This window comes from Bartonella sp. AP88XZML (assembly GCF_042195565.1).
In the GTDB taxonomy this organism is placed as follows: Bacteria; Pseudomonadota; Alphaproteobacteria; order Rhizobiales; family Rhizobiaceae; genus Bartonella.
The window spans coordinates 346029-461371 of sequence record NZ_JBHIOQ010000040.1; the positions used below are offsets into that span (position 1 = coordinate 346029).

A 115343-nucleotide genomic window follows, 5' to 3' on the forward strand; every position below is an offset into this window, starting at 1 on the left:
TAAAATATGAAAGTTTTGTATTTGGAATTGATAGATGCACCGAAGTTCTTCTCCTTATGATTCATTAGAAGTGCGAAATTCTCAAGGTTCGCGTCTTATTGAGATGTTTTTACGTCAGATAGGGGTATTTATTGGGCTTGGGCTTTTGGGCTTTATTATTTTTTGTGTGTTTGCTTTGGCGACGTGGAATGTTGAGGATCCATCTTTAACCCATGCAAGTACAAATGAGGTTACAAACCTTATGGGGTGGATGGGGGCAATTTTTTCAGATTTTATTATGCAGTTTTTTGGCTTGGCAAGTCTTTCTGTTTTGTTGCCACCGTTATTTTGGTCTTTTCTCTTGTTGGCGCAAAAGAATATCTACAATTTGACTTTGCGCTTTTTTTTATGGGTGCTATCAACGATTTGTTTTTTAATTGCTTTTGCCCTTATGTCACCTGTTGCTTCTTTTACTTATTGGCCATTGCCAATGGGATTAGGAGGGGTTTTAGGAGATAAAGTTTTAAGTGTTGCTTCTTCAGTCTTTCCTCTTTTTCTTTCTCCTCCTTACACGGTGTTTTTCAGTGTTGTTTTTATTCTTTTAGGTTTTTTCACCGCTGCTTTTGCTGGTAATGTGATATGGCGGCGTCGAACAAAGAAAAGAAAAGAAAAAAGCATTCCCAAAGACGAAATCGTTAATCCAGTCTTTGAGTTGGAAGAAGATACGGAATATGCCGCAGAGGAGGATCGTGAAAATCATGGTTTTTTTGCGACAACTTGTGGCGCTCTTTTGCATCTTTTTTATTTTTTTCAAGCGCGTTTTTTTCGTTTATTCTGTTTCAAAAGGCGTTTTCAGAGTAAAGGGCAAGGAAAGCCATTTGATCGGATTGAGCCAACTTTTTTAGGTGAAAAAGTAAAGTGTGAGGAAAATCAAAATAAAGCCTATATTTCTCCTGTTAAAAATCGAAAGTCTTTAACAGCTTCTTCAAAGGGTGGTTTTGTTCTTCCTCTTGTAGATTATCTTTCGGTTCCACCACCGTCTGTTAAGGATGCAAAACTTTCTCCTGCTATTTTAAGAGCAAATTCTCAAGAGCTTGAAGGGGTTTTGTTAGATTTTGGGGTCAAAGGAAAAATTATAGATGCTTGTCCTGGACCGGTGGTAACTTTGTATGAATTTGAACCGGCTGCAGGCATTAAGTCTTCCCGTATCATTGGTTTGGCAGATGATATTGCACGCTCGATGCGTGCGATTTCGGCGCGTGTTGCGGTGGTTCCAGGACGTAATGTTATTGGAATAGAATTGCCTAATGCAAAGCGTGAGATGGTTTATTTACGAGAAATGTTGCAGGCGCAAGAATTTATTGACAGCAAAGCCAAGCTAGGACTTGCTTTGGGTAAGACAATCGGGGGGGAAGCTGTTGTTGCAGATTTAGCAAAAATGCCCCATCTTTTGGTTGCTGGTACAACAGGATCGGGAAAGTCTGTTGCTATCAATACAATGATTTTATCATTGCTTTATCGTATGACACCTGAACAATGTCGTCTCATTATGGTGGACCCGAAAATGCTTGAGCTTTCGGTTTATGATGGCATTCCCCATTTATTAACACCCGTGGTGACAGATCCTAAAAAAGCCGTGATTGCTTTAAAGTGGGCTGTTCGTGAAATGGAAGAACGCTATAGTAAAATGTCAAAACTAGGCGTTCGTAATATTGATGGGTTTAATGCACGTCTTAGGGAAGCTGCAAGTCAGGGAGAGACAATGGTGCGGACAATTCAAGTTGGATTTGATCGCGAGACCGGTGAGCCTCTTTATGAAACGGAAACACTTGATTTTAGTCCTATGCCCTATATTGTTGTCATTATTGATGAAATGGCTGATTTGATGATGGTTGCTGGTAAAGACATTGAAGGCGCGGTTCAACGCTTGGCACAAATGGCACGTGCTGCCGGTATCCACGTGATTATGGCGACACAGCGTCCTTCCGTCGATGTTATTACTGGGACGATCAAAGCCAATTTTCCTACACGTATTTCTTTTTCTGTGAGTTCAAAAATTGATAGCCGAACAATTTTAGGTGAACAGGGGGCCGAGCAATTATTGGGACAAGGAGATATGCTCTTTATGATGGGAGGAGGACGTATTCAACGTGTGCATGGTCCTTTTGTTGCGGATGATGAAGTGGAGCAGGTTGTTGCGCATCTCAAAGCGCAAGCACGACCTGATTATTTGGAAACAATTACGCAAGAAGTTGAAGAGGATGGTGCTGATGTTTCTTTGGCTTCTCCTTCAGAAGATGATCCCTATAGTCAAGCTGTTGCTATTGTGCTTCGTGATCGTAAGGCTTCGACTTCTTATATTCAACGCCGTTTAGGCATTGGTTATAATCGTGCTGCGACACTGATTGAGAGGATGGAAGAAGAAGGTATCATTAGTCCAGCAAATCACGCAGGGAAACGAGAAATTTTAGTGCCTGCTGAAGAAGAGCGCTTTTGAAAAATCTTTATAGTTGTTTTTTATAATATCTTATAAAACAAGTGTTTGTTTACTGTATCGTAGAAAGTCTGCATTTTCATACACCAGTTCTCGATTTGCGATAGCTCCTTGGCACTTGGAACTCTTTATAAGGGGATTCTTTATCTTATATAACTTTTATCCACACACCAACCTTGCTTGTAATGTGCAAGCAAATGATTTGAGTTGATTCAATATGAGAGAGTATGTGATGAAAGAATCTTATTGTATTTGGCGTTATGATTTAAGTTAAAAAGATAAATTATTATAAATCAATATCTTGGTATAAAATAATGTTATTGCGAATGTAGGGGTGTAAAAGCATGTAAGACTTGATATTTAAGTGTCTTTTTAAGTGCGCTCTAAATATTTAGGGCAAGGCTGATCTGTCGAGTCTTAATATAAATGAATTATATGGGGTGGGAAGCTAAGTGAAATTTGCTAAACTCCAAACTGTTTACAGAGCGGTTGTGGTGAAAATTTTTATTCTTTTGGGTGAGAAGGAAGTCAAAAAAGTATTTTTGATACTTAAAAGAGCTTTCAGGTTTGCGAGTAATATGTTTAGTCCTTAATCCATTATGTATTGACTATAATTTATGTTGCTTCATAGATTAGGGGTGGAAAAGAATATATTATGCGTTTAGAAAAGCAGGAAATTTGGATGCTTTCGGAAACTTAAACGCAGACTGATTATTTGGAAACGATACCGCAAAAAATAAAAAAGGATGTTTCTTTAGCTTTTTCTTTAGCAGATGATTCCTATTGTCAAGCTGTTGCTATTATGCTTCGTGATCGTAAGGCTTCAACTTTTTATATTCAATGTCGTTTAGGCATTGGTTATAACCGTGCCGCCACATTGATCGAAAGGATAGAAGAAGAAGGCATCATTAGTCCAGCTAATGATATGGGTAAGCGAAAAGTGTTGGAGATTGTCGAAGAAGAATACTTTTAAAAATCTTTTGATATTTTTTTCAAACAATATCTTTATCTTATAAAGAAGGGTATTTATTCGTCGTTGATCACTTAAGTTATGAATTATAAAGTCAATTAAGTATTGCTTGGGAGCATTTTTTATGAAAACGTCTTTTTTACCGCAAAGAAGAGTCTTTGGGTTGGTGGGAATTATTATCTTTTGGTGTTTAACTGTTCCTGTTTTTTCGCAAGCATCTAATAAAGTGATAAAGGCGCAAAATGTTGTGAATCACTTTGCGGCAATCAAAACAATGACAGGTGATTTTATTCAGTTTAGTCCAAAGGGAAAAATGTCTCAGGGGACATTTTATTTAGAGCGCCCAGGGAAAATTCGTTTCATTTACAAAAAAATGCCTTTACAGATTATTTCAGATGGCCAATTTGTAGGTATTAACAATCGGGCTTTGAATACTTGGAACTTTTCACAACTTTCGCAAACGCCAATGAAATTTTTGTTGGATGATAAAATTGATGTATCTTCTGGGCGCTTGTTCGCATTTCGCGAAGATCCAGGGGCTGTAACGATTGTTCTGCATGATAAAACGATTGGGGCAGGGCAAATAAGGATGGTTTTTGATTCTAAAGGCTCTGCTTTGCGACAGTGGACAATTGTTGACCAACAAAATTTGGAAACTACTGTGCAGATTATGAATGTGCGGACAGACGTCCGGTTCGCTAATGGGATGTTCACACTTCCTTCGAAGAAATGAAGAAAGAGTGTTACGTCATTGGGATTAAAACAAATGTTCTTTCGTATTGCAACTTGGAATATTAATTCTATTCGTTTGCGTCTTGCACAGGTTTTTCAGTATTTGGATCTCTTTTCCGTAGATGTTTTGTGTCTACAGGAAACAAAATGTCCAGATGCTTTATTTCCAGTGGAGGCTTTTGAAGCAGCGGGTTATAAGCATATCGCATTGAGTGGACAAAAATCTTATAACGGGGTGGCTATTGTTTCTCGTTTGCCTTTTAAAAAGGTAGAAAAGCGTTTTTTTTGCCAAAACCAAGATTGTCGCTATATCTCAGTTATTGTGGAAGCCCATGGGAGAAGCTTGCGGATTCATAATTTTTATGTTCCTGCTGGGGGAGATATTCCAGATGCTGATGTGAATGAAAAATTTCGTCATAAGCTTGATTTTTTAGAAGAAATGTCTTCCATACGTGCGGATCAAGGAGATGGTCTTTCTTCTCTTTTGGTGGGCGATTTAAATATTGCTCCTTTGGCAGAGGATGTTTGGTCTCATCAGCAATTGTTGAAGGTTGTAAGCCATACTCCTATTGAAACCAAGCGTTTACAGGATTTGTGTTGTCAAGGTGGATGGGTTGATCTGATGCGGTTGCATATTCCTGCTCCTACCAAGCTTTATACATGGTGGAGTTATCGTGCACGCGATTGGGCATTTACCGATTATGGGCGGCGGCTTGATCATGTTTGGTCTTCTCCTGATTTAGCACCTTTTGTTGTAGATCTTTCGATTTTTCGTGATGCGCGCGGATGGGAACGCCCTTCAGATCATATTCCTGTGCAAACTGTATTTGATTTTTCACGTCAAGTTTGAAATAAGAGGTAAATAAAGTATTAATATTAAATAATGATTCTGAAAGAATGCGGGAGACTAGATGTATATCAGAAATCTCAAAAGGGGCGCTTCTCGTGGATTACTTTCTATTGTCTTGTTGTGGTTGCTTTTGTCAGGATGTATGGTTGGTCCCAATTACCAGAAAACATCTTTTCGTGTTCCAGCAGTTTGGGGAGAAAAATCTGCACAGACTGCTGGACAGCCAGTTGCGCTTGCCGGATGGTGGCGGCGTTTGAATGACCCTGTTCTAGATGCATTAATGGATTATGCGATTTCTGGAAATAATAATGTTGCTGTTGCCAAAGCTCGGGTACGTGAGGCGCGTGCGAGTTTAGGACAGGTTGTGGGAACTCTTTTGCCAAATGTGTCCAATTCAATTTCAGGAACCCGTAGTCATTCTGCACAGTCTGATGCATTGTTAAACCAATACCGTAGTGGTTTTGATGCAAGCTGGGAGCTTGATTTTTTTGGTGGGCATAAACGAGCGGTTGAAGCAGCGCGTTATGGTCTTGATGCGGCTGTGGAAGATATGCGTGCTACCATGGTGACATTGTTAGGAGATGTGGCAACAAATTATGTACAAATGCGTGGTTGGCAACAGAAATTGTTGATTGTGCGTCAAATTGCTGTATCACAACGTAAAACCTATGAATTGATGCGTGCTAGATTAACAGCTGGTGATGTTTCTGAGCTCGATGTTTCAAATGCGCAAGCACAAATGGCAAATACAGAAGCAGATATATCACAGATGGAAGCGAATTTAGCAATGAGCGTTCATCGCCTTTCTGTCTTAATTGGTCGTGTGCCTACGGCATTGAAGGCTCTTTTACAAAAAAATGCTAAGTATGCAAAGATTCCACAACCGCGCTGGCCGATACCAGCAGGAATTCCAGCTGATATTTTGTTAACACGTCCGGATTTACGACGGGCAGAGCGTCAATATGCGCAAGCGACAGCGCGGATTGGTCAACGTGAAGCAGATCGCTATCCATCACTTACTTTAACAGGTAATATTTCGACAGCCGCAACGGCGATAGATCAGTTATGGAAAAATTCAACGATTGGCTGGTCTTTTGGACCTGGTCTGCGTTTTCCTTTTTTTAATGGAGGTCAGGTTGAGGCTTCTATTGCTGTCGCGCGTGCACAGCGTGATCAAGCTTTTATTACTTATCGGGCTGCTGTTTTGGGAGCTTTAGAAGATGTAGAAAATGCGTTGGTAAGATTAACTAAAGAACATCAACGCTTAGAAAAGCTAATCATTGCGAATAAAGCTTCTCTTCATTCCTTAAAACTTTCACGGAGTCTTTTTGAGAATGGAAATACCAGTTTTCTTGAATTGTTAAATGCTGATCGCTCTTATTATTCTGCACAAATGGCACTTAAAGATAGCCGTGTTTCTTTGGTTACACAATATATCACGTTGATGAAAGCATTGGGGGGGGGCTGGGATGGCGTTGTTGATGTATCACGTCCGGAAGTCGTTGATGGTGCACCTCGTTCGCGTGCAAAGGTAGGGAAATGAAAAAAAACTTACTCAAAAATTTCATTACAAAACACAAAAAACTTTCCTTCTTTTTAACTGCTATATTTCTCATTCTCTTGTTTTTATGGTTGCGTTCTGTTTTTTTTGGAACATCTACTCCAACTTATATAACAGCGGTGGTGAAGCGTGGGGATATTGAGGAAAGTGTTTTAGCTTCTGGTCTTGTACGTCCTTACCGGTTGGTGGCAGTTGGTGCGCGAGCAACAGGGCGTGTGGTGTCAATGCATGTTTCCCCTGGGAGTGTTGTGAAAGAAGGCGATCTCTTAGCAGAAATTGATCCTACAGATCAGGAAAATGATTTAAAAAGAAAAAAAGCAGCATTATCGCATTATTATGCGAGTTTGGTAGAACAAGAAGCCTATCTTTCTCTTGCACAGAAAAATTTAGAGCGTCAGAAAAAAATGATTGAAACACGTGCGGTTTCACGTGCGAACCTCGATGAGGCTACGACACAGGTGAAAATACGCGAGGCGCAAATTGAACAACTTCGTCAGCAGATTGTGCAAGCACAAATTGATGTGGAGAGTGCAGAGGTTAATTTAGGTTATACACGCATCACTGCCCCTTCAGCGGGAACGGTTTTGGCAACAGTTGTGGAAGAAGGGCAGAATGTGAATGCGGTTCAGTCGGCGCCAACAATTGTTATTTTGGGTGATTTATCAAAGATGACGATCAAGGCGCAAATCTCAGAAGCAGATGTTCTTAAAGTCCGAGCTGGACAACCACTTTATTTTACAGTTCTAGGTAATTCACAGCGTCGTTATGAAGGCGTTTTAGAAAAAGTAGAGCCGGCTCCTGAAACAATTCGTGCTGATGTGAGTATTAATCCTGGTATGGTGAGTGGTTCTAGTGCTTTAATCTCATCGGCTATTTATTATAACGGAATTCTACATGTTGATAATGCGGACAATTTTTTGCGAACCTATATGACTGCTCAAGTTCATATTATCTTAGGGCGCGCACAGAATGTCTTGTTGGTTCCAAGTAATGCTTTACGCGATGAGACAAGAGAGCGTAAAGCATGGGTTTCTGTTTTGGTGGGGGAAAATAAGTTGGTTACTAAACAGGTGAGCGTTGGGTTGAATAATAAGGTTATGGCAGAGATTATTTCAGGACTTAACGAGGGTGATGTCGTCGTCACCAGTTCGTCTGATGGAGTGATGCCCGAGTCTTCTAACATGCATAGCGAAGACGAGAGTTAAAGCATGAGCACAAATCAAGCAGATGCTGTCTTCGTCTTGGAAAATATTGTGCGTAAATTTCCTGCGGGCGAAGCGTTTGTTACCGTTTTGAAAAACATCAATCTTACCATTAAACGTGGTGAAATGGTGGCAATTGTAGGTGCTTCCGGTTCAGGTAAATCTACCTTGATGAATATTTTAGGCTGTCTTGACCGTCCAACTTCTGGCCGTTATTGGATCTCTGGTAAAGAAATAGCTTCCCTTTCTGCGGATGAATTGTCGGCTTTGCGACGTAATCATTTTGGTTTTATTTTTCAGCGTTACCATTTGTTGAATGAATTGACAGCTCTTGGTAATGTTGAAATTCCGGCTATTTATGCGGGAAGTGCCGTGGAAGCAAGGAAAAAGCGGGCACAGGATCTTTTAACACGTTTGGGCATGGGTGATCGGATAAATCATCGTCCAAATCAGCTGTCCGGTGGTCAGCAACAACGTGTTTCTATTGCTCGGGCGCTCATGAATAATGCGGAGGTCATTCTTGCAGATGAACCAACTGGTGCATTGGACAAAAAGAGTGGGCAAGAAGTATTGCATATTTTGGATGAACTTCATCAAGAGGGACGTACTATTATCATTGTAACCCATGATATGCAGGTGGCTGAAAGAGCAGAGCGTATTATCGAAATCAGTGATGGGGAAATTATTGCTGATAAGCGGTCAAGGGTTGCAAAAACAAAAGTTGGTGGAAAATCTCTTCAGGAACAACAAAATCTAAAAGGCCAACAAAAACTGGGCTTTTTTCGTTCTTTTGTTGAGCGATTCCGTGAGGCGTTTGTGATGGCTCTGTTGGCAATGAATGCACATCGCATGCGGACTTTTCTAACAATGCTTGGGGTGATTATCGGTATTGGGGCGATTATTGCTATGGTGGCTTTAGGGAATGGTACACGAGAGAAAATTCTGGAAAATTTTAAAAGTTTGGGTGCTAATACATTAACCATTTTTCCTGGCAAAAGTTTTTCTGATCCACAAGCAGAAAAAATAACCAGTTTGGTTGAAGCTGATGCAGAAGCCTTGTCTGGGTTACCTTATGTTTCTGGTGTAACACCTCAGATTTCAACAAGCTCAAAAGTGCGTTTTGGTGCAGTTGAAGTCAATGCTGTCATTGTGGGGGTGGGAGAACAATTCTTTCAGACACAGGGGCTTAAAGTTTTCAAAGGACAGTTTTTTGATCAAAAAAGTGTGCATGATCGGGCGGTTGATCTCGTGATTGAAAAAGAAGCATTGTCTGTTCTTTTTCCCCATAGCCATGAAAGCCCTCTTGGCAAAGTGGTGCATGTGGGTAATGTTCCAGCGCGTATTATTGGTGTTGTTGATTCGCAAAATCACGCAAATGGAAACACATCAAATACATTACAGCTTTATTTGCCCTATACAACAGTGCAAACGCGTTTTCTTGGTACAACAGAAGTTCGTGCAATTACTGTTAGGATTGCTGATGATGTCGATTCACATTTAGCGGAAAACATGGTGAAACGTTTTCTCATTATGCGGCATGGTGGAGAAGATTTTTTCATTAGAAATTCAGAATTCTTTCGTGAACGTATCATGGAGAGTACACATATCTTAACACTTTTAATTTCTTCAATTGCAGCGATTTCCCTGATTGTAGGTGGTATTGGGGTGATGAATATTATGCTGGTCACCGTTTCTGAGCGGATCAATGAAATTGGTGTGCGTATGGCAGTTGGTGCACGCCAAAGTGATATTTTGCAGCAGTTTCTCATTGAAGCGGTGTTGGTTTGTGTCATTGGTGGTGGTTTGGGGATCTTGCTTGGGCTTTCTATCGGTGGCTTGTTCCTTCTGTTTAAGGCACCTATCCATCTTATCTATACCATTGAATCGATCATTATGTCTCTTACTTTTTCAACCCTCATAGGAATATGTTTTGGCTTTTCTCCAGCGCGGCAAGCTTCACGGCTTGACCCTGTTGTCGCTCTTTCACGCGATTAGACTTTATCAATTTGGGCATGTTTGTTCGTGATGCTTTCCACTTGGATGAAGCGTTTATGAAGCAAAACATGAATGGGAAAAGTTTAGCATTATTTGCTGCTCTATTTTAGAAAACGCTTTGTTCGTTAAGTGGAGCGTACCACTAGAGGTGAACGTTTCTTATAGCGCACCACATCATGTGAGATGTGGTAGGCATATAAGCCTTCTTGAGGCATTAAATGTTTTGAGAATGCATGATGAATATTTTTAAATCTTTCTTGTCAAGTCTTATGGAAGTAAATCCTATTAAGGAGAAGTTAAATGGAACCCGTTAGAATGAGATTGCTTGCAGACTGAATTTTGTTAAAAATCTTTGTCTTCTGAGATATGAAGAGGAGGACAAATGAAATATATTGCGCGACGATTCTTAAGATTTAATTTAAAAAGAGGCGGGGTAGTGAATAGTATATCTGCTAACAAACAAAAGAACAAAAAAGAAGGTTGATGCCAAAAACAGCTTAAACCTCCGTTCTTCCAAAAAAATGAACTGGTATCGAGATAGCTGAGCAGTTTAAGAGGTTTCGTTTAGTCTTTTTAAGATTTTCGGAAAAGAGGTTATGAGGATTTCTCACTTTTAGTTTTGCAGAGGGTGGTGCAAATTATAGGTGTTTAGGTTTATGCAAATAAATTATGATCGTGCTCAAGTTTTAAAATGTGACCTAAGACACAGCCATTTTCTGTTCCTTTATGCGAGTAACTTAGCTTTCTTTAGAATATTTTGTTTAAGGCATCGCTTTTTTCTGCCTTATTTCATGAGTTTGGTGAGGACGACAAAAAGTTTGAGAGGCGGATCGCTTCTTATTTTGAATGATGTATGAATGAAAAGGGTTTTCATTCATTGAAAAAGAATAAGCTCATATTCAGCAGGTATGAGATGAAGTAAGAGAACATCGTAATACCAAGCTGCAGTTATGCTGCTAAAGAACATAATGGCGCTAGTGATGAGCAATGGTATGTCTAGTTGGTATGGTATTCTCCCTCCTGCTACAAGTCCGATACAGATAAAAAAGAATTCTAAAGCCACCCGCTATAAAGTATAAGAAGCGAATAATTAGTCTACGAAAGAACAAAAGATAAAGAAATATTTCAAAAATCAATATTTTGAATATCACGACTAATATTTTGCGTATTATAGTGAAATTATATGCATGATCGTTCGTAAAATGCGCTGTTTTGTGTGTGGAGTTTCTTCCTTGGTGTCTTGTGTGTTCGCAGGTGTCGTATCCATTTCCCCCTCTCATTCCTAAGCTAAATCCTAAAATTATTGCGCACTTTATTTTGTATTCTTAACAAAAGGCAAAAAATATTTTCAAAATCATCACGCCTTACCGTTTATTTCCATAGGGATATAGACATCAATAAATGCATCATATGATTTGGGGGATACTCAAAAGGATCAAAAGATTCTCTATTGTTGATTTAATTAAGCATAGAAGAAATGTCTTAAAATCAAGCAATTTTAAGCTTTTTTAAGTTTTTTGGGTAGAACAAGAGGCATTGACGAATTGGTTTAGATTCGATAATTGAAGGTATTTTTCATTGGGGGGAAGCATGACGACGCTGCAATCGCTTTTACAGACATATCGTGATGAAGCGCGTACCGAACGAGATAAAGGTACATATTTTGAGCGTTTTGCTCTTGCTTATCTAATATATGATCCTCTTCAGTTTGGGTGTTATGAAAAGGTTCAAACCTTTAAAGATTGGGCTCATGAAAATGGTTGGGATGGTCGGGATACCGGTATTGATCTTGTGGCAAAGCTTCGTGATGAAGAGGGGTTTGCAGCAATCCAATGTAAATTTTATGATGCAGCCTATCGAATTAAAAAAGCAGATATTGATAGTTTTATTTCGGCATCAGGGAAAGCTCCATTCAAGCGGCGTGTTATTATAGATAGTACTGAAAGTGCTTGGAGTGATAACGCTGAAACAATGATACGGGGGCAGGATATTCCTGTTATACGAATTAATCTTTCCGATATGCAACAAAGTCCGGTCTGTTGGGAAATTTTTGCAGCCCAGGGCAAAGTTGTTTTGGAGGATAAAAAGAAGTTGCGTCCACATCAATTGGAAGCATTGCTTGATGTGCGTGCTGGGCTTGCTCAAGCAGATCGGGGGAAGCTTATTATGGCTTGTGGGACTGGTAAGACATTTACCAGTCTTAAAATTGCTGAGGATTTGGCGGGTGAAGGCAAGTTTGTTTTGTTTCTTGTTCCTTCCTTGGCACTGATGTCACAGACGGTCCGTGAATGGACAACGGATGCAGAAATCGGATTGAGATCCTTTGCTGTTTGTTCAGATACACAAGTGGGAAAGCGTCGTAAAAATAGTGATGATGTTGCTGAAATTGATGTGTTTGATCTTGCTTTTCCGGCGACAACCGATGCTGCTAAACTTGCAGAACAGGTGGCGAAGAGTGTTGCAGATAAGATGACCGTGGTGTTTGCAACCTATCAATCTATTCAGGTGATTGCTGATGCTCAGAAAAACTATGGTTTGCCAACATTTGATCTTATCATTTGTGATGAAGCGCACCGTACAACAGGGGCAACGCTGGTGGGCGAGGGTGAATCCAATTTTGTTAAGGTGCATTCTAATGATGTTATTTGCGCCAAGAAACGCCTTTATATGACAGCGACACCACGCATTTTTGGTGATAACGCAAAAAGTCGCGCGAATGAAGTTAATGCTGTTCTTGCTTCTATGGATGATGAAAAGCTTTTTGGTAAAACACTTTTTTATCGGGGTTTTTCATGGGCAGTACAAAATGATCTTTTAACAGATTATAAGGTTATTGTCTTAGCAATGGACGAAAAATTGGTCAGTTCCGCTGTTCAGAAGCGCCTTAGTGATAGCGATTCTGAGCTTATTCTTGATGATGCAACAAAGATTATTGGCTGTTATAAGGCTTTGACAAAACAAAATATGAAGGCTGATGTTGGTACGGATTCATATCCTATGCATCGTGCTTTAGCATTTTGTAAAACTATTAAAAGTTCTGAACTTGTGCGTGATGAGTTTTCTACGGTTGTTAGAGAATATCTTGATTATACGAAAGAGGATACAGAAAATGAGCATTTTCTGAAGTGTGAAATTGAGCATGTTGATGGCACTTTCAATGCAAAGGATCGTGGTGCATTACTTGATTGGCTGAAAGCTGATAGTGGGGATGATATTTGTCGTATTTTAACCAATGCAAGGTGTTTGTCTGAGGGGGTGGATGTTCCGGCTCTTGATGCGATCATGTTTTTAAATCCACGCAAGAGCCAGATTGATGTTGTGCAAGCGGTTGGGCGGGTGATGCGTCGCTCTGAGGGTAAAAAGATGGGATATGTCATTTTGCCAATTGGTATTCCTCCTGATACTCCAGCGGAACAGGCTTTGAACAACAATGATAAATATCGGGTTATCTGGCAAATTTTAAATGCTTTGCGTGCGCATGATGATCGTTTTGATGCGACGATTAATAAGGCATCCCTCGGGCAAGATATCAGCAATGTGATTGAGATTATTGGTGTCACGCAGAGCACTGAGTTAGAGGCTGTTACGGCTGTTGTAGACAATCTTCCACTACGCGCACAACCAGCACGATTGGGCATTGGTACAGCGGAGCGTGATGTCCTTTTTACAGATGGACAAGGGGAGCTTGCTTTCCCTGTGGATGAGATTTCGCGTGCCATCATGGCAAAGATTGTCAAAAAGTGTGGGACACGAGATTATTGGGAGGATTGGGCGAGCAATATTGCGGAAATTGCTAAGAATCATATTGCACGCTTAACAGGTATTCTGGCAAAGCCAGATACTAAGGCGCGTCAAGCCTTTGACAGGTTTGTGGCAGAACTGCGTGATGATTTAAATGATGCTGTTACAGAAGCTGATGCGATTGAGATGTTGGCACAGCATATTATCACGCGTCCTGTCTTTCAGGTGTTGTTTGAAGGCTATCAGTTCACACGTGAGAACCCTGTCTCGTGTGCTATGCAACGTATGCTTGATGTGCTTGATGAGGCAAATCTTGATAAGGAATCCAAAGATCTGGAAAAATTTTACGCAAGTGTAAAATTACGCGCCAGTGGCATTACGGATCCAAAAGCCAAGCAGAGATTAATTGTAGATCTTTACGATAAATTTTTCCGTTATGCTTTTCCACGTACGGTCGAAAAATTAGGGATTGTTTATACGCCCGTTGAGGTGGTGGATTTTATTCTGAACTCTGTCAATGATGTCTTGCAAAATGAATTTGGGCAAACGCTTGGCTCATCGGGTATTCACATTATTGATCCCTTTACTGGAACGGGGACTTTTATCACGCGGCTTTTACAATCGGGTTTGATAAAACCAGAGGAGATGAAACACAAATTTTGTCATGAAATCCATGCCAATGAGATCATGCTTTTAGCCTATTATATTGCAGCTATTAATATTGAGACAACCTATCATGGTCTGATGGGGGGAGGTTATGTTCCGTTTGAGGGAATTTGTTTAACCGATACATTCCAGCTTTATGAGCAAGAAAAAGACCTGATCAGTGATTTGTTGGTGGATAACAGCACTCGTCGCTCACGCCAGAAGGAACTGGATATTCGTGTTATTGTTGGCAATCCCCCTTATTCTTCTGGACAAAAAAATGAAAACGATAATGCGCAGAATATAAGCTATCCTAAATTGGATCGTCGCATCCGTGAAACTTATGCTGCTCAGTCCAAAGCGAGCAATGTTAATGGACTTTATGACAGTTATATTCGTGCCATTCGTTGGGCAAGTGATCGCATAAAAGACTGTGGTGTTATTGGTTTTGTGACAAATGCGGGTTTTATCAGTGGATATTCTATGAATGGCTTACGAAAAGAATTGAATGAAGAATTTTCAAGTATTTATGTTTTCAATTTACGGGGTGATATTCGTAAAAATATGATGAGTAAAGGACGTGCTCAAGAAGGGCAAAATATTTTTGGAAGTGGAAGTATGACAGGAATTGCTGTGACACTGTTTGTTAAAAATCCAAATGTTTCTGAGCCTTGTAAAATTTACTATCATGATATTGGGGATAATCTCACGACAAAAGAGAAACTCTCTGAACTTAAGCGATTAGACAGTGTTGACGGTATCAAGCGTGAACACGGTTGGCAGATGATTGCACCAGATGAGCATGGCGATTGGTTAGATCAACGTAATGGTGATTTTGAAAAATTTCTAGCCTTAGGTGATAAGAAGGGCAGTGATAAAAAGCTCTTTGAAACGTTTTCTCGTGGCATACAAACTGGTCGTGATGCATGGGCATATAACTCAAGCCGTGAAGTTTTAGCTAACAATATGAGCAATATGATTGCTTTTTATAACGGTGAAGTAGAGCGTTTTAATAATTCTTATTCACATGCTGATCGTAAGGTGCTTGCAAATGCTGTAAACGATTTTGTCAATACAGATGCTAAAAAGATTAGTTGGAGCAGTAGCCTTAAAGAAGAATTAATAAGGGGAAAGGCTTTTAAATTTAAAGATACGTATATTACTCAGAGCCTTTATCGTCCTTTTACACAACAGTGGCTTTATTATAATCGTGTTTTTAATGAGAGAGTATACCAAATGCCACGTATCTTTCCTTTAGAAAAGGCGGCTGAAAATAAGGTGATACAAGTTACGGGAGTTGGAGCAAGCAGTGGATTTTCTGTTCTGATGAGTAGGGGCTTGCCTAGCTTGGATGCAATGGAGAAAGGCCAATGTTTTCCACGGTATGTTTATGAAGATGCTGTGTCCTTGGGAGCTAAAAAAGGGAATCAGGTTCATTTGTTTGCAAATTTTGCAGAGGAAAGCAAAGAAACTGGTTTAGAGCGGCGTGATGCTCTCACGGATGAAGGATTGGCTTATTTTAAGGCAGCATATCCTAGCGAAATGATAACAAAGGATGATTTGTTTTATTATGTTTATGGGATTTTGCATTCTGAAGATTATCGCGCTCGTTATGCGCATAATCTGTCTAAACAATTGCCGCGTATTCCAACAGTTAAAAAGGTAGAGGATTTTTGGGCTTTTGTTACAGCGGGGCGCAAGCTTGGTGATTTGCATATGAATTATGAAGAGGTTGAACCCTATCCCGTTACCTATAAACAGGGTGATCCAAGAACTTGGGTGATTTCTGATGAGAAGAGTTTCTACCGTGTTGAAGCGATGAAATTTGCTGGTAAGCGCGGTGCTATTAATAAGAGCACAGTGATTTATAATGCGCATATCACGATGCAGAATATTCCTCTTGAAGCTTATGAGTATGTGGTGAGTGGCAGGAGTGCTCTTGAATGGGTTATGGAGCGGCAGGTTGTCAAAACGGATAAAGCGAGCGGACTTGTTAATGATGCCAATCGCTATGCTGTTGAAACGGTGGGTAATCCAGCTTACCCTCTGGAATTGTTTCAACGGGTTATTACTGTAAGCTTGGAAACAATGAAAATTGTGCGCAACCTGCCAAAATTGGAAGTGAGAGAAATTGAAAAGGTTAAATTATCCATTGTGCGGTAAAATAGCGCTGTGTCGTAACAAACTGGCACTATCACACACCTTGCCAGCTCGTGGGTATTGCGACAGCCCTTGGCACTTGAGACAAGTCCATAAGAGGCATGTCTTTCTTGTACAGTTTTACGCTGCGCAGGCTCTCTTCCTTTGTGATGTGCAAGTCCTATGTGATGTGCAAGAAAATGGTTTTGATTGATTCAATAGAGAGCAGATTTGAAATGAGAGAATCTGATGATATTGAGAGCTCTCATTCAAGTTGAAGCGTAATAAATTTTCATTATAAATCAATATATTGTATGTGATAAAGCACCTTAGGCAGTGAGGTCGCTAAAATTATGACGCATGAGCTTTAGCGGCAGTGATGAATATTCTCAGGCAGGGTTTTCTTGTCGAGCTTTATGTGAGTAAACCATATAAATGGGGAAGCTGAGAGGAACTTGTCCAGAGAAAGTGGATTGTTTACAAATCGTTGCTGATAGGAATCATCGTCCTTTGAGATGTTGAGAGGAAATCACAATTCTCATGAAATCTGTCCTTTGAGGTGTTCTGATATTGAAGTGAGCAGGGAGAACGCGTTAGACAAGAAGCTGAGTTATTATTGTTTACAGATCAATAGAGTTTAAAAATTTTCGTTCTTTTTTGAGGAGGAAACCAGACAAAAAGTGATCTTAGAGAGCGAAATGATTTCAAAAAAGATTGCGATAAAAAATGTAGGGTATTTGTCGCGGTGTGCGTTTTGAGCTTATTCCTATCTGTGATCTAAAATGCTCTTATGAAGATGCTTTGTAGAATGAAGAAGTAGTTACTAATATATTGATTTATAATGATAGTTTAATGTTCTCTCTGTTAAATGAGAAATCTAAGTATTATAAATTTTCTTATTTTAAATCTATTAAAATTACTTCTTTGCATGTCATATGAGGTTGGTATGTGCGTGTTTAAGAAAGGCGTAAAGCATTTCTCTTACCAATCATCCCAAGTGGCGTAAGAGCTATCGTAATACTTGGGGGTGGCAAAATATAGGGGGGGGCGGTTTGCATTTTTTATGAAGGGTAAGACAGTGGTGTAAATAGATTTTTATGACAAGTTTGATCTTATAGCTATCTGGGAAGATTTATTTACAAGAGCTGTCTTCTATATTGGGGATGGCATTAGATAGATCACGTGTTGTGAGATATGTTTGGGATGTAAGAGATGTTTTTTGGTTAATGTGCAAGACAGTGACACGTGTATCGGGGCGTTGTGCTTTGTATGGGGGGAAGTTCTGGCGGGCTTTTATGGCGGTAATTCGTGTGGAAAGGTATGGAGAGAAGGGTAAAGCAGTCAGAGGGTAGCAAGGTTTAAAGTCACAAGAATAAAGATCAGGGAGAAAGGTCAGAAGGCGGTTCTGATATAGACTTGCAGTGTTTTAATATATTGGAATATGAGAATACGGGCTTGCTTGATCTGTTGTATTGTGCTTTCAGCTTTGCTCTTCTTCACAGGATAAGCAATGAAATGGATATCAGGCATGAGATATTTAAGTTCACGCATCGAGCGCCATATGTGGTAATCATGGGTGACGATATAAAGGGTTTTATAGTGATGCTTTTCGATCCAAGCAGCGCTTTCTTCGGCGTTTCCTCTGGTGTTAATCGCTTGATGCCCAATGTCAATACAACAGGAGATAAGCTGTGGGTTAATATGCATGTTATGCATGAAACTCTTCAGGTTTGTTGAGGTATTTACGCCACTGATGAGGAGTCGTGAACCAAGCCCCTTTTGTAAGAGATGAAGTCCTGTCTCTATTCGGTGTTCTCCACCTGTAAGCACAATGATAGCATCGGCTTTGGGAAGAGGTGTTGGGGGGACAAGTCGTTCGGTTTTTTCAGAAAAAATAATAAAACCGCCCCAGAAAATTAAAACAATGATTGAAAGAGTAAGGGTTGTCGGTGGAAAATAGCGAAATAAAAAGCAGGGAGACCAACTATTATAGTGGGGCCGTTTTGGAAGAGGACGTTCTAAATTGTTTTGCGTCAATGAGTTGAAAGTGTTGTGAGTCATAAAATTAAAATAAACCGTTTTCACATTGATCAATTTTTTTCAGTTGCGCTAAAATAGTCATGCGGTTTGTAAGGGTGGTAAGAAAAGAAACGAAAATAATAAGAAAAATGATTTTTCCGTAGGGGATGGAACTTATGGAAAGATGTCCAAACAAAGCTGTTACTTGGCTAGCTTCTACTCTTCCCAAGTTATAATTCGTCCAGAGACAAAAGGCTGAAAATAGAAATATGCTTGTGAGACCACCATATAAAGCACCACGCAGCGCAGTTTTAAAAAAATGCCAGTCAAATTGGCGAGCAATGAAAAGAGTTTCAGTACCAAGGAAATATAAGACATTGATAATATGTGTATTTTCTGCCAATGCATTGCGGGTGGCAAAAATGATGGTGAGGATAAGAGAGCCTAAAACCAATGCTAAAATTGAAAAACCAATGAAAACAGTGGTGTGTGCCATGGTCGCAAAACGATGAACCCAAACACGGTGATCATCAAATTGACCTCCTGGAATTTGGGTTTTAATGGCGTGATTAATGGCTGCAAAATTGATTTTTTCATCTCTCTTCAGGGTCACAATGATGAGGCGGGGAAGGGGTAGTTCATTGACATTGAAGCCTGTTCCAAGCCATGGCTCCAGTAACTTTTCTGTAGCTTTTTGGTCAACAATTTTTGCATCTTGTACACCAGAAAATGTTTTAACCAATTGTACGGCATCACGGAGTGCTTTGTTGATATCAACATTGTCAATGGGGCGTATCTGTATTGTTGCTTCATAGCTAATCTGATTACTCCAATTTTCGGCGGCACGTTGGACCAAATCAACTCCGATTAAGGTGAGGCTTGAAAGAAATGTCATAATAGCAATCACGGCAACCAATGCTTTTCCAGAAATATTACCACTGGGAATAATCGCTGTTGTATTTTTTTTATTGCTGGTAAAAACGGAGAAAAATTTATTCATGAATCGTCATCCGTCCGTTATGGAGAAGCATACGCCGTGCTGCAACTTGTTCCATTAAGGCAATATCATGGGTGGCAATGATAACAGCCGTTCCAAAACGGTTTAATTCAATAAACAAACGCAGGAGGCGTTTTGCCAAGGGCGGATCGACATTTCCGGTGGGTTCATCGGCAAGTAGAATTTCAGGTTGATCAATGAGTGCGCGTGCAATGGCTACCCTTTGTTTTTCCCCACCGGAAAGAACCGGTGGTAAAACATGAATATGATCTCCAAGACCTACCCAACAGAGAAGATCTTCCACTTCACTGCGATAGGTTGCTTCTTCTTGTCCTTTAATGCGTAAAGGTAAGGAAACATTTTCATAAGTGGTCATGTGGTCGAGTAAACGAAAATCTTGAAAAACCACCCCGATACGTTGTCGCAGCGCAGGGAGCTCTTGTCGTTTGAGTAATGCTGTGTCTGTTCCAAAGAGATCAATATGACCGCGGGTGGGTTTGAGTGCTAAAAACATAAGACGCATCAGCGACGTTTTCCCTGCTCCAGAGGCACCTGTGAGAAATTGAAATGATCCAGGAGGAATATGAAAGCTAATATCACGAAGGACCTCAGGGCCCATTCCATAGCGTAGGCCGACATTTTCAAAATGAATCACTTTTTATTATTACTCCTGATTTTATATTGCATCATTTATTCTAATAACTCTTACTTTCATTGCTTTAGATTTTTGTTGTAAGCTTGTTTATTTTAGATTTCATGGTTTTCAATATTTTTTATACACCCTCGTTATAGATAAATATTTTTGCTCAAGAATATTATCACTTATACTTTCTTTTTTTAGCCTTATTTATGATTTTAGCAGGAATTTCAAAGGGATTCTAGCATAAACATCAGAACTATTTTTCCTTCTTACTCAGAGGCTTTTTTTGCATTGAGTGGACATTAGGTGATTTTAAAAAGCTATGTTGCTCTTTTTATCTTACTTTCTTATTCTTGTTCGTATCCCAATCCTGAGGTTTTTGCTTAAATTATTTCTTACCTCTCATGAAGAAAAGCGTTTGTTGTTAGAATGATTGAGCTTTTCATGAATTGTTTTGTTTTTTATTCTCCTCGGTGGTTTTCGTAATAATGCTGAGATAATTTTAGCAAAAAAAAACAAAAACCACCGTATGTTATATTTCTTCGTGGGTTCTTTAATTTTGTCGGTTAGCAATCAGATCTTCAACAACTTGTGGTTCGGCAAGAGTTGAGATATCTCCGAGAGTATCAAAATCGTTTTCGGCGATTTTTCGTAAAATACGTCTCATAATTTTTCCTGATCGCGTTTTGGGAAGCTGTGGGGAAAATTGAATTTTATCCAATATGGCAATAGAACCTATTTCTTGTCTTACATGTTTAATAAGCTCTTTTTGTAACTCTTCACTCGGCGCTGTCCCTTCCATTAAGGTGATAAAACTATAAATTCCTTGTCCTTTAATGGGATGCGGGTAACCCACAATAGCTGCTTCTGATACAGCGGGATGAGAAACAAGGGCTGATTCAATTTCAGCAGTTCCTAACCTGTGTCCCGAGACATTGAGAATGTCATCAACCCGCCCTGTAATCCAGTAATAGCCGTCACTATCGCGCCTACAACCATCGCCTGTAAAATATCTTCCTTTATAGGAGGAAAAATAAGTTTGAATAAAGCGCTCATGATCTTTATAAAGCGTGCGCATTTGTCCTGGCCATGAATCACTGATACAAAGATTGCCTTCTGCTTCACCTTCTAAAATATTGCCTTGGGCATCAACAATTTGGGGTTGAACACCAAAAAAAGGACGTGTGGCTGATCCTGCTTTGAGGGGGGTTGCACCAGGTAAGGGCGTGATCATATGCCCTCCTGTTTCCGTTTGCCACCATGTATCGAGAATCGGACAACGGTCATTTCCAATTATATGATAAAACCATTCCCATGCTTCTGGGTTAATCGGTTCGCCTACCGTGCCTAAAAGACGCAACGACGTTCTGTCTGAGTGTTCAACAAACGAATTTCCTGCTCCCATTAAGGCGCGGATAGCTGTTGGTGCGGTATAGAGTGTATTGACTTGATGCTTGTCGACAATTTGCCAAAATCTTCCTTTGTCAGGAAAGGTTGGTGTGCCTTCAAACATTAAAGTGGTCGCACCATTGCATAAAGGTCCATAAACCAAGTAAGAATGACCGGTAATCCAACCAATATCAGCTGTACACCAGTAAACTTCATCGGGGTGGTAATCAAAAACGTATTGATGTGTCATCGCGGCAAAAACAAGATAGCCTGCTGTGGTATGCAAAACACCTTTGGGTTTGCCGGTTGAGCCTGAAGTATAAAGAATAAAAAGCGGATCTTCAGCGTTCATTGGTTCTGGTGGACAAGCTGTTTTGGCATGAGCTATCTCTTCGTGGTACCAAAAATCACGTCCCTCTATCCATTGAATGGGTCCACAAGTCCGCCGTATAACCATGACTTGGTCCACATGCACGTTTTGGCGCGCTGCTATCTCAATAGCATGGTCAACGTTGTCTTTTAAGTTAATCCGTTTGCCGCCACGCAAGCCGTGATCAGCGGTAATCATAAAGGTTGATTCACAGTCAACAAGGCGTCCTGCTATTGCTTCAGCAGAAAAGCCTGCAAAAATAACCGAATGAATGGCTCCAATGCGAGCACAAGCAAGCATAGCATAGGCTGCTTCGGGAATCATAGGAAGATAAATGGTTACTTTATCGCCTTTCTTAATGCCACGACTTTTCAAAAGATTAGCAAAACGACAAACATGTTCATAAAGCTCGTTATAGGTTATTTTTTTATCATGATAAGGATTATCTCCTTCCCAAATGAGCGCGATTTTGTCTCCATGGGTTTTCAGGTGGCGATCAATGCAATTATAGGTAACATTTGTTATCCCATCTTCGTACCATTGAATGGAGACATCTCCGTTAAAAGAAGTGTTTTTTACTTTTGTAAAAGGTTTAAACCATTCAATGCGTTGACCGTGTTTTGCCCAGAAGCTTTCTGGATCATTGATGCTTTCTCGATACCATTGTTGATAAGTTTCTTCATCAAGTAAAGTATTTTTTTTGATCTCTTCTGATATTGGATAAATTTTTTCAGTCATGTTTCCCTCTTTTTATTTTTTAGAAAAATCAGCCATTGTATTTTTATATTTTGGCAGAGTTATTCCAAAAGCTTTTCATTGTGAGGTTAGACTAAATGACAAAGATTAGAATAGTCAATTTTTAAATCTGATGTGATGATATTAAAGAGGGTATTCTATGTTTTTAGGATACTCAAATATAGCAAAACCTATTGCGGTATAGAGCTCTTTATAAACACACTAAGACATTTAAAAAATGTCTATTATAAAATATTTCTCAAAAGTTGATATAAACCAATATCGTTAAATAAAAGACTAACAAGAAAGAATATTGAGCTTATTAATAATGATTTTTTTAGAGAATCTTTCCAACTATAATAAATAAACTTATAATAAAAAATATATATTAAACCAGAAAAAAACGTTGCTATAAGCGATTCAATAATTTTATGAGTAAAATCTGTCATTGTAAATCATAATCACTCATTAATAGCACCATCGCTACTTTATTCAGTGTACTTGGAACTCATCAAATAAAGATTAATATAAACTAAAATATCTACGCAAAAAATTAGAAATAAAGAACATAATAAATGACGATAATGCCATTATAATAGACAATCTCCAACCTACGCCATTGAATATTTTAAAAGAAATGGCAATTATAGGAGTAATTATAATTAACATGCAAAACATTCTTACAACTTCATAATGAATATCCATTATAACAAAATCCTAGTTATAGTAATGAGATTAATAAATACTTATGAAAAAATTTGTTCAGTATACTCGAAACTCATCCGATAAATAATTAATATAAACCGAAGTATCTACATAAACTATCAGAAATAATGAACAGAATTACTGTATATAATGTTGATTTTATAGATAGTTTCCAACTGTAGCCACCAATTTTTTTTAAACCAATAGTATATATAGGGATGAATACAATGAGAATGCAAAACAGTCTTATGATTTCATAAAGAATATTCATTATAACAAAATCCTGATTATAAGATGTGATTCACAATAGATATCTCCGAAAACTATTTTATCCACAGATGTAGATATTTAATTTTGGTATATTCTTTCGAATATATTTACAGAATTATTTATCTTCAGAGATATCTTTGTAGCTACTTTTTATAAATTAGAACCAACAATTCCAAGCTGACTGTCCAAAGCCATAAATAGCACCTCCAATGAGCCCCCCTCCCAAACCTACAGTTCCACCTGTAAGAGCACCTCCTAGTCCTCCAAACAGAGCTCCCCCTGCTGCTCCTGTTAGCCCTCCCTGAGCTCCTAGTGTAGAGGCGTGTGAAATCATGTTATTAGCAAAACCATTAAAGCTACATGCATTTCCATGAGTATGTTTTGATATTCCATGAAAAGGTCTTGAATTGTGCGAATGACCAAAAGAAGGCTTTGTCGCCATATGACCGAATGTGTTGAATGAACCAAACATATTAATTCTCCTTAATTATCTACATTAAAAGTAGTATCACAATGATACATTTCAAATGGCTATCACGTATTTTTAGAGAAATGTCAAAGATAAACTTTAAAAATAACAATAAAAATACTGTATAAATAATAACTATATTATGTATATAATGAAATATTATTATTTATAATATAACAATATTATTTGCAATATTTTAAAATATAAGAAAAATCACCATATTTTTCCTTAATTAAAGTTTAAATTTAGAAAAATTGCGTATATGAAAAAAATTGGTGTTTTTCTCTTTGTTTATGAGAACGATAAAGAAATATCGTTATTGAAATCGGTTTCATTGCCATTGTTTTGCCTGCATGTATTATGCGCATATGCTTGGGATTAGTTCTTTTATTTTTCAGGCGAATATTGACCGTATTTTATGCTTTGTAGAGCATAGAAAGCCTCTATGCTATCGTTGGACCTTATAGATTGCTATTCATGTTGTTTAGCGCGGTTCTTGGTGCTCTATTGAGCATTTAAGATGTTTATTTTGCTCAAGTGGCTTACATGAAAGAGTTTTGTTACTGTATTATGCAGCCATAAGCCTCTTTTTGCCTGCTTTACGCCATTTGCATGTGGGGAAATTGTTTACGCGTGTTAGAGAAGTTTAAGAGAATTCATGATTTTTAATGGAAATCATTGCGATAATCGTATTGAATATTCTTTTGCAATTATTTATTTCGCGATAGTTTTTTCATTCATGCGCAACGCCTCTCTTATCATTTTGCCTTTATATAAGGATTTATTTTTTACGTTGCTTTTGCTGGAGAGGCGGTCAGAGGGGAGGTGAAGTAGAACCAATGTGCGAGAATATGAGAGCCAAATTGCAATGCTATCTTAAATCTATTGTACGTGTTGTGGATGTGCCGGTGAGAATTTTGAGAAGACCAGCTTTTTTGCTTATTTTGCTAACAGGATGAAAGAGGGACTGAAATCTTTTTTGCTAGAATTGCTCTTTTATTGATATTGAAGGAAATATTTTTTCTCATTTCTGCTGTTTTTGGCTTGTTCGTAGAATCTTCAATGGGAATTTATATGAAGGGGGGAATGAATTTATATGAGGGGAAATTGCTTTACACAGGGCGTTTTCCAAATAAAGCAGAGCCAATGCGAAGGACGTTAGAGCCAAACTGTAGAGCGGTTTTGAAGTCACTGGACATACCCATGGAAAGCTTTGAAAGACCTGCTTGTTTTGCTAATTTTGCTAAGAGCGCGAAATAGGGTCCGGGGTTTTCATCGACAGGGGGGATGCCCATAAGACCGATGATATCAAGTCCATAGTTGTTTTTGCATTGGTTGACAAAAGATGTCGCTTCTTGCGGTGAGATACCACTTTTTTGCGGTTCTAAGCCAATGTTAACCTGAACATAGCAAGGAAGATGCCTTTTTTGTTTTTGCATTTCTTCGGATAAAATTTTGGCTATTTTTTCACGATCAACCGTTTGAATGACATCAAAAATTTTGATAGCTTCGGCGGCTTTATTTGATTGTAGGGGACCGATGAGATGAAGTTTAATATTTTCAAATTGTTGACGTAAAGCAGTCCATTTTTGTGCCGCTTCTTGTACGCGGTTTTCTGCAAACAAAGATTGTCCTGCTTGCAAAAGGGGACGTATATCAGCGGCAGAAACAGTTTTTGAAACAGCGATAAGTTCAATTTCTTCTACAGGGCGTTGTAACTCTTGGCATATTGCTGCAATGTCTTTTTGAAGGTTTTGCCATGCTTCAATGGAAGGGGTATCGAGGGGCGTTTGTGTATTCATGTTTTTGTGCTTTACCGTTTTTGTTCAAGAGTTGGTCGTTTTTTTAAAAGTTTTATAAAATACTTAGGGAAATATTTCACGAAAATGTTGACGATGAGGTTAATCCATGGTCAAGCATAATAAAACAAGTTTTTGGTTCTGTTTTATTAAAAGAGTATAATGGGAATGACGATTGAACATTATAATATAGGCGAACGCTATAATCCACGTGCGAGAGAAAAAAAATGGCAAGAAATTTGGGATGAAAAGAAAATTTTTCAGACTCTTCAAGAAGATGCTCGTGAAAAATATTATGTTTTAGAAATGTTTCCTTATCCTTCTGGCCGTATTCACATGGGGCATGTGCGCAATTATGCCATGGGGGATGTGGTGGCACGCTATAAAAGGGCAAAGGGTTTTAATGTGCTTCATCCTATGGGCTGGGATGCTTTTGGTATGCCGGCTGAAAATGCTGCTCTGCAAAGTAAAGTGCATCCTAAAACTTGGACCTATCAGAATATTGCTGTGATGCGCGGGCAATTAAAGCAATTAGGGCTCTCACTAGATTGGACACGTGAATTTGCGACTTGTGATGTGGAATATTACCATCGTCAACAAATGTTGTTCCTTGATTTCTATCAAAAGGGTTTGGTTGCGCGTAAAGTGGCTAAGGTGAATTGGGATCCTGTTGACCACACCGTTTTGGCAAATGAGCAGGTTGTTGATGGGCGGGGATGGCGTTCTGGTGCGTTGGTGGAACAGCGTGAATTGACGCAGTGGTTTTTCAAAATTAGCGACTTTAGTGAAGAGCTCTTGGCTGGGCTTGAAGAGCTGGAGCAGTGGCCTGAAAAAGTTCGCACTATGCAAAAAAATTGGATTGGAAAATCGCAAGGTTTACTGATTCGTTGGGCTTTAAAGGCAACAAGTGGTGTTGATGATGTTTGTGAGACATTTGATGAGGTTTTTTGTTATTCAACACGTCCTGATACACTTTTTGGCGCTTCTTTTTTAGCTCTGTCTGTTGACCATCCCATTGCACAAGCTTTGGCAAAGAAAGATAAAGCGTTGAGTGCTTTTATCGAAAACTGTCGGTGTGGTGGAACGACAACGGCAGCACTTGAAACAGCTGAAAAACAAGGGTTTCTCACGCCCCTTTTGGCAGTTCATCCTTTTGATTCAACAGTACATATTCCCGTTTATATCGCGAATTTTGTGCTTATGGATTATGGAACAGGGGTTGTTTTTGGTTGTCCGGCTCATGATCAGAGAGATTTCGATTTTGCGCGCAAATATGATCTTCCAATAAAACCAGTGGTTTTGCCAAAAGGAGAGCAAGCAGAAGATTTTGTTATTACTGAAACACCTTATACGGGTGATGGGGTGATGATCAACTCCAGCTTTTTGGATGGTTTAACACCCCAACAAGCTTTTGAAGAAGCTGCTAAAAAGCTTGAAAAACAAATGCTCAATGGGCAACCGCAAGGGAAGAAAACAGTGCAATTTCGTTTGCGTGATTGGGGGATTTCACGTCAACGTTATTGGGGGTGCCCCATTCCGATGATCCATTGTACAACTTGTGGGGTTGTCCCTGTTCCACGTGCTAATTTACCGGTTGTGTTGCCTGATGATGTTACTTTTGATCAACCAGGAAATCCTCTTGCACGGCATGAAACATGGCAAAATGTTACTTGTCCTTCCTGTGGTCAACCGGCCAAACGCGAAACCGATACCATGGACACATTTGTTGACTCTTCTTGGTATTATGCACGCTTTACGGCTCCTTTTGCGCAGGAACCTGTTGATAAACAAGCAACAGCTGAATGGTTGCCTGTGCAACAATATATTGGTGGAATTGAGCACGCGATTTTGCATCTTCTTTATGCGCGCTTTTTTATGCGTGCTATGAAATTGGTCGGTCATGTGACGGTAGATGAGCCTTTTAAGGGGCTTTTTACCCAAGGTATGGTGGTGCATGAAACCTATCGAGATGATCAAGGGTGGGTTTCTCCAGCGGATATTTCCATTGTTGAAAAAGATGGAAAGCGGTGTGCTTATAAATTAACCGATCAAAGTGAAGTGACAATTGGTTCGATTGAGAAAATGTCAAAATCAAAAAAGAATGTCGTTGATCCTGATGATATTATCGCATCCTATGGCGCTGATACTGTGCGCTGGTTTGTGTTGTCAGATTCTCCCCCCGAGCGGGATGTCATTTGGACAGAATCTGGTGTTGAAGGTGCACATCGCTTTGTACAGCGTGTTTGGCGCCATGTAGCTGTGAGTGCTTCTATTTTAAAGGATGTGGCGCCTTGTGCAGGGCATCAGGGAGCAGCTTTGGAACTCTCAAAGGTTGCACATCGCACGCTTTGCGCTGTAGAAGATGATTTGGAAAAATTCGCTTTTAATCGGGCTATTGCACGCCTTTATGAATTCTTGAATATTATGGCGCCGTTGTTAAATAGGATAGAAAGTGTTGACGATGAAATGAAAGCTTCTTTACGTCAAGCCATGGATTTTTTTCTTGCTATGATTGCACCAATGATGCCCCATTTAGCAGAAGAATGTCATGCTGCTTTAGGGGGGGAAAAATTAATATCTGCGCTTGCTTGGCCTGTTTATGATCGTGCGTTAACCGTTGCGGAATGCTATACTTTGCCAGTACAAATTAATGGTAAAAAACGCGGTGAGGTGAGCGTTGCAGCAACTGCTGATGAGGTGATGATTAAAGAAGCGGTTTTGGCTTTAGATTTTGTAAAGGCACAGCTGGTTGAAAAGCCTGTGAAAAAAATCATTATTGTTCCACAAAGGATTGTGAATGTCGTTCTTTAAAAGTTTTCTGCTTGTTGTTTTAGCTTGTGTCTTTACACTGTTGTGTGGATGCAAAGTTGAACCGCTTTACCGTCAAGAGTTGCAGAGTGCAATGACAATGAATTCTGCTTCTGGGCACTCTTCTGGACAATTTTCTTTGGGGTTAGCGCAAAAGCTTGCTTCTATTGTTGTGGAAGAACCTTCGGATCGTTTTGGTCAAATGGTGCGCAATCATCTGCTGTTTCTTTTGTATGGAAATGGTGGTAAACCTTCTCTACCTGCTTATCGATTGGCATTGCAGATATCCGTCTTTACAAGAGAATCGATGCAGATAGAGGTTGATTTCGAGAAAAAGAGAAAGGGACGACCTTCTGTTGGAACTGTTATGAGCAGAGCTTCTTATACTTTGCAGGATATGAAAAATACTCTTGTTGCAAAAGGAACAGCAATGATGAATGCATCTTTTGAGCGACTTCGTCAAGAATATGCAACGCTGCAAGCAGAAGAAGATGCAAAAAAACGTGTTGCGGAAGAGTTGGCTGAACAGATCTTTTTGTTACTTTCAAAAGATCTTTCCAATAAAAATTCTAGATATTAAGCAATATTTTGTCCTGTTTTTTTCCAGTCGTCGAGGAATATTTGCAACCCTTTGTCGGTGAGAGGGTGTTTGACCAGTGCTTTTAAGATTGTTGGTGGAACTGTTGCAACGTCAGCACCTCTGAGTGCTGCTTCTTTGACATGATTAACGGTGCGGATTGAAGCGGCCAAGATTTGTGTTTTAAAGTTATAGTTATCATAAATTGTGCGAATTTCATGAAGCAGTTCACTTCCATCATTTCCACAATCATCAAGTCTACCAATAAAAGGTGAAACGAATGTTGCACCTGCTTTGGCGGCTAATAAGGCTTGATTGGCAGAAAAACAAAGTGTGAGATTTGTTTTTAGTCCTGCTGCTGTGAGGGCTTTACAGGCTTTTAATCCATCGAGTGTTAAAGGAAGCTTGATACAAATATTGTCGGCAACCTTTGCTAAAACAGCTGCTTCTTTCATGATGCTTTCAAATTCCGTTGCTGCAACTTCAGCAGAAACAGGTCCGCTAACGAGAGCACAAATTTCTTTTGTAACATCAAGAATATTGCGTCCTGATTTTAGGATAAGAGAGGGATTGGTGGTAACACCATCAACAAGGCTTAAATTCTGTAACTCTTGAATTTCTTCGATATTGGCGCTATCCACAAAAAACTTCATATCTAACCTCTTCTTTTTAGCTTTTATCTTATTTTTTGTTATGCGCTATTGTTGACTGTAAAAGCAAGAGAAAGAATTAATATCTGTGTAAAGAACAAGAATGCTATGGTGTTAATCATGTACCCGTTTTCGGTAAAGAAATATGATTTATCGTTTCCACACCCATTTCATAGTGTTACTCGTGATAAGGCATAGAATTCATTGCGTATCAACATTTTTGCGTATTGGCATCTTTGCGTAGCGGTGTTTTTATATTTATGGAAATAAGCTAGCATTATCAAACACTTTGCTCATTTCCTATTTGCGATTGCTCTTGATATTTGAGAGAGCATCATAAGATAACTTCCTTTTTCAGGGGGGATGTTTAACTTTGTTTTTGATGAAAGCGAATGGATTTATTCTGTGTTACCCATTCTTCAACAATACGCTTTTGTGCTACTTGTATTGTTGCTTGATTCTCAATCAAGCTGAAAGATGTACGCATGTGTTTCCACGTTTTGGCACAAAGCCAAGGTGAATATTGTAACGGTTCCATTTGCGATATTATTCTCCCTGTAATTAAAATCATGGGAGACTCTCTCATTAATAAGGATTTACAAATGTTCCTCGATGGGGTTGAAATGAGAAAAATTCATCGTATTGAGGGTTTTATTACAATAGGTAAAATGATGATTATATCTTTATAAATCAGTTTGTTGAAGATAAATTGAGATATGAGGCGGTAAAAAAATAAACGTGTGTGTTGGGAAGAAGTTACACTATGGGATAGCTTTGTTGAAGAGCGCACTTACAATATCATGTTGAATGCTTATAGTGATGAGCTTTATTTGCACAGAAGAATGGCGCTGTTTTTTTTGCTATAGAGTTTTTTATTATAGACGATGAGATTGGTTTTTTTATTGGCACTTTGGTGATGAAATGAGTATTAAAAAGAATTTTTGTGAGAAAAATGTTGTGATAGGGGGAGAGATTGAATCCTGCAATGAATTTTATAAGAGTGTTTAAAGATAAGGTGTAGACCTGTTGGTGCTCAAGAGGTCGTAGATTGGTTTAAAAGATGCATTCAAACGTGATAGAGGAAGAGATTGTATCTGTATTGGTTCCTCTTCCTGTTGCTCACGCTTATAGTTATAAAGTTCCCTCTTCTATGGAGGTGAACGTTGGTTCCTTTGTTCGGGTTCCGGTGATGGGGCGTGAGCTTTGCGGTTTTGTTGTGGATGTTGGAGAGAAGACAGCAGATGGGCAAAGGTCTGGTTTGGTGGCGCGTGAAAAATTACGCTCTCTGCTTCATGTTTTTGATTGCCCCCCATTAAAGGCAGAAATGATCACATTTTTGCGTTTTGTTAGTCGCTATACAATGGCGCCTTTTGGTCTTGTTGCACGATTGGTTTTGTCTGTACCGGCTGCTTTAGAGCCGGAAGCGCAGATGCTGGGTTTGCGATATTGTGGTGGAAATGTAGAACGTCTCACACCAGCGCGGTCACGGGTTTTGGAATTGGTGCGCAGTGAGAAGATATGGACACGTTCTGGTCTGGCACATGCGGCTGGAACTTCGGTTTCTGTTGTTGAAGGTTTAAAAGCGCTAGGAATTTTTGAAGATGTTAAGGTTCCTGCTCCTGATCTTGTGGGCATGCCTGATCCTGATTTTTGTTCCCCTCAGTTGCAGGGAGCGCAAAATGAAGCAGCAACAATGTTGCGGGAAGGTGTTTTATCTTCTCAGTTTCAAGTTTTTTTGCTTGATGGTGTTACGGGATCAGGAAAGACAGAGGTTTATTTTGAAGCGGTCGCTCAAGCCTTCAAAGGGGGCAAGCAGGTTTTAATTTTATTGCCGGAAATTGCTTTAACACAGCAGTTTTTAGATCGTTTTTATGCACGCTTTGGAGCTGCGGCAGCGGAATGGCATTCTGATTTGACGCCACGTCGTAGAGAGCGCGTTTGGCGGCAAGTTGCAGAAGGGCGGGTGCGTGTCGTTGCGGGGGCTCGTTCAGCGCTTTTTCTTCCCTTTCATGAGCTTGGCTTGATTGTTGTCGATGAAGAACATGATAGCGCTTATAAACAAGAAGAGCGCATTTTTTACCATGCGCGTGATATGGCTGTTGCACGGGGCTCTTTTGAGCGTTTTCCTGTTATCTTATCTTCAGCAACACCGTCGATTGAAAGCCAAGCCAATGTTTTAAGAGGGCGTTATCAAAAGGTACATTTACCTTCCCGTTTTAAAGAAGTAGCACTTCCACAGTTGCGGGTGGTTGATATGCGCCAAGGAGGGGTGCAAAAGGGGCGCTTTATTTCCTTTGCTCTTGAAAGGGCTTTAAAACAAACGCTTGATAAGGGCGAACAAGTTCTTCTTTTTCTTAATCGTCGTGGTTATGCACCTTTAACTTTATGCCGAATTTGCGGACATCGTTTTCATTGTACTGATTGTTCAAGTTGGTTGGTAGAACATCGTGCGCAAGGGCAACTGAAATGTCATCATTGTGGATATCATGAACCACTTCCTCAAGCCTGTCCTGAATGCGGGACATTAGATCATCTCGTAGCTTGTGGACCGGGTGTGGAAAGAATTGCAGAAGAAACACAAATGCTTTTTCCTCAAGCGCGATCATTGATCCTTTCAACGGATCTCAAAGGAGGGATTGGGCAGTTGCGAAGCGAATTACAAGCCATTGCCAATGGCGATGTGGACATTATTATTGGAACACAGTTGGTTGCTAAAGGACATCATTTTCCCAAGCTCTCTCTGGTTGGTGTTATTGATGCTGATCTTGGTCTTGCCAATGGCGATTTACGCGCAAGTGAACGTACCTATCAGCTGCTTTCTCAAGTTACCGGAAGAGCAGGGCGTGTGGGATTGAAAAGTTTAGGATTATTGCAAACTTATCAACCAGATCATCCGGTCATCAAAGCCTTACTTGCATGCCAGCCAGAAGATTTTTACACACGTGAGATTGCAGCACGTCAGCATTATCATTTGCCCCCCTATGGGCGGCTTGCCTCTTTGATTGTTTCTGCACAACAGCGCCAAGCAGCAGAACATTATGCGCGCGCATTGCGTCAGGCAGCGCCACGGGAAAAAAATATCTCGGTTATGGGACCAGCAGAAGCGCCTTTGGCTTTGGTTCGGGGGCGTTATCGTTTTCGGCTTTTGTTGCAGGGACAGCGTTCTTTTGATATACAAGGGTTTATACATGCAATGCTTAGCGGTACACCCAAAATGCCCAGTTCCGTTCGGGTTCAAATTGATATTGATCCGCAAAGTTTTTTCTAAAACCAGTATCGCATAAAGTAAAGATCTCTTTGCTTAAGGTGCTTTACTTGAACTCTTAGTATTATTCAGAATAAGCATCCAGGCAGCAAAATATGATATATGTACATTGCATTAAGTAGAGCCACGGGAAAAAATATCTTTGTGATAGAACCAGCAGAAGCGCCTCTCTTCTTTGAGGGCGCTATCATTTCGGCTTTTACTCCTTTTTTGTGTTAGGGACAGTATTCTTTTGATAGGCGGATTCTTTTTATAAGGGCTGAAAATGCTTAGCTGTACACCAAAAGTATCCAATTCTATTCGGGTTCAAATTAATATTGATCTATGCTTCTTCTAAAATCAGTGCAATATAGTGCCATATAAAGTGAAGCTACGCGGGCTTAATGAAGGGCGTGATTTTGATAAAAAAATTTGAAAAGAGAGAATTTGTCGATATTTGAAGCTTATCCGGTATGAAAAATGATATATTATCATTATAAATCAATGTGTTGTATATTTAAAGAGTGTGCTTACAAGAAAATATTACTTGGTGAAATTTTTTAAAAGGAGTGGGTATTTGAAGAAAAAAGATCAATGTTTTCTTTAATTTTTAGGAGGATATTCATTGTTTTTTTCTTTCTTATCAGTTTGAAATAATAGACTTTTTCAATCGCAGCTGCATCTCATTAAAGGTCTTGTGGTGATAAAGGGAGTGTTTTTTAGAGAAGAAGTGTTTTATTATGGTGGCAAGGGCATTTGAAGAAAAATCAAAGAGAGTGAAAAAATCGCTCAGAGAATGTCAAAAAGAGGCATAAAAAAACTGTGATGCCATCCTGTATATCTAAAAAAAATGCTTTTCAAAAATATTTTGAATATTTTATTAAAATTTTTAAAAAGCAGCGATTTGTAGTGTTGCGAGTCGGCTATGTCTATGCTAGAAACCAAGTGATTTTTGTTCTAGGTTTTAAGAAAAAGATTCTTAAGATTGAGAATGTCTGTTTCATTTCATCTGATAACTATCAGAGAGTCGCTCAAGGGAAAGAGGCGGTATTTCGTGTCGGATTCATTTTCTCTCATACCGCTGCCGTTGGTAGATCAACGCTATGCGCAAGCGCTTTTTGATTGCGTTCAAGAAGCCGGAAACGTTGAAAAGGTTGAAAAGGCAGTAGAGGATCTTTTGCTTGTTTTGGAGCATAAGGATTTAAAACGCTTTGTGCTTAGTCCATTCTTTTCAGTTAAAGAGCAAATTAAGGTGATGCAATCTGTTTGTGCAAACATCAAATTTGCTGATAAAAATGCAGGGCAGGTCATTGGTAATTTTTTACGCGTTATTGCCACAAACCGTAGGCTTAGTGCTGTATTTGGTATTTTACGTGCTTTCCAGCATTGTGTTGCACGCGCTCGTAGGCAGGTTACTGCGCAAATTGTTTCTGCGCACCCCTTAAGTTCTCAACAAAGACAAGAGTTGTGTGAGGCTTTGGAAGGTGTTGTTGGAGGAAAAGTCTTGCTGCACATCATTGTGGATCCAACAATTCTTGGTGGATTAATCGTTCGTGTGGGGTCGTCTCAAATTGATACGTCTCTTCTCACAAAATTGTCTTCACTTAAGCTTGCATTGAAAAAAGAGGTCAGCTGATGGATATTAGACCATCTGAAATTTCAAAAATTCTAAAAGAGCAAATCAAAAACTTTGACCAAAAGGCTGAGGTTTCAGAAATTGGTTGGGTTCTCTCTGTAGGGGATGGTATTGCTCGCGTTTATGGTTTGGATAATGTCCAAGCAGGGGAAATGGTCGCTTTTCCAAACGGTGTGCGTGGTATGGCACTCAATTTGGAAGTTGATAATGTTGGTGTGGTCATTTTTGGCTCAGATCGTGATATTCGTGAAGGTGATTGTGTAAAGCGGTTAGGCGCTATCGTCGATGTTCCTGTGGGCCCCGCTTTGCTGGGACGTGTGGTTGATGCGTTGGGAAACCCTATCGATGGGAAGGGTCCCATTAAAGCAACGGAGCGTCGTCGTGTTGATGTTAAGGCGCCAGGGATTATTCCGCGTCAGTCAGTGCATGAACCGATGTCGACCGGATTGAAAGCGATTGACGCACTTATTCCTATTGGACGGGGGCAGCGTGAATTGGTGATTGGTGATCGCCAAACAGGAAAAACAGCAATTTTGCTCGATACATTTTTAAATCAAAAACCTTTTCATGAAAAAGGGGCTGGACGGGAGCAAGACAAAGTTTATTGTATTTATGTGGCTATCGGTCAAAAACGTTCGACGGTGGCACAATTCGTTAAAGTTTTAGAAGAACGTGGAGCGCTGGAATATTCTATTATTGTTGCAGCGACCGCTTCTGATCCAGCACCACTGCAATTTATTGCACCTCTTGCTGGGTGTGCTATGGGTGAGTATTTCCGTGATAATGGGCAACATGCTTTGATTGGTTATGATGACTTGTCAAAACAGGCGGTGGCGTATCGTCAAATGTCTCTTTTATTGCGTCGTCCTCCAGGTCGTGAAGCTTATCCGGGAGATGTTTTCTATCTTCATTCGCGTCTTTTAGAGCGGGCTGCGAAGTTGAATGCGGAAAATGGATCTGGGTCATTGACAGCTTTGCCGGTTATTGAAACGCAAGCAAATGATGTTTCTGCCTATATTCCTACAAATGTGATTTCGATTACTGATGGGCAAATTTTTCTAGAGACTAATTTATTTTATCAAGGAATTCGTCCTGCTGTAAATGTTGGTCTTTCTGTGTCGCGTGTTGGTTCTGCCGCACAAATTAAAGCGATGAAGCAAGTTGCTGGCTCGATTAAAGGTGAATTGGCGCAATATCGTGAAATGGCAGCTTTTGCGCAGTTTGGCTCTGATTTGGATGCGTCAACCCAGCGTCTGTTAAATCGGGGTGCGCGCTTGACAGAGCTGTTGAAGCAGCCGCAATTTTCTCCACTCAAAACAGAAGAACAGGTGGTGGTTATTTTCGCGGGTGTGAATGGCTATCTTGATGCTTTGGCGGTTTCTGATGTTGCGCGGTTTGAGCAGGGACTTTTGGTGCTTTTGCGTAGTGATTATCAAGATCTCTCAAAGGCAATTGCTGAGCAAAAGCAAATAACAGATGAGCTGAAAGATAAGTTGATAACTGTTCTTAATACTTATGCGAAAAATTTCTCGTGATGAATTGATGGAATGCTTGAATGGCTTCACTAAAAGATCTTAGAGACCGTATCGCTTCGGTTAAAGCAACACAAAAGATTACCAAAGCTATGCAAATGGTTGCAGCGGCAAGGTTGCATCGTGCTCAAGAGGCAGCGCAGTCTGCACGCCCTTATGCGAAGAGAATGGCTGATATTTTGACCAGTGTTGCTGCTGATGTAGATGGTGTTGATGCGCCTACTCTTATGCGTGGTACGGGGCGCGATGATGTGCATCTTTTGGTGGTGTGTACTGCTGAGCGCGGTTTGTGTGGTGCTTTTAACGTGCAAATTGCTCGTCGTGCACGTGAACAGATTAAGGCATTGTTGGCGGCTGATAAAATAGTAAAAATTATCACTGTGGGTAAAAAAGGCGCGGATATTTTATCGCGTGATTACAAAGGCTTGATAATTGATCATATCGATTTGCATGCTGTAAAGCGAATTGGTTTTGCAGAGGCAGTGATGATTAGTCAACGGATTGTTGATTTATTCAATGAAGGTGCTTTTGATGTTTGTACGCTGTTTTATTCTGAATTTGTTTCCGTAATTAATCAGCGTCCAACAGCTTTGGATTTGATTCCAATGGTTGCTCCAAAAGCAGCTGTTGGGGCAATAGATATTGTGGAGCAAACCGATCATAACAAAGGTTCACAATCGATTGTTTATGAATATGAACCTGATGCTGCGTCTCTTTTAGAGGCTCTTGTACCACGTAATCTTTCGGTGCAAATCTTTCGGGCTTTGCTAGAAAATGTTGCTGGTGAAATGGGCGCCAAGATGACAGCTATGGATAATGCATCGCGCAATGCGGGTGAAATGATTAGTAAATTGACGGTGGCTTATAATCGTCAACGTCAAGCACAGATTACGACAGAATTGATCGAAATTATTGCGGGCGCTGAAGCGCTTTAAATGGAGAAGGTAAGGATTGATGGTAAAAGCAGTAACCTCAAGCAAAGGAACAGAAAAAGGTGAAAAAAAGAAACCAGCTGCTCGTTCCGGCGTGAAAAAAGCCGCTTCGAAATCTCAAGTGGATGTAAAGGCTTCCTCTGTACCTGCGCGTGATGCAGCTAAAGATACACCTGTAAAAAAAGATACATCCGCAAAAAAAGAAGAGCATGCAAAAGGCGCTGTTGGTGAAATCAAGCAGATTATTGGTGCTGTCGTTGATGTGCAATTTGAAGGTGAATTGCCAAATATTCTCAACGCTTTGGAAACAGAGAATTTAGGCAATCGCTTGGTATTAGAAGTTGCGCAGCATTTGGGTGAAAATACCGTGCGTACGATTGCTATGGATACGACTGATGGTTTGATGCGGGGCCAAAAGGTTGTGGATACAGGCACACAAATTAGCGTTCCTGTAGGAGAAGCAACGTTGGGACGTATTATGAATGTGATTGGGGAACCGGTGGATAATGTGGGACCAATCGCTTCAACCAAAACACGTTCTATTCACCAAGAGGCACCTGAATATGTTGAGCAATCGACTGTTTCGGAAATTCTCGTAACCGGTATTAAAGTCGTGGATTTGTTAGCCCCTTATTCTAAAGGGGGTAAAATTGGCTTGTTTGGTGGTGCTGGTGTTGGAAAAACCGTTCTCATTATGGAGCTTATAAACAATATTGCAAAGGCACATGGTGGCTATTCTGTATTTGCTGGTGTGGGAGAACGTACACGTGAAGGAAATGATCTTTATTATGAAATGATCGAAAGCCGCGTGAATGTGAATCCAAAAGAGAATAATGGTTCAACGGAAGGGTCAAAGTGTGCCCTTGTTTACGGGCAAATGAATGAACCACCAGGAGCGCGTGCGCGTGTGGCTCTTTCAGGATTGACAATTGCGGAAAGTTTCCGTGATGAAGGACAAGATGTTCTCTTCTTTGTGGATAATATTTTCCGTTTCACGCAAGCAGGAGCTGAGGTATCTGCTCTTTTAGGGCGTATTCCTTCTGCTGTTGGGTATCAGCCTACCTTGGCAACGGATATGGGGGCGTTGCAAGAACGTATTACCAGTACAAAAACAGGCTCTATTACTTCCGTTCAGGCAATTTATGTTCCGGCAGATGACTTGACGGATCCGGCGCCGGCAGCATCTTTTGCTCATTTGGATGCAACAACTGTTCTTTCGCGCTCTATTGCGGAAAAGGGGATTTATCCAGCGGTTGATCCGCTTGACTCTTTCTCGCGTATGTTGGATCCATTGATTGTGGGGGAAGAGCATTACACTGTTGCTTGTCAAGTGCAAACCATTTTACAACGTTATAGAGCGCTTCAGGATATTATTGCTATTCTTGGAATGGATGAACTTTCTGAAGATGACAAATTGCTGGTGGGGCGGGCGCGTAAAATTGAACGTTTCCTTTCGCAACCTTTCCATGTTGCGGAAGCCTTTACTGGTTCGCCGGGGAAACTCGTTCCTTTGGAAGATACAATCAAAGGCTTTAAGGGGCTTTGTGCTGGCGATTACGATGATTTGCCAGAAGCTGCTTTTTATATGGTTGGTTCGATTGATGAAGCACTTGAAAAAGGAAAGCGTCTCATGGCAGAGGCTTCTTAGTAAGAAGCTTCTTATTCAAGAGAAAACTGTCATGGGTATTTTTCGTTAAAAAGGACGAGTCGTTGGAGAAAACGGAGAGTCCTTATATCGGGTATTGTGGAGACTTTTGTGGAAAACAATAGAGAAGAGCATTTTTTATTTGAGCTTGTATCGCCTGAAAAAATTGTGTTTTCAGAGCAGGTAGTGTCTGTTGTTCTTCCTTCAGCCTCAGGTTATTTGACAGTTATGGCGCATCATGCGCCATTGGTAGCAAGTATTGTGTTGGGCAGTGTTCGTGTTCGCACCTCTTTGGGTGAAAAATTATTTGTTGTATGCGGGGGCGTTGCAAATATTACCTTTTCAGGTTGCTCTTTATTGGTAGAGCACGTTGTGGCTGTAGAGAATCTTTCTTTTGATGTATTAGAACAGCAGATTTTGCAGATTCAAGCGACGTTAGAAGGAGGGACAAGTGATGAGGACAATCATAAAATAGAGGCTTTTTTTCAGCAGTTGTCAGCTGATGGTGTTGTGTTGATAGAAGCGTAGCAGAGTATACAGGAAAAGATGACATGAGCGGAAAAAAGAGTACGGTTGTGTCTGCTAAAAGGAGTGCAAAACCTTTTCCTCATCCTGGTCGTGTCTTTGCGGGACCTTTGCCAAAGTGCTTTGTTTATATTTTTGCTTCTCTTATTTTGCAATGGGCTTATGGTTTAGGGGCTAATATTGTTCAGTCTAACATTGTCCATCTTACGGGTGATTTTCATGCAACTTTGGCCGAGACGACATGGCTGGTAGCGGCTTATATGGCGCCAAATGTGAGTGTAGCGATTATGTTGATCAAAATCCGCTATCAATTTGGGCTGCGCGCTTTTGCTGAACTGTCAATCCTTGGCTTTGTTTTGGTTTGTGTGTTGCAGCTCTTTGTTACGGATTTGCGTTCTGCGCTAATTATTCGCTTTTTTGCTGGGATTGCTGCTGCGCCTTTGGCTTCGCTTGCGCTGCTTTATATGATGGAGGCTTTTGCTCCAGCAAAGAAGTTTACTGTTGCTCTGAGTTTGAATTATATGAATGCAGCTTTAGCAGCACCTTTATCACGTTTGATTTCTCCTGATTTGCTGGAAAATGGTGGTTTTTCCAGCCTTTCCGCTCTGGAAATGGGGTTGGTTCTTATCAGCTTGGTCTGTATCTATACTTTACCTCTTACTCCTGTTGTGCGTAGTAAGGTTATTCAAAAATTAGATTGGATAAGCTATGGTTTGATTGCTCTTGGTCTTGGATTAAATGCTGTGATCATGTCTGTTGGTATATTGTATTGGTGGTATGAAGCGCCATGGATTGGTTGGGGGCTCGCACTTGCTATTTTCTCTTTGGCTGTTGCTATTATTATTGAGCTTAATAGAGAAAAACCGTTGATTGATCTCCGTTGGATTTTCAGTAAAGAAATGATACAATCTGTTTTTATTTTATTGATTTTTCATGTTTTTTTGTTGGAGCGATCCAATTTGCCCGTCGGTTTTTTTAATCTTTTTGGTTTGCTCAATCGTGAAATGGCGCCCATGTATCTTGCGGTGACATTAGGGATTCTGTTAGGGGGGGCTGTTTGTGTCTTTTTTTTACGGGCGGGGCGTGAAGATTATTTTTATTTGTTATCTTTGGGTTGTTTGGCACTTGGCGCTTATTTAGATAGTCGTGTCAATCATTTAACGCGTCCGCAAGATATGATGTTGAGCCAAGGATTGGTGAGTTTTAGTTATGCACTTTTTTTGCCTCCTGCTCTTTTCAAAGGGTTTGTGATTGCTGGTGAGCGAGGGCCGCGTTATGTTTTGAGTTTTATTGCTGTTTTTTTGCTAACGCAAGTGACAGGGGGATTGATGGGATCGGCTTTTTTTGGCACTCTACAGTTTTATTTTGCTCATAAGAACTTTGAGTCTTTAACACAAAATATTGTTGTGACGGATCCGCTTATTTCTGGTGAGATAAATACTTTATTTTCGCCTTCTTATGGTGCTTCTGTTCCCCATGGCTTTGGAAGTGAGCAGGCGACTTCTCTGTTGATAGAGAAATTTAAGTTAACAGCAAATATTTTTGCTTATGATGACGTTTTTCGGCTTTATTTTTATATTTCAATGGCTGTATTCGTTGTTTTTCTTGTTACAATGGTTGTTAAGTCATGCTCTTTGCGTGCGTTAGAAAAGTAGAGTGATGTTATAGAAGAGGGGTGCAAAAAATGATAAAAGCATTACGGTCAAAAGCTACGATTGTTGCATTCCTATCGGGCATTACGGGTGTTTTGCTAATTTTGTGGGCTTGGAGACTTCCTCCTTTTGTAAATAACATTCAAATAACGGATAATGCTTCCATTAAGGGTAATGTTACTCTGGTGAGTTCACAGATCTCTGGGGTGATTGCACGGATTTATGTGCAAGATTATCAACGTGTTGAAAAAGGAATGCTGCTCTTTGAGCTTGATGATTCTCTTTTTCGTCAGCAGTTTGCACGGGCACAGGCTGTTCTCGATTCAAAAAATGCAAAACTGGCAAGTATTGAATTGCAAGCTCAGATTTTACAGGGAGAAGTTAATGCTGCAGAAGCGGAATTAGCGCGTTCACGAGCATTCTCTAATGTTGTTTCTGATAGTAAAAAGTTAGGCTTTGGTGATGCGGCAGTTTCTGTTTCTCGCCCTCTTTCACAACTCTTGGCAGCCCTAGAAACAAAACGACAATTGCAAAAACAATTAAATCTTGAACGGCAAAGTTTACAGTCAGAAGTTTCGGGAGCGAAGGTGAGTGTTGAGTTGGCAAAACTTAATCTCGATCATACAAAGATTTTATCTCCTAGAACAGGCTATGTTGGATTGGTTGGCGCTAGGGTAGGGCAATATGTTATGCCGGGGACACAATTGGTCTCTGTTATTTCTGATGATATTTGGATTATTGCTAATTATAAGGAAACGCAACTTTCTCAGATGCGTGTGGGACAACCGGTTGTTTTTTCTGTTGATGCATTGAACAACAAAAAGTTAACAGGGCGTGTGGTTCGTTTTGCACCTGCTACAGGCTCAGAATTTTCATTGTTAAAAACGGATACGACAATTGGTAATTTTATCAAAATTGCGCAACGTATTTCAGTACGGATTGCTTTAGATCCTGGGCAGGAAGGGATTGAAAAACTCATTCCTGGCATGTCCGTGGTTACCTATGTAGATACTTCGCAGCGAGTCGATTCTGGAGGATGAAATTTTGGGTTTTTTCAGTTTAATTTTTGCGTCATTTACTTATAGCAAGTGGTTGTTTACGTTGGAAGATTTCGTTTGGTTTGCTATACTACATGTTTTAAAGCTCTTAGGCTTCTTATACTTTTATGTCATGATGTAAAATAATGTTCCTTAGAATATTAAAGCGCATGCATCTTTACTCACTTCCATTTCTTTTGAACTAACTCAGTAGGGGGATGGAGTATTGGAAGCTTTGCCTGTGGTTTTGCACAACACTGTCCTTTGAGGTGTGGTATCATCGCATGTTTGGAAGATGGGGGTAGGGGGATGCCAGATAAAAAACTGGATTATAGACTGCTCGGATGGGTGGGAAACTTATCCTGTTGGGAGAGGGCATAAAGTTAGGAGGAAGATGTAAAGTTTATATTTTGTAAACCATAAAAAATGCCCGCTTTGAGTCGGGCATTAAAAGGGAAGGTTATTGGTTGTGTTATTAATTTTTACGGATCAGCAAGAAGCTTACTAAAACGGCTCCTGCTGCTAATGCGAGGGTTTTTTTAGGATTTTCTTTCGCTTTTTTCTTTAATTCTGTAGCATGTTCGTTGAGGTGATAAAGTGCGTGACGGCCTTTTTGTTTCCATGTATTAAACAGCTCAGAAATGTTTTCAAAGCTATCATTTTGAAAACTCCAATGATTTACGGGGACCAGCTCTCTTTTTAATTGTGCTATACGTTTTTTAATTTTAGCATTTTTTCTATGGGGTGAAAATAGACACATTTATTGACTCCTTCATGTGTTAAATTGTTGTGTGACAGTTGGAATTGTGTTTGGGGTTTTGCTATAACGGCTTGAAAATTGAAAGGTTGCATTGATAATGCCGTGCGTGGGTGAGATGAGAGTTAAGAGTTTGGGTTTAATGAGGCATTTCTTAATGTACTCGAGTTCATTTCGTGATGGTGTTTGTTAAGGATGTAAGGTAAAAATTTTTACAAAATGGTGTAAGATTCATTCATAAAAATGGTGGGCGATGTCTTCATTTTTTTGTTTGTTTAAAGTGTTGGGATAGCTTTTGGCACTTGAAATAGTTTATAAGGAGTTTTTATCTACCTATTCTCTTGTGGCTGTAGGGAGTGGTATTGATTGATTCAATTAAGAAGATTTAAAATGAGGAAATCTTATGATATTTGGGTTTTCCATTCAAATTTGTAAAAAATAGATTATTATAAATCAATATATTGGATTAATTTGGCGATGTCTTTCATGCATTTTTAAAAATGGCGCTTTGATGGGTGTTATTTGTTGTGTTGTAAAACACTGTTTTGTGATGACATTGATGTCAGGTATCGGCATGCAACTTAAAAATACAGTATTGTCTCTGTTTTGTTTCAGTTTCTTTTTGAAGCAACCAAGTGTAGAAGTATAAACTTGAACAGAAGTAGTAGAACTTATCCGGTACGTCTATAGAATGAATACACCTATGAGTTGTATTGCATCAGTGTTAGTAGGTCGAACCTTTTGAGAGCAATCTGTTAAGATTGGTGGGCGGTGTAATTTTCGTCCTTTGAAGCGCGGAGGAAATCAATGTAAATAATGATTGATAGCGCAGGTTTTAAAAATTTGAGGACTTGATGAGTACGACCTATTTTTTATCTAAACCACTTGAGCGTCGTCGATCTGTTGGTGTTGCTGTTGGTGATGTGATCATTGGGGGGCAGAGCCCGATAGTTGTACAGTCGATGACCAATACAGATACCGCTGATGTTGATGCAACTGTTTCTCAAGTAGCTGCTCTTTGGCAAGCTGGCTCACAATTGGTTCGAATTACTGTTGATCGCGATGAAGCGGCGGCGGCTGTACCAAAAATACGGGAGCGATTGGAGAGGTTAGGATTTTTTGTACCATTGGTTGGGGATTTTCATTATATTGGTCATAAGCTTTTATCTGAGCATCCTGCGTGTGCTGAAGCGCTTGCAAAATATCGCATCAATCCTGGAAATGTTGGTTTTGGCGCAAAAAAAGATCGTCAATTTGCAGAAATTATTGAGATTGCTTGTCGGTATCATAAACCTATTCGCATTGGCGTGAATTGGGGCTCTCTTGATAATGCGTTGTTAACACGGCTTATGAATGAAAATGCACAGCAAGAAAATCCTTTATCGGTTGCTGAAGTGATGCGGGAAACTGTTGTGCAGTCGGCTTTGCTTTCGGCTACTTTAGCAGAAGAGTTAGGGTTGGGGCGTGATAAAATTATTCTTTCTGCTAAAGTGAGTGATGTCCAAGATCTTATTGCTGTTTATACCACCTTGGCGGCGCGTTGTGATTATGCTCTTCATTTGGGGTTAACGGAAGCTGGGATGGGAACAAAGGGCATTGTTGCTTCTTCGGTGGCTTTGGGTATTTTATTACAGCAAGGGATTGGCGATACGATACGAATTTCCTTAACACCAAAACCTGGTGGTGATCGGACACGAGAAGTAAAGGTGGGGCAAGAACTTTTGCAAGTGATGGGTTTTCGGCAATTTTTGCCTGTTGTTGCGGCTTGTCCTGGTTGTGGGCGCACAACCTCAACGGTCTTTCAACAATTGGCGCAAAAAATTGAAGCAGATTTATACAAAAATATGCCTGTTTGGCGTAAAAAATACCCTGGCGTTGAAAGTTTGAAGGTTGCTGTGATGGGATGTATCGTCAATGGACCGGGGGAATCAAAGCATGCGGATATTGGAATATCTTTGCCTGGAGTGGGGGAAAGTCCTGCGGCACCTGTTTTTATTGAGGGACAAAAGGTAAAAACTTTGCGGGGTGATCACATTGCTGAAGAATTTGAAGCACTTTTGAGTGATTATATTCATACACGCTTTGGGCAAGGTTGAGGTAAAAATCGCATAAGGTTGAAGTAAAAATGGTGTGTCGTTTTTTTTAACAAGCTGTCTTCAATGTGAAGATGGCGCTGTTGTATGCTGCTGCTTTAGCTATGGTCAATACTGTTGTTGGTTGCTTATTATTTTAGGTAAAACCAGATGATATGCCTGTTTTAGAATCAGAAGCTTATGAAAGATATTAATGAGTTTGAGTGTGTTAAGACTATTAAGCAAAACGATATGAATACTTTAATAGATCCGTAAATGTTGTTGTTGGTTTTTTGGCTGCTCTTGAGACAGTAAAATATTTAACGGATTCTTCAAATATCAAATTATAGAAAGAACATTGTTTATTGATTTTTCAGGCATTTTCCCAGCATTTTTTGGGGTATCAAATTGATAGGATTGGAAATCCTTATAGCGATTATAGTCCTATTTGTCGTAAAATGTAAGCTTTTATATTGATATAAAATGATGTATACGGGTGCCTTTTTTGGCGTTATTGGGGGAGTGCATGACAAGTATATTAGCGTTTGGCTTTTTATTTAACGGTATAAGGATTTTAACCGGCGCCTTTATTGTCTTTTATATGCTTGAAAAAGGCTTAACGCTTATTGATATAGGTGTCATTAAGTCGTTTCAGGCTTTTATTATGATGGTTACCGATATTCCTCTGGGATATTTTGCTGATCGAAAAAGTTATAAAATATCGATCGTTTTGGCAGCGGCTTTTGCTGCCACATGGCTCTTTCTCATGGGATTTTCTACAAGCTTTTATGGTTTTCTTTTGGCAGAAACTTTTAATGCCTTATCGCTGACATTAATTGCTGGAGCCTATAATGCTTTACTTGTTCAATATGCAAAAGCAAAATTGACATCTACTAAAAAAGTGCTTGGTTCCAGCTCTCAATATAATTATATCGGCATGTTTATATTCAGTTTAATCGGCGCATATTTTGCTGATTATTCTAGCCAATATATATGGTATATCGCGGCGTTTTTAATGTTTATGACGACACTATTTGGTTTGTTTTTTCTTGATGACTTGAAGGGGGAGAAAAAACCAAATAAAGCGAATTCTCTCATTTGTGAAGCTAAGGAGATATTGTCTATTTTTATTAAAGTTCCTTATATCTCTTTATGCTTTTATTTTTCATTGATCTTTTTCAATATATTCTCGCAGTATTGGCAGTGGATATTTAAAGATTATGATATTAATGTCACTTATTTTGATCTTGGTGTGACATTTTCACTGATATTGTTCTCTCAGCTCTTGGCTAGTTTTCTCTTTACAAAACTAAGTGAAAGAGTGAATTTTATTTTACTACTGTTTCTTTCGGCTTCACTGATTTTTACCGTTGCTTTCTTTGAACCAAGAAAAGAAATGGCTGTCATTTTAGTTTGTATGATTTTTTATCTCATTAAGTATACATATCTTCGTGTAGAAGTTGTTTTGCATGATAGTATTAGTGATCATTTCAGGGCTACATATGAATCTTTCTTGTCAACCGTTGGGAGATTTAGCTTATTGGTATTTTTTTACATGAGTGCGTATATGGTCAATATATTTGGCTTTTTCTCACTCGTTTATATTTTTGCTATTTATTTATTGATTTACTTGTTGGCAGTACTTTTTTTAGAAGGAACTCTCAAAAAAGTTCAGTGAAAATATTAACTTATTACGATACGTGTTTTATAGGGTTTCATAGTGGGGCAAAGCTTTGATTTATTAAGGCGCATCGTTGTTTTTGCATGTTGAATGAGAAAGCTGAATAGTGTCAGTTATTCTTATTTAAAATCTATGTATGTTGAAGCAATCAAAGTCATCTGCTTGTACGTTATAAGTGGGCTTGGCATAATAATCATTAAAATGGCATAACAATCATTACAAAAGAAATAAAAATGCTGCTCATGAATATTACACAAAGGGTTGCTGACAAGATTGGACGCTGATAAAGAACATGATTGTGCCGGATTATATACTTATTAAGGAATGGTGATGGAGCAGTTTTCTCATTTTCATTGGTTCCTTACTGGTAACACTTTATCTCATTAGAGCTAATTTAAGCAGTCGGACAATTTATAGCCTGTTCAAATAGGCTTTCCTCATGACTGATTTTATTGTTGATATATTTAACGCGTTTTATTGCTGTTTTCTTTAAAATATCAATTATCTTGTTGAGATAATTTTTTACGTTGTACATTCTCATTTTTGAGTATTTTCTCTTTGATTGTGGCGTTAGCTCTGTATTTTCTGATGTTAGAAAATTTCTGATCCAGATAATAAACTTATCTATGGAAACTTTGAATGACATCCCCCCTCTTTGAGAGGGAATAAAACCAAGTACAGAAATATTGTTGAGTACAATTTGCTACAAATAAGCCACAAGAAACCAGCACATATTGATATATTTGATAGGAATCTGTTAAGCCGTACAAATTATGGTTATTATAAAGGTAAAGCGATGAAATCGTTATCCATAACGTTTGTTGTAACATTTATAACTCTTTTTTCTGTATTGGTATTGTTGGGATGTACGCGTGTAGATAGTTTAGAGCAGTACAATAAACTTTACGAAGAATATATAAGTGAAAAATACGAGGCTTTTGAACATTTTCAAAAGCAGGAACAAGCAAGAAATTTCGTCTATAGCCGTGGTTATCAAAACATAGCGCCCAAATTTGATATTATATGGCATCGACACATACTTATTGTTTTATGTGGACGCTTTGTTAATTTATTACGCAGTGATTATAATGAGGAGATGTCATGGGCAATGCTACCCAATGTCATAAGCAGTTTGCGTTATGACTATAATTGGAGAGAAAGCGATTTTATCTGGGCTTATAATATGTCTATGAATTCTACCGACCCCATGATTGATTATGCGAAAAAATTTCTTAATTCTTCAAGTGGAAATGGTATTAGCCCAACAACACAAATTATTGACCTTGTGTCTAGTATGAGAGCTGGTCATGATGACAATACTAAACAAATAGCGCGTTTTTGCAGAGAACTCCACACGATATATGATATGATGAAACCAAGAGGAATTTACAAATGATATTGAATGGGTAATGAGAAAAATTCTCTCGAAGGGTATTAAATGGCTATAATACTCTTGATAATTGCGGCATTTTCTTGGCCATGTTGCTTGTTTTTTTATTATGGCTTCAAAAGGTGGCCATATTTTCCAGCGTTGGCAACAGGCATAGGTTCACTTACAATGATGCTTTTCATCTTAATAAGAAAATTGCACTTAAAGGAGGAAATTTGCACTTGGATTGAAAAAACGACTTATCACAAATTAGATTGCGCTATTATATATAATAATAAGGACTTTTTTATCTTTCTGTTGCAAAGATCATTCTCTGTTTAATCTTATCAATTCTCTTTTTGTGTGATGAATTGAATAAACGAGATAAAGAGCGTGATGAATTAAAGTTGTACAGTGATCATGATTATTATTAAATTGAAGTTATTACACACTTTTGTAAATAAAAATGTTTCTGCTTTTGAAGGAGCATGCCGACATAATCATTCACTTTGCTAGCCCCTAATGTTGCGACAGCCCTTGGCTTTTAAGACGGTTCATAAGAGGCATTTTTTTAGTCTTTTCTTTGATGTTTTGCCCTACGCGGCTCTCTCTGTTTTTGAGGTGCAAGCAAGTGATTTTGATTGATTCAATATACACAGATTTGAAATGAGAGAATCTTACGGTATTCAGGGTTCTTATTCAAGTTGAACAACCGCAAATTATCATTATAAATCAATGTGTTATATCTTTCCAGTTTAAGAGAAGAGAGATCGGTAATAATACTGCTTTGGTCTTTCGTTCTATTGAAATTAGTGGTTTTATTTATCCTGTTATGCTATAATATACTGTCATTTGAGGGGTGGTGAAGGTATCCTGTTTGATACATTAAGTATTTTAAGAAGTACATGGTGAATATTCTTAAGTCTTGCTTATCGCGTCTTTAGTTTAAGTGAATCGCATGTGTGGAAAGCGAGAGAAACCTACTCGGTAGGATACTAGACTGTTTACAGAGCAGATTGTATTAAAAGACTTTGTTCTTTGAGGGTGGCATAAAAATCAAAATAGCCATTATGTTCATTTTTTTCTGATATTTTAAATACGAGCTTCAAAAAAATAATGCTTAAACTAAACAACGAGCATTTTTGTAAAAGTGTTTTTAGAGAGCAAGCAATACACGACTGAATTTACAGAATGTAACCATATTTGATCTTTTACAACAAGATAGCGTGGAAAGGCATAAAAATTACGACTCTTTACTGAGGGCAGTGTACTCCTAGGGTTGGCAATAAACAACAGATGACTTTGATAAGGCTACAAAGCCAATCGGCATTTTTATTGTTTTTTGCGGGTTTATAAAATGCCTTGTTTTATTACTTATTCTGTTTATTTTGCCTTATCGTTAGAAGATTAAAGACATAAAAGAGAAAACGAGTTTTTCTCTTTCCGGTTGTTTTTTATTCGGCTTTAAAGCACCCACTACCCACTGTAATATCTTTTAAAACATGGTGATTACGCATTGTTTTACATTTTGTTTCTTTTAGTCTTTAATGAAAGGCATTTTTCATGCAAAATAGGATACCTAGAATGCATTTGTGTTATAAATTTACGCGGCTTGTTTTAATGAAATTCCTCTTAAGATTTGTCGCACCCATTTCATGATAAGGACTATAATGGAGATTAATGGTAATGTTTCTTGGAAAAGTCTATTATGCATTCAATAAATATGACGGTGTACACTATGTACAATAGGTGGATGAAGTTTAATTTTGGCGTATTGCACTAAAGTGTGCTGCTTGTTGGAGGGGGAGTGCTTTAGCGCCAAAAGGATGTAAGAATGCTTCTGCTTTACTGATGAGTGTATCTCGCTTTTTTTGGGTTTCTTTAATGCCGTAGAGATGAACAAAAGTGGCTTTTTGTGCCGTTTCATCTTTCCCAGCCGTTTTTCCTAGGGTTTGCGTGTTGGCGGTGACATCAAGAAGGTCATCGGTTAATTGAAAGGCTAAACCAAGATAGGTACCAAAATCAGTAAGTTTTTCAGTTAATTCTTTAGATGCATTGCCAATGATGGCACCTGCTTGGCAAGCAAAGCTTATCAGGGCTGCTGTTTTCATGTGTTGTAGAGTGATAATGTCAGTACTTTCTTGCGGTCTTTTTTCAGCTTCAAGGTCCAGCATTTGTCCACCTAACATACCGCCAAGCCCTGCCGATTGTGCAAGAGACGTGATCAGCTTGATTCTAATATCTGTAGATAAAATACTAGCTTTATGAGCAATAATTTCAAAGGCAAATGTTAAGAGGGCATTGCCTGCTAGAATTGCTGTTGCTTCATCAAATGCTATATGGACGGTGGGTTTTCCACGCCGGAGTATATCGTTATCCATAGCGGGAAGATCATCATGAATGAGCGAATAACAATGGATACATTCTAAGGCACATGCAACATCAAGAGAATGTTCTACAGGGACGTCAAAAAGTGCAGCACTTTGAATTACAAGAAAAGGACGCAAGCGTTTTCCACCGTTCAGCACACCATAGCGCATGGCTTTGATTAAGTTTTTAGGGCGTGAAATTTCACCATTTTGGATTTGATCACTTAACAGGGTATCAAGCCGTTTTTCAACGGTGTCTCTATGTTTTGCAAGAAGGGTGGTAAATTCGTGCATTCTTGCTTCCTTTGTTTTTACAAAAATGAAATTATGAAGTTTAAAGAGAAAGGTTGTCGCTTTTTCTTGTTTTCATAAATTGGCGTCGTTTTTTATTAAAAATCAACTTCTCTTTTTATCCGTATCTCTACTGTATGCGCAAATCCCTTTTTAAACCAAATAAAAATTGAATGAAGGGCTTATAAAAAAGCTTTCATTGGTGTATAAAATTCTTAAATTTTGCAGTGTTTTTGATATTCATTTGATTATTGTGACACCATTTTTGATAACAGGAAGGTCATTTTTGGTAAGAGGAGGATCATTTTGACATTGCCTCTTCTTTTTTATCAGTGTATAATATCCTCGAATTTTATGGTGTTTTAAATGAAGCATTGTCATTTTTGACATTGCTTTTTCTGTTTTAATGGATTTGGAGTGTCTTTTTATGGCTGTACCTAAACGAAAAACCTCTCCAGCGAAGAGGGGCATGCGCCGTTCGGCTGATGCTCTGAAGGCGCCGACTTATATCGAAGATAAAAATTCTGGTGAATTACGTCGTCCTCATCACATTGATTTGAAAACGGGAATGTATCGTGGGCGTTCCGTTTTAGTGGTTAAAGACTGAGCGTTTTCTTTCTTTTCCAGAGGTGAACTTCTTTTATTGCATCGATCAATACACGCTTGGGGCGTGCATTTTCGCTTTAAGATGAATGTTGAGGTTCCCTTGCATCGTATTCTATCGATGTGAAACAGGGAATGTATCGTGGGCGTTCTGTTTTAGAGGTTAAAACTTTAGCGTTTTCTTTCTTTTCCAGTGGTGAACTTCTTTTATTTCGTCGATCAATGCACGCTTGGGGCGTGCATTTTCGCTTTAAGATGAATGTTGAGGTTCCCTTGCATCGTCTTCTATCGATGTGAAACAGGGAATGTATCGTGGGCGTTCTGTTTTAGAGGTTATAAAACTTTCGCGTTTTCTTTCTTTTCCAGTGGTGAACTTCTTTTATTTCATTAGTGAATGCATTGGGTAAGATACGTTTTTCACTTTTTCTTGAGAACATGTGTGGGATAAAGTTTTGCTGTAGAGAAATGATTCTATTGTGGGAGATGATTTTCTTGTTTTCTTGAGAGGCTATAAAGGGCTACTTGTATCAGTGTCTTTTATGATGTCTTCGTTAAGAGCTTGGGTATTGATATAAGTTAGCTCAGTAATAGAATCATTTTGTATCGCACTTAATCTTTATTGACTGTAGAGAGAATCCTATTAGACCGTAAAATATCATCGTTTAAGGCGGTTGATCTATGTAAGGATTTAAGCATATCGGTGTTTTCCGGTGTTTTTTATGAGAATATTTTAGGCAATGTTTTGTCTATAGGCTTATATTGTGACGTGTGATTCTCCTTAAAAAAATAGAGATCGACATCACATTGATTTATAAAGATCATTTGTTGTTTTGCGCCTTGAATGGAAGGTCTATCGTAGGATTTTCTCATTTCAAATTTTTCCCTATGTTGAATCAATGATAATCACTTGCTTTTCGGTCACAAATGGGAATGGCATGTGGGTAAAAACTCTATAAAAAAGGAAAAAATGTTTATAATGAATATTTTCAAATGTAAGGATTGTTGTAACATTGGGGTTAAATGTATGCTGATGCCAGCGCGCTTTCTTATGAGCAGAAAAGAGAAAACCGTTACAAGACAGAAGGTGTACACATTCAATAATCTTTAGTGCTTTTTATGATAAAGGTGCATGAGACTTTTCTATGAATATCACGCTGTCTTTTTATGTTTTTGAACTAAGAATTGTCTATGTATTTTTCTTATTTTTGTGAATATAAGGGATTTGTTGCGAACAGCTTGTAAAAATAAGTAAACTTAAAACCAAATATGTTATGTGTGGGGGTAAGCAAAGTATTTTATCAAAGCCGGTACGATTCTCCAGTTCATAGCTGGTTTATGAATGATTTTATGGTGTTGCTTACCTAAGTTTATGATTTTTTGTTATCTGTTCATAACTAGACAACATATTGATTTATATATATATAATTCAGTTTTTTCATATTGGATTAGAACCCCGAATAACGTAAGATTCTCTCATTTCAAATCTCTCTATCTAAAATCAATCAAAACCACTCGTTTGCACGTCACAAGTGGGATGAGTGTGTGGATAAAATTTGTATAAGAAAGGACTAGAAATGGTTCTTATGAATCGTCTTAAGAGCCAAGGGCTGTCGTAACACTCACGAGCTGGAAAATATAATGATGGTGCCGGCTTGCTTCTTCACAAACGTAAAGATGGAGGTGCTCAATGGATTTATCGTTATACCATTCATAGTCGGCGATGTGAAATGGGCATGGGGGCATTGAGAGATGTTTCTTTAAAACAAGCCCGTGAATTGGCAATTGGGTGGGGTGCTGTTTTACGTGAGGGGCGTGACTCCATTAAAGAACGCGATGAACAAAAGCGTGAGGCAATGCGTAATCTTCATTATTTAAAAAACATTGCTTTAGATGCATTTGAAAGTCGTAAAGCTGAATTAAAAAGAGATGGTAAAGCTTGTGATTGGTTTTTACCCTTACGCCTTTATATTCTCCCTAAATTAGGCTGTCTGCTTGTTTCAGAGATTACGCAAATTGAGATACGCAATACCCTTGCCTCTATTTGGCATGCAAAAGCTGCAACAGCAGATAAAGCACTGAAGCGTCTTAATATTTGTCTCAAACATGCGGTTGCTTTGGGTTTGGATGTTGATTTACAAGCAACAAAAAAGCACGCGCACTCTTAAGGTAAGCAACGTCATAAAACCACTCATAGACCAGCCATGGATTGGAAAGATGTTCCTGCCTTTATTCAGTTACTCTGTAAAACACAAAACATAACACAACTGGCTTTGCGTTTGCTTATCCTGACAGGCGTTCGTAGCAATCCTTTGCGTCATATTCGTGAAGATCAGATTGAAGATGATAACTGGACAATTCCTGCTGAGAATATCCAATCTTTAGTAGTCTGTTTGAAACAGAGATTAAGACTTTTAAGAGTTCTATGAATCATTCTAGATTTTTTGTGTTCGATTGGAGTAAGAATATTTCGTATATCTCCTCTGAAATAAGAAACCTCATTTGGGAAAAATATGAAATTGGAAGGGCAATGCCAACGTTCATTTTTATTGTGATTTTTTAAGTTAGTTTTACAGCTTTCAAAAGTATTTGGAATGCCTTTTACAGAATGGAGATGATGGTTTTAGTTCATGCTTTTTTTATCGCGTTCTTTAATGGGGAATGCTTCTCATGCAAAATAGAGCGCCCAAGACAAAATATCTTATGTTGTACCGTCACGCATTTTTTTTAAGCAATATTTTTCAATATTTGTGGCATCCATTTTATGACGGTGTTTTTGAATGTTACAATGGTTTTGTAGAAGGGGGTAAATGGTAAAGTTTCGGTGTAGTGTATAAACGGCACTATGATCTTTACGCTTAAATAAAAAAGCAAGCCCCGCCCTTACACATCTTGCCAGATTCCAATGTTGGTATATCCTTTGGTGCTTGAGACAGTGTCTCGCTCTTTTTGTACAGTTTTTACCCACAGATCAGCTCCGCTTGTGGTTGACAAGCAAGTGATTTGATTAATTCAACATGAGAGAAATTTGAAATGAGAAATCTTACCATATTCAAGATTCTAATTTAATATGAATAATGCTAGATTATGATGATTAATCAGTTTGTTATCTATGAAGAAAGAAAATAAGGAGGAGGAATTTGTCGAAAAGTTAGATTGTTTATAGATTGGCGCTGGTTAAGAAACTTTGTCCTTAAGGGCAGAGAGGATGTTAAAAAATAAAACCAGCTTTTCGCTGGTTTTATCGAAATATCATCATTATGATGAAAGAGTGTATTATGCAGCGTAGACAGCTTTACTGTTTTCATCTGTTTCTTCTCTCTCAGTTTTAAACTCGCGTTCCGGCTTGTTGGAGAGATGCATCTCTATGAGATTGATAGCTTCTGTTTCAGAAAGACTATTGATAACCGCAATTTCGCGGGCCATTCTTTCAAGAGCAGCTGTATAAAGTTGGCGCTCAGAGTAAGATTGTTCAGGCTGTAGATTAGAGCGGAAAAGATCACGGACCACTTCGGCGATACAAATAAGATCTCCTGAGTTGATTTTAGCATCATATTCTTGTGCACGACGTGACCACATGGTCCGTTTAACGCGTGCTTTTCCACGTAAAACTTTTAAGGCACGTTCGACAGAATCACTAGCAGATAATTTACGCATTCCAACGGAAAGGGCTTTTGCAATGGGGACTTTGACATCCATCTTATCTTTCGCGAAATGAATGACAAAAAGTTTTAATTTATGTCCTGCAACTTCTTGATCTTCAATCGCTATAATTTGTCCTACTCCATGCGTAGGGTAGACGATATATTCAGAGGTTGCAAATTCTTTGGTCTTGGAAGACGTTCCATGTTGGGATGCCATATTTTAGTTTACTCCCTTATGATCAACAAATGTATCGGAAAACAGGTTATAAACCTGAGGGTTGAGTTTTCTTTAACCAAGTATATTGTACCAATTAAGTGAGCATAAAAGCCGAGTACTTTTAAATCAAAAAAAAATACACCGCTTTACTATAACAAGCAAAGAAAAATACTTAGAAAGATGATCATGTTAAAATAACACTAACATCAAAATTTAAAAGAATCAATCATTTCGCTTAAGGATTTTTTATTTTTACAAGAGAAGTCTTTCAATCGTTGAAGGAGGAGAGTGTACACTTTATCATTACTCTTCGCCACTTCCTGGATTTTCTGAAAAATACTTTTCTAATTTATTTGGAACACCATCCATTTCTTTTGCTTGAGGAAGAGGATCTTTTTTGGTGGTTAGATTAGGCCATTTGTTTGCATAATGAAGATTGAGTTCTAACCACTTTTCTAATCCTGGTTCTGTATCAGGTAAAATCGCTTCTGCTGGGCATTCTGGCACGCAAACACCGCAATCGATGCATTCATCGGGGTGAATAACAAGCATATTTTCCCCTTCATAAAAACAATCAACTGGGCAGACTTCAACGCAATCCGTATATTTGCAGTGAATGCAGTTGTCGGTTACTACGTGGGTCAAGATCGAACTCCATTTGTTACTTTAATTCTCTTTAGAGGAAAGTGTGTGCGTGTTTTTATGATTGGTGAGTTGATCGCGTAGTACAGCTAGTTTCGCAAAAGGTGAATCAGGATTAAGGCGCTTTTCTTTTTGAAAGGGCTTATGATTTGCATGTTTTCCTTGGGATTTGTGGAACTTATGAGAGCGTTTTGCTTGTGATGGTGCTTTTTGAGGGGAATTTTCATTTTTGTATTCCGCTTTTTTTACAGCGTTCTTCGATTTATTTTGCCATTTATTTCCTAATTTATCACGTTTTTTTTGTGCATGGTGGGGAAATTGATGCTTATAATGCCATAATAAAATAACTTTATCTTCTTCTGTAGAGCGAGGGGATTTGGCAAAATTCCCAATAGGTTCAGCTTCTGGTAAACGATTGGTTTTATGGAGATGTTTTTCAATACCAGAGGATGAAATGTTTGGGTATGAGATATTTTTTTCTTCTCGTGTTGTTTCTAAATCGCTTATTGTTTGCCATTGACTTCCAACGCATTCTGCTGCGGGAACATCTTGCATTGTCTCATTGACAGGGGAAGAGGCTTGGTGTGCAAGGAGATTTTGTTCAAAAACAGTATTGCTTATGCTGTACGATTGATAACCAAGTCCTTTGAGGATTTCTTCCATATCATTTCCATTGGCCCCAAGAATGGACATCATGGCTGGTGTAACAAAAAAACTTTTTCCATCATAGGCGCCATCTGGTTTGGGATCACTTCCTTGTTTCCAATGAAGTGCGGGACGGATGAGATTGGCAAGACGTTCTAAAATATCAATCCGTACAGCACGTTGTCCTAAGATTCGGTAGCCGGCTAATTGATAAAATTGGCGGTTATAGGTAGAGTCAACCATCAAAGAGGTTCGACCAGCAGATAATGCTGAAAAAATTTCACCCAAACCAGTTTGATCTTGTCCCGCATTTTGAAGATTCCACAGGAGAGTAATGGCTTGAACCGGAGCAGGTTTAAGCATTCCGGCAACATAGATATGAAAAGCGCCAAAACGCACGCCTAGACGCCGAAGAACGGCACGTGATTCTTGCGCAAGGTTTTTGACGATGTCTAAGACTTCGCGGCGTGGTAAAATCCCTAAAGAGTTAAAAAGTTGTAAAGCAAGACTGTTTGTTGAATCTGTTAAATTATCAGCATTGCGCAAATCAAACAGGGGTTTTAAAGTCGTTTCAAAATGAAAGGTGACAAAGCGTTCTAATCGTTTCACAACGTTATTGCGGGATTCTTCCGTGAGTTGTTCATCTGCTAAAACAATCAGTTTTGGTTTGAAAAAATCTTCTGTTGCTACAAGTTGTCCTACGGGTTGACCAATCCAGCGCACAATTCCATCAGAACTGAGGGTAAAATCTCCATTTGCACAAGCACAAAAACGTGTCGCGCGTTTGGAAAAAGCAAGAATCAAATTCTCATTCTCTGTTGAAATTTGCTTCTCAGCTATTTGATCGGTACTGTTTTTGTTGGCATAAAAACGAAAACCTTCAAATTTACCCCTTCCGTGTTTTTCAATGAGAATATCATCTTGAAGAATCTCATTCTGTTGAACAATCTTGCTATCCATGATCATTTTCTTTCTCAGTGTGACACTGGTCAAAAGCTTTTTGCGACAATTTCATAATGGTGCTCTTTCTTTAACACGTTTGTTGCGTTTGCTTCAATCACTCTTGTCATTTTTTGCTGTTTCTTTGCGCCTTTAAAACTTGAATGATTCTTTTTTCATTCAGTTTTCATTCAGTTTGGATGCTTTATATTTGCAAATTACACTTATTAGTTGTATTGTAAAGCTAAAAGCATAAATAAATTCTTCGATTTAAAAGGAAACGGAACCGATTATCAAAAAACGGCATTTCTTTTGCATGATCACTTTAATTTTTTTGCTGTTTTGTCATGAAAAGTGAAGAGAAAGTTTTTTCAAATATTTCATAGGCTAAAAGGCATATTGTAAAGGCATTTTGCAGGTGAAATTGTGTCTTATGACAAGAAGTTTTACCATGACAGTAAAAAAAACAATTGCGATTATAAAATTACACGTTAAAGTAGTGGTCACAGAAGTTAACAACTTTTGCGTTCTTTTTAAGCGAAGAACAATGATGTCGTTGCCAAATCAATTTTGATAATTTTAATCGCAAGGGGTTATTATGGGTAATCTTTCAAATGCTGTTTATAAAAGCAGCAAAAATTATAGCGATGCAGACAAAAGCTTAGGACGTAATATGATGCGTTCTGCTATGCAAGCACCTTATCTTGAACGACAAAAAGAGCATGATTTGGCTCTGCGGTGGAAAGACAAACGTGATGATGACGCCATGCATCAAATTGCAGCGGCTCATATGCGTTTAGTGATTGCTATTGCTAATCGCTTTAAACGTTTCAAAATGCCATTGGGGGATTTGGTACAAGAAGGGTATGTGGGACTATTGGAAGCAGCTGCACGTTTTGAACCTGATCGGGAAGTGCGTTTTTCAACATATGCAACGTGGTGGATACGCGCTTCTATTCAAGATTATATTTTGCGAAATTGGTCAATCGTTCGAGGGGGAACGAGTTCTTCGCAAAAAGCACTTTTCTTTAATCTTCGGCGTTTGCGTGCAAAACTGATACAAGATGATAGTGCTTTGTCAAAACAGGATATTTTTCGCACAATCGCTGAAAAACTCGGTGTTTCCGTGCGCGATGTTGAAACGATGGATTTTCGTTTTTCCAGTTCTGATAATTCCTTGAGTGTTTCTGTTTCTGAGAACAGTGATAATCCCATTGCTAAGATGGATGTTTTGGTGGATGATAGTCCTCTTCCTGATGCTTTAATTGAGCAAGTCATTGATGGTCAACGGCGTACACAATGGCTTTACGATGCGTTGCAAATTCTCAACGAACGGGAGTTGGAAATTATTCGCTTTCGTCGCTTAAATGAAGAGGGTGCGACTCTCGAAGTTTTGGGTGAAAAGTTAGGAATCTCGAAAGAGCGCGTGCGTCAAATTGAAGCTAGGGCTTTGCAAAAATTGCGTTCTGCTCTCCTTACGATTCATTCAGAAGATGCTTACGATATATAAGCAGTGAAAGGCTTTTTGGGGGGGAGGAAAGAGAATATATTAAGTGGGGGCATATGAGAATATGATAAAGTCAGTTTTAGGGGATGTCCGGATTTGTTTAGAAATATGCATCCTTGGGAGCGCTACTACAGAGGAAGATAGGGGGCTGTTAGTTGGAGGAAATATATATCAAACGGAGACCTATAAAGGTATGATGAAGTTGGATTTTAAAGTGTTCCTCTTTATTTTCGAATATGCTTTAAGGGGAGGGCGTGATACAGACAGAAAAGAATCAAAACTGTAATAGATGAGAAGAAAGGCTTATTCTGTAATAATTTTCACTTTTGTACCTGCGGGTAAAGTTTGCGTTGGTGAGAGGGCGTTGAGGATGCGAAAGAGTTTTTCTTTATATGGTGTGTATTGCATTTTATCTGCAAGATTTGCAACGGTTTCTCCTTGTTTAACACGGACAACACGGATTTTTAAGGGCTGCAATTTTTTTAACTGTGAAGATGAAAGAGAATGAAAGCTTTGTAGCGTTTTTTGGGCAACCTCTGCAAAATTTCGAGAATTATGTGGAGCGGCCGTCAAAAAACGAAAGATGTGGTTGTTGAATGGAATGACAACCACATCAAATTGCCATTGATCATTGGTAGCATGGGCCCTTGCTCCAAGTAAATTTTGGCTTTGGGATTCTTGACGCATAAATTCTTGATTGGGGAGCCCTTGAATTGTGATGGGGCGGATAGATGATTGGTCTAGACCGATAATCCAGCCACTTTTCAAATAATCACTCGCAGATATTTCAGCAGGATGTGGAATAGCGTCAAAACGAATCGCAATTTTATCTGGTCCACTGGCCCAAACAGTATGTGCTGAATGTTCTATTGTAAAATTGTTTGGAACAGAAAAAGCTATGCGCAATTGTGGGTGAATAAATTGGTTGCCTCGTACAAAACCTGTATAAAAGCCTCCTCCAAAAATTATGCCATCAATGCTTTTGAGAAAAGAATCGTGATCGGATATTTTACTATTCCCTTTACTGATTTTACCTGCTTTTTTTATCGCAAGCCGAATGCGTTGAGGGGTAGTTGGGTGAGAGGCTAGAAAATCTAGAGAGGCATTTTGGGAGCCAGAGATATTACGAAAAGCACTATAGGCTTCCATTGTTTGAAGAAAGCGTGGTGAAGCAAAAGGATCATATCCTGATTGTTGGAGCATTTCGAGCGCAATGGAATCAGCTTCCAGCTCTTGATTGCGGGAAAATTGCGCGAGTTGTTGCTTGTTTTGCATAGGGTTATGAAGTTTTTTGCCAATAGAAGAAAGAAGACGTGAAGACATGTGATTTGTCATCTTTAATTGGGCTTCTTTTTGCAGGCGTAAAATGCCATGATTGGCTCTGATATGTGCTATCTCATGGGCTAAAATGGCTGCAACTTCTGAAGAATCATTGGCTAATGCCAGCATACCACGAGTGATGTAGATCGAGCCGTTGGGGAGCGCAAAAGCGTTGATAGTTTCTGAGTTTAAAATTGTTACAGAATAGCTTTGATGAGAACTATGTGATGCAACTGCCAGTTTACGGATAATCTTTGCTAAAAGGTGTTCAAGTTTTGCATCATGATAAGCGCCACCATACATTTGCAAAATACGTGGGTGTTGCAGAGCGCTTAATGTGACATAGATATTGTGGTTGTTGGTACGTTTGATCGTTTTAGAAGAAGTGGAAGAAAACCTATCATTTTGAGAAAAGGGTGTATGACAAGCTGAAAGGAGAAACGTTAAACTTATGAAAGTTGCTTTATACAGGCAAGAGCGAAAAAGAAAATTGCGGTGAAAAATGGGGTGCGTTGGACCATGGTGCACATTATTTCTGCGGAGTAATTTGGCAAATTGCATTTGTATCTTTGTATCGTATGTTTCTTTAAGAAAGGCATTAGGGATAAGGATTCGTTTGGCTATATCACGCTTTTTGTTTATAAAAAATGACTCTCACTTATAAAAAGATGCACTGTAAAGAAAATTTTGTGAAAGGCAAAGTATGGCATGACAACATTTACGATATTATTAAATGGGGATGTTCATATCACTGATCGTTTGCTTAATCAAATTCAAAACAGTCGGGTAATTGCTGCTGATGGTGGTATGCGTCATGCGGCAGCGCTTAATGTGACGCCTGAGTTGTGGTTAGGGGACTTTGATTCATCAGATGAGAACTTAATACGTCAATATAGTTATGTTCCGCGTGAAGTTTTTCCCTCTGATAAAGATATGACAGATAGTGCTCTGGCATGTGAAAGAGCGTTGCAAAATGGCGCTAAAAAGCTTATTTTGTGCGGTGCTTTGGGAGGGGAGCGAAGTGATCATAGCCTTTCTCATATGACGCAAGCGTTGATGATGGCTGAAAGGGGTATTTCAGTGTTGTTGACAAGCGGTTTGGAAGAAGGTTGGCCGGTTTTGTCAAAACCTTGTTCGTATGATTTGCCTAAGGGATGTTTGTTTAGTATTATCGGTTTTTCTGATTTAAAAGGTTTAACTCTTAAAGGGGTAAAATGGCCAGTTTGTGACAAAAATGTGTCATTTGGCTCTTCTTTAACACTTTCTAACCGTATTTGTGGAACCTTTTCTTGCCATTTAGGTTCTGGAAAAGCTATATTGTTAGCGTCTGTGCCTATTCCATAAAGCTCTTCCAATATATTTTGAATAAGGCAGGGGGAGGACTAGTGATTATAAGTGCCGACATAAACGATATATTATGTATTGATCTTGAGAAGGAAAGGTTTTGATATGTTAAAATCAATTTTTAAAGTGGCAGTTGTTTCAGCCATTGGTTTCAGTTCAGTTGCTTGTACCACAAACGATGAACGCGTTGCACGTTACGGCGTAGGAGGAGCAGCAATCGGTGCTTTGGCTGGAACTGCTATTGCTGGAAGTACGCCTGGAGCAGCACTTACCGGTGCAGCATTTGGTGCTTTGGCTGGAACAGTAACAGGTGCAGCTGCAAATCAAAGAAAACAACAAAGACAGGCATCACAATTGTGCACGTATCGCGGTCGTAGAGGGCATGTTTACCAAGCACCTTGTGGACAGAGAGTTCCTGTACGGCAATTGTGTGCTTACCGTGATGCAAGAGGGGTGATGTATAAAGCACCTTGTCCGCACCGCGTTCGTTAATGGCGGTGCCGCTTCTGCGGCTTGACCGCATTTTCTTAAATTTTGGAAAAACGCCTTTGCTCAATCAAGCTTCTTTATCGGTTGAGCAAGGGGCGCGTATTGCGCTGGTCGGCCGTAATGGTTGTGGAAAATCAACTCTGTTAAAAATTGCCGCGGGAATATTAGAGCCTCATGGTGGCGAAATTTTTCGCCACCCGCGAGTGACGCTCCGTTATGTTTCACAAAATCCGGATTGTTCAGGATTTGAAGATATTAACGCTTATATGGAAGCGGGGCTGGACGATATATCTGATGTCCAGTGGATCAATACGCTTCGCACAAATTTAGGGTTTTCGGGGGCGGAAAAATTGGAAACGCTTTCGGGAGGCGAAAAGCGGCGTGTTTCATTGTTACAGGCCATTGCTGCAAAACCCGATATTTTGTTCTTAGATGAACCAACCAATCATCTTGATTTACCAACCATTGAATGGCTGGAAGCTGTTTTATCTTCTTTGCGTTCAGCGATTGTGGTGATTTCCCATGATCGGCGATTTTTAGAAAATGTTACGCGGTCAACGGTATGGCTTGATCGTGGCACAACCAAAAGACTGGAAAAGCGTTTTTCAGAATTTGAAAGTTGGCGTGATAAGGCGTTGCAAGAAGAAGCCATTGAGCAGCATAAATTGGGGCGCCAAATTGCCCGTGAAGAGCAATGGTTACGTTATGGCGTAAGTGCACGGCGTAAGCGTAACGTACGGCGTTTAGGCGAATTAAAAAACTTAAGACAGCGTCATCAAACCTATAAAGGGCAGCCTGGAAATGCACTTTTGACAGCAGCGAAAAGTCATGAGTCTGGGCAATTGGTGCTTGAAGCAAAGAAAATTTCAAAATCCTATGGTGATCGCATTATCGTGAAAGATTTCTCTTTGCGCATTCAGCGTGGTGATCGAATCGGGTTGGTAGGACCCAATGGTATCGGAAAGACAACGCTCCTTTCTGTATTAATTGGGCAAGAAGCCGTGGATGGTGGAACGGTGAGGCATGGCTATAACCTCTCTATGGCATTGCTTGATCAGCAACGTATTTTAAATGAAGAAGAAACTTTAGCGCATTATTTAACGGGAGGAAGAGGTGATACTCTTGTGATCAATGGGCTGGAGCGGCATGTCGTTTCTTATATGAAAGACTTTTTATTTTTACCGGAACAAGCTCGCACTCCCCTTAAAGAATTTTCAGGGGGAGAAAGAGCACGCCTCATGCTTGCACGACTTCTTTCTCGTCCTGCAAACTTTTTGATTCTTGATGAACCGACCAATGATTTGGATATGGAAACTTTGGATTTGTTGCAAGAATTTATTGCTGATTTTGCGGGGACAGTATTGTTGGTCAGCCATGACAGAGACTTTTTAGATCGTACTGTAACGCATATGTTGGCACCTCAAGGTGATGGTCATTGGGTTTTGTATGCGGGCGGCTATAGTGATATGATGGCGCAAAACCAGCATGCTCTTCGCTTACAACGCAAAAGAACAGAATTATCGCAGCGTAAAGCACCTTCAAAATCTCATGCGGGAGAGCTTTCAAAACAGGATACATCAATAGATCATAGCTTGATAGGGCGAGAGAAAAAAACACGAAGTAAATTGTCTTATAAGCAGGTTTATGCATTGGAAAAATTGCCTGAAGAAATTGCTGTTTTACAGGACGAAATCAAAAAAATTGAGCAAGAGCTCTCTGATCCAACCCTTTATTGCCGCGATAAAGAACGTTTTGAGCGTTTATCAACAGCGTTGGAAAAAAAGAGAAATACTTGCACACAAAAGCAAGAAGAATGGCTAGAACTTGAAATTTTACGCGAAGAAATGGAAGCGTGTTCACGATAATATCTAAAAAACTTTAAAAGATTTGTATTGCATCATCGCTTTTCTTTGATTTGTTACAAGAGTTTGTGGCTGATTTAGCGGGAACAGTGCTGTTGACGAGTTATGGCAGAGACTTTTTAGATTGCACTGTAACATATAGCATTTCAAGGTGATGGTCATTGGGATTTCTATACGGGGGAGCAGTGATATGATAGCGCAAAACAAGCATGCTCTTCGTTTACAAGGCAAAGAAACAAAACTACCTTTGCCGTGAGTTTTTTCAAAATTTCGTATATGGAAGTACGCCAGTTCCATTGCATACTTTGCCAGTCCCCAATGTTGCTACAGCCCCCTTGGAACTTGAGAGCATTCATAAGAAACATTCCCTTATCTTTACCTTATATCCTAAATACACCAACCTTGCTTATGACGGAAAAGCAAATGATCTTCATTGATTCTAACGTGAGAAGTGTTGTGATGAGGAAAGCTTACTGTATTCGACGTTATGATTTAAGTTTAAAAATGATGATTTGTTAGGATAAATCAACGTGTTATTGTAACATTTCTAGGAGGAGAAAATGATAGCAATTAAAACAAAGCGAACAATTTCTACATTGATCGGTTTAGAAGATGCAGCTGAACTGTCTTCTTATTCCCTCCGTAATGCGAATCATCTGCGTCCTTTTGAACCTGTTAGATCTGATGGTTACCACAGCCTAACAGCTTGGGAAACACGAGCTAATGCATTTGCTTATGAAAGTGCACAAGGACAAGCATACCGATATGCCGTACGATTAAAAAATGAAAACACAGTCATTGGTGTTGTGAATTTTACAAATGTGGTTCGGGGTGTTTTTCAAGCTTGTCATCTTGGTTTTTCTCTTGATGAAAAACAACAAGGTAAAGGTCTTATGTTTGAGAGTTTATCGGCTCTAATACGGCATATCTTTCATGTTTATCATCTGCATAGAGTGATGGCAAATTATAGACCTGAGAACATAAAAAGCGAACGTTTATTAAAACGCCTTCATTTTGAAAAAGAAGGCTATGCCAAAGACTATTTGATGATTTCTGGAAAATGGAGAGATCACATTCTAACCTCTCGAATCAATGATCTGTATGAGTCGGTTAATAGATTCGAATAAAGTTTTATTAAAAGTTCTATCAAGGGGCTTTTTATCAAATGTGTAAATATGCCGAATTTCTGCCTATCCTAAAAGATAAAGATCCTTAACCAGCTCTTCTTTTGTAAACAGCTCAGACTCTCATTTAGCGGATTTCAACTGCTGACCGCTTTCATATGTTTCTTTTTGTAGATAATGAATTGATTTATCATCATAATTCATTTTGTTCAATTTGAAGGAAGAGAGTCCTCAATATCGGAAGACTTTCTCATTTCAAATTTATTGATGTTTAATCATAAAAACACCTCTCTTGCACATCACAAACTGGGTTGGCATAGGTTGGCATACAAGTGAGGGTTTATGTGGATAAAAATGATTGAAGAACAAGAATAAAAATTCTCTGTATAAATCCTTTTAAATGTGAGGGCTGTTGCAATATTGTGTATTCTGTGATCGATAGTCTCGTTACAAGTTACACAAACGGCTTATTGTTTGGGTGAAATTTTTATACATTCATTTGTTTTTTGCCATTTTTTTTGTATTTTCTTTTCTTAAAAAAATTTCCAATGTTATCAATGGTTTTAATTCATACCAAGCGCATTTTTATAAAGTTCAATGATTGCTTCTTCTTCCATTCTTTCATGCTCTTCTTTTTTACGCAGCCGTATAATGCTTCGAACAGCTTTACTATCAAAACCAGAGCCTTTAAGTTCAGTGTAAACGTCTTTAATATCATCAGAAATGGTTTTTTTCTCTTCTTCTAGTCGTTCAATACGTTCGATAAAAGAGCGTAATTGGTTTACGGATATAGCGTGTGTTTGATCGGTTACTGTATCGTTCATTGTATTTTTCTCCAAGTTATATATTTTAAGTTGTTTTTCGACGACGAATTTATGTTAAAAAAGCTTGAAAACAATAAAGTAAATCAAGCTACACAGCTTTTTTACAAATTGACTTTAAATATTTTGTAAAATTTTTAAGATATATGCATTGATAAAAGGGCTATAAAAAGAAAAATATAAAAATATACGTTTTAGACTTGAAAAGCTTTTGAAAAAGAAGTGTGTAATTTGTTTTGAGAATTTGACATTATAGAGGAAGTTTTGTGATTTTAAAAAAACGATATTGGGTGCTTCAGAAAGGATTTAAGGTTTTTTTCTTGAGCATTTTGCTCTTGTTTCCCCTTGTTGTTTTTGCAAAAGCTGACTTTAGGGTTTGTAATACAACCCAACAGTCTGTAGGGGTTGCTCTTGGATATCGTACATTTTCAGGATGGGTGAGCGAAGGTTGGTGGACGGTACCCGTGACGGAGTGTAAAACCTTAATTGAGGGGCCTCTTGCTTCACGGTTTTATTATTTTTATGCGGAAGGGGCACAAAAAAAGGGGAACTGGGCAGGCTCTGTAACCATGTGTGTGCAAGATAGCCAATTTACCATTCAAGGCGTTCATGATTGTTTCCCTCGAGGATATCAAAAGGCTGAATTTAAAGAAATCGATACCGGAAATCAAACCAGTTGGATGATCCAGTTGACGGATGAGTCTTTGTTAAACAATTCAGTTATACCTTCTCTTTCAGGAAATTCTCCACCGTGAAACGTGCACGTAAAGTGAAAATTATTGCGACTCTTGGTCCTTCTTCTTTTTCTCGTTTGATGATTGAGAAGCTTTTTAGGGCAGGAGCAGACGTTTTTCGTCTTAATATGAGCCATACTGATCGTGATATGATGGGTGATTTGGTCAAGTCTATACGAGAAGTTGAAAAAACAGTTCGACGCCCCATTGGTATTTTGGTGGATCTTCAGGGGCCAAAACTGCGTGTGGGGCGTTTTGCTAAGGGTCAAGAAGATTTGCGTGTTGGACAAAACTTTACATTAGATAATCGCGATGTTCTTGGTGATGCACAGCGTGTTTTTTTCCCTCATGAGGATGTATTTTCGGCGATTAAACCAGGGGACCGGTTGTTGATTGATGATGGAAGGGTGGAACTGCGTGCGCAAGTTTGTGATGGTCATTCTGTACAGTGTCGCGTGGTTGCTGGAACCCGTATTTCTGATCGAAAGGGTGTCAGTTTTCCCGATACAATTTTGCCTTTTGATTCAATGACGTCAAAAGATAAGGAGGATCTTCAGGCTCTTTTACAGCAGCCTGTTGATTGGGTTGCTCTTTCTTTTATTCAACGTCCAGAAGATATTATGGCGGTGCGTCAGTTGACGAAAAGCAAGGTGTCTTTGATGGCTAAAATCGAAAAGCCTCAAGCCTTGGAGCATATAGAGAAAATTATTGAGGTATCCGATGGTATTATGATTGCACGGGGTGATCTTGGAGTGGAAATGCCTTTGGAAAAGGTCCCTGCACTTCAGATGGAGCTCATAAAAGCTTGTCGTTTAGCAGGAAAGCCTGTTGTGGTGGCAACACAGATGCTTGAATCAATGATTACATCTCCTGTTCCGACACGCGCAGAAGTGTCGGATGTTGCTACAGCAGTTTATGCAGGAACAGATGCGGTGATGTTGTCTGCTGAATCTGCTTCTGGTCGCTATCCTGAAGAAGCTGTGCTTATGATGGACCGAATCGCGCGACAAATCGAACAAGATCATACTTATGCCGCTCAGGTTGGAGCACAACATCCAGCACCAGAATCAACAGGAACGGATGCGATTTCTCTTGCTGCACGTCAGATTGCTGAAACACTTGCGCTATCCGCTATTATTGCTTATACGGCTTCAGGAACCACCGGGGTGCGTGCCTCTCGTGAACGCCCTAATAGACCCATTATTGCTTTATCGCCCATTGTGGAAACAGCACGGCGTTTGGCTTTAGTTTGGGGGCTTCATTGTGTGGTCACGCAAGATGCACGGAGTTTAGAGGATATGGTTGATCGTGCAGCAGCCATTGCATTTCAGGAAGGTTTTTGCAAAGGGGGAGATCGCTTCCTTGTGACAGCTGGGGTTCCCCTTGGAACGCCCGGTGCGACAAATCTCTTGCGTATTGCCTCTGTCTCCCAAGATGGAACGAAAGGGATTTGAGCCGTTTACGCATGGTGTTTTTTCATGCGCCTTTGAACAGGCTTTAAAAACAACGGGTGTGCGCTTCTTGTGAATGCCTCCATAGGCCCATTATTCTTTTATCTCCTATCGTAAGATAGCAAGGTGTTGCATTAGGTCGTCCAGTTTGGGGATGGGAGCAGATGCGGTGATGTTGTCTGTTGATTTTGTTTTAGTTTTGAGGAAGCTGCTTTTACGGTAGGCATTTAATGGGAGCTCCTCCTTTTATTTCATTGAGGCATATTGGGGATTGCTTTATTGATGTTTATACGAGCGAGATGTTTATTGATAATGAGAATTTATTCTTTTTCTTTTTGGATAAGAGCCTTGAAATTGTTCTCATTTTAAACTTTTGCCAACAGAATTGAATAAAGTTAAAATTATGTGCCTAAAAAATCGTACTGGTATGTTATGAGAAAAAGTGATGGGTGAATGTGTTTTTAAAATATGCTTTGTCGAAGCATTTGCAACATGTTGATTTATAATGATAATTTATCGTTATTAAACTTTAATTAGAACCCCGAATTCCGTAAAATTCTCTTCAATTTATTTATGTTTTGTTAATCATAACTCTTTGTTTGCACGTCACAAGCGGGTGGGACATGTGGGTAAAAACTGTACAAAAATGCCTCTTATGAATCGTTTTACGAGCCAAGGGGGCTATCGTAATATTGAGGGCTGACTATAATGATGATACCGACTTGCTCTTTCTTTTATTAAGCTTGGAGATTTTGAGGGGGGGGGAGAGAAATATGGATTATTTGTTATAAGGATAAAAAATAGCGGTAGAGAATGTTTTCAAGAGCTATTATTGTTGTTTATAATGTTTGAGGTTGTATGAGATTAACATACTCTTCGAGTTTGACTTTTTTCCTGCTCTAAAGGATGAAAATACTTAATTCACGCTGGTTTATAAATGATACGGTTCTTTTCGGTGGGTTTCATCGGATGGACATTTCAGGTGCAAAGACTCCATGGTGCTTGTATTATCAAGTGGCGGTGTTTTACGGTATAATAGATAAGGTTATTTTTTAATATATATTGAATATGCTTGATATTATCTAGGGGAAAGAATTTTTTGGCATGCATTCATAGGGAACATGAATATAGCTCTTTTTTTCGAAGGGTGATTTATTTGTTTGTTGCTGTTGTCATTTATATGATTTTTTTACAAGGATGTTGGTTTTGTTATCTTATTGCGCGGTTAAAAGACATCTCATTTGAAATGGGGTGATATAAGACAGCCTCCTTGATATAGGAAGCGTTTGTGCGGAGGTCAAATATTCAGGGTAGGACTTTCTTGTTGAGGTTTAAGTTAATCCCATAAGTCGTGAGTAGCTGGAATCCTTCCTATAAAAAAACAGACTGTTTACACACTGGTGTGGGTTTAAGAATTTTTATCCTGTGAGATGTGGCGGACAAGTCAAGTCTCTGGTTTATTACGCGCTGATGTACTTTTTAGAAATCTTCCTGTTCTTGTTCTTGAATGTTTGTGCAGTTTTGATCATCTTTGAGCAATTGGTTGGTGAGATTTTCAATGCGTTGTGTGGTGTCACGCATAATTTTCCCCATGGTGCGGTCTCTTTCGTTGTGGAGTCGTAAAAGAGTATTGTAGTCTTCTTGTAATTTTTTATTTTCTCGTTTTATTTCTTCCATTTCATCAATAATCATTATGCCAGCCATAACCGATAAACGATGGTCGCCAATTTCACCAAAATTGTTCTTTAAATGTGTGATATATTGATCCAATTGAGCAGCAAGCGCAATAAGACGACGTTCTTGTCCTTTGTCACAAGCCATGCGATAAACTTTACCATCAATGGTAACGGAAACAGTTTCCATACATTCAAACCTTTATCTATCAATGACAACACGAATTGTTTCCATTGCTTTAATAAGACGTTTGGAAACTTCTTTGTTTACGGACTCTAAGCGTTCAATTTGGGCTTCAGCTTTGTCAAGCGCTTGGGCAAGATGGCTGCGGTCAGCATTCATTCGTTGGATTTCTTCTTCCCATTCGTTATTTTTATTAATAACGGCATTGCGGTTTATTATGGTAATCTCTAAAGTTCTAAGTGCCTTTTCTAGGTGCTCTAAAGCATCTTGTAGAACTGTAGTCTCTTGGTTCATTGCCTTTATCCTTTGGGTAATTGTATCCTTTATCAATGTGTTATGCAAAAACGAATCACTTTCACTCTTGTGTTGTGTGCATTTTATTTTTAAGTATGTAGGATATTTTAGCAAGCAAAGCAGGGGATAGATATAAATTAAAAGCTGGATTTTTTGCGCGTATTGGCATAAATGACATGGATATACAGAACGCGTGAGGGGAATGTTATTAATATTATTGAAGTGGTGGCAAAAAGTCTCACGCTAATGGTTAGAAAATAGTATTTCTTGAGAATTTTAAGAGAATACGGAAAAAGCAACAGAATAACGTATTTAACGAAATGGTCGATTATTCATGACAAACACCCACCAACAGAATCAGATGGCCAATGCTATCCGTTTTCTTGCTATTGATGCGATTGAAAAAGCAAATTCTGGTCATCCGGGCTTGCCAATGGGAGCAGCCGATATTGCTACGGTTCTTTACACAAAATTTCTTGCTCACGACCCCAAAAAACCTCGCTGGCCTAACCGTGATCGTTTTGTGTTATCAGCAGGACATGGGTCTATGTTGCTTTATGCTCTCTTGTATCTTTCTGGTTATGAAGATATTGGCATTGAAGATCTCAAAAATTTTCGCCAATTAGGAGCAAAGCTTGCCGGGCATCCAGAATATGGGCATGTGGCAGGAATCGAAACAACGACTGGTCCTCTTGGACAAGGGTTGGCTAATGCCGTGGGGATGGCTCTTGGAGAGCGTTTGCAAAATGCCCGTTTTGGTGATCTTATCAACCATTACACTTATGCGTTGGTGGGTGATGGATGCCTTATGGAAGGGATATCTCAAGAAGCACTTTCCCTTGCTGGTCATTTGAAACTCAATAAGCTTATTGTATTGTGGGACGATAATAATATTTCTATCGATGGAGAGATTTCCCTTGCTGACAGTACAGATCAGATTGCGCGTTTTAAGGCATCTGGTTGGGAGACACATAAAGTCAATGGGCATGATCAAGCAGCAATTGCGCGGGCTATTGAGGCGGCACAAAACTCCGATAAACCAACTTTGATTGCTTGTAAAACAACAATTGGTTTTGGAGCACCCAATAAAGCGGGTACCAATAAAGTTCATGGAGCTCCTTTGGGCGCACGAGAAATCACTGAAACCCGTATCGCGTTAGGGTGGGATGCTGAGCCTTTCGTTATTCCAGCCGATATTCTTGATAATTGGCGCTTGGCTAGTCTCAATGCTGCTAAAAAACGCCAAAAATGGGAAGAAAAATTTGCTGATCTTCCTGTTTCAGAGCGTGTGGAGTTCGAAAGATTGATGCGGGGCGATCTCGTGGGCGGATTTGATGGTGCTATTGATACTTATAAACAAAAACTCGTTGAAGAGCGCCCTGTTGTTGCTACGCGTAAAGCTTCGGAAATGGCTCTTGAAGTGATTAATGAAGTCGTTACTGAAACTATTGGTGGTTCGGCTGATTTAACCGGATCTAATAATACAAAAAGCAGCCAGATGAAAAGTATCTCTGCTGAAGATTTTTCAGGGCGCTATCTGCATTATGGAATTCGCGAACATGTAATGGGAGCTGTGATGAATGGTCTTGCCCTTTATGGCGGCTTTATTCCTTATGGGGGAACCTTTTTATGCTTTTCTGACTATATGCGTCCTGCTATGCGTTTGTCTTCTCTCATGGGGTTGCGGGTGATTTATGTCATGACTCATGATTCTATTGGTCTTGGTGAGGATGGTCCGACCCATCAACCCGTGGAGCATTTGGCTTGCCTGCGTGCAATGCCTAATCATTTTGTGTTCCGTCCTGCCGATGCTATGGAGACAGTCGAGTGTTGGCAATTGGCTTTGAAAGCACGCGGGACACCTTCTACCTTGGCTTTGAGTCGACAAAATCTACCGCTTTTGCGTCAGGAGTATGAAGAAGAAAATCTCTGTATGCTTGGTGCTTATGAATTCCTAACAGCTAGCGATGATGCACAAGTGACGCTGTTTTCTTCTGGTTCAGAATTGCAAATTGCAGTGGAGGCACATGCGGTGTTAGAAGAAAAAGGCATCCCAACGCGTGTGGTTTCTGTGCCTTGTTTTGAACTTTTTTCTCAACAATCTCTCTCCTATCAGCGTGCTCTCATTGGAGATGCACCGATTAAAGTTGCCATTGAAGCTGCCGTCGCCCAAGGATGGGACCGTTTTATTGGCTGTGATGGTGTGTTTATTGGTATGAAGGGCTTTGGGGCAAGTGGAACAATTGATGCCCTTTATGCGCATTTTGGTATTACTTGGGAAAATGTCGTTGCCACCGTTGAAAAAGAGCTGGAAAAGATCAAAGAAGAAAAGACAAAGTGACAGCTTGTGTTGTCATGAATGGGGTGGTTTTAGGGCATCATATTTTGTGCATTATTGTGGATAAGTGAGTGATCAAGATATTGACAATGTGGGAATTAATGATTTGGGATTGGTGAAATACCCATTTATTGTGTTTTAAATGTTGTGCTTAAAAAATTTATGAGGAAACATGTGAAATGACAGTTCGTGTTGCAATTAATGGGTTTGGTCGTATTGGTCGCAATATTTTACGTGCACTTGTGGAAAGTGGACGACAAGATATTGAAGTGGTTGCAATTAATGATTTGGGATCGGTGGAAACAAATGCCCATTTATTACGCTATGATTCAGTTCATGGGCGTTTTCCTGATATCGTTAAGGTGATAGGGGATGCTATTGATGTGGGAGGTGGTTTAATAAAGGTATGCGCAGAGCGTGATCCTGCTCAATTGCCTTGGAAAGATTTGGATATCGATATTGCTTTGGAATGTACGGGTATTTTTACTGCGCGTGATAAAGCAAGTGCTCATTTAGATGCGGGGGCAAAGCGTGTTCTTATTTCTGCGCCTTCTGAAGGAGCAGATCTTACGGTCGTCTATGGGGTTAATCATCAATCTTTAAGCAGCGAGCATCGCGTTGTTTCAAATGCTTCTTGTACAACCAATTGTTTGGCGCCTGTTGCACAAGTTTTACATAACACGGTGGGCATTGAAAAGGGCTTCATGACAACAATCCATTCTTATACGGGTGATCAACCTGTGTTGGATACAATGCATCGGGACCTTTATCGTGCACGTGCGGCAGCTCTTTCTATGATTCCTACCTCAACAGGAGCGGCAAAAGCTGTGGGATTGGTCTTGCCAGAATTAAAGGGATTGCTTGATGGTGTATCGATTCGTGTTCCGACCCCTAATGTTTCTGTGGTTGATTTGACATTTATCGCTAAGCGTTCCACAACAATCGAAGAAATTAATACAGCTATTGCTATTGCTGCACAAGGTCCTTTGAAGGGCATTTTGGATTATACAGAAGAGAAACTTGTGAGTTGTGATTTTAATCATAATCCTCATTCAGCTATTTTCCACAATGATCAAACAAAAGTGATTGATGGTAAGCTCTGTCGCGTTTTGGTTTGGTATGATAATGAATGGGGCTTTTCTAACCGTATGAGTGATACGGCAGTGGCTTTTGCTAAGACAATATAAGAGGACCTCAGGGTCCTCATTTTTATAGGGAAAAGTCTCATTTTTGTGCAATTTTGAGAAAAACAGATAGAGGCTGTTGTTCTCATGCGCTAGAGAGAAGAGGCTATTGAAATATTGATGATGTGTTTTGTTTTAATACTGGGTCAATACGTGCTTTTAAAACCTGCATGAAAGAGTAAACTTTGAAAAAGTAAGATATGAACGAGACACCTTTTGAGAAAACGTTAGGAAACAGGAGATGTAAATTCTTTTGCTTAGAAGTAAAAGGAAGCTTTAATAGAGATCAAGTTGAGCCAATGCATTTGTTTGCCACAATGGGATATGAAGATTAAGAGCAATGAGTGGCTTTTGTACATTTGATGATGAAAGCTTTGGCTTTTCAAACAGAGGGTGAGAGATGGGCTGTCGTGGGTCTCTTGTAAAAGCAAAGAGGGGATAAGTGGAAAGAAAAGTGGGCAGGGTTGTTGGATGCGTTTTTATTTGAAACAATGGAAAGTGAAGAGGAAGCAGTGATGGGGTTTCGTACACTTGATGATGTTGATGTCACTGGAAAACGTGTTCTTGTGCGGGTGGATTTTAATGTGCCAATGGCGCAGGGTAAGGTCTGTGATACGACACGCTTAGAGCGACATAAAGAGACACTCGTTGAGCTGCAAAAGTGTGGTGCTAAACTTATTCTGCTTTCTCATTGTGGTCGCCCCAAAGGAAAGGTAGAGCCAGAGTTTTCACTCCGTCCTGTTGTGCAAGTGCTGGAAAAGATCATTAATCAGCCGGTTGCTTTTGCTCCTGACTGTATCGGTTCGACGGTGCAGGTTGCAGTTGAGTCATTACAAAATGGTGGTGTTTTACTGCTTGAAAATGTTCGTTTTTATGCTGGTGAAGAAAAGAATGATTGTTCTTTTGCAGAAGCTTTGGCTCATAATGGAGATCTCTATGTTAATGATGCTTTTTCAGTTTCTCATCGTGCCCATGCTTCGGTGGAGGGAATAACGCATTTGTTGCCTTCTTATGCAGGGCGCTCTTTGCAAGGTGAGATGCAGGCGTTAGAAAAAGGACTTGGCAATCCAACACACCCTGTGGTTGCCATTGTGGGAGGAGCGAAAGTTTCCAGCAAGCTTTTTGTGCTCAATCATTTGGTGGAAAAGGTTGATCATCTCGTGATTGGTGGGGGCATGGCTAACAGTTTTTTAGCAGCGCAAGGTGTGTCTGTTGGTAAGTCACTGTGTGAACATGCATTGATGGAAACGATAAAAAAAATCATTAAAAAAGCGCAAGAGTGTCACTGTACCCTTCTGCTTCCTCAGGATGCTGTCGTTGGATTTCGCTTTGAAAAAGATGCACCGCATCGTCTTTATGACATTGAAGATATTCCACAAGATGGCATGATATTGGATATTGGGACGCGCTCTATTGCGCATATCAATGCTGCGATAGATGAAGCTGCTACTCTTGTGTGGAATGGACCCCTTGGTGTTTTTGAGATGTCTCCCTTTGATAAGGGAACCATTGCCGTTGCACGCCATGCAGCAGAACGTAGTTTGACGGGAAAGTTGGTTTCAATTGCGGGAGGGGGCGATACGGTTTTTGCCCTTAATCATGCCGGTGTTGCCAATGATTTTACTTATCTTTCGACTGCTGGAGGAGCTTTTTTGGAATGGATGGAAGGAAAAACCCTTCCTGGTATTCTTGCCCTTATGCAGGCTTAAAGGGCTTCTTTGAAGGGGAAGGTTAAAGAAAAACTATACGGTCGTGTAGAGTGTTTTGATAGTGTTGCGCATTTTTAGAAATTAAGACAAAATAAAGAGGAATTTTTTATGAATGAACGGCTTGAAGATATTGCACTTGCTTTGGTGCATGCGGGTAAAGGTATTTTGGCGGCAGATGAAAGTACGGCGACCATTGGAAAGCGTTTTGAAAGCATTGGTGTTGAATCCAATGAAGATAAGCGCCGTGCTTATCGTGAAATGCTTTTTAGTACAAAAGAAGCGATGGAAAACGCCATCTCTGGGGTTATTTTATTTGATGAAACCATTCGGCAAAAAGCATCTACTGGGAAAATGTTGACGGATCTTATTCGGGATTCAGGCGCTTTGCCAGGGATTAAAGTTGATACCGGTGCAAAACCCTTGGCTGCTTTTCCCCAAGAGACAATTACCGAAGGGTTGGATGGTCTTCGTGAGCGGCTAAAAGACTATTATGCTTTGGGAGCACGTTTTGCTAAATGGCGTGCGGTAATTGCTATTGATGAACACACTTTGCCAACAAGAGGCGCCATAAGACAAAATGCACAAGCTCTTGCACGCTATGCTGCCTTATGTCAGGAGTTCAATATTGTGCCCATTGTTGAGCCGGAAGTGTTGATGGATGGACCATCGTGTGGGCATTCAATTACACGCTGCTTTGAGGTGACACGCACTGTTTTGCAGGCTGTCTTTAAAGAATTGTTTGAAGCTCGTGTTCTTTTGGAGGGGATGATTTTAAAGCCCAATATGGTGATTGATGGAAAGGATGCTCGCAAGGCTTCTGTTGAAGAAGTTGCTGAAAAGACCATCCAAGTGCTTAAACAGACTGTTCCTGCCGCTGTTCCCGGAATTGCTTTTCTTTCTGGAGGGCAGTCTGATCAGGAAGCAACGGCGCATTTATCTGCCATGAATTCTTTGGGCGTATTGCCTTGGAAATTGACCTTTTCCTATGGACGAGCATTGCAAGCAGCTGCCTTAAAAGCATGGGCAGGAAAAGATGAAAATATTGCTGTTGCACAGAAGGCATTTCGTCATCGCGCTCGGATGAACCATCTTGCGGCTTTGGGACAATGGACAAAAGAACAAGAAAAAGCGTGCGCTTGAAGGACAAGCTCTGTTTTTAAATGCGGAGAGATTTTTCATGTTTCTGCGTGATTTTTTGCGCCCTCATCATGATAAGAATGGCGGGGACATTTTAGGCTTGAAAGCTTTCTCAGAGAGTTTTTTCCTTGGACCTTTTAAAAGTCTTTAATGGGTGCTATCGAGAGATAAGATTGCGGGAGAGGTGCAATTTCGAGAAGGGGAGATAATGCTAGGAAATTTGTGAATGCACAGCACTTTAGTATGGTGTCGTTCATGGGTGGGCACTTACTTCTTGAGTGAAAATCATAAAGCTCATACTGTATTGAAGAGTTTGATATTGTGATATTTTCTCTTTTTCATGTTATCATTACTTGTCATCAGCAGAATTTATTTGATTGCAGTTTCAAAGGTGGATTAAGCGGGTAGATTAGAAAGTTGCGATTTCTGAGCGGATTGGAATACAGATTATGAAGCTTTTCTGCGTCAGGATAGCTTCCTCTTCAATGGGGGTAGTTTTCTATTGGCGAACGAATTGAATAACTCTTGCGAAAGAAAATAGATTTGCACCTCAATAAAACACCTATTTTTTCGTTAAAATGGATAAATTTTTCTTGTATTTTTTGATGATATAATTGAAAGTAACTAACTTCATAGCATCTTGGCTTAAAACGGGGGGAGTTGTGGACGGTATATCTTCTAAGAATAACAGTATATCTTCTAAGAATACAAGCATCAAAAGAAAAAATCGATACGCAGAACAGAGCTTTTCTGCAATTATGATGCGAAAATTGTGCAATATGGTGCGTGGGGTATTCGAAGGGATCTTTACAGTATTTACTTTCATAATTTTTATTATCTTGCTCAACATACGTGGGCCGGTTCATACCGCATTAAAAGTCTTTGGGTCGGTGAGTGGAATAGGGTGCTTTTTATTTTTTTTCGGATATCTTATAGAACGCCGCGAAGCAGCAGATGAAGCCGCTATATCGTACGCATTATTCTTAACAATTCTTGAAGGCGTTTCTTCTATTTGCTTCCTGTCTGCTGCGTGGGGTTACGACGCTCTCTTATTCCGTTTAGCACCTCCTGGGTATATTCTTATTCTTCCTGAATAAATAGAGTGCATTTTGTTTGCATACAAATCAAAATGAGAGGCAGACAGCCTCTCAAATTCTTAATAATCGCTCTCCAAAATAATGACATCAGACCCGCTTTTAATGAAGGGACTAACAAGCCTTGGGTCCTTAAGCCTCAAGGCAACCCTTTACAAGTTGCGCCTAACTGCATCCTTGACCTTAAGATACCCAAACGGCTTATTTTGTTTTTAACATGTATGATATAAGGGGAAAGCTTCTCATCATGCCTAAATGGTAACTTATCGTGTGTTAAATGGAAAAATGAGAAAAAGCATCTTTATGCAATATAATCCAATTATAATTTTTTGATTTAAGCATAAAAGACTTAAAGTCTTCTACAAGACTGATACGATAAAAAGGGGAAAATCGCCTATATTGAGCAACTAAGTCGTATTTTAGGTGCTCTTGATATAGCTATATCACCAAATGGTTTTGAAGACTTATCCTTTTAGCTCTATTCACTAAAAGGTTATTTTGAGGGGGCTTGGCTAATGAATGTAAAGGAAAATTAGCATGTAATATTTCGCTTTTCTGGTATAGATGCTGAATGAGTTAATTATCTAGAGGATCACTGAAGAGGGAGCGCTAAAAAATGATGAAAATCCTCCGTACTTCGGTGAATTCGTGGTTGAAGATATAATCGTAAAACTTGGCTTATCTGTTCCTGAAACAGCTGAATGGTTTGAAATGGTTAGGGTGTCAGTTCTGCATACGCTTAGCTCGCTATACAAAAAAATTATGATTTAGTGCAAGCTTTAAAACATAAAGACCCTAAAGATATATCCTCTTTGTACATGTTCTTATCATCGTTAAAATGCCTTCTTAAAGCACGACAGGGGGTGCTATAAAATTGAGAGCTGTAAAATATATGGGGCTCTTGGAGGGGGTGAGAAGATGGTGTTTAATCGAAGTACTCTATCCTTATTTTTATGGGCTATGACTGAAAGAGAGAGCTGGAGAGACGATTTGTGAGTAAAGAGAACGTCGTTTTGAGGTTGCGTGTCTGCAAGAGCAGAACAGTGGTCGTGGTGATATTTACAAACAATAAATTTGATAAAATTTTACGATTTTGCCAAAAGCCAGTTTATTATAAACGCTGTTTCTCATGTGCTCTCACACAAAAGTTATAAGAAGCCCAAAAGTGCTAAAAAAATCTTTGCTCTTTTTCAATAAGACGGATCTGTAAACAATATTCAAAAAGTGTTCGTGTTTTTGAAAGAGAATAAAAGGATACTCTTGCAATAGAGAAGTGTATTTGTGAATTACAATTTGTCATGATTTTCGGTAAACACTATTGTTTAGAGCGGTGAGAGAGGGCAAATTTTTAATATTCAGTTTTTTTAAAGAGTGTGGTCAGTCTTTAGGATAGAGCTTGTGTCCCTAGAACCCTATCAAGTGTGAGCCGCATAAGGGTCTCAAGCAAGCGAGCACCTATTATACTTTTTGCCAGCGTATACTCTTTTGTCAGCGCCCCAATGTTTTGACAGCCCTTAGAATGTAAAGGGGCAAGAGAGGTATTTTATTCCTTTCTTGTACCGTTTCACTTCACACGCCAACTCTGCTTGTGATGAGCAAGCAAGAGATTTTGTTTGACTTACTATGAGGGTTTGACATGAGAAAATCCTATGGTATTTATGATCTTTCATGAAAAACAATGAATTATCCTTATAAATCACCGTTATGGCGCTGTTATGAAGAGAACTCCTTGCTCATCTTAATAGTCCATAGAGATTAACTTGGTATCATTTTACATTCTGTACACAGAAGTGTCTTTATAAAAATGCTCTATCTTGCGCAGAAAAAAGAAAAACATCTCAATGCTTGCCTTTCTTTTTTCCATGAGAGATTTAAATTGATAAGCCTGTCTGAAAAAAGTGCTGTTTATGCCTTTAAAGATACGGCTCTTGTATCATGATCACTTACTCAGGTGAAAATTGGAGTTTTGCGAGGTAAGCGTAAACGCCATTTTTTGCCACAAGTTCAGCATGCGTTCCTTCTTCAACAAGGGCGCCTTTATCCATCACAAGAATACGATCTGCTTTTAAAATTGTTGCTAAACGATGTGCAATGACCAAGGTTGTACGATTTTGCATCAATCCTTCTAAAGCGTCTTGCACCAACTTTTCACTGTTTGCATCCAAAGCCGATGTTGCTTCATCAAGCAGCAAGAGGGGTGCATTTCTTAAAATTGCCCGCGCAATACCAATGCGTTGTTTTTGTCCCCCAGAAAGCATGGTACCGCGTTCTCCTACTTGCGTATTCAAGCCATCTGGTAAAGCTTGAATAAATTCAAGTGCATTAGCCGCTTTAGCGGCAACAAGGATTTCCTCTTCATGGGTATTTTCAGTTCCAAAAATAATATTATCACGCAATGTTCCATCAAAAATGGCGACATCTTGTGGAACATAGGAAATTGCACTGCGTAAATCTTGTAAAGAAAGGCGATTAATTTCCATGCCATCCAACCGAATTGTTCCACTTATTGGATCATAAAAACGAAGGATCAAAGAAAAAATACTGCTTTTTCCTGCTCCGGAAGCCCCAACAAAAGCAACCGTTTCGCCTGCTTTTACAGAAAATGAAAGCGAGCGTAAAACTTTCTCTTGTGGTCTAGAAGGATAGGTAAAATCAACCTGATCAAAAACAAGTTCACCTCGAACAGGTTGCTCTAATGATAAAGCATTTTTAGGAGCTACAATAGTAGGTTGTTCTTGTAACAATTCGGCAAGCCGTTCAGCAGCGCCTGCTGCTTGGATTAATTCTGCTCCCAGTTCCGATAATTGCGCAAAAGTAGAAGCTCCAAAAACCGCATAAAGGACAAATTGCCCTAAGGTTCCCCCTGTCATCGTTCCATTCAAAACATCACGCGATCCAATCCATAAAACAGCAACCACACTGCTAAAAACCAAAAAAATTGCAAACCCCGTAAAAAAGGAGCGCAAGATTACAGAAGCACGTGCTGTTTGAAAAGCACGTTCTATCAATTGTGAAAAACGTATTGTAACGAGTTTTTCAGCGGTAAAAGCTTGCACAGTGCGAATAGCACTTACCTGCTCTGTAGCAACAGCATTGGCATCTGCGAGACGATCTTGCGCCGCGCGGGTACGAGAGCGAACTTTACGTCCAAAGACTACCAAGGGAATGGCCACAACAGGAATAGCAGCTAAAACCAACAAAGACAATTTAGCATTGGTGATCACCATCATTACGACGGCTCCGATCACGATAATCAGCTGACGCAATGCGGTAGAGGCGGTAGAGCCCACAGCTAATTTTATTTGTGTGGTATCTGTTAGAAGCCTTGAAACAATCTCTCCTGAATGTGATCGATCAAAAAAAGCAGGAGAAAGTTTCATAATATGGACAAACACATCACGCCGTAAATCGGCAACAATCCGTTCTCCTAAGGTGATAACACAGTAATAACGGGCTGCTGAAGCAAATGCGAGAAACAAGGCTAAGATAAACAAAATTCCAAAGTAAAAATTGATATGTCCATGGCTTGAAGTAGAAAACCCATGATCAAACATTTGGCGGATAGCCACAGGCAAAGCTAATGTGACAAGAGCAGCAACAGATAACGCTAGAAAAGCAAAGATAAACAACCAACGATAGCGCAAAAGATAAGGAAAAAAAATTGCAAGCGAAGAGAATGAAGATTTCTTAGGGGAAGACTTTGTCGATTTTTCTGAACGATAACGTAATGTCATAAAATTTTGCTCACTGTATTGGATTTGTAACACTTGATACAATGATGTATCTTGAACACTTGTTTTTTGATGCGTGCTCAGTTATAGGAATAAATACTTTAATCAATGTATCAAAAAGACAAAGGAAGTGCACTTAAAAAAACAAGCAAGTGCTATTTCATTCTATAAACGCAAAAGGTTTGACGCATGAAAGCGAATATTCACCCCAACTATCATAAAATTACCGTTGTTATGACGGATGGAACCCAATATATGACGCGCTCTACTTGGGGAAAAGAAGGCGATACTCTTAATCTAGATATTGATCCAAGAACGCATCCGGCATGGACAGGTGGCTCCCAAACACTCGTAGATCGCGGTGGTCGTCTTTCTAAATTCAAAAATCGCTTTGGTAATATTGGCATGTAAAAGCCTCCTTTTTATGGGGTACAAAGGTTTTAAACAAATCGATTGCAAATGGATGGATTTTTTATCCTATCAAAGAGTGCACTTTAAATATTAATTCAAAAACGCATCCGACATAAACAGATGGGTCTTAAACACTTATAAATCATTGTGGTTGCGTTTTTAAATTCAAAAATCATTTTGAATATATGCATAAATCCTTTCTTCCCTAGAGTATAAAGACTTGAAATAAAATAATTGTAAACTTTTCTTCTTTTTTTGGAACTGAACATACCCATGGAGAGGAAATTTTGGCCGCTTCTAAAGCTGCCAATGCATTTGAATTTATTCAAGCTTTACCAGATGGCTTGAATACGCAAGTAGAAGAACGTGGTACCATGCTTTCTGGGGGGCAAAAACAACGCATTGGTATTGCACTGGCGATTTTAAGGAATGCAGCCCTCTTGTTGCAAGCCGGCACCATCATTATATTTGCCAACTCGTGGATGTTGCTACAGCCCTTGGCACTTGAGATAATTTATTATAGGCATTTTAAGTTCTTTCTTAATAGTTTTTTATGCACGCGGGCTCTCCCCACTTGTAAAGTGCAAAAGGCATGGTTTTGATTGGTTCACCATGAAACATGGTTTGAAATGAGAGAATCCTACGGTATTCGGGATTCTCATTCAACATATAAAACAATGAATTATTATTATAAATCAAAATGTTGCTACTTGATGAAATAACATTTGCTTTAGATGCAAACAGTGAAAAGTTGGTGCAAGATATCTTAGAAGGATTGATACAAAATCCTAAATCCTGGTCATTGCACATCGTTTGGCAACAATTTTAAAAGCTGATCGTATTCTCGTGATGGATAAAGGCGCTTTTGTGGAAGAAGGAACACACAATTCATTATAAAAAATAATGTTTATGCGCATTTGGCTAAACTGCAATTCTCATCTGAGTAAGTAATCTTGATACAAGAGCAGTATCTTTAAGGGCGTAAACAGCACTCTTTTCAGACAGGCTTATCAATTTGAAACTCTCATGGAAGAAAGAAAGGCAAGCATTGAGATGCTTTTCTTTTTTTACGGGCTGTTCTTTTTTCTGCGCAAGATGAAGCATTTTTATAAAAATACTTCATCTGTGTACAAAATATAAAACGATATCCAGTTAAATCGCTATGGACTATTAAGATGAGCAAGGAGTTCTCTTCATAACAGCACTGTCACGTTGATTTATAAGGATAATTCATTGTTTTGCACGTTGGATGAGAGCTTCTAAAATTATAAATTTTCTTATTTCAAACCTATGTATGATGAACCAATAAAATCATGTCTCTTACATATATCAAGTGGGGAAGTCTGTATGGTGTAAAACACTTGAGAAAGAACAATGCTTCTTATGAATCCTCTCAAGTTTTAAGGGCTGTAGCAATATTAGAGGGTGGCAAAATGTGTGATGGTGCCGGCTTATGGAAAAAGAGCCGATAAATGGGCTGAGAGATGTTTTTTATCGATTTTACAAAACAGAGCTAAGAGGGCACGCAGCTATGTTTTGCTGTGTTAAGATTTTTAGTATTTTTTCCCATATTTCATAGATCATGCATTGTGAGGTTTTAAAAGGCTTTTCTTTAAAGCGTATAAAACACAATAGCAGTATAATAAAATACAAATCGTTTGCATTTATCAATACAACTATCTATATTTTGTATACTAATTTTGTTAAAACATAATATGTGGTATCCCGTGAATCGCATATACACATAATGACACAATACCGAGAAGTCGATGGGAAGGTTACACAAACAAAAAGAGGGAAATAATGGATGAAGAAATAAAAGAGGTAATTGATAATCCGATAAAGGAAGAAACTAATAACTCCCGAATGATAGTCACCATCAAGTTCATTTTTAAATGGGCGGTGAAGATTGTAGGATTCATCTTTATGCTTGTATACACCTTGAAGCAGCTGTGGTTTTTTGGGGATTTTCAAAGGAGGCTTTTTTAATTGTAGCAATGGTAATAGTGCTTTGTGGGGTGGCTGTAATGCTGGCATTTGTAAATTATCGTAACAAGCAATTAACTGAACAATTTGAACAGAAAGTTCGAGGGTGCGAGATATATGAAAAGATTATTGCAGAAGGGGAACAAAGGCTTTTTGAAAAAACGCAAAAAATATCAAAGGAGTGGGTTGAGCAATGGGATGAGGGAGTAAGGCAATGGGAAAGGGATATACTAGAGATAAAAAATCCTAGAGCAGGCATGAAAGCTCATGGGAACAGACCTTCATTGGTAAAGAATATTTGTGCGCAAGGGGAGAGAGAATTGTCTTTATTGTATAAGGAGGCACTCGAAACAGAACTGACTGATGAGCAGATTGAAAAAATATATAATCTTTTGAATACAACACTTTTTGAGCAATATTATGTAAAAGCAGGAAAATTCATGGAAGAGAATGGAATTTCTCTGAAAGGATTTGTTAATACTCATACAAATAAAGAATATTATAAACCTACAATGTTATTGCTTCATTGGTTGTTGTACGTTCTTGATGATGTGATTATAGCTGAATGCAAACAGCAAAAAGAAAAACTATCTAAAAAGAAGAATGAAAAGCAAAAATTTGCAGATACTTTGTGGGACAACATATCTATAATTCCAGACATAAAGAGATAGAGAAAATGTTAGAGCACAGGAATTTTTTGTCTGATCAATGTGCACCGTTACTATGTTGTAAAAAGGATGTGCTGTTGTTATTGTGTGATATTTCCGATGGTTATAAAAAGGTGAGAGAGACTTTTATTTACTATAAGAAGCTCATTAAAACAGTAAAAAAGGGCTATATGGCTTTTGATAAGGGGTGCTCTTATACCATAGTTAAAGATACAATCAATACGTGTAAAGATAATGATGCAAGTATGGGACCAGATTCTTCCATTGTTGAAGGGACTCTAACGTTTAAAAAGGCTTACGCATCAGGTGCTAGAAGATGGTTGAAATCATCAAATGAGAAATGTGATAACCGGTTGATTTTTGGGGAGCAGCTCGTTGGAATAGGAGATTCACAAAAAAATTAAAGATTATCTTTGATGAGGAGAAGGTAAATGCCCTAGAAGAGGTAGTTAAAGATAATCAAGAACAGTTAAAGAGGGAAATGCAGGCGGCGATTTTTGAGAAAAAGGATTTTTGTTACTACAAATTTCGTGCGAATTTCATCGGCATTTTGGATAACGATTAAATGAAGGGGGAGGGTGGAGTGCAGTGGATTTGCTGAAATTTCTGTTGCTATGCAGTGGTAAAAACTCTTGAGAGGCATAGTGACAGTTCTTATGGGAGAGGAGAGGGCAGGCTTTGGGAGCCAATCTTTTTGCGTTGTGTAAGGGTGATTTCTTAAGAAGAGTAGGGGAGGTTTTTGCAGCAGGTGTATTTGTTGTTTTTGAGAGCGTTTTGTTTTTATGGTTCTTTTTGTTTTCTGGTTTGTTTGCAGAGGAATTGAGGAAACAACAGTGTCAATAATATTGGCTAGACTGTAATTGTATTTTTAGGTTTTTTTTGGGGCTTGATCGTTGGTGATGGTTTTGTGAACCTTTGTATACGGGGTGTTCTGTTGCAAATTTTTAGATTGTTTTTCCAAAAGCTCTCGGCTCGACTAACGGATAAGCTAAATCAAGAGTGGCAGCGCTAAGATAAGCGAAGTTTTATAAGCTCTCTCATCACAATTTTCTGAATTTTTTCATCATATTGTGTAATTTGATGAGATAGGTTGCGTGATGAGGAGTATTCAGAGGGACTCGTATTGTCTTTTAAAAAGATGTCCTTTTGAGAGCTTACTATGAGGTCTAAATGCCTTTTTTGAGAACTCTTTCTAATTTTAGGCGAATGTGTTCATTGCCGGCAATGATATTTTTTTTGCGAAATATATTGTTGCCGCCTTCTTTATCGGTGACAAAACCACCGGCTTCACGAACAATCAGTATTCCAGCAGCCATATCCCAAATTTGCAGGTTATCTTCCCAAAAGCCATCGGTTCTTCCAGCAGCCACATAAGCTAAATCAAGAGCAGCAGCACCAAAACGGCGAAGTCCGGCAACCTCTGCCATCACATTACGTAATTCAATAAGGTAGGTTCCATGATTTGGGCGACCAAAATGAGGCATTCCTGTGGCAATGACACAATCTTCTAGTCTGCGTCGAGCAGAAACGCGACAGCGGCGGTCATTAAAAAAAGCACCACACCCGCGTTCTGCGGTGAAGAGTTCATCACTCACGGGATTGTAAATGACACCACCAACGATTTTTCCTTGGCTTTCTAAGGCAATGGAAACAGCAAAAAAAGGAATGCCATGGAGAAAATTTGTGGTGCCATCTAAAGGGTCAACAATAAAACGGTGTTGTGAATCTTCTCCAATGATTTCTTCTGACTCTTCCATCAGAAAACCAAATTTGGGGCGCGCTTTGCTTAATTCATTGAAAATAATTTTTTCCGCTTTGCGATCTGCTTGGCTGACATAATCTGCTGGTCCTTTCAAAGACACTTGCAAATTTTGCACTTCACCATAATCACGCACCAACGAGCGTCCTGCTTTCATTGCAGCTTGCACCATGACATTCATGACTGCAGAATGGGCCATTTTTTATTCCTTTATTTATCTTTTTCATTTGCGCGACGCAAATAAATCAACTCATTGGTGTCTACAATGATACGTTCACCAGCATTCATAAAGGGGGGAACAAGAATACGAATCCCGTTTTCAAGAATGGCGGGTTTATAAGAGGAGGTAACCGTTTGTCCTTTGATGGCAGGATCGGCTTCCGCAATCGTGACAGCAACTTGATCAGGAAGTGAGATGCCAATAGGCTTTTCTTGATAAAGTTCAACTGTGACTGTCATCCCATCTTGGAGAAAAGCAGCACGTTCACCAACAAAATCCTTTTGAAGTTCTAGTTGTTCATAAGATTCTGAATCCATAAAGACCAAAGCATCCCCTTGTTGATAAAGAAAGGTGAAATCTTTTTGTTCAAGGCGCACGCGTTCAACCGTCTCAGCAGCGCGAAATCGCTCATTAAGTTTTGTACCATCAATCAAATTTTTCATTTCAACTTGGTTAAATGCACCACCTTTTCCTGGTTTTACAGCGTTGCATTTAACAGCAACCCATAAGCTTCCTTGATGTTCGATCACATTACCAGGGCGAATTTCATTGCCATTAATTTTCATCGTTTCTATCCAATTCTATTCTTGCAAAAAGAACTCTCTTGTTGTCTTTATGGCGCTTTTCTTTGCTGCCTTTAACGGTCAAGCTCTTTTGTTATTTTCGGGCTAAAATCCCTTTGATTAACCTTGCGGCTCTCTCATGGTCCTGTGTGCTCTTTATGGGCTTTCTCCTGCTTTTTGCAAAGAGAAAAGCTTAAGTAAAAAAGGACCTTTATGTATTTTTGCTTTTCAGTTCTTTGCAAGACCATAAAAAGCGCTCAGACGCAAGCTTTTTAAAAATTTGCACAAAAATTTTTTAGAATTTTTGGGGAAATTTATCCCGTTGTGTCGTAAAATATCATCATTGATGGCAATAATATAATTGATGGCAATGATATAAGTTCCCTAAAACCATGAGATGTTTTTAATTAAGAATATGTGAATACGGAGTTTATTATGAGTGTCTCATGGGAGAGAGCGTGGTGTGTGTTGTCACAGGGTGTTCGTTTGTATTCTTATCAGAGATCAGCTGTAAAAAGGCTTTTTTATCGAGGTTAGGACTCTAAATTTTTTGAGCAGCAGGTATTTTTCTGTACTTGATGCGATTTCATCATGAGAGTACGGGGGCTGTTGTTTTGTTAAGATATCAGCATAGAAAAAGGAAAGTAGAACATTTGAGATAGCGGCAATTTATTTTAAACGCCCTATGCTGACACGATTTAAGCCGTTTTCATATTTCTGGATTTGTTGGAAAGTGGCACCTAAATGTTGACCTAATGTTTTTTGAGACATTTTAAGCATTTTTCGTCTCAAACGAACTTTTTTGCCAATGAATTTGCCATTGAAAATGTCGTTATAAGGATTTTTACCAATACCCTAGAAAATGCTACACAGGATATAGAAAGCTATTCAGCCGCTTCAATCACAGATAAGCCAAGTTTTGCATTTATATCTTCGCGTAATAATTTGCTAGGGTATGGGGCATTTTCATTATTTTTAGTATTTTTCTTTCTTTAAATCTTAAAGCTATAACTTACACTATTTTGTATTGTTACAATCTATAATAAAATTTATCCACTCTGGCTAAAAATGAGGTTTTTTATTGAGGTGTAAATCTCTTTGGCTTTCACAAGAGCTTTTAAGTCTTTACGTGTAAAATATAGAGAATGTTTACATTAAATAGCGGGTTCATCTGGGATGAGTATTTATATAAGAACGCGGCTCTCCATTCACGTTATACTGAAAAAGAGACACTATAGTGCTACTATTTAATCTTATTCTATAACTCAAAATCACACCCATATTTTGTTGCTTTTGAGGTTGATCTGTATAGATCACATTATATCCATTCCGTCGCAACAGATTGATAAATAAAGGAGTAAAGTTGTCTGCTGTATTATTTTTCTTTATAAGAAGTGTGGTTGTAGCGGGTGGTAAAAACCCTTTGTTACCGCTAATAAATTTGTTAGCGACTAATTGTGCCTGACGCTTTGTAAGACTTTGATCAACATAATTTGATGAATAATTGCCTACAGATGCGCAACCAGCTACCAACACAACCGGTGACAGCAATAAATATTTTAACATCTTTAATTCCCCTTACTTATTGTTGCTCTTTATTTGCGAAGCTCCTCTTCCAGAAATAAGAGCAACTTTACTTATAGCACATTAACAACATATCGGTATCTAATCAATCGGTTAATTAATCGATGAATAATGGTTTCAGCTGTAAAGGCTGCTTGAAGTGCTTCTGGTGGCGTATATTTTAATAAACAGCTGCTTTTAGTGATTATGATAAAAAAGCAATTTTTTGCGTTTGCATGTTAAGATCATATCCTCGATCACTATTATAAAATGATGCGTTAGGTGCTGTTCCAGATCGACCAAAAAAATTTTCAAGCATTGCTTTTTAAGGGCTATCTTTTTTTAAATACGTATGAATGTTTATTCTGTTTTTTTAAATACTATCGTTTGAGGTGTGGTGTTTGTAAGGCATCAAATTTTGTACATGTGATGTTTTTATGAGAGTGTGTGGTGAATATTTGAGGGAGAGCTTGTCCGGATAATTTTGTGAAATGAACCACATAAAATGGGAAGCTAAAAGAGTTCTGTTCTGAGAAGACGGATTGTTTCCCAACTGGATAGGGAAGGGGCTTCTGTCCTTTGAGGGGTGGGAGGCAAGTCAAGAATAGAGAGTGTAGCGCCCTATATTATGATGTTAAAAGCTTTCATTTTGATCAGAGAGTAATTGTAAAATGGCTCTTTGTTTTATCGAGGTTAGAACTCTAAATCTTTTGAGCAGTAGGTATTCCTCTGTACTTGATGCGATTTCATCATGAGAGTACGGGGGCTGTTGTTTTGTTAAGATATCCGCATAGAAAAAGACAAGTGGAACATTTAAGATATCGGCAATTTCTTTTAAACGCCCTGCGCTGACACGATTTAAGCCGTTTTCATATTTCTGGATTTGTTGGAAAGTAACACCTAAATGTTGACCTAATGTTTTTTGAGACATTTTTAGCATTTTTCGTCTCAAACGAATCTTTTTGCCAATGAAAATGTCATTATCAAGATTTTTGGCTCGCATTTTAAAGCCCCCGCCGGTTGCGAGCGCCCTCGCGTTGGTATTCCGGGAGCTTGAAAATACTGAGTTCTAGTCAGCCTTTTTGCTTTTAGTGCTTAAAGCACCTGGACATAGCAAAAACTCCCGGAATTCCGGGATACCCACAAAGTGGGTTCATCTTTACGCTAGAACTTAGGGTTTTCAAGGCCCCTTTTGGTCGTTGCGTATGCGACCAAAACATCTTTTAATTCATAAAGTAATTTCAGGAAATTTACAATAAAAATTAAAATAGCGTCTCTTAACGTGTCGTTTCTTAAAATGGAGGGGTGGCATGTTTTGCATTTAAGCAATAAAGTGTTCACAAGGGGGCTTTGAATAGCGTACGCTATCGCGTGATGTTAGCTTGCATTCTCATCAGAGATCAGCTGTAAAAAGGCTTTCTGTTTTATCGAGGTTAGAACTCTAAATCTTTTGAGCAGCAGGTATTCTTCTGTACTTGATGCGATTTCATCATGAGGGTATGGGGGCTGTTGTTTTGCTGAGGTGTCCGCATAGAAAAAGACAAGTGGAACATTTAAGATATCGGCAATTTCTTTTAAACGCCCTGCGCTGACACGATTTAAGCCGGTTTCATATTTCTGGATTTGTTGGAAAGTAACACCTAAATGTTGACCTAATGTTTTTTGAGACATTTTTAGCATTTTTCGTCTCAAACGAATTTTTTTGCCAATGAAAATGTCGTTATCAAGATTTTTGGCTCGCATTTTAAAGCCCCCGCCGGTTGCGAGCGCCCTCGCGTTGGTATTCCGGGAGTTAAAAACACTGAGTCCGAATCAGCCTTTTTGCTTTTAGTGCTTAAAGCACCTGGACAGAGCAAAATCTCCCGGAATTTCTATAAATTTTATCTTTTTGAAGCAGAGAGGAGTATTTTAAAAAACAGGAAGGAGCTTTATTGCTTCTTTGTGCGCTTTTTCTAGTTGTGTCTTGTCCATGCCTTGGAGCATTATTTCAAGATCAGGAGCTTGCATTTTTGCCTCCTTTGCAAGCATATACCATGCCGCTGCCATTATTGTATCGCCTTTTGTTCCTGTGCCATCTCGATAAAGCCTTGCAAGGGAAATCTGTGCTGGTGCAATCATGTTGACGGCATTTCTGTGAAGTAAATGAAAAGCACGCTGAAAATCTGTTTCTCCTCCACGCCCTTGTACAAGCCATTGTGCTAAATGAAGTTGAGCTTTTAAGTGGTTGTTTTGAGCTGCTACTTCCATGAGCTTGCGGGCATTGTGATCATCTTTTGGTCGTTTTAATGTGCCTAAGGAAAGAATTTTTGCAGCAGAAAAAGCCGCTTCAGCATCCCCAAGAGCAGCACCTTTTAAGTACCATTTTAAGGCTTGCTCTATTGCTTCATTTTCACGACTTTGGGAAGAAACACCAGGGAGAGCTTGTTTTTCCTGTGAGGCTTTATAAAGAAGCAGTTGTCCATAATAAAAATAGGCTTCCTTGACGCCTGCTTTGACAGCTTTTTGAATGAATTGCGCACCAAGTTCTTGATTTTGTTTTATAAAGTGACCATCAAACAACATAAGTCCATAGCGTAGTTGTGCTTGGGGTTCCCCCTGTTTTGCGGCGCGTTCAAACCATAAAGCAGCACGCGCACCGTCAATAGGAACAGCACATCCTTCCATATAAATTCGGGCAAGAAGAGTTTGTGCAAAAGGATCATTTTTTTCAGCACGTCGGAGTGCTTCACGAAAAGCTTTTAAATAATAACCTTGGATGTAATAGTCATAGGCTTGGTCATAGTCTCCAGCTTTTAAGGGCTGAAAAGGTTCTTGAGTGTTTGAAGCTTCTTGAATCGTATTGAAAGAGCTTTCAGAATTTGAGATTTCTTCAGTGTTTCCCGCTGAACTTACAGCAGAACTTGCAAGCCCAATCACGCCTAAGATAAGCAGCTTCACGCTTCTCTTGATCATGGTGTTTTCTCCTCATTACCGATCAGAATTTTCACATTTTTTTTTCATCATTACAAGCCGTATAAGAATTTCATTTCTATATTACTTTTTATCTCTCAGTTTTTCGTCTTGGTTCAAGGTAGGGTTGGGTAAGTTAAAAAAGTAGCATAAATGTCGACGAGAGACAGACTGTTTAAAATAGTTCTGTTAAAAATAATAATGATGAAGGGTTATCGTATATAAAGATGCTTATCTTCTATTATATCAAGGGCTTCTCCTCTTAAAATGAAAAAATGCTTACAATGGAGGTTGCTTTTTAAAATACGTATGAATGCTTATGAATAGTGCGCTATCCGTGTGATGTTAGCTTGCATTCTCATCAGAGATCAGCTGTAAAAAGGCTTTCTTTTTTACCGTTGTGAGAGTTCTAAATCTTTTGAGCAGCAGGTATTCCTCTGTGCTTGATGCGATTTCATCATGAAGGTATGCGGGCTGTTGTTTTGTTAAGATATCGGCATAAAAAAAGGAAAGTGGAACATTCAAGATATCAGAAATTTCTTTTAATCGCCCTGCGCTGACACGATTTAAGCCGTTTTCATATTTCTGGATTTGTTGGAAAGTAACACCTAAAGCGTGTCCTAAAGTTGTTTGAGACATTTTTAGCATTTTTCGTCTCAAACGAATTTTTTTGCCAATAAAAAGATCAATATTAAGATTTTGAGATTGCATTTTTCCCCGCCGGTTGCGAGCGCCCTCGCATGAGTATTCCGGGAGTTAAAAGCACTGAACTCAAATCAGCATTTTGCTTTTAGTGCTGAGAAGCACTTGGACATAGCAAAATCTCCCGGAATTCCGGGATACCCACAGGAGTGGGTAAATTCATGTTTGAGTTTTTCAGGCTTTTAATCCCTATTGGTCGTTGCGTATGCGACCAAAACATCTTTTAATTCATAAAGTAATTTCAAAAAATTTACAATAAAAATTAAAATAGTGTCTCTTAACGTGTCGTTTTTTAAAATGGAGGGGTGGTATGTTTTGCATTCAAGCAATAAAGTGTTACAAAGGGGACTTTGAATAGTGCACGCTATCGCGTTATATTAGCTTGCATTCTCTTCAGAGATCAGTTGTAAAAAGGCTTTCTTTTTTACCGTTGTTAGAACTCTAAATCTTTTTAAAAGTAGGTATTCCTCTGTACTTGATGCAATTTCATCATGGTGGTATGGGGGCTGGTGTTTTGTAATGATATCCGCGTAAAAAAAGGCAATGGGAACATTCAAAATATCAGAAATTTCCATTAAACGCCCTGCGCTGACACGATTTAAGCCGTTTTCATATTTCTGGATTTGTTGGAAAGTGACACCTAAGTGCTGACCTAATGTTTTTTGAGACATTTTTAGCATTTTTCGTCTCAAACGAATTTTTTTGCCAATAAAAAGATCAATATTAAGATTTTGAGATTGCATTTTTCCCCGCCGGTTGCGAGCGCCCTCGCATGAGTATTCCGGGAGCTTGAAAACACTGAATCCGAGTCAGCCTTTTTGCTTTTAGTGCTTAAAGCACCTGGACATAGCAAAAACTCCCGGAATTCCGGGATACCCACAAAGTGGGTTCATTTTTACGCTCGGATCTAGGGTTTTCAAGGCCCCTTTTGGTCGTTGCGTATGCGACCAAAACATCCTTTAATTCATAAAGTAATTTTAGGAAATTTACAATAAAAATAGTTTTTTACTTACAAAATTTGTTTTTTAATGAGAGGCTATCTGCCTCTTAAACCTCTCTGGAACGATTACCAAAATCATGATATCAGATCCGTGTTTTTTGAGAGGGTTAAAAAGCCTTAAGTTTTAAGATCAAAAGAACTTTGGACGCTTAAAAGTTAAACATTTTCAATTCGCTAGTATTGACAACATAGCCAAGAGTAATTATCTTCAATATTCAGGAATAGAAAGGACATATATTATGAAGACCACCCTTTCTCCGCTAATTTCAGAGTTCGAAACCGTTGAACAGGGAAGCAGCTACACTGCATGGCTGCGCGATAAGGTAGCGAGCAGTCTTGCAAATCCATATCCTCCTATTCCGCATGATGAGGTTATGGCTGAAATGGAAGTTATAATCAGTCAGCTTGAAGCTGAACAGGACAAGTGATGCTTCCGGTTGTTTGGTTGTCTTCGGCGCGCGACAATTTGCGTCAGATGTTACCTATATTGCTCGCGAAAATCCATCTGCTGCGCGCCGAATGAAAAGGTTTTTGGAAGCATCCGTACTGCCATTGGCTGAACATCCATATTTATACAGACAGAGTGAGAAGGTATTAGGATTACGAGAAATTGTAGCGCATCCAAATTACCTTATATTGTATCGAGTAGCTGCAAATCAAATCGAAATTGTAGCTGTAGTACATGCCCGACGTGAATTTCCTATTTTTCTTTAATCTAATCAGAGGCTATCTGCCTCTTAAACCTTTCTGGAACGATTACCAAAATCATGACAACATCCCCGTGTTTATTAAAGGGACTAAAATGATTTCTTTCACGGTAATGAATACACACGCGGTCTCTTCACTAAAATTTGCACAATCGCTTGCTGTTTGAAGAAGGGTGGGGGGTGGATCGTTTCTTTGAGCCTATAGGATGTGTGTGTCTGTGGAATGTGGTGGGGTGTCTTTTGGTTTTGGGCGTGCGCTTTAAAAGTTAAAGGGAAGCATTATTCAAATTTAATTTAATGCATGAGTAATTTCATTTATATTAAAAGAGAAATCAGCTTCTTGTAAGCGCTTAATAAGTTTGGGAAATGTTTCTTTTACCTGCTCTTTAAAAGAAAGGTAGTAAACTCCACCAACATCTGAAGGCATTTCAATGCCTTCTTTTTGTAGAATAGCAATCCTCTCAAGAGGAAGCGCGGCAGCTAACATGCCCATTTCGAAAATAACGTTTTGTCGTGCACGGGGTTGAATTTTTTCTTCAACCTTTTGTCGTGCACGGGGTTGAATTTTTTCTTCATCTTGAGATATAGCATAACCCATGTCATCATGCGTGAGGAGTACAATACCAAATTTTATAGAACCGTTACAAATTTCTTTTTTCAAAGTTTGAATGATGGTTAAACCATTACCACTCGTATTTTGTAAAATGTATGGTTCGAGATCAAGCTTGAGAAGAGCATTTTCAAGCTCCTTTAAGGCATAACAATCATGACCATGAACGATAAAGATTTTTTTATTTGAGGTATTGGAGGCAGTTTTTGAGGAAGGAATCGTTGATGTTTCTTCTAGATGCTTTGCTAAATCTTCTATTAACTTTTGTTTTATGTTTTCTTTGCCTTGAACTTGAAGTTTTCTTGTGCTTTTATACCAATTAATAATGCCTCCTTCGGAGGTTTTGATCTGATATATTTCAGGGGAATCATGTTTTAGTAATTTACTTTCTATGATTTGATATCCAGCTTTGCAAATTATGTTTGTAAGATCTTCAAGTGTTCCGCTATATTGCATTTTTATGTCCCCTGCATATTTGTATCGTCAGCTATTGGTATTCAGTACCAATATTGAAAATGACCATTTTCCCCAATCATAATGCTTTGTCTTTATAAGACATCGAACGAGAAAGTTTTTATGATCCTTTTTTCTATATATTATATGAAAACAAGACGATAGATTTTTCATCAATTTGATTGAATTATTAAGCAATTTTATTGAGTTTCGAGGTATCCTCTTTATCTGTTATTGTGTGTTCTATATAAGTAATATAGTGGTGAGTATTTGGATTTTTATTAACGCTTTATTTATAAATTCTCCTCCTGTATTACAAGGGGGTGTTTTCACATTTTTCTTGCATTGTTTTAAGCAGTATTAAGGGGTTGTCGTTTCCCAAAATGACTTCTTCTACAGCAATGAATTCACATCCAGTCTTTAAGACTTCATCAAAGGTTGAAAAATCGCTTCCTGCTTGCACAACAGCAGGGATTTCCATAATTTCTGCCCACCATGTTGCTAACTGGAGATTGCGGGGGTGCGCTTGGGTTTTTTTATCAGCACCGAGTTTTCCAAAGAACAGGTAATCAACACCTGTTTCCGCTGCAAGCATAGCACTATGGCGATTGCGTAGATTGCCAAAGCCTATAATTTTTTGTTCCTTTTGCTGATTTTTGAAGCTTTCAAGAGCGTTAAGATCATCTTCTATGTGCAATCCATCAGCCTTTATGCGCCCAGCAATGCGGCTGTCATCAGCGATGAGAAGGGCTGCGTCATGATGTTGAATATCTTCTGCGTAAGTTTGCGCTTGTTGTTGTAAAAAAGAGCTATCATCTTTCAACTTTTCAGAATCATAGAGGATGACGCATGCAAAAGACTTTGTTTGCAAAATTTGCTGCAATAATGCGTGTGGGGTGTTGCGCCGAACATCGAGTGTTAAAATCAACTGAGGGAAAAGAGGTGGATCAATTGGTTTATTTTTTTGTTCTGTCATGTCAAATCCCTGTTTCTTAGAAAAAATAACGCTTAAAAATTAAAGTTTCATTCTATTATGCTTATTTGCGATGAAAGTGGCTACCATTTTCACGTAATTTAAAGGATTTGTGGGTGTGTGGGAGCCTGCTTATGAGAAATGAAAGTGTTTTTAAGCATAATATGTCGCCTTTTTGCTGTGATACACGTATGGATGCTTTTCGTTCTTTTGCCTTTAAAAAACTTTTGCCTTTTAAAAAATAAACGCTTAAAATGAAACTTGATACTTAAAAATTAAAATTTCATCCTGTTCATGCTTGTTGGCAATAAGGGTAAGCACCATTTTATGGGACTTCAAGGGGGTTGCAACGTGTGGGAGTCCACTGATGAAATACCAAGGTATTCTTGAGCATAATACTCAACCTTCTCATCGTGATACACGCATTGATGTTTTTCGTTCTTTAGCCTTATTGACGATTTTCATCAACCATATTCCCAGAACGATCTATGAGTCTTTTACCCATAGAAATTTCGGTTTTTCTGATTGTGCAGAAGTGTTTGTTTTGCTTTCAGGGATTGCTCTTGGGTTAAGCTTTCATGGACGGTTACAGCAAAAATCCTTTGCTTTTATCATCCGAAAACTGTGGTACAGAGCTCTGCAGCTCTATGGCGCATATCTTTTTACTACTTTTGTCACGTTAAGCCTTTTTTTTGCTGCCTTTTTATTATGGCGAACAGAAAAACTTTTATCGATGAATAATGTGGGACTCTTTTTTAAAGAGCCTGGTATCGCATTTTTGAGTACCTTAAGCTTTGGGCATCAATTGGGATATAATAATATTCTTCCTCTTTATATCGTTTTGATGTTTTTTGCGCCTTTTATCCTTTATTTGAGTTGTAAACAGACAAAGTGGCTGCTTTTGGGTTCGTTTACGCTGTATCTTATCTGCGGATTTTATAAAATTGCTCCTCCTTCTTATCCTTTAGAAGGAAAGTGGTTTTTAAACCCTTTGTCTTGGCAATTCTTATTCGTCATAGGATTGACCAGTACTTTAGCGCTTAAACAAGGAAAAACAATCGCTTTTCAGTCTTTTTGGATTGTTTGTGCGGCAGCGTATCTCTTGTTGGCGCTGTTATGGGTTCGCTTAAACTGGTGGGGCATTTTGGGGTGGCTTGGCTGGTCTTCCCCGTTGGTGAACTTTAATAAAACCTTTTTAAGCTTGCCACGTTTACTCCATGTTCTTGCATTAGCCTTTCTCATTCTTTCTTTGCCACGCATCAATAAATGGTTTTATGTTTCTCAGAAACATCCTTTAGCAATTTTAGGAAAACATAGTTTACCGGTCTTTGTAACGGGAACCATTTTTGCGATGTTTGGACAAATTATAAAAACAGTGATGACAGAAACGGTTTTTTCCGATACCTTCTTAATAATAACGGGTATTGCTTTGCAATTTGGAGTCGCTTATTATTGTGAAAAACGGCAATCTTGGCAGTGGTCCTTTTCAAGGAAAATGATCCGTTTATAAAAAACATTCCTATAGTGTTTGTTGGGCACGTTAACCTTAGTATAAAAAGTGCGTTGCGCAAAAAAATTAAAAGAGGTAGCAGTTTAAAAAAAAAAAGCGTTCTATACAGCAACAAAAGAAACTTTTTAATACTCTGTTCGTTGAGGGGTATGATTTTGTGCTGATACTTGGAGTATAAAAGCGTGAGTGTACATAAACGTCCATATGATGAACCTATTATCATGATTGAGCATAATGCTTTTGAAAATGCTTTTAATCGTCTCTACGAAGAAACAATGGCGCTGATTGAAAAAACCGCAGCGTATATTGACTCAGAAGGGAAATTAGTGGCACGCTCTCTTTCGGCAGAGGTTTCTGCAGTCTATGCGAAAGAGGCTATGTATTTAAGTACACGACTTATGCAAATCGCTTCTCAACTCCTTCTTCTTCGCGCAGAGCGTGAAGGGGAAATGTCATCAGAACAAATAAAAAAAGAAATTGTAAAAGTGTCACTTCATACACCGACATTGGAACTTGAAACCCCTCATTGGCATGAATTGCCAGAAATTTTTCGCCAATTTGTTTCTCATTCATTGCGTTTAGAAGCGCGGATACAGTATATGCGTGCTGGGTGGGAAACTACGGACTCCTGTGCTCTAGAAGATGATAACCCTGTAGGAAAACAAATCGAATTGCTCAAAACAGCCTTTGCGCGTTCTTAGAGGTACTCCCCTTGTTTTGTGCGAAGGGGAAATATCATCAGAACAAATAAAAAAAGAAATTGTAAAAGTGTCACTTCATACACCGACATTGGAACTTGAACCCCCTCATTGGCATGAATTGCCAGAAACTTTCCGTCAATTTGTTCTCATTCATTACGTTTAGAAGCGTGCATTTTGTTTCATTTAGAGATGCTGCTGTAGTTTAAGCGCTTTGGTCAATAAGCGGCGGCTATATTTTGAACGATGATAATCCAGTGGGAAAATAAATCGAATTACTGAAAACAGCTTTTGGGCGTTCTGAGAAGAATAGCGCCTTGCTTCTTTCTTGCGATATTTAGAGCAGTATATCCATTTTTTACAACCAAAATTTCACAACTAAAACCAATCTAGAGTGCTTTTTTCTGCCTAATTTCTATTTGAGCGTAGGAAATATCTTGAGTTTATAGCTGAGAGAGGGATAGGTATTGATTTTGAATTATGGCATGGAATAGGGTATGGTTGGTCTTTGTGGGAAATCGACTTTGGTTGATTGCAGCTAGAACACTTTCTGTTGATCTATCGTGTGATTTTGTTTTGGCTCTGATAATGATTAGACGCTAGATAGAGCAGGGGCTTGTACATCAATTTATTTATGCTCTATAATTTATGCCTATAAAGTTGCTGTAAAATGTGTGTTAATGAGGATAATACACATTGTTGCAGTTTTGGGGCTTCTTTTGTTTTGAATGGAAGTTATTTCCCTCGCGTAAAATAAAATATCCAAAATCAAAGTGCCATATAATGAATGTCCCATGGGTTCCTTGCGCCCCCATGCAATGTCCCTCTCTATGCAATGTTCCTCTTTACGTAATGTCATTGTGGTGTGATGAGTATATTCAAAAACACCTCTCAGTTCTTATTCACATCCGTTGAGCCTCTCTCATTTTTACGCTTGCAAAGGAAAAAGCCGGCACTATCATCATCTTTGCCAGTCCCCAATGTTGCAACAGCCTTTGGCACTTGAGACAATTCATTAGAGGCATTTTTAGTCCTTTCTTGTACAGTTTCACTCTATACGGCAATCCCACGTTTCATATGTAAGCGAATGGTTTTGATTGATTCAAGATAAACAGATTTGTAATGAGAAAATCTTAGGATATTCTGGATTCTTATGCAACATACAAAATAATTAATTATCATTATAAATCAATGCGTTGATTTATAATGGTAGCGTCATGCTATAATGTAAAAAGTTTTCGCAAAGTGTGTACCATCCATTGCATAGCCTCTTTACACTTATGAATGTACAATCCAGCACTCTCTATTTGCTCGCTTGCGATGTTTAACCGTTATGGCATTAGTATGATATAGAAAGGGAATTTTTATGCTTTAGAGGGTGCTTGCTTGTAATGTGTGAATGGTTTTGATTGATTTCAGTTATGCTTCATAAAGTGTGTTCCATAAAGATGCTGTTCGTTGTGTGTTATAATTGTATAAATTTGGGGGGATGATTATCTTTTTACTGGTTTTGTCTTGGGTTGTTGTTTTCTTTGTGGTCTTGTCTTTATTCACAAGGGGGAAAAGTGTATAGACTGTAGTTTATGGCAGAGACGATTCGTATTATAGGCATTGATCCCGGATTACGGCGTACAGGGTGGGGCGTTATCGATGTTGTGGGTAATCGTCTTCAGTTTATTGCAGCAGGGACGGTTTCTTCTGATGTACAGTGTGAGCTGGCTTCCAGGCTATGTCAGATCCACAAAGGTCTTTCAGAGGTTGTGCATCAATTTATGCCCCATGAAGCTGCTGTAGAACATGTGTTTGTCAACAAAGATGCTACAGCAACTTTAAAACTTGGGCAAGCGCGTGCAATTGCATTGCTGGTTCCTGCGCAAGCAACTCTTCCTGTTTTTGAATATGCGCCCAACAAAGTGAAAAAATCGGTTATTGGTGTTGGACATGGGGCTAAAGAACAAATCCATATGATGGTCAAAGTTCTCCTCCCACGGGCTGAATTTGATAGCAGTGATGCAGCTGATGCTCTTGCTCTTGCTCTTTGTCATAGTATGCATCGTAAGAGTGTTGACCGATCTTATCAGGCAAGGATGGCGATATGATTGGGGTGAAAGCATGATTGGCAAATTAAAGGGCACCCTTGAACATATCTTTGATGATCATATCCTTCTTGATGTTCACGGTGTGGGGTATGTTGTTTTTGTGTCAAATCGTCTGCGTCCTTCTTTACCCTCGGTTGGGGAGGCGTTAAGCCTTTTTATTGAAACGCATGTTCGGGAAGATGCAATCCGCCTTTTTGGTTTTGCTACAAGAGCTGAACAGGAGTGGTTTTGTCTTCTACAAAATGTTCCTGGAGTAGGGGCAAAGGTTGCTTTGGCAATCTTGGGTACTTTATCGCCAGATGAACTTGCACAGGCTATTGCTTTAAATGATGTTGCGATGATTAGTCGAGCGCCAGGCGTTGGTAAAAAAGTCAGTGAAAGAATTGTGGGTGAACTGAAAAGTAAAACACTCCCCTTTGAACAAGTGGTCAAGACTGTTTCGGTGCCTCAGCGTGATATGATCAATCAACCTGCGCATGATGCGCTTTCCGCGTTGATGAAGCTAGGGTTTGAACGAGAACATGCATCCCGTGCTCTTGCTCTTGCGATGAATGCTCTTGAGGGGGAAACTGTTTCTTCTGCCCTGCTGATCCGCCATAGTCTCAAATTGCTTTCTTCTCCTACTTAAAATCAAGGTAACAATGCATAAAGATGAAGATAAACGCCTTCTGGGTTCCGCCCCCCTTCCTAACGATCCAGATCGTTCCTTGAGGCCACAAGTTCTCGATGACTTTATTGGTCAAGAAGCGGCACGGGCTAATTTAAAAATATTTATTGAAGCAGCAAAAACACGGCAAGAAGCGCTGGATCACGTTTTGTTTGTAGGACCACCGGGGTTAGGAAAAACAACGCTTTCACAGATTATGGCAAAAGAATTAGGCGTTAATTTTCGCTCTACTTCAGGGCCGGTCATCGCTAAAGCAGGGGATTTAGCCGCTCTCTTGACCAATCTTGAAGAACGTGATGTCTTGTTTATTGATGAAATTCATCGCTTAAATCCGGCGATTGAGGAAATTCTTTATCCAGCCATGGAAGATTATCAACTTGATTTGATCATTGGGGAGGGGCCGGCCGCACGCTCGGTGAAAATTGATCTGGCTAAATTTACTTTGGTAGCGGCAACCACACGTTTGGGGCTTTTGACCACGCCGCTGAGAGACCGTTTTGGCATCCCAATTCGTCTCAATTTTTATACTATAGAAGAATTGGAATATATTGTGCAGCGTAATGCACGACTTTTTGCCGTCAAGATCAGTGATGATGGTGCTCATGAAATTGCACGCCGAGCACGGGGGACCCCTCGTATTGCCGGACGGCTTTTACGGCGTGTTTGTGATTTTGCTTTGGTTAAACAAGCAAAACAAATTGACCAAAAAATCGCCGATGAAGCGCTTTCGCGCCTTGAGGTTGATCATCTTGGTCTTGATCCGCTTGATCGTCGCTACTTGCTCCTGATTGCGGAAACTTTTTTAGGGGGACCGGTGGGGATTGAAACAATTGCTGCTGCTTTATCAGAACCACGCGATGCCATTGAAGATATTGTTGAACCGTATTTGCTCCAACAAGGGTTTATTCATAGAACCGCTCGTGGACGCATTCTAACTGAAAAGGCTTGGAGCCATTTAGGGCTTTCTGCTCCAGCCTCTACAACGTCTATACAAAGGCGTTCTCAACTTTCTGATGCTCAAGAGAATTCATCATTTCAGACATCTTTATGGGATGGGGAAGATGATTAAGACATTCTCTTTATTAAAAGAAACTATGTGAATATTTTATAGCAAGGTCATAAAATACAAGAGACGTGCCTTCTTTTAGCATATTCTGGCTAAAAAGGTTTGGCACTATTAAAAATTTTTTGCTTTTCACAACTTCAACACAAAAATGTGTTCAATCTTTTGATTGATAGATAATTTGCTATATTAGATGATTTTATGGGATATGAAGTCGATGACAGAAATAACACCTTTTAAGAGCAATCATACAAACGCTTTTCATAATTTTCAGGTCCGCGTTTATGTTGCGGATACAGATTTTTCCGGTGTAGTTTATCATGCGCGTTATCTTGAGTTTTTTGAACGAGGACGTTCAGAGTTTTTACGGGATACCGGTTTTAATAATAAGATGTTAGCAGCAGGGGGTGAGGGGGAAAAACTGTTTTTTGTTGTTCGTCATATGGAAATTAATTTTTCAAGACCAGCTAAAATTGATCATCTTTTAGTCGTTAAAACACGTGTTACTCATATCCAAGGGGCCCGCTTTTTTATGGAGCAATCTATTTTGCATGAGATGACCACGTTGGTAACAGCCAAAGTTGAAATTGCTCTGATTAATGAGGAGGCAAAACCGCGACGTTTACCCAAAGAACTTTTTGCAAAAATGCTTGGTTAAAAGTGTTCTTCATTGAATTAGCAGTTTCAGGAAAGATCAGCAGATATAAAGTAATCTACAATCTAAGATTATACATATTTATCATAGCCTAAATGTTTTCCAACAAGGTTACACGATACAGCAAAAGAAAGCACCTCTGCTACAATAACTACAATAAATTGAAGATGATATCCCACAAAATTAAACATACCTCATCCATGTTATGATTCAAAATCAATGTCGCCTCATCCATTTTCTGCTATAAACTCAAGATATTTTTCTTTCTTTTGAAGAAAGGTTTTTTGGTATCAGAAAGCAGCGAAAAAGTACAAAATATAAAAAAATAAAAATGGATTAAGATTTATTTTTATAAAAATGCACATACCCAGCACAATATTGCAATAAAGTGATAATAAGCTATTAGGTCGAAAATTGTCTCAAAACACCTAAAGGGTGTTTTTAAGCAATTTGATTTGTTTTTTTACTGGATTATCATTTGGCATCACAAAAGCGCGTGTTTCATCCATTTCTATCCATCATGCATGACTTTATGTGCTATAATGCGCGATTTATGTGCGCTTCTAAACGTAGTGAATGAGTGAGAGATCAATGTATGCAAAGCAGAAATGCATTCTTGCATTTAAAGTTTCAAAAGCATATTATTCTATATAATATATTGACTTAGAAAGATAAATTATCACTTCTTACGGGCACAAACCCTAATAGAGGAATAGAATAAAATACTTTCATTTCAAATCTGTTCATGTTGAAACAATTAAAATCATTTGCTTACACATCATAAGAGAGCAATATAAATTATTGAAAAAAATTGTAAAAATGTTCCTTATGGATCATTCTCAATGCAATAACGATCAAATATCGCAAGTGAGCAAAGAGAGCGAAGAAGCCGGTTTTCATAAAGTAAAGATGTGAAAAGGCTTTTTTCATATCACAGAAGCTTGTACGTTACACCATGATGCCAGAGAGATGATAGGGATTGAAAGGGGTAAATTCACAACACAATGAGATTACATGAGACTTACACTAGATTATATAGGGCTTATAATAGGGGTGTATGGGTGAGGCACATTGTTGTGAGGCATTTTATGGTGGTTTATTGTCGTTTTTTGTGTCCGATGGTGTACCCCGTATTCAATTCGATGGAAAATGAGAGAAATAATAGCCTGAGGCAAAGCGTCATCTTTTATGATGATAACATATTTATTTACAATGATAATTCATTGCGTTGTCACTTTCAGATAATTCTGAAACTTGTAAAATTTTTTCTTTTCAAGCTCTATTGCCGCGAATTAATAAAAAACATTTTCTTACATGTCACAAGCGGAGTTGGTGAGTGGATACAAAAACACTTAAGAAAGGAATAAAATACCTCTTACGAATCTTTTCAAGTGCTAAGACTTATTGCAGCATTTTAAGCTAGAAACGCGTATGATGATTTAGCGTTCTTTTTATAAACGTAAAGATGGTGGTGCATAATAGATTTAATATTATGCATTTTTATATCTTTTATTTTTATAGTATTTATGGATAAGTCCTTATCGTTATATTTTTCATAAATGCTGTTGTGAAATGAGGGGGGCGTGCATTGAGGGATGTCTCTCGTCATCACTTTTTAAGGAAATTTAAGAAACAAGTCTTGTTTTAGCGCATGGATTTATGTGAAACTAGAGTCTTTACTTAAATTTAGAAACTATAAAATAATCTGTTTTATAAAATTAAAAAAAATGCATCTTTCATTTAGAGGGACAAAAATTATGCCGCATGTAGAACTAACGAATCCAGAAACAATTGGAATGTTGCATTTGTTTATGCAAGCGAGTTGGATCGTGAAAGGTGTTATGATTGGGTTGCTGCTCGCTTCTATCTGGAGTTGGGCAATTATTTTTGATAAAATTTTTACGTATCGGAGAATACGGCGTGAAATAAAGCAGTTTGAACGCACATTTTGGTCTGGCAAAGCGCTAGAAGATCTTTATGCATCATGCAAAAGTCAACGTACCAATAGTATATCCGCAGTTTTTATAGCAGCAATGGTTGAATGGAAAAAATCTCTTGAAAAAGGGACCCATACATCGAAAAGTTTGCAGAGCAGAATTGATAAGGCTATGGATTTGACGCTGGGACGTGAAAGTGAAAAAATAGAATCAAAATTAAGTTTTCTTGCGACACTGGGATCTGCGGGACCTTTTATCGGACTTTTTGGAACAGTTATTGGTATTATGGAGTCTTTTCTTTCTATTTCAGCTTCTCAAAATACATCACTTGCCATTGTCGCGCCAGGGATTGCAGAAGCGCTTTTGGCAACCGCTATTGGTTTGTTTGCAGCAATTCCAGCTGTTATTGCTTATAACAAGTTGACTCATGAAAGTGCGCGCATCATTGCACAAATAGAAAATTTTGCCGATGAATTTTCAACAATTGTATCGCGGCGTATTGATGAAACACGCACAGCACCTTCCTCTTTATAAAAAGGATCTTATCCCATGGGCGTTTCTGTTGCTTCTTCTTCTTCTCGCAAAAATACACGTAGGCGGCATCATTCACGAAGCCAACTGATGAGTGAGATCAATGTCACTCCTTTTGTGGATGTCATGCTGGTCTTGTTGATTATTTTTATGGTCTCTGCTCCCCTTTTAGTGAACGGTGTTCCTCTAGATTTGCCTCGTAGTCAAGCGGGTCCCGTACGAGCTCAAAAAACACCCCTTACGGTTTCACTTGACGCGCAAGGGCGCTTTGCCATTAATCAAGATTATTATGAAACGTCACAGGCACTGATTGCACACCTGAAAACTCTTCTGGAAGCAGATGCTACACAAAAAGATCAACGGGTTTTTGTGCGGGTTGCCAAAACTGTTGAATATCAACAAGTATTAAAACTGCTGGCGGATATTCAAAAAGCGGGGTTTTCTCAAGTTGCGTTAGCAAGTTTAGCACAATAAATAATAAGTAATAAAATTGTGCATAACCGGTTGTTTTTAAGATGTTTTTAAAAGAGCATAGAGTGATTAAAAATGAAAAAATGTAAGGCATAAGTAAGGCATAAAGAATGAACAAAGACTCTTATCATAGTATGAAACGAGGCTTGGCTTTATCCCTTGTGGTCCATGTCATTTTTCTCAGTTGGGGAGCTATTCAGTTTACAAGCTCTGTCTCTTTACCACAACCATTGGAAGCAATTCCCATCACTCTTGCTCCTTTAGTGGGCGAGTTTTCTTCTCAACAAGGAGCCGTGAAGGCTCCTATCCGTGCAATCCCTGCCATAAAACCAACTATGCAACCACAAGAGAAAGAAGATGCACGCCATATTGGAGAGGGACAAATAGATAGTCTGGCACCGTTTCAACCAAAGGAAAAGCTGCGTCCCGTTGAAACAGCATCGCCACCATCAAGCGAGAACACATCAGAAACATTTGCACCCGAACTTACAAAACCAGAATTATTAGAAGCAAAAACAGAGGATGCACCCAAGGTTGTGCCTGAGACGCCTTTGAGAGCGCCGGAGGATGCGCCTAAGGTTGCGCCTGAGATGCCTTTGGAGGCACCGGAGGATGCGCCCAAGGTTGTGCCTGAGATGCCTTTGGAGGCACCGGAGGATGCACCCAAGGTTGCACCTGAGATGCCTTTGGAGGCACCGGAGGATGCACCCAAGGTTGCGCCTGAGATGCCTTTAGAGGCACCGGAGGATGCCTCTAAGGTTGCGCTCAAGCCTGCGCACAAAAATGAAGAAATGATATCGCCAAAAGAATTGGCTCCAACGGTCCCAAAAGTACCAGCAGAGCAGATTGTTCATCAAGCGCCCAAAATTGTACTTCCAGAAAAATCTCTTCTTCCACAGTTTAAACCAAAGTTTGACGGAGAATTTCCAAAGAAGAATGAGGCTGCACTGAATCAAAAGACGCCAAAGCTTAACAAGAAAAACCAAGAGAAACAGACCATTGAAGATATTTTAGCTCTGGAGGAAAATAATTTGCTCAATCGTGCGCGGTCACAAGGAGGGGGAGCAAAACGTTCTCATATACCAGAAGCTTTGGGTGCAAGAAAAAATATTAATGATACCACAAAAATGGCACAAACATTGGTCAATATTGCGGGGGGATGTATTCAACAGAAGCTTAAACTTGTGGCGCTTGGCGGCGATTTAAAAAATCGTCCGGTCGTGCGGTTGCGATTTTACTTAGACCGTGAAGGGATGGTTGTGGGCGACCCTATCATTGATCCCGTAAGCGGCCTTGAGAGTCAACAAGCTATTATGATAAGGCAGGTGTATGCTGCTGTCTTTTCATGCCAACCTTATGCAGATCTCCCACGTGATCAATATGATCTATGGGGGCAAGGTTTTGACTTTAATGTTGATCCCCTCCAAGAAATAAGATGATAAACGAGAAAAAAGCGCTTAACGAAAGGACACATTCCATGATGACTATAACGAGACATAAAGTTTTTGCTTGGTTTATTGTCACTTGTGGGTTGTGGCTTTCAAATATTTCATCGGGTTATGCGCAATTGAAAGGAACTATTTCGAGCGCTGATTTTAATCCCATTCCCATTGCAATTACAGACTTTATTTCCAATGATTCGATTGGGTTAAAAATATCTGCTGTGGTGACAGCCGATCTTGAACGGTCGGGGCTTTTTTTACCGCTTGATAAAGCAAATTTTTTTGAAAACATTTCTAATCCTAATAAACAACCGCATTTTACTTCTTGGCAGAAAATAAAAGCGCAAGGTTTAGTTACTGGGCAAGTCATGAGAGAAATCGATGGACGTTTGAGGGTCGATTTTCGTTTATGGGATGTGTTTGGACAAAGACAATTGAAAGGACGGCGTTTTTATACCGCGACAGAACGTTGGCGGCGTGTGGCACATATGATCGCAGATGAGATCTATAGTGAAATGACAGGAGAAAGTGGTTATTTTGATACACGAATTGTTTTTATCGATGAAACAGGCCCCCAAAATGAACGCATTAAACGCTTAGCAATGATGGATCAAGATGGCGCAAATTTGATTTATATGTCTGATGGAAGTGAATTGGTGCTTACACCGCGTTTTTCCCCAAAAAGACAAGAAATGACCTATATGGCTTATGAGGACAATCAAGTACCTCATGTTTATCTCCAACAAATTGAAATGGGGCAAAGAGAGTTGATCGGAACGTTTAATAACATGACAATTGCTCCACGTTTTTCTCCTGATGGACAAAAAGTTATCATGAGTTTGTTACAAAATGATGGGAGTGCCAATCTTTACACTATGGATTTACGAACCCGTACGATGACGCGACTTACAACAACTTCTGCTATTGATACTTCTGCTTCTTATTCACCGGATGGAAAACAAATTGTCTTTTCTTCAGATCGTAGTGGAAAGCCGCAAATCTATAAAATGAATGCGGATGGGAGTGATATTCAACGTATTTCTTCAAACGATGGGAGTTATTCAACACCTATTTGGTCTCCACGGGGTGACTATATCGCCTTTACAAAACAATTAAGCGGACAATTTTCTATCGGTGTTATGCGCCCTGATGGACAAGGAGAACGAATTTTAACCACAGGGTTTCACAATGAAGGACCAACGTGGGCCCCCAATGGTCGTGTACTGATGTTCTTTCGCAAAAATCCCGGTATGGGACCAAAAATTTATACGATTGATATTACGGGACGCAATGAACGACAACTCCCTACCCCCAATGATGCTTCAGATCCAGCATGGTCGCCTTTGCTCAATGTACAGTAAAACAAAATGCTTAAAAACAGAATATAGAAGGAATACAGTCTCAAGTTTACACAATCTCAATAGTTTTTAAATTATTTAAAAGAAGGAATTGATTATAATGGGCATGGGGAGTTATGTAGATTTCATCTATCATCTATGGTTGTTGATCGATAATGGAATTTCCTTGGGGGAAAATGCTTAAAAAAATTCAAAACAAGACCTTGAAAAATAGAGTCGAAAATTCTGAGGTCTCTAGAGTTCAACTTTTTATTCAAAGTGTCGCTATATTTTTTTAAACTTCCTCTTCGATTTTGTTTGTGAAGAGTCCGGACTCTTGTCAGGGGGGGCTGTTGCTCTCTGATGTGTTTTATTCAAGTACGCGGTTGTTTTAGGTCTGAATATTGATTGATCGGTAAGAGCAAAAGGACAGATTTTTAAGATAAATGACGTTATTTTAGAAATATACGATGCCATAAAGTTAATGCCATAAAGTCAAAAATTTATCTGCAACGGATTAGAGAGATGTACCGGCTTTTTGTACAATACTTTGCTAAAAAATCAGCTCTGGCTTTCCATTTGCTTATTTTTATTCTGTGATGTTGTAAAAACACTGCCCTTTGAGGTGTGGGGATATAGGGCGTATAAACCTCCTTGATATATTCTAAGTGTTTTTTAAGTGCGTAGCGAATATTTAGGGGAATGCATGTTTGTTGAGCCTTAAGTTTCAAGTGAATTTCATGAGTGATTCGTCATAGGAATACGTCAAGAAAACCCCAATTGTTTAGAGGCTAGATCATTTCATTACTTGAGGGTGGGGAGAGGAGGTTAATCTTAAAGAACAAAAAGATCAAATAGAGAGGAATATAGGGATAATCTTTGGGGCATGTAAGAAAGGCGTAAGGCTACAGAGTTTTGTATGCTTTCTTTTTGGGATTATGTTTTCTGCGATTGATTGTGGTTTTTTGTTGCATCAATGGCTTACCCCGCTATTGATGCGGGGCTTTTATATGTGCGGATAAAGAGGAGGGGTGACAGATGCTTTTGAAGCCCTCATGAATGAAGAGAGGGCTTATGCAAATGATGGGAATTATACAGACAATTTTGCCAAAATCTTATCACTGACATCAAAATTTGCATAAACATTTTGCACATCATCATCTTCTTCTAATGTTGAAATTAGTCGTAAAACGGACAAAGCTTTTTCTTCATCTATTGGTGCAAGGGTGGTGGCTTTCCAAATCGTTTTAATCGATTCTGCTTCACCAAGTTTTGCTTCAAGTGTTTTGGAAACTTCACCAATATCTTCAAATGCGCAGGTAATATGATGTCCGGTTTCTTCTGATTGCACATCTTCGGCACCGGCTTCAATTGCTGCATCCATGATGTTATCGGCTGTTCCTGCTTCTGGCTTATAGATTATTTCACCAATCCGATTAAACATGAAACTGACCGATCCTGTTTCCCCTAAGGCTCCTCCTGATTTTGTGAAGGCGGCGCGCACATTTGAAGCGGTGCGGTTGCGGTTATCAGTTAACGCTTCAACAATGACGGCAACGCCGCCTGGTCCATAGCCCTCATAGCGTACTTCATCATAATTTTCTACATCGGCGCCTGACGCTTTTTTAATCGCGCGTTCAATATTATCTTTCGGCATCGATTGTGCTTTGGCATTTTGAACAGCCAGCCTTAAACGTGGATTCATGGCTGGATCAGGAGCACCTTGTTTTGCTGCTACGGTAATTTCGCGCGCAAGCTTAGAAAATATTTTCGAGCGCATTGCATCTTGACGCCCTTTACGGTGCATAATATTTTTAAATTGTGAATGGCCTGCCATAGTTTTCCTTCCTATTTGAGGGCTTTTTTGCCAGTTGGATACTCTTTAGAATTTAAGGCGATAAAGCATGCATCCCACCAGAATAAATGTGCCACAGCATGAGGTGAAATAATCGAATAAACCCTTTATAAGAAAATTCATCTTAAAGGTAAAGACACCTTAGTTGAGGATCATTACAAGAGAGATCTCTTGTCGTTAAGCAAAAATAACGCTATAACAGAATGTAATCTCATAGCAAAATGGTTTATTCCATGCCGCGCTTTGTTTTAGGAGTGGTTGGAGAGACCTAAACATATAAAAAAGTTCCAGTGCTCTTGAGTGGGCGGTAACCTGCCTCATAGAAGAGGCGCAGAAGAGGATTTATAAAAATGGCAACGCAACTTTTGATGCCCAAAGCAACAGCTGTTTGGTTGGTTGATAATACAGCTCTTTCTTTTGATCAGATTGCAGAATTTTGTAAATTGCATGTCTTGGAAGTAAAAGCTATTGCCGATGGTGATGCGGCTTATGGTATTAAAGGTTTAGATCCGATTAGTTCTGGGCAATTGACGCGCAGTGAAATTGCACGGGTGGAGGCTGATCAAAACGCACGATTGAAAATTTCTCAATCTAGGGTGCATATTCCTGAAAAAAAACGTAAAGGGGCGCGCTATATCCCTCTTTCTCGACGCCAAGATCGTCCCAATGGTATCCTATGGTTGGTTACAAACCATCCCGAGTTGAAAGATGCACAAATTGCACGGTTGATTGGGACAACAAAAGCGACAATTGAACAAATCCGCCTTAGAACCCATTGGAATAGTGCAAATTTGGTTCCTCTTGATCCTGTAGGACTTGGTTTGTGTTCGCAAATCGATTTAGATTTTGAGCTCCAGCGTGCGGCGAAAAATCGTCCTGTTGCAGCAGAAGAAGATAGGTCGTTGCTTCCCGCTTCTGTGACGGAAAACGCTGCTCTAGAGGAAAATGAGAGTGAAGACAATCTGCATAAGACTTTTGACGCTGATAAAGTTTTTGCAAAGCTGAACGCGCTGCAAAAAAATAGTCAAAATCAAGATGATGCATAAAAAGCCATGACGCATAAGGGAAACATTTCTTATGGAAATGTTAGAGGAATGGCTGAAGAGAAGAAAAATTGGCAGAGACTTAAAAGTAAAAATAAGGACGAAAAAAACAGAAAAAATTTCGTCTTCATTAGGAATTAACGGTTATTCTTAAAAATATTTTTAAGAATTGACCCTTCTTTACGAAATTCAAGGAGAAACAGATTATGCGCTCTACCAAAAAAACCATCTCTCATTCCTTAGCTATCCTCTTTCTTTTCTCACTATGCCTGGGTGGGTGTGGCAAAAAAAATGTTGGTACACTTAACGGTATGAATGGCGCTTATATGAATGATGCTGGTTTGAATCAGGTGTCACCAGGCTCAGGACAAGAATTTACGGTTAATGTGGGTGATCGCGTGTTTTTTAGTCTCGATTCTTCTTCACTTGATGCTGATGCTGAACGTATTTTAATGCGCCAAGCAGAATGGTTGCTTCATTATCCTTATTATTCTATTATGATCGAAGGTCATGCTGATGAGAGGGGAACACGTGAATATAACTTGGCACTTGGACAGCGCCGTGCTGTTGCTGTGCGAAACTATTTGGTGTCTCTTGGTGTGTCCGCACAACGGATTCAAACAATTTCTTACGGAAAAGAAAGACCTGTAGCAGTATGTGATGATATTTCCTGTTGGAATCAAAATCGACGTGCTGTGACAACGTTGAGTGACATGAATAGTCATTAAAAAGAAGATTGTTTGTTTCAACTATTCAATAAGCTCTTAAGGGGAAAAAAGAATGTATCGTAAAATCAATTGGAAAACACTCTTTTATATGGGGGTTTTCATAGCTTGTTCTACTTCACTTGTTCAAAGTGCGGCACGAAAGGCTTCCGAATATCCTGCACATGATACGGATAAAGTTGATGCAGTTGATAAGGCAACTGATGACGTGAAGAAAGTACCTGAAGCAGCCGATAAAGCAGCATCTGATGCAGCGGAAAAAGCCACTGACGCTGTTAATAAGGCTGTCGATGCTATGAAGAAAGCACCTGAAGCAGCCGATAAAGCAGCATCTGATGCAGCGGAAAAAGCCACTGACGCTGTTAATAAGGCTGTCGATGCTGTGAAGGAGGCACCTGAAGCAGCTGATAAAGCAGCATCTAGCGCGGTGGAAAAAGCCACTGACGCTGTTAATAAGGCTGTCGATGCTGTGAAGAAAGCACCTGAAGCAGCTGATAAAGCAGCATCTAGCGCGGTGGAAAAAGCCACTGACGCTGTTAATAAGGCTGTCGATGCAGTGAAAGAAGCACCTGAAGCAGCTGATAAAGCAGCATCTAGCGCGGCGAAAAAAGCCACTGACGCTGTTAATAAGGCTGTCGATGCTATGAAGAAAGCACCTGAAGCAGCCGATAAAGCAGCATCTGATGCAGCGGAAAAAGCCACTGACGCTGTTAATAAGGCTACTGATGACGTGAAGAAAGTACCTGATGCAGCCGATAAAGCAGCATCTGATGCAGCGGAAAAAGCCACTGACGCTGTTAATAAGGCTGTCGATGCTATGAAGAAAGCACCTGAAGCAGCCGATAAAGCAGCATCTGATGCAGCGGAAAAAGCCACTGACGCTGTTAATAAGGCTGTCGATGCTATGAAGAAAGCACCTGAAGCAGCCGATAAAGCAGCATCTAGCGCGGTGGAAAAAGCTACTAGTGTTGCGGAGCACCAAGGGATTATTTTAGAGAATCAACAGGCTTTATTTAAAGATTATGATTTAGATAAGCTTTTGCATAAGATACGAATGGTGCTTGAGCATAACAGTCTAAAAAATGTTAACAAGCAGTTTCACGAGCTTTTTGATACAGAAGCCTCTTCTGTTTATTCTTGTTCTTTTGAAAAGTCTGCTGTAGATGAAAAATCTCAGACTGTAAAAGAAGAGATGGAGCAGGACCATAGTACAGGTGATCAGACAAAGGTTGCTGCTGTGGAAGCTAAGGTGGAGAGCCATGACCATGAAAACAGTCAACCTTTTAACAAAGCGTATGAAGTAGGTGCTCCAATTGAAGCACATCAGAGTGACAATCTTTCTTCTTCTAAAGCTTTGTATAAGGAAGGGTATGATTTTATTCGTTCTGCCAACTATGTTGATGCTGAAAAAAGCTTTTGCGCTTTTCAAAATCGTTACAAAAAAGATTCTTTGAGTGATGACGCTTTATTTTGGTTGGCCGAATCTTTGTTGGGGCAAAAACGCTATCATGAAGCAGCACAAGTTTATCTTACCGCATGGTATGCAGATAAAAAGAAGCTCTATACCTCCGAGATTTTGCTGAAATTAGCAAGAAGTATGATCGCTCTTGAGCCAAATAAAGACGATTGTGCTCATTTTGTGAAAAAATCAAAACGTCAACAAACATTAGCATCTGTTTTTTGTAAACCTGCAAAATAAACAGCGAGGTCGTTTTTGGTGTGCGTTAGACTGGCAAGAAATCTCTTTAAAACATCGGATTTTATTCAATGTCAGAAGTTGATTCTTGCCGTCTCAGGGGGAAGTGATTCTTTGGCTTTGATGTTTTTGGTCAAAGAGCATTTGGAAACTCTCGCATTTCCTCCAGAAATGATTGTTGTCACGGTTGATCATCAATTGCGTAAAGAATCGATGCGTGAGGCAGAAACTGTTGCGAAAATTTGTCGTGTCCATGATATTCAACATATCACTGTGCGATGGGAAGGCGAAAAGCCAAAGACGCATATTGCTTCCAGCGCGCGTGTTGCACGCTATGATCTCTTGGTTAAAGAAGCACAAAAACAAGGCGCATCACTTATTATGACGGGGCATACACTCAATGATCAGGTTGAAACTTATCAAATGCGGTATCAACGTCTCCAAAAGAATAGAGGTGCTTTATATAGTGAAGCTGTTGCCATGCGTGATGGAGTTTCTGCGGGCGGTTTTGCTGGTATTTTGCGCGGTGAAGCTGTTGCTATGCGTGATGAGGATCATACCAGAAAAACAAGAAAAAATATTTCCGAAAAAAACTATGGTCCCCTCTATGAACGTGGTTTATCTTGTATTCCGCGTGAGGCGTTGTTGCATAGAAAAGTGCGTTTGATTCGGCCACTCCTTGGTGTAAAACGCCAAACATTACGGAATTATTTACGCTTACAAGGACAAACATGGATTGATGATCCAACCAATGAAGATCGCAATTTTGAACGTGTGCGCGTGCGTCAATCTCTTTCTCCACAAAAATTGGCTTATATTGCTCAAAAAATAAATGAAGCCGCATTGCAGCGTCGTCAACAAGCAAAAAATATTGCTGATTTGATCTTAGCGCTGGATATTACTGTCCAACATGGGCGTTGTTTCATAGCAAAGCCTGCGCTATTTTTACAGAAACATTCCAGTTTTCCTTTCGTGGTGGGGCTCTTTGCTGTGCTGATGGGAGGGGGATTTTATTTACTCCCCAATCAGAAATTAAGCATACTTGTTCAAAAACTCTGTCTCGATTCTCCAGAAAAGAAGCGTTTTACTTATGCGGGCTCTGTTATTGAATATAACAAGCAGGGAATTTCTTTGTGGCGTGAAGGGCGAAATATGAAAGAGGCTATCGTTGAGCCAGATAAAACTTTTATATGGGATAGGCGCTATCATATCACAAATCATGGATATGAGGCTATAAAGGTTGGAGCCGCAAATTTAGAACAGCTGAAATTTTTATTAAAAAATAGCGATTTTGAGCTTGAAAAGCCTCATTTTCCCTCTTTACAATCGCTGCTGATGATTTCAAATCATAAAGGGTATGATATTCCAGAGTTGATTTCTCAAGCAGTTGTTCATAAACATGTTATCGTCAAGCGGATTATGGCACCTTTCGATTGGCTTTCCTCACGAGAAGATGCTGCCTTGGTGAATGTTGTGGAACCTTTTTTTAATATTGAGGTGAAAAGATAAAGGAAAATTACTTTAAAAGAAAATAAACAGCTTCTCATCCCTTGGCAAGGGGCTGACAAGGTTATATGTTAAGGGGAACTGTTTGAAATCTATATTTGATTAAGTGGGCTGAATATGAATTCCAATTACCGCTCTCTCCTTATTTGGGGAGTTATTGCCTTGATTTTGATTGTGTCGTTTTCTCTCTTTAATGGAGATAGCCAACGTTCTGGTGGTGGAGAAGTCTCCTATTCTGAATTTTTGCAAAAAGTTGAGAATAATGAGTTGAAATCTGTGACCATTCAAGGTCAAAAATTAACAGGAAAAACCATTGAACATAGAGCTATTTCAACCTATGCTCCTCGCGATCCAGGTTTGATACAAAAATTGGAAAGCAAAAA

Annotated in this window: 84 protein-coding genes and 4 pseudogenes (1 of these 88 only partly in view); 59 read left to right on the forward strand and 29 right to left on the reverse strand. The window is 39.2% G+C overall.

What is annotated here, in order from left to right; translation table 11 throughout:
• Positions 1–34 precede the first annotated feature (34 nt).
• The 8 genes and pseudogenes from ACFIK2_RS05625 (at position 35) to ACFIK2_RS05660 (ending at position 16332) form a co-directional block, all read left to right on the forward strand.
• Complete coding sequence (locus ACFIK2_RS05625) at positions 35–2476, forward strand: DNA translocase FtsK 4TM domain-containing protein (protein ID WP_375633474.1); 2442 nt, start codon at positions 35–37, stop codon at positions 2474–2476.
• A gap of 706 nt (positions 2477–3182) precedes the next feature.
• Positions 3183–3446 (forward strand): annotated as a pseudogene (locus tag ACFIK2_RS05630) (DNA translocase FtsK); the annotation flags it as partial.
• 121 nt (positions 3447–3567) lie between these two features.
• Positions 3568–4176, forward strand: coding sequence for an outer membrane lipoprotein carrier protein LolA (locus tag ACFIK2_RS05635; RefSeq protein WP_375633473.1), 609 nt, complete (start codon positions 3568–3570; stop codon positions 4174–4176).
• Between the two features lie 33 nt (positions 4177–4209).
• Positions 4210–5025, forward strand: a complete 816-nt coding sequence (locus ACFIK2_RS05640) for an exodeoxyribonuclease III (protein WP_375676976.1) — start codon at positions 4210–4212, stop codon at positions 5023–5025.
• 61 nt (positions 5026–5086) lie between these two features.
• The gene (locus ACFIK2_RS05645) at positions 5087–6568 is read left to right on the forward strand and encodes an efflux transporter outer membrane subunit (RefSeq protein ID WP_375634390.1); all 1482 of its coding nucleotides are present in this window, start codon (positions 5087–5089) and stop codon (positions 6566–6568) included.
• A complete protein-coding gene (locus ACFIK2_RS05650) occupies positions 6565–7791 on the forward strand; it encodes an efflux RND transporter periplasmic adaptor subunit (protein WP_375633471.1) in 1227 nt (408 codons plus the stop codon). The genes ACFIK2_RS05645 and ACFIK2_RS05650 overlap by 4 nt, the downstream gene beginning before the upstream one ends.
• 3 nt (positions 7792–7794) lie before the next feature.
• The gene (locus tag ACFIK2_RS05655; protein ID WP_375633470.1) at positions 7795–9783 is read left to right on the forward strand and encodes a MacB family efflux pump subunit; all 1989 of its coding nucleotides are present in this window, start codon (positions 7795–7797) and stop codon (positions 9781–9783) included.
• A 1590-nt stretch (positions 9784–11373) separates the two neighbouring features.
• Positions 11374–16332, forward strand: a complete 4959-nt coding sequence (locus tag ACFIK2_RS05660; protein ID WP_375676977.1) for a DEAD/DEAH box helicase — start codon at positions 11374–11376, stop codon at positions 16330–16332.
• A 1368-nt stretch (positions 16333–17700) separates the two neighbouring features.
• Here ACFIK2_RS05660 and ACFIK2_RS05665 read toward each other — a convergent pair.
• The 6 genes from ACFIK2_RS05665 to ACFIK2_RS05690 form a co-directional block, all read right to left on the reverse strand.
• Positions 17701–18369, reverse strand: a complete 669-nt coding sequence (locus tag ACFIK2_RS05665) for a YdcF family protein (RefSeq protein WP_375633468.1) — start codon at positions 18367–18369, stop codon at positions 17701–17703.
• Positions 18370–18373: 4 nt separating this feature from the next.
• Positions 18374–19327: a cell division protein FtsX gene (locus ACFIK2_RS05670; protein WP_375633467.1), complete on the reverse strand. Its 954-nt coding sequence runs from the start codon at positions 19325–19327 to the stop codon at positions 18374–18376.
• Positions 19320–19979: a cell division ATP-binding protein FtsE gene (gene ftsE / locus ACFIK2_RS05675; protein ID WP_273723097.1), complete on the reverse strand. Its 660-nt coding sequence runs from the start codon at positions 19977–19979 to the stop codon at positions 19320–19322. Before ftsE ends, ACFIK2_RS05670 begins: the two co-directional genes overlap by 8 nt.
• A gap of 538 nt (positions 19980–20517) precedes the next feature.
• Complete coding sequence (gene acs, locus ACFIK2_RS05680; RefSeq protein WP_375640385.1) at positions 20518–22461, reverse strand: acetate--CoA ligase; 1944 nt, start codon at positions 22459–22461, stop codon at positions 20518–20520.
• Positions 22462–23590: 1129 nt separating this feature from the next.
• On the reverse strand, positions 23591–23905 hold the full coding sequence (locus tag ACFIK2_RS05685) for a hypothetical protein (protein WP_375633465.1): 315 nt from the start codon (positions 23903–23905) through the stop codon (positions 23591–23593).
• 1109 nt (positions 23906–25014) lie between these two features.
• Entirely contained in the window at positions 25015–25704 is a 690-nt protein-coding gene (locus ACFIK2_RS05690; protein WP_375633464.1) for a YggS family pyridoxal phosphate-dependent enzyme, read from the reverse strand.
• Between the two features lie 165 nt (positions 25705–25869).
• Between ACFIK2_RS05690 and leuS the strand changes: the two genes are divergently transcribed.
• Positions 25870–28512, forward strand: a complete 2643-nt coding sequence (gene leuS / locus ACFIK2_RS05695) for a leucine--tRNA ligase (RefSeq protein ID WP_375676978.1) — start codon at positions 25870–25872, stop codon at positions 28510–28512.
• The gene (lptE, locus tag ACFIK2_RS05700) at positions 28499–29089 is read left to right on the forward strand and encodes an LPS assembly lipoprotein LptE (protein ID WP_375676979.1); all 591 of its coding nucleotides are present in this window, start codon (positions 28499–28501) and stop codon (positions 29087–29089) included. Before leuS ends, lptE begins: the two co-directional genes overlap by 14 nt.
• Here lptE and fsa read toward each other — a convergent pair.
• The gene (fsa, locus tag ACFIK2_RS05705) at positions 29086–29739 is read right to left on the reverse strand and encodes a fructose-6-phosphate aldolase (RefSeq protein ID WP_375633461.1); all 654 of its coding nucleotides are present in this window, start codon (positions 29737–29739) and stop codon (positions 29086–29088) included. The two genes, lptE and fsa, sit on opposite strands and share 4 nt — an antisense overlap.
• 482 nt (positions 29740–30221) lie before the next feature.
• Here fsa and ACFIK2_RS05710 point away from each other — a divergent pair, with 482 nt between their 5' ends.
• The 9 genes from ACFIK2_RS05710 (at position 30222) to ACFIK2_RS05750 (ending at position 41942) form a co-directional block, all read left to right on the forward strand.
• The gene (locus tag ACFIK2_RS05710; protein WP_375642912.1) at positions 30222–30425 is read left to right on the forward strand and encodes a hypothetical protein; all 204 of its coding nucleotides are present in this window, start codon (positions 30222–30224) and stop codon (positions 30423–30425) included.
• Between the two features lie 371 nt (positions 30426–30796).
• A complete protein-coding gene (locus tag ACFIK2_RS05715) occupies positions 30797–33004 on the forward strand; it encodes a primosomal protein N' (protein ID WP_375633459.1) in 2208 nt (735 codons plus the stop codon).
• 1030 nt (positions 33005–34034) lie between these two features.
• Positions 34035–34616: an ATP synthase F1 subunit delta gene (gene atpH / locus ACFIK2_RS05720; RefSeq protein WP_375642910.1), complete on the forward strand. Its 582-nt coding sequence runs from the start codon at positions 34035–34037 to the stop codon at positions 34614–34616.
• The gene (atpA, locus tag ACFIK2_RS05725) at positions 34616–36151 is read left to right on the forward strand and encodes a F0F1 ATP synthase subunit alpha (protein WP_375642909.1); all 1536 of its coding nucleotides are present in this window, start codon (positions 34616–34618) and stop codon (positions 36149–36151) included. The genes atpH and atpA overlap by 1 nt, the downstream gene beginning before the upstream one ends.
• 20 nt (positions 36152–36171) lie before the next feature.
• On the forward strand, positions 36172–37083 hold the full coding sequence (locus ACFIK2_RS05730) for a F0F1 ATP synthase subunit gamma (protein ID WP_375628700.1): 912 nt from the start codon (positions 36172–36174) through the stop codon (positions 37081–37083).
• 19 nt (positions 37084–37102) lie between these two features.
• On the forward strand, positions 37103–38728 hold the full coding sequence (atpD, locus tag ACFIK2_RS05735; protein WP_375633457.1) for a F0F1 ATP synthase subunit beta: 1626 nt from the start codon (positions 37103–37105) through the stop codon (positions 38726–38728).
• A 108-nt stretch (positions 38729–38836) separates the two neighbouring features.
• Positions 38837–39253: an ATP synthase F1 subunit epsilon gene (gene atpC, locus ACFIK2_RS05740; protein ID WP_375633456.1), complete on the forward strand. Its 417-nt coding sequence runs from the start codon at positions 38837–38839 to the stop codon at positions 39251–39253.
• A 23-nt stretch (positions 39254–39276) separates the two neighbouring features.
• Positions 39277–40905 carry an MFS transporter gene (locus tag ACFIK2_RS05745; protein ID WP_375636507.1) on the forward strand — a complete coding sequence of 543 codons (1629 nt, stop codon included), beginning with the start codon at positions 39277–39279 and terminating at the stop codon, positions 40903–40905.
• Positions 40906–40934: 29 nt separating this feature from the next.
• Positions 40935–41942 (forward strand): HlyD family secretion protein, encoded by a 1008-nt coding sequence (locus tag ACFIK2_RS05750; RefSeq protein ID WP_375636506.1) that lies wholly within the window; start codon positions 40935–40937, stop codon positions 41940–41942.
• A 472-nt stretch (positions 41943–42414) separates the two neighbouring features.
• On the opposite strand, the gene ACFIK2_RS05755 is transcribed toward ACFIK2_RS05750, so the two are convergent.
• Positions 42415–42699, reverse strand: a complete 285-nt coding sequence (locus tag ACFIK2_RS05755; RefSeq protein WP_375636504.1) for a hypothetical protein — start codon at positions 42697–42699, stop codon at positions 42415–42417.
• Positions 42700–43550: 851 nt separating this feature from the next.
• Here ACFIK2_RS05755 and ispG point away from each other — a divergent pair.
• The 3 genes from ispG (at position 43551) to ACFIK2_RS05770 (ending at position 47845) form a co-directional block, all read left to right on the forward strand.
• The gene (gene ispG / locus ACFIK2_RS05760) at positions 43551–44792 is read left to right on the forward strand and encodes a flavodoxin-dependent (E)-4-hydroxy-3-methylbut-2-enyl-diphosphate synthase (protein ID WP_375633454.1); all 1242 of its coding nucleotides are present in this window, start codon (positions 43551–43553) and stop codon (positions 44790–44792) included.
• Between the two features lie 502 nt (positions 44793–45294).
• Entirely contained in the window at positions 45295–46446 is a 1152-nt protein-coding gene (locus tag ACFIK2_RS05765) for an MFS transporter (RefSeq protein WP_375676702.1), read from the forward strand.
• Positions 46447–47245: 799 nt separating this feature from the next.
• The gene (locus ACFIK2_RS05770) at positions 47246–47845 is read left to right on the forward strand and encodes a hypothetical protein (protein WP_375634406.1); all 600 of its coding nucleotides are present in this window, start codon (positions 47246–47248) and stop codon (positions 47843–47845) included.
• 1733 nt (positions 47846–49578) lie between these two features.
• Here the strand turns inward: ACFIK2_RS05770 and ACFIK2_RS05775 are convergent.
• On the reverse strand, positions 49579–50481 hold the full coding sequence (locus ACFIK2_RS05775) for a polyprenyl synthetase family protein (protein ID WP_375611731.1): 903 nt from the start codon (positions 50479–50481) through the stop codon (positions 49579–49581).
• Positions 50482–50905: 424 nt separating this feature from the next.
• Between ACFIK2_RS05775 and rpmF the strand changes: the two genes are divergently transcribed.
• The 3 genes and pseudogenes from rpmF to ACFIK2_RS05790 all read left to right on the forward strand — a co-directional run.
• On the forward strand, positions 50906–51085 hold the full coding sequence (gene rpmF / locus ACFIK2_RS05780; protein WP_005774555.1) for a 50S ribosomal protein L32: 180 nt from the start codon (positions 50906–50908) through the stop codon (positions 51083–51085).
• Positions 51086–51216: 131 nt separating this feature from the next.
• Positions 51217–51378, forward strand: a complete 162-nt coding sequence (locus ACFIK2_RS05785; RefSeq protein ID WP_375676980.1) for a hypothetical protein — start codon at positions 51217–51219, stop codon at positions 51376–51378.
• A 1277-nt stretch (positions 51379–52655) separates the two neighbouring features.
• A pseudogene (locus tag ACFIK2_RS05790) lies at positions 52656–53456 on the forward strand (tyrosine-type recombinase/integrase); the annotation flags it as partial.
• An 898-nt stretch (positions 53457–54354) separates the two neighbouring features.
• On the opposite strand, the gene ACFIK2_RS05795 reads toward ACFIK2_RS05790, so the two are convergent.
• From ACFIK2_RS05795 to ACFIK2_RS05805, 3 genes are all read right to left on the reverse strand, one after another.
• On the reverse strand, positions 54355–54939 hold the full coding sequence (locus ACFIK2_RS05795) for a CarD family transcriptional regulator (protein WP_273790499.1): 585 nt from the start codon (positions 54937–54939) through the stop codon (positions 54355–54357).
• 303 nt (positions 54940–55242) lie between these two features.
• Positions 55243–55584 (reverse strand): ferredoxin FdxA, encoded by a 342-nt coding sequence (fdxA, locus tag ACFIK2_RS05800; RefSeq protein ID WP_015856977.1) that lies wholly within the window; start codon positions 55582–55584, stop codon positions 55243–55245.
• A gap of 21 nt (positions 55585–55605) precedes the next feature.
• Positions 55606–57186 (reverse strand): hypothetical protein, encoded by a 1581-nt coding sequence (locus ACFIK2_RS05805; protein ID WP_375633450.1) that lies wholly within the window; start codon positions 57184–57186, stop codon positions 55606–55608.
• 577 nt (positions 57187–57763) lie between these two features.
• Between ACFIK2_RS05805 and ACFIK2_RS05810 the strand changes: the two genes are divergently transcribed.
• Positions 57764–58675 (forward strand): RNA polymerase factor sigma-32, encoded by a 912-nt coding sequence (locus ACFIK2_RS05810; RefSeq protein WP_375613183.1) that lies wholly within the window; start codon positions 57764–57766, stop codon positions 58673–58675.
• A 300-nt stretch (positions 58676–58975) separates the two neighbouring features.
• Here the strand turns inward: ACFIK2_RS05810 and ACFIK2_RS05815 are convergent, their stop codons facing one another.
• Positions 58976–60553, reverse strand: coding sequence for a M48 family metalloprotease (locus tag ACFIK2_RS05815; RefSeq protein ID WP_375676981.1), 1578 nt, complete (start codon positions 60551–60553; stop codon positions 58976–58978).
• A gap of 147 nt (positions 60554–60700) precedes the next feature.
• Between ACFIK2_RS05815 and ACFIK2_RS05820 the strand changes: the two genes are divergently transcribed.
• The 4 genes from ACFIK2_RS05820 (at position 60701) to rimJ (ending at position 64814) form a co-directional block, all read left to right on the forward strand.
• A complete protein-coding gene (locus ACFIK2_RS05820; RefSeq protein ID WP_375676982.1) occupies positions 60701–61336 on the forward strand; it encodes a thiamine diphosphokinase in 636 nt (211 codons plus the stop codon).
• 105 nt (positions 61337–61441) lie between these two features.
• Positions 61442–61828, forward strand: coding sequence for a hypothetical protein (locus ACFIK2_RS05825; RefSeq protein WP_375633448.1), 387 nt, complete (start codon positions 61442–61444; stop codon positions 61826–61828).
• Positions 61828–63690: an ABC-F family ATP-binding cassette domain-containing protein gene (locus tag ACFIK2_RS05830; RefSeq protein ID WP_375677046.1), complete on the forward strand. Its 1863-nt coding sequence runs from the start codon at positions 61828–61830 to the stop codon at positions 63688–63690. Before ACFIK2_RS05825 ends, ACFIK2_RS05830 begins: the two co-directional genes overlap by 1 nt.
• A gap of 557 nt (positions 63691–64247) precedes the next feature.
• Positions 64248–64814, forward strand: coding sequence for a ribosomal protein S5-alanine N-acetyltransferase (gene rimJ / locus ACFIK2_RS05835; RefSeq protein WP_375633447.1), 567 nt, complete (start codon positions 64248–64250; stop codon positions 64812–64814).
• Positions 64815–65374: 560 nt separating this feature from the next.
• On the opposite strand, the gene ACFIK2_RS05840 is transcribed toward rimJ, so the two are convergent.
• Entirely contained in the window at positions 65375–65635 is a 261-nt protein-coding gene (locus ACFIK2_RS05840; RefSeq protein ID WP_005774567.1) for a DUF2312 domain-containing protein, read from the reverse strand.
• Between the two features lie 263 nt (positions 65636–65898).
• On the opposite strand from ACFIK2_RS05840, the gene ACFIK2_RS05845 reads away from it, so the two are divergent.
• Together ACFIK2_RS05845 and pyk are read left to right on the forward strand one after the other, a co-directional pair.
• Complete coding sequence (locus tag ACFIK2_RS05845; protein ID WP_375633446.1) at positions 65899–66387, forward strand: DUF1036 domain-containing protein; 489 nt, start codon at positions 65899–65901, stop codon at positions 66385–66387.
• Entirely contained in the window at positions 66384–67820 is a 1437-nt protein-coding gene (gene pyk / locus ACFIK2_RS05850) for a pyruvate kinase (RefSeq protein WP_375633445.1), read from the forward strand. Before ACFIK2_RS05845 ends, pyk begins: the two co-directional genes overlap by 4 nt.
• A gap of 1476 nt (positions 67821–69296) precedes the next feature.
• On the opposite strand, the gene ACFIK2_RS05855 is transcribed toward pyk, so the two are convergent.
• Together ACFIK2_RS05855 and ACFIK2_RS05860 are read right to left on the reverse strand one after the other, a co-directional pair.
• Complete coding sequence (locus tag ACFIK2_RS05855) at positions 69297–69680, reverse strand: cell division protein ZapA (RefSeq protein WP_375636496.1); 384 nt, start codon at positions 69678–69680, stop codon at positions 69297–69299.
• A 12-nt stretch (positions 69681–69692) separates the two neighbouring features.
• On the reverse strand, positions 69693–69968 hold the full coding sequence (locus tag ACFIK2_RS05860) for a DUF4164 domain-containing protein (RefSeq protein WP_375617852.1): 276 nt from the start codon (positions 69966–69968) through the stop codon (positions 69693–69695).
• A 334-nt stretch (positions 69969–70302) separates the two neighbouring features.
• Here ACFIK2_RS05860 and tkt point away from each other — a divergent pair, with 334 nt between their 5' ends.
• From tkt to ACFIK2_RS05885, 5 genes are all read left to right on the forward strand, one after another.
• Complete coding sequence (tkt, locus tag ACFIK2_RS05865; protein ID WP_375642902.1) at positions 70303–72309, forward strand: transketolase; 2007 nt, start codon at positions 70303–70305, stop codon at positions 72307–72309.
• 176 nt (positions 72310–72485) lie between these two features.
• Complete coding sequence (gene gap / locus ACFIK2_RS05870) at positions 72486–73493, forward strand: type I glyceraldehyde-3-phosphate dehydrogenase (protein ID WP_375633443.1); 1008 nt, start codon at positions 72486–72488, stop codon at positions 73491–73493.
• A 512-nt stretch (positions 73494–74005) separates the two neighbouring features.
• A complete protein-coding gene (locus ACFIK2_RS05875; protein ID WP_375633490.1) occupies positions 74006–75199 on the forward strand; it encodes a phosphoglycerate kinase in 1194 nt (397 codons plus the stop codon).
• A 108-nt stretch (positions 75200–75307) separates the two neighbouring features.
• Positions 75308–76339 carry a class I fructose-bisphosphate aldolase gene (locus tag ACFIK2_RS05880; protein WP_375634413.1) on the forward strand — a complete coding sequence of 344 codons (1032 nt, stop codon included), beginning with the start codon at positions 75308–75310 and terminating at the stop codon, positions 76337–76339.
• A 659-nt stretch (positions 76340–76998) separates the two neighbouring features.
• Entirely contained in the window at positions 76999–77433 is a 435-nt protein-coding gene (locus ACFIK2_RS05885) for a hypothetical protein (protein ID WP_375633441.1), read from the forward strand.
• 1940 nt (positions 77434–79373) lie between these two features.
• Here ACFIK2_RS05885 and ACFIK2_RS05890 read toward each other — a convergent pair.
• Complete coding sequence (locus ACFIK2_RS05890) at positions 79374–81164, reverse strand: ABC transporter transmembrane domain-containing protein (protein WP_375633440.1); 1791 nt, start codon at positions 81162–81164, stop codon at positions 79374–79376.
• A 186-nt stretch (positions 81165–81350) separates the two neighbouring features.
• On the opposite strand from ACFIK2_RS05890, the gene rpmE reads away from it, so the two are divergent.
• The 5 genes and pseudogenes from rpmE to ACFIK2_RS05915 all read left to right on the forward strand — a co-directional run bounded on the left by rpmE (position 81351) and on the right by ACFIK2_RS05915 (position 84630).
• Entirely contained in the window at positions 81351–81572 is a 222-nt protein-coding gene (gene rpmE / locus ACFIK2_RS05895; RefSeq protein WP_375633439.1) for a 50S ribosomal protein L31, read from the forward strand.
• A 287-nt stretch (positions 81573–81859) separates the two neighbouring features.
• Positions 81860–82174: an ATP-binding cassette domain-containing protein gene (locus ACFIK2_RS05900; RefSeq protein WP_375633438.1), complete on the forward strand. Its 315-nt coding sequence runs from the start codon at positions 81860–81862 to the stop codon at positions 82172–82174.
• A gap of 98 nt (positions 82175–82272) precedes the next feature.
• Positions 82273–82519 (forward strand): annotated as a pseudogene (locus ACFIK2_RS05905) (ABC transporter); the annotation flags it as partial.
• Positions 82520–83467: 948 nt separating this feature from the next.
• A complete protein-coding gene (locus ACFIK2_RS05910) occupies positions 83468–84229 on the forward strand; it encodes a hypothetical protein (RefSeq protein WP_375633437.1) in 762 nt (253 codons plus the stop codon).
• Between the two features lie 26 nt (positions 84230–84255).
• Entirely contained in the window at positions 84256–84630 is a 375-nt protein-coding gene (locus ACFIK2_RS05915; protein ID WP_375633436.1) for a hypothetical protein, read from the forward strand.
• A 762-nt stretch (positions 84631–85392) separates the two neighbouring features.
• Here the strand turns inward: ACFIK2_RS05915 and ACFIK2_RS05920 are convergent.
• The 9 genes and pseudogenes from ACFIK2_RS05920 to ACFIK2_RS05960 all read right to left on the reverse strand — a co-directional run bounded on the left by ACFIK2_RS05920 (position 85393) and on the right by ACFIK2_RS05960 (position 92725).
• On the reverse strand, positions 85393–86184 hold the full coding sequence (locus ACFIK2_RS05920) for an inositol monophosphatase family protein (RefSeq protein WP_375676983.1): 792 nt from the start codon (positions 86182–86184) through the stop codon (positions 85393–85395).
• 11 nt (positions 86185–86195) lie between these two features.
• Positions 86196–86771, reverse strand: a complete 576-nt coding sequence (gene efp / locus ACFIK2_RS05925) for an elongation factor P (RefSeq protein ID WP_015856958.1) — start codon at positions 86769–86771, stop codon at positions 86196–86198.
• Positions 86772–87201: 430 nt separating this feature from the next.
• A pseudogene (locus tag ACFIK2_RS05930) lies at positions 87202–87620 on the reverse strand (helix-turn-helix domain-containing protein).
• Positions 87621–87935: 315 nt separating this feature from the next.
• Positions 87936–88334, reverse strand: a complete 399-nt coding sequence (locus ACFIK2_RS05935) for a hypothetical protein (protein WP_375634416.1) — start codon at positions 88332–88334, stop codon at positions 87936–87938.
• Between the two features lie 631 nt (positions 88335–88965).
• A complete protein-coding gene (locus ACFIK2_RS05940; RefSeq protein ID WP_375638272.1) occupies positions 88966–89334 on the reverse strand; it encodes a helix-turn-helix domain-containing protein in 369 nt (122 codons plus the stop codon).
• Positions 89335–89708: 374 nt separating this feature from the next.
• Positions 89709–90074 (reverse strand): helix-turn-helix domain-containing protein, encoded by a 366-nt coding sequence (locus ACFIK2_RS05945; RefSeq protein WP_375633432.1) that lies wholly within the window; start codon positions 90072–90074, stop codon positions 89709–89711.
• A 165-nt stretch (positions 90075–90239) separates the two neighbouring features.
• Entirely contained in the window at positions 90240–91283 is a 1044-nt protein-coding gene (locus ACFIK2_RS05950) for a tetratricopeptide repeat protein (protein WP_375676984.1), read from the reverse strand.
• Between the two features lie 342 nt (positions 91284–91625).
• A complete protein-coding gene (locus tag ACFIK2_RS05955) occupies positions 91626–91991 on the reverse strand; it encodes a helix-turn-helix domain-containing protein (RefSeq protein ID WP_375617863.1) in 366 nt (121 codons plus the stop codon).
• A 368-nt stretch (positions 91992–92359) separates the two neighbouring features.
• The gene (locus tag ACFIK2_RS05960; RefSeq protein ID WP_375676985.1) at positions 92360–92725 is read right to left on the reverse strand and encodes a helix-turn-helix domain-containing protein; all 366 of its coding nucleotides are present in this window, start codon (positions 92723–92725) and stop codon (positions 92360–92362) included.
• Between the two features lie 496 nt (positions 92726–93221).
• On the opposite strand from ACFIK2_RS05960, the gene ACFIK2_RS05965 reads away from it, so the two are divergent.
• Positions 93222–93410, forward strand: coding sequence for an antitoxin (locus tag ACFIK2_RS05965; protein WP_375640363.1), 189 nt, complete (start codon positions 93222–93224; stop codon positions 93408–93410).
• Positions 93388–93696, forward strand: coding sequence for a type II toxin-antitoxin system RelE/ParE family toxin (locus tag ACFIK2_RS05970; protein WP_375627984.1), 309 nt, complete (start codon positions 93388–93390; stop codon positions 93694–93696). The genes ACFIK2_RS05965 and ACFIK2_RS05970 overlap by 23 nt, the downstream gene beginning before the upstream one ends.
• 282 nt (positions 93697–93978) lie before the next feature.
• On the opposite strand, the gene ACFIK2_RS05975 is transcribed toward ACFIK2_RS05970, so the two are convergent.
• Together ACFIK2_RS05975 and ACFIK2_RS05980 are read right to left on the reverse strand one after the other, a co-directional pair.
• A complete protein-coding gene (locus ACFIK2_RS05975; protein WP_375633428.1) occupies positions 93979–94755 on the reverse strand; it encodes a TIR domain-containing protein in 777 nt (258 codons plus the stop codon).
• A 310-nt stretch (positions 94756–95065) separates the two neighbouring features.
• Complete coding sequence (locus tag ACFIK2_RS05980; RefSeq protein ID WP_375642895.1) at positions 95066–95728, reverse strand: thiamine phosphate synthase; 663 nt, start codon at positions 95726–95728, stop codon at positions 95066–95068.
• 364 nt (positions 95729–96092) lie between these two features.
• Here ACFIK2_RS05980 and ACFIK2_RS05985 point away from each other — a divergent pair, with 364 nt between their 5' ends.
• The 10 genes from ACFIK2_RS05985 to tolB all read left to right on the forward strand — a co-directional run bounded on the left by ACFIK2_RS05985 (position 96093) and on the right by tolB (position 108159).
• Entirely contained in the window at positions 96093–97235 is a 1143-nt protein-coding gene (locus ACFIK2_RS05985) for an OpgC family protein (RefSeq protein WP_375642894.1), read from the forward strand.
• A 182-nt stretch (positions 97236–97417) separates the two neighbouring features.
• Positions 97418–97936: a DUF1465 family protein gene (locus tag ACFIK2_RS05990; RefSeq protein ID WP_375676986.1), complete on the forward strand. Its 519-nt coding sequence runs from the start codon at positions 97418–97420 to the stop codon at positions 97934–97936.
• Between the two features lie 1580 nt (positions 97937–99516).
• Positions 99517–100032, forward strand: coding sequence for a crossover junction endodeoxyribonuclease RuvC (gene ruvC / locus ACFIK2_RS05995; protein WP_375633424.1), 516 nt, complete (start codon positions 99517–99519; stop codon positions 100030–100032).
• Positions 100033–100045: 13 nt separating this feature from the next.
• Positions 100046–100660, forward strand: coding sequence for a Holliday junction branch migration protein RuvA (ruvA, locus tag ACFIK2_RS06000; protein WP_375633423.1), 615 nt, complete (start codon positions 100046–100048; stop codon positions 100658–100660).
• Between the two features lie 13 nt (positions 100661–100673).
• A complete protein-coding gene (gene ruvB / locus ACFIK2_RS06005) occupies positions 100674–101768 on the forward strand; it encodes a Holliday junction branch migration DNA helicase RuvB (RefSeq protein ID WP_375617872.1) in 1095 nt (364 codons plus the stop codon).
• A 211-nt stretch (positions 101769–101979) separates the two neighbouring features.
• The gene (gene ybgC / locus ACFIK2_RS06010) at positions 101980–102420 is read left to right on the forward strand and encodes a tol-pal system-associated acyl-CoA thioesterase (RefSeq protein WP_375611759.1); all 441 of its coding nucleotides are present in this window, start codon (positions 101980–101982) and stop codon (positions 102418–102420) included.
• Positions 102421–104174: 1754 nt separating this feature from the next.
• Positions 104175–104888 carry a protein TolQ gene (gene tolQ / locus ACFIK2_RS06015; RefSeq protein WP_375617873.1) on the forward strand — a complete coding sequence of 238 codons (714 nt, stop codon included), beginning with the start codon at positions 104175–104177 and terminating at the stop codon, positions 104886–104888.
• Positions 104889–104903: 15 nt separating this feature from the next.
• Positions 104904–105359, forward strand: coding sequence for a protein TolR (gene tolR, locus ACFIK2_RS06020; protein ID WP_273790463.1), 456 nt, complete (start codon positions 104904–104906; stop codon positions 105357–105359).
• A gap of 107 nt (positions 105360–105466) precedes the next feature.
• A complete protein-coding gene (locus ACFIK2_RS06025) occupies positions 105467–106795 on the forward strand; it encodes a cell envelope biogenesis protein TolA (RefSeq protein WP_375676987.1) in 1329 nt (442 codons plus the stop codon).
• A 38-nt stretch (positions 106796–106833) separates the two neighbouring features.
• The gene (gene tolB, locus ACFIK2_RS06030; protein WP_375676988.1) at positions 106834–108159 is read left to right on the forward strand and encodes a Tol-Pal system beta propeller repeat protein TolB; all 1326 of its coding nucleotides are present in this window, start codon (positions 106834–106836) and stop codon (positions 108157–108159) included.
• Positions 108160–109225: 1066 nt separating this feature from the next.
• Here tolB and ACFIK2_RS06035 read toward each other — a convergent pair.
• A complete protein-coding gene (locus tag ACFIK2_RS06035; protein ID WP_375676989.1) occupies positions 109226–109972 on the reverse strand; it encodes a YebC/PmpR family DNA-binding transcriptional regulator in 747 nt (248 codons plus the stop codon).
• 368 nt (positions 109973–110340) lie between these two features.
• Between ACFIK2_RS06035 and ACFIK2_RS06040 the strand changes: the two genes are divergently transcribed.
• The 5 genes from ACFIK2_RS06040 to ftsH all read left to right on the forward strand — a co-directional run.
• Entirely contained in the window at positions 110341–111036 is a 696-nt protein-coding gene (locus ACFIK2_RS06040) for a DUF1013 domain-containing protein (protein WP_375634428.1), read from the forward strand.
• Between the two features lie 203 nt (positions 111037–111239).
• Complete coding sequence (pal, locus tag ACFIK2_RS06045; protein ID WP_375676990.1) at positions 111240–111761, forward strand: peptidoglycan-associated lipoprotein Pal; 522 nt, start codon at positions 111240–111242, stop codon at positions 111759–111761.
• Between the two features lie 52 nt (positions 111762–111813).
• Complete coding sequence (locus tag ACFIK2_RS06050; RefSeq protein ID WP_375676991.1) at positions 111814–113457, forward strand: tol-pal system protein; 1644 nt, start codon at positions 111814–111816, stop codon at positions 113455–113457.
• Between the two features lie 18 nt (positions 113458–113475).
• Positions 113476–114963: a tRNA lysidine(34) synthetase TilS gene (gene tilS / locus ACFIK2_RS06055; RefSeq protein WP_375634430.1), complete on the forward strand. Its 1488-nt coding sequence runs from the start codon at positions 113476–113478 to the stop codon at positions 114961–114963.
• A gap of 114 nt (positions 114964–115077) precedes the next feature.
• Positions 115078–115343: the beginning of an ATP-dependent zinc metalloprotease FtsH gene (ftsH, locus tag ACFIK2_RS06060; protein ID WP_375637006.1), read on the forward strand. It continues 1897 nt past the right edge of the window; only the first 266 of its 2163 coding nucleotides appear in the window; it begins with the start codon at positions 115078–115080; its stop codon lies off the right edge, out of view.

Bases quoted from the DNA above. Each gene is read 5' to 3' on its own strand.
- ACFIK2_RS05625 (WP_375633474.1), top strand. From the start codon at position 35: ATGCACCGAAGTTCTTCTCCTTATGATTCATTAGAAGTGCGAAATTCT.
- ACFIK2_RS05635 (WP_375633473.1), top strand. From the start codon at position 3,568: ATGAAAACGTCTTTTTTACCGCAAAGAAGAGTCTTTGGGTTGGTGGGA.
- ACFIK2_RS05640 (WP_375676976.1), top strand. From the start codon at position 4,210: ATGTTCTTTCGTATTGCAACTTGGAATATTAATTCTATTCGTTTGCGT.
- ACFIK2_RS05645 (WP_375634390.1), top strand. From the start codon at position 5,087: ATGTATATCAGAAATCTCAAAAGGGGCGCTTCTCGTGGATTACTTTCT.
- ACFIK2_RS05650 (WP_375633471.1), top strand. From the start codon at position 6,565: ATGAAAAAAAACTTACTCAAAAATTTCATTACAAAACACAAAAAACTT.
- ACFIK2_RS05655 (WP_375633470.1), top strand. From the start codon at position 7,795: ATGAGCACAAATCAAGCAGATGCTGTCTTCGTCTTGGAAAATATTGTG.
- ACFIK2_RS05660 (WP_375676977.1), top strand. From the start codon at position 11,374: ATGACGACGCTGCAATCGCTTTTACAGACATATCGTGATGAAGCGCGT.
- ACFIK2_RS05665 (WP_375633468.1), bottom strand. From the start codon at position 18,369: ATGACTCACAACACTTTCAACTCATTGACGCAAAACAATTTAGAACGT.
- ACFIK2_RS05670 (WP_375633467.1), bottom strand. From the start codon at position 19,327: ATGAATAAATTTTTCTCCGTTTTTACCAGCAATAAAAAAAATACAACA.
- acs (WP_375640385.1), bottom strand. From the start codon at position 22,461: ATGACTGAAAAAATTTATCCAATATCAGAAGAGATCAAAAAAAATACT.
- ACFIK2_RS05685 (WP_375633465.1), bottom strand. From the start codon at position 23,905: ATGTTTGGTTCATTCAACACATTCGGTCATATGGCGACAAAGCCTTCT.
- ACFIK2_RS05690 (WP_375633464.1), bottom strand. From the start codon at position 25,704: ATGAATACACAAACGCCCCTCGATACCCCTTCCATTGAAGCATGGCAA.
- leuS (WP_375676978.1), top strand. From the start codon at position 25,870: ATGACGATTGAACATTATAATATAGGCGAACGCTATAATCCACGTGCG.
- lptE (WP_375676979.1), top strand. From the start codon at position 28,499: ATGTCGTTCTTTAAAAGTTTTCTGCTTGTTGTTTTAGCTTGTGTCTTT.
- fsa (WP_375633461.1), bottom strand. From the start codon at position 29,739: ATGAAGTTTTTTGTGGATAGCGCCAATATCGAAGAAATTCAAGAGTTA.
- ACFIK2_RS05710 (WP_375642912.1), top strand. From the start codon at position 30,222: ATGTGTTTCCACGTTTTGGCACAAAGCCAAGGTGAATATTGTAACGGT.
- ACFIK2_RS05715 (WP_375633459.1), top strand. From the start codon at position 30,797: ATGCATTCAAACGTGATAGAGGAAGAGATTGTATCTGTATTGGTTCCT.
- atpA (WP_375642909.1), top strand. From the start codon at position 34,616: ATGGATATTAGACCATCTGAAATTTCAAAAATTCTAAAAGAGCAAATC.
- ACFIK2_RS05730 (WP_375628700.1), top strand. From the start codon at position 36,172: ATGGCTTCACTAAAAGATCTTAGAGACCGTATCGCTTCGGTTAAAGCA.
- atpD (WP_375633457.1), top strand. From the start codon at position 37,103: ATGGTAAAAGCAGTAACCTCAAGCAAAGGAACAGAAAAAGGTGAAAAA.
- ACFIK2_RS05745 (WP_375636507.1), top strand. From the start codon at position 39,277: ATGAGCGGAAAAAAGAGTACGGTTGTGTCTGCTAAAAGGAGTGCAAAA.
- ACFIK2_RS05750 (WP_375636506.1), top strand. From the start codon at position 40,935: ATGATAAAAGCATTACGGTCAAAAGCTACGATTGTTGCATTCCTATCG.
- ACFIK2_RS05755 (WP_375636504.1), bottom strand. From the start codon at position 42,699: ATGTGTCTATTTTCACCCCATAGAAAAAATGCTAAAATTAAAAAACGT.
- ispG (WP_375633454.1), top strand. From the start codon at position 43,551: ATGAGTACGACCTATTTTTTATCTAAACCACTTGAGCGTCGTCGATCT.
- ACFIK2_RS05765 (WP_375676702.1), top strand. From the start codon at position 45,295: ATGACAAGTATATTAGCGTTTGGCTTTTTATTTAACGGTATAAGGATT.
- ACFIK2_RS05770 (WP_375634406.1), top strand. From the start codon at position 47,246: ATGAAATCGTTATCCATAACGTTTGTTGTAACATTTATAACTCTTTTT.
- ACFIK2_RS05775 (WP_375611731.1), bottom strand. From the start codon at position 50,481: ATGCACGAATTTACCACCCTTCTTGCAAAACATAGAGACACCGTTGAA.
- rpmF (WP_005774555.1), top strand. From the start codon at position 50,906: ATGGCTGTACCTAAACGAAAAACCTCTCCAGCGAAGAGGGGCATGCGC.
- ACFIK2_RS05785 (WP_375676980.1), top strand. From the start codon at position 51,217: ATGTATCGTGGGCGTTCTGTTTTAGAGGTTAAAACTTTAGCGTTTTCT.
- ACFIK2_RS05795 (WP_273790499.1), bottom strand. From the start codon at position 54,939: ATGGCATCCCAACATGGAACGTCTTCCAAGACCAAAGAATTTGCAACC.
- ACFIK2_RS05805 (WP_375633450.1), bottom strand. From the start codon at position 57,186: ATGGATAGCAAGATTGTTCAACAGAATGAGATTCTTCAAGATGATATT.
- ACFIK2_RS05810 (WP_375613183.1), top strand. From the start codon at position 57,764: ATGGGTAATCTTTCAAATGCTGTTTATAAAAGCAGCAAAAATTATAGC.
- ACFIK2_RS05815 (WP_375676981.1), bottom strand. From the start codon at position 60,553: ATGCAATTTGCCAAATTACTCCGCAGAAATAATGTGCACCATGGTCCA.
- ACFIK2_RS05820 (WP_375676982.1), top strand. From the start codon at position 60,701: ATGACAACATTTACGATATTATTAAATGGGGATGTTCATATCACTGAT.
- ACFIK2_RS05825 (WP_375633448.1), top strand. From the start codon at position 61,442: ATGTTAAAATCAATTTTTAAAGTGGCAGTTGTTTCAGCCATTGGTTTC.
- ACFIK2_RS05830 (WP_375677046.1), top strand. From the start codon at position 61,828: ATGGCGGTGCCGCTTCTGCGGCTTGACCGCATTTTCTTAAATTTTGGA.
- rimJ (WP_375633447.1), top strand. From the start codon at position 64,248: ATGATAGCAATTAAAACAAAGCGAACAATTTCTACATTGATCGGTTTA.
- ACFIK2_RS05840 (WP_005774567.1), bottom strand. From the start codon at position 65,635: ATGAACGATACAGTAACCGATCAAACACACGCTATATCCGTAAACCAA.
- ACFIK2_RS05855 (WP_375636496.1), bottom strand. From the start codon at position 69,680: ATGGAAACTGTTTCCGTTACCATTGATGGTAAAGTTTATCGCATGGCT.
- ACFIK2_RS05860 (WP_375617852.1), bottom strand. From the start codon at position 69,968: ATGAACCAAGAGACTACAGTTCTACAAGATGCTTTAGAGCACCTAGAA.
- tkt (WP_375642902.1), top strand. From the start codon at position 70,303: ATGACAAACACCCACCAACAGAATCAGATGGCCAATGCTATCCGTTTT.
- gap (WP_375633443.1), top strand. From the start codon at position 72,486: ATGACAGTTCGTGTTGCAATTAATGGGTTTGGTCGTATTGGTCGCAAT.
- ACFIK2_RS05875 (WP_375633490.1), top strand. From the start codon at position 74,006: ATGGGGTTTCGTACACTTGATGATGTTGATGTCACTGGAAAACGTGTT.
- ACFIK2_RS05880 (WP_375634413.1), top strand. From the start codon at position 75,308: ATGAATGAACGGCTTGAAGATATTGCACTTGCTTTGGTGCATGCGGGT.
- ACFIK2_RS05890 (WP_375633440.1), bottom strand. From the start codon at position 81,164: ATGACATTACGTTATCGTTCAGAAAAATCGACAAAGTCTTCCCCTAAG.
- rpmE (WP_375633439.1), top strand. From the start codon at position 81,351: ATGAAAGCGAATATTCACCCCAACTATCATAAAATTACCGTTGTTATG.
- ACFIK2_RS05910 (WP_375633437.1), top strand. From the start codon at position 83,468: ATGGGCGGTGAAGATTGTAGGATTCATCTTTATGCTTGTATACACCTT.
- ACFIK2_RS05920 (WP_375676983.1), bottom strand. From the start codon at position 86,184: ATGGCCCATTCTGCAGTCATGAATGTCATGGTGCAAGCTGCAATGAAA.
- efp (WP_015856958.1), bottom strand. From the start codon at position 86,771: ATGAAAATTAATGGCAATGAAATTCGCCCTGGTAATGTGATCGAACAT.
- ACFIK2_RS05935 (WP_375634416.1), bottom strand. From the start codon at position 88,334: ATGTTAAAATATTTATTGCTGTCACCGGTTGTGTTGGTAGCTGGTTGC.
- ACFIK2_RS05940 (WP_375638272.1), bottom strand. From the start codon at position 89,334: ATGCGAGCCAAAAATCTTGATAATGACATTTTCATTGGCAAAAAGATT.
- ACFIK2_RS05945 (WP_375633432.1), bottom strand. From the start codon at position 90,074: ATGCGAGCCAAAAATCTTGATAACGACATTTTCATTGGCAAAAAAATT.
- ACFIK2_RS05950 (WP_375676984.1), bottom strand. From the start codon at position 91,283: ATGATCAAGAGAAGCGTGAAGCTGCTTATCTTAGGCGTGATTGGGCTT.
- ACFIK2_RS05955 (WP_375617863.1), bottom strand. From the start codon at position 91,991: ATGCAATCTCAAAATCTTAATATTGATCTTTTTATTGGCAAAAAAATT.
- ACFIK2_RS05960 (WP_375676985.1), bottom strand. From the start codon at position 92,725: ATGCAATCTCAAAATCTTAATATTGATCTTTTTATTGGCAAAAAAATT.
- ACFIK2_RS05965 (WP_375640363.1), top strand. From the start codon at position 93,222: ATGAAGACCACCCTTTCTCCGCTAATTTCAGAGTTCGAAACCGTTGAA.
- ACFIK2_RS05975 (WP_375633428.1), bottom strand. From the start codon at position 94,755: ATGCAATATAGCGGAACACTTGAAGATCTTACAAACATAATTTGCAAA.
- ACFIK2_RS05980 (WP_375642895.1), bottom strand. From the start codon at position 95,728: ATGACAGAACAAAAAAATAAACCAATTGATCCACCTCTTTTCCCTCAG.
- ACFIK2_RS05985 (WP_375642894.1), top strand. From the start codon at position 96,093: ATGAAATACCAAGGTATTCTTGAGCATAATACTCAACCTTCTCATCGT.
- ruvC (WP_375633424.1), top strand. From the start codon at position 99,517: ATGGCAGAGACGATTCGTATTATAGGCATTGATCCCGGATTACGGCGT.
- ruvA (WP_375633423.1), top strand. From the start codon at position 100,046: ATGATTGGCAAATTAAAGGGCACCCTTGAACATATCTTTGATGATCAT.
- ruvB (WP_375617872.1), top strand. From the start codon at position 100,674: ATGCATAAAGATGAAGATAAACGCCTTCTGGGTTCCGCCCCCCTTCCT.
- ybgC (WP_375611759.1), top strand. From the start codon at position 101,980: ATGACAGAAATAACACCTTTTAAGAGCAATCATACAAACGCTTTTCAT.
- tolQ (WP_375617873.1), top strand. From the start codon at position 104,175: ATGCCGCATGTAGAACTAACGAATCCAGAAACAATTGGAATGTTGCAT.
- tolR (WP_273790463.1), top strand. From the start codon at position 104,904: ATGGGCGTTTCTGTTGCTTCTTCTTCTTCTCGCAAAAATACACGTAGG.
- ACFIK2_RS06025 (WP_375676987.1), top strand. From the start codon at position 105,467: ATGAACAAAGACTCTTATCATAGTATGAAACGAGGCTTGGCTTTATCC.
- tolB (WP_375676988.1), top strand. From the start codon at position 106,834: ATGATGACTATAACGAGACATAAAGTTTTTGCTTGGTTTATTGTCACT.
- ACFIK2_RS06035 (WP_375676989.1), bottom strand. From the start codon at position 109,972: ATGGCAGGCCATTCACAATTTAAAAATATTATGCACCGTAAAGGGCGT.
- ACFIK2_RS06040 (WP_375634428.1), top strand. From the start codon at position 110,341: ATGGCAACGCAACTTTTGATGCCCAAAGCAACAGCTGTTTGGTTGGTT.
- pal (WP_375676990.1), top strand. From the start codon at position 111,240: ATGCGCTCTACCAAAAAAACCATCTCTCATTCCTTAGCTATCCTCTTT.
- ACFIK2_RS06050 (WP_375676991.1), top strand. From the start codon at position 111,814: ATGTATCGTAAAATCAATTGGAAAACACTCTTTTATATGGGGGTTTTC.